General features: G+C 45.7%; 110 protein-coding genes (2 of these 110 only partly in view). 75 read left to right on the forward strand and 35 right to left on the reverse strand.

From position 1 onward, the window contains the following. The 6 genes from G9F48_RS07320 to G9F48_RS07345 form a co-directional block, all read left to right on the forward strand. On the forward strand, positions 1-171 hold the 3' end of the coding sequence (locus G9F48_RS07320; protein WP_003151273.1) for a DUF5082 family protein. 264 nt of this gene lie to the left of the window's left edge; 171 of the gene's 435 nt are visible here — the last part of the coding sequence; the start codon falls outside the window, past its left edge; its stop codon occupies positions 169-171. Further along, the gene (locus G9F48_RS07325) at positions 171-431 is read left to right on the forward strand and encodes a YwqI/YxiC family protein (protein WP_007614257.1); all 261 of its coding nucleotides are present in this window, start codon (positions 171-173) and stop codon (positions 429-431) included. Before G9F48_RS07320 ends, G9F48_RS07325 begins: the two co-directional genes overlap by 1 nt. Positions 432-450: 19 nt before the next feature. Then, positions 451-2,268 (forward strand): T7SS effector LXG polymorphic toxin, encoded by a 1,818-nt coding sequence (locus G9F48_RS07330; RefSeq protein ID WP_165409279.1) that lies wholly within the window; start codon positions 451-453, stop codon positions 2,266-2,268. A 4-nt stretch (positions 2,269-2,272) separates the two neighbouring features. Further along, positions 2,273-2,824: a hypothetical protein gene (locus tag G9F48_RS07335; protein WP_041482406.1), complete on the forward strand. Its 552-nt coding sequence runs from the start codon at positions 2,273-2,275 to the stop codon at positions 2,822-2,824. A 76-nt stretch (positions 2,825-2,900) separates the two neighbouring features. Next, on the forward strand, positions 2,901-3,554 hold the full coding sequence (locus tag G9F48_RS07340) for a hypothetical protein (RefSeq protein WP_165409280.1): 654 nt from the start codon (positions 2,901-2,903) through the stop codon (positions 3,552-3,554). 103 nt (positions 3,555-3,657) lie between these two features. Then, on the forward strand, positions 3,658-4,374 hold the full coding sequence (locus G9F48_RS07345; protein ID WP_156735465.1) for an endonuclease V: 717 nt from the start codon (positions 3,658-3,660) through the stop codon (positions 4,372-4,374). Between the two features lie 85 nt (positions 4,375-4,459). Here the strand turns inward: G9F48_RS07345 and G9F48_RS07350 are convergent, their stop codons facing one another. Further along, positions 4,460-5,341 carry a LysR family transcriptional regulator gene (locus G9F48_RS07350; RefSeq protein WP_165409281.1) on the reverse strand — a complete coding sequence of 294 codons (882 nt, stop codon included), beginning with the start codon at positions 5,339-5,341 and terminating at the stop codon, positions 4,460-4,462. Positions 5,342-5,463: 122 nt separating this feature from the next. Between G9F48_RS07350 and G9F48_RS07355 the strand changes: the two genes are divergently transcribed. Together G9F48_RS07355 and G9F48_RS07360 are read left to right on the forward strand one after the other, a co-directional pair. Beyond that, a complete protein-coding gene (locus G9F48_RS07355; RefSeq protein WP_165409282.1) occupies positions 5,464-6,009 on the forward strand; it encodes a flavodoxin family protein in 546 nt (181 codons plus the stop codon). After that, positions 6,006-6,224: a hypothetical protein gene (locus G9F48_RS07360; protein WP_165409283.1), complete on the forward strand. Its 219-nt coding sequence runs from the start codon at positions 6,006-6,008 to the stop codon at positions 6,222-6,224. Before G9F48_RS07355 ends, G9F48_RS07360 begins: the two co-directional genes overlap by 4 nt. Before the next feature lie 26 nt (positions 6,225-6,250). Here the strand turns inward: G9F48_RS07360 and chrA are convergent, their stop codons facing one another. From chrA to G9F48_RS07375, 3 genes are read right to left on the reverse strand one after another with little or no spacing between them, the layout of a single operon-like run. Continuing rightward, positions 6,251-6,787 carry a chromate resistance efflux protein ChrA gene (gene chrA / locus G9F48_RS07365; protein WP_165409284.1) on the reverse strand — a complete coding sequence of 179 codons (537 nt, stop codon included), beginning with the start codon at positions 6,785-6,787 and terminating at the stop codon, positions 6,251-6,253. Further along, the gene (gene chrB, locus G9F48_RS07370; protein WP_115996766.1) at positions 6,784-7,374 is read right to left on the reverse strand and encodes a chromate efflux transporter subunit ChrB; all 591 of its coding nucleotides are present in this window, start codon (positions 7,372-7,374) and stop codon (positions 6,784-6,786) included. Before chrB ends, chrA begins: the two co-directional genes overlap by 4 nt. A gap of 13 nt (positions 7,375-7,387) precedes the next feature. After that, positions 7,388-7,864 carry an Lrp/AsnC family transcriptional regulator gene (locus G9F48_RS07375; protein WP_165409285.1) on the reverse strand — a complete coding sequence of 159 codons (477 nt, stop codon included), beginning with the start codon at positions 7,862-7,864 and terminating at the stop codon, positions 7,388-7,390. 207 nt (positions 7,865-8,071) lie between these two features. Here G9F48_RS07375 and ggt point away from each other — a divergent pair, with 207 nt between their 5' ends. Beyond that, entirely contained in the window at positions 8,072-9,649 is a 1,578-nt protein-coding gene (gene ggt, locus G9F48_RS07380) for a gamma-glutamyltransferase (protein ID WP_165409286.1), read from the forward strand. 11 nt (positions 9,650-9,660) lie between these two features. On the opposite strand, the gene G9F48_RS07385 is transcribed toward ggt, so the two are convergent. The 3 genes from G9F48_RS07385 to cotG all read right to left on the reverse strand — a co-directional run bounded on the left by G9F48_RS07385 (position 9,661) and on the right by cotG (position 11,473). Next, positions 9,661-9,951 (reverse strand): DUF4181 domain-containing protein, encoded by a 291-nt coding sequence (locus G9F48_RS07385; RefSeq protein ID WP_165409430.1) that lies wholly within the window; start codon positions 9,949-9,951, stop codon positions 9,661-9,663. 214 nt (positions 9,952-10,165) lie between these two features. Further along, complete coding sequence (locus tag G9F48_RS07390) at positions 10,166-10,786, reverse strand: flavin reductase family protein (RefSeq protein ID WP_121984242.1); 621 nt, start codon at positions 10,784-10,786, stop codon at positions 10,166-10,168. Positions 10,787-10,942: 156 nt separating this feature from the next. Next, positions 10,943-11,473 (reverse strand): spore coat protein CotG, encoded by a 531-nt coding sequence (gene cotG / locus G9F48_RS07395; RefSeq protein ID WP_102422826.1) that lies wholly within the window; start codon positions 11,471-11,473, stop codon positions 10,943-10,945. A 140-nt stretch (positions 11,474-11,613) separates the two neighbouring features. On the opposite strand from cotG, the gene G9F48_RS07400 reads away from it, so the two are divergent. From G9F48_RS07400 to G9F48_RS07410, 3 genes are all read left to right on the forward strand, one after another. Next, positions 11,614-12,708 (forward strand): CotH kinase family protein, encoded by a 1,095-nt coding sequence (locus G9F48_RS07400; protein ID WP_015387604.1) that lies wholly within the window; start codon positions 11,614-11,616, stop codon positions 12,706-12,708. Between the two features lie 122 nt (positions 12,709-12,830). Further along, positions 12,831-13,724 carry a spore coat protein gene (locus G9F48_RS07405; RefSeq protein ID WP_146275672.1) on the forward strand — a complete coding sequence of 298 codons (894 nt, stop codon included), beginning with the start codon at positions 12,831-12,833 and terminating at the stop codon, positions 13,722-13,724. A 41-nt stretch (positions 13,725-13,765) separates the two neighbouring features. Further along, complete coding sequence (locus G9F48_RS07410) at positions 13,766-14,440, forward strand: hypothetical protein (protein WP_007407530.1); 675 nt, start codon at positions 13,766-13,768, stop codon at positions 14,438-14,440. Positions 14,441-14,488: 48 nt separating this feature from the next. Here the strand turns inward: G9F48_RS07410 and G9F48_RS07415 are convergent, their stop codons facing one another. Both G9F48_RS07415 and alsR read right to left on the reverse strand, forming a co-directional pair. Then, positions 14,489-15,820 (reverse strand): arsenic transporter, encoded by a 1,332-nt coding sequence (locus tag G9F48_RS07415; RefSeq protein WP_165409287.1) that lies wholly within the window; start codon positions 15,818-15,820, stop codon positions 14,489-14,491. A 194-nt stretch (positions 15,821-16,014) separates the two neighbouring features. Then, a complete protein-coding gene (gene alsR, locus G9F48_RS07420; protein WP_003151316.1) occupies positions 16,015-16,923 on the reverse strand; it encodes an acetoin biosynthesis transcriptional regulator AlsR in 909 nt (302 codons plus the stop codon). 156 nt (positions 16,924-17,079) lie between these two features. Here alsR and alsS point away from each other — a divergent pair, with 156 nt between their 5' ends. The 3 genes from alsS to G9F48_RS07435 all read left to right on the forward strand — a co-directional run bounded on the left by alsS (position 17,080) and on the right by G9F48_RS07435 (position 20,247). Further along, on the forward strand, positions 17,080-18,792 hold the full coding sequence (gene alsS / locus G9F48_RS07425) for an acetolactate synthase AlsS (protein WP_032857584.1): 1,713 nt from the start codon (positions 17,080-17,082) through the stop codon (positions 18,790-18,792). Between the two features lie 60 nt (positions 18,793-18,852). Continuing rightward, positions 18,853-19,620, forward strand: a complete 768-nt coding sequence (gene budA / locus G9F48_RS07430; protein WP_003151318.1) for an acetolactate decarboxylase — start codon at positions 18,853-18,855, stop codon at positions 19,618-19,620. Between the two features lie 102 nt (positions 19,621-19,722). After that, positions 19,723-20,247 carry an NAD(P)H-dependent oxidoreductase gene (locus tag G9F48_RS07435; RefSeq protein WP_003151320.1) on the forward strand — a complete coding sequence of 175 codons (525 nt, stop codon included), beginning with the start codon at positions 19,723-19,725 and terminating at the stop codon, positions 20,245-20,247. A 124-nt stretch (positions 20,248-20,371) separates the two neighbouring features. Here the strand turns inward: G9F48_RS07435 and G9F48_RS07440 are convergent, their stop codons facing one another. The 10 genes from G9F48_RS07440 to G9F48_RS07485 form a co-directional block, all read right to left on the reverse strand. Continuing rightward, a complete protein-coding gene (locus G9F48_RS07440) occupies positions 20,372-20,905 on the reverse strand; it encodes an SH3 domain-containing protein (protein WP_024085887.1) in 534 nt (177 codons plus the stop codon). Between the two features lie 60 nt (positions 20,906-20,965). Then, positions 20,966-21,883 carry a ribose ABC transporter substrate-binding protein RbsB gene (gene rbsB / locus G9F48_RS07445; protein WP_007407524.1) on the reverse strand — a complete coding sequence of 306 codons (918 nt, stop codon included), beginning with the start codon at positions 21,881-21,883 and terminating at the stop codon, positions 20,966-20,968. Positions 21,884-21,896: 13 nt separating this feature from the next. Beyond that, positions 21,897-22,868 carry a ribose ABC transporter permease RbsC gene (rbsC, locus tag G9F48_RS07450; RefSeq protein WP_165409288.1) on the reverse strand — a complete coding sequence of 324 codons (972 nt, stop codon included), beginning with the start codon at positions 22,866-22,868 and terminating at the stop codon, positions 21,897-21,899. After that, entirely contained in the window at positions 22,858-24,351 is a 1,494-nt protein-coding gene (locus G9F48_RS07455) for a sugar ABC transporter ATP-binding protein (RefSeq protein WP_165409289.1), read from the reverse strand. The genes rbsC and G9F48_RS07455 overlap by 11 nt, the downstream gene beginning before the upstream one ends. Positions 24,352-24,367: 16 nt before the next feature. After that, positions 24,368-24,763, reverse strand: a complete 396-nt coding sequence (gene rbsD / locus G9F48_RS07460; RefSeq protein WP_160249181.1) for a D-ribose pyranase — start codon at positions 24,761-24,763, stop codon at positions 24,368-24,370. Beyond that, on the reverse strand, positions 24,760-25,641 hold the full coding sequence (gene rbsK, locus G9F48_RS07465) for a ribokinase (protein WP_165409290.1): 882 nt from the start codon (positions 25,639-25,641) through the stop codon (positions 24,760-24,762). Before rbsK ends, rbsD begins: the two co-directional genes overlap by 4 nt. Beyond that, on the reverse strand, positions 25,634-26,623 hold the full coding sequence (locus tag G9F48_RS07470; protein ID WP_156735479.1) for a LacI family DNA-binding transcriptional regulator: 990 nt from the start codon (positions 26,621-26,623) through the stop codon (positions 25,634-25,636). The genes rbsK and G9F48_RS07470 overlap by 8 nt, the downstream gene beginning before the upstream one ends. A 95-nt stretch (positions 26,624-26,718) precedes the next feature. After that, entirely contained in the window at positions 26,719-27,852 is a 1,134-nt protein-coding gene (locus G9F48_RS07475; protein ID WP_025853562.1) for a Ger(x)C family spore germination protein, read from the reverse strand. Further along, positions 27,842-28,933, reverse strand: coding sequence for a GerAB/ArcD/ProY family transporter (locus G9F48_RS07480; RefSeq protein WP_025853561.1), 1,092 nt, complete (start codon positions 28,931-28,933; stop codon positions 27,842-27,844). Before G9F48_RS07480 ends, G9F48_RS07475 begins: the two co-directional genes overlap by 11 nt. After that, on the reverse strand, positions 28,923-30,392 hold the full coding sequence (locus G9F48_RS07485; RefSeq protein WP_025853560.1) for a spore germination protein: 1,470 nt from the start codon (positions 30,390-30,392) through the stop codon (positions 28,923-28,925). Before G9F48_RS07485 ends, G9F48_RS07480 begins: the two co-directional genes overlap by 11 nt. Positions 30,393-31,122: 730 nt before the next feature. Between G9F48_RS07485 and pgsB the strand changes: the two genes are divergently transcribed. The 5 genes from pgsB to G9F48_RS07510 all read left to right on the forward strand — a co-directional run bounded on the left by pgsB (position 31,123) and on the right by G9F48_RS07510 (position 35,489). After that, the gene (gene pgsB, locus G9F48_RS07490; RefSeq protein ID WP_003151337.1) at positions 31,123-32,304 is read left to right on the forward strand and encodes a poly-gamma-glutamate synthase PgsB; all 1,182 of its coding nucleotides are present in this window, start codon (positions 31,123-31,125) and stop codon (positions 32,302-32,304) included. Between the two features lie 14 nt (positions 32,305-32,318). Continuing rightward, positions 32,319-32,768, forward strand: a complete 450-nt coding sequence (gene pgsC, locus G9F48_RS07495; protein WP_003151340.1) for a poly-gamma-glutamate biosynthesis protein PgsC — start codon at positions 32,319-32,321, stop codon at positions 32,766-32,768. A gap of 18 nt (positions 32,769-32,786) precedes the next feature. Further along, positions 32,787-33,935 carry a CapA family protein gene (locus G9F48_RS07500; protein WP_156735481.1) on the forward strand — a complete coding sequence of 383 codons (1,149 nt, stop codon included), beginning with the start codon at positions 32,787-32,789 and terminating at the stop codon, positions 33,933-33,935. Positions 33,936-33,942: 7 nt separating this feature from the next. Continuing rightward, positions 33,943-34,104 (forward strand): hypothetical protein, encoded by a 162-nt coding sequence (locus G9F48_RS07505; protein ID WP_003151344.1) that lies wholly within the window; start codon positions 33,943-33,945, stop codon positions 34,102-34,104. A gap of 149 nt (positions 34,105-34,253) precedes the next feature. Beyond that, entirely contained in the window at positions 34,254-35,489 is a 1,236-nt protein-coding gene (locus tag G9F48_RS07510; protein WP_165409291.1) for a C40 family peptidase, read from the forward strand. Between the two features lie 38 nt (positions 35,490-35,527). On the opposite strand, the gene G9F48_RS07515 is transcribed toward G9F48_RS07510, so the two are convergent. From G9F48_RS07515 to G9F48_RS07525, 3 genes are all read right to left on the reverse strand, one after another. Next, a complete protein-coding gene (locus G9F48_RS07515; protein WP_015387610.1) occupies positions 35,528-36,253 on the reverse strand; it encodes a sunset domain-containing protein in 726 nt (241 codons plus the stop codon). Positions 36,254-36,359: 106 nt separating this feature from the next. Further along, entirely contained in the window at positions 36,360-37,217 is an 858-nt protein-coding gene (locus G9F48_RS07520; protein WP_146275660.1) for a Cof-type HAD-IIB family hydrolase, read from the reverse strand. A gap of 154 nt (positions 37,218-37,371) precedes the next feature. Then, on the reverse strand, positions 37,372-38,358 hold the full coding sequence (locus tag G9F48_RS07525) for an LCP family protein (protein ID WP_003151348.1): 987 nt from the start codon (positions 38,356-38,358) through the stop codon (positions 37,372-37,374). A gap of 304 nt (positions 38,359-38,662) precedes the next feature. On the opposite strand from G9F48_RS07525, the gene G9F48_RS07530 reads away from it, so the two are divergent. Next, complete coding sequence (locus G9F48_RS07530; protein ID WP_025853557.1) at positions 38,663-40,039, forward strand: sugar porter family MFS transporter; 1,377 nt, start codon at positions 38,663-38,665, stop codon at positions 40,037-40,039. Between the two features lie 93 nt (positions 40,040-40,132). Continuing rightward, complete coding sequence (locus G9F48_RS07535; protein ID WP_185153150.1) at positions 40,133-41,545, forward strand: bifunctional glycosyltransferase family 2 protein/class I SAM-dependent methyltransferase; 1,413 nt, start codon at positions 40,133-40,135, stop codon at positions 41,543-41,545. Between the two features lie 3 nt (positions 41,546-41,548). Here G9F48_RS07535 and G9F48_RS07540 read toward each other — a convergent pair whose 3' ends face one another. The 3 genes from G9F48_RS07540 to G9F48_RS07550 are packed head-to-tail and all read right to left on the reverse strand — an operon-like array spanning position 41,549 to position 45,239. Beyond that, positions 41,549-42,679, reverse strand: coding sequence for a Ger(x)C family spore germination protein (locus G9F48_RS07540; protein ID WP_165409292.1), 1,131 nt, complete (start codon positions 42,677-42,679; stop codon positions 41,549-41,551). Then, positions 42,676-43,782, reverse strand: coding sequence for a GerAB/ArcD/ProY family transporter (locus G9F48_RS07545; RefSeq protein ID WP_025853554.1), 1,107 nt, complete (start codon positions 43,780-43,782; stop codon positions 42,676-42,678). Before G9F48_RS07545 ends, G9F48_RS07540 begins: the two co-directional genes overlap by 4 nt. A gap of 5 nt (positions 43,783-43,787) precedes the next feature. Beyond that, positions 43,788-45,239 (reverse strand): spore germination protein, encoded by a 1,452-nt coding sequence (locus G9F48_RS07550; RefSeq protein ID WP_156735488.1) that lies wholly within the window; start codon positions 45,237-45,239, stop codon positions 43,788-43,790. Positions 45,240-45,454: 215 nt separating this feature from the next. On the opposite strand from G9F48_RS07550, the gene manA reads away from it, so the two are divergent. Together manA and G9F48_RS07560 are read left to right on the forward strand one after the other, a co-directional pair. After that, a complete protein-coding gene (gene manA, locus G9F48_RS07555; protein WP_165409293.1) occupies positions 45,455-46,405 on the forward strand; it encodes a mannose-6-phosphate isomerase, class I in 951 nt (316 codons plus the stop codon). Positions 46,406-46,544: 139 nt separating this feature from the next. Then, positions 46,545-49,190: an N-acetylglucosaminidase gene (locus G9F48_RS07560; RefSeq protein WP_165409294.1), complete on the forward strand. Its 2,646-nt coding sequence runs from the start codon at positions 46,545-46,547 to the stop codon at positions 49,188-49,190. 60 nt (positions 49,191-49,250) lie between these two features. Here G9F48_RS07560 and G9F48_RS07565 read toward each other — a convergent pair whose 3' ends face one another. Next, the gene (locus tag G9F48_RS07565) at positions 49,251-50,417 is read right to left on the reverse strand and encodes a CDP-glycerol glycerophosphotransferase family protein (protein ID WP_165409295.1); all 1,167 of its coding nucleotides are present in this window, start codon (positions 50,415-50,417) and stop codon (positions 49,251-49,253) included. Between the two features lie 32 nt (positions 50,418-50,449). Continuing rightward, complete coding sequence (locus G9F48_RS07570; protein ID WP_060964126.1) at positions 50,450-51,220, reverse strand: WecB/TagA/CpsF family glycosyltransferase; 771 nt, start codon at positions 51,218-51,220, stop codon at positions 50,450-50,452. A gap of 355 nt (positions 51,221-51,575) precedes the next feature. Here G9F48_RS07570 and tagD point away from each other — a divergent pair, with 355 nt between their 5' ends. From tagD to tagH, 5 genes are all read left to right on the forward strand, one after another. Next, the gene (gene tagD / locus G9F48_RS07575; RefSeq protein WP_003151361.1) at positions 51,576-51,965 is read left to right on the forward strand and encodes a glycerol-3-phosphate cytidylyltransferase; all 390 of its coding nucleotides are present in this window, start codon (positions 51,576-51,578) and stop codon (positions 51,963-51,965) included. Between the two features lie 137 nt (positions 51,966-52,102). Further along, positions 52,103-53,641 (forward strand): glycosyltransferase family 2 protein, encoded by a 1,539-nt coding sequence (locus G9F48_RS07580; RefSeq protein WP_165409296.1) that lies wholly within the window; start codon positions 52,103-52,105, stop codon positions 53,639-53,641. A gap of 49 nt (positions 53,642-53,690) precedes the next feature. Next, positions 53,691-55,865: a CDP-glycerol glycerophosphotransferase family protein gene (locus G9F48_RS07585; protein ID WP_061890858.1), complete on the forward strand. Its 2,175-nt coding sequence runs from the start codon at positions 53,691-53,693 to the stop codon at positions 55,863-55,865. A 185-nt stretch (positions 55,866-56,050) separates the two neighbouring features. Next, entirely contained in the window at positions 56,051-56,878 is an 828-nt protein-coding gene (locus G9F48_RS07590) for an ABC transporter permease (protein ID WP_003151365.1), read from the forward strand. 20 nt (positions 56,879-56,898) lie between these two features. Further along, the gene (gene tagH / locus G9F48_RS07595; RefSeq protein WP_102422840.1) at positions 56,899-58,443 is read left to right on the forward strand and encodes a teichoic acids export ABC transporter ATP-binding subunit TagH; all 1,545 of its coding nucleotides are present in this window, start codon (positions 56,899-56,901) and stop codon (positions 58,441-58,443) included. A gap of 38 nt (positions 58,444-58,481) precedes the next feature. On the opposite strand, the gene galU is transcribed toward tagH, so the two are convergent. Further along, positions 58,482-59,366, reverse strand: coding sequence for a UTP--glucose-1-phosphate uridylyltransferase GalU (gene galU / locus G9F48_RS07600; protein ID WP_025853545.1), 885 nt, complete (start codon positions 59,364-59,366; stop codon positions 58,482-58,484). Positions 59,367-59,594: 228 nt separating this feature from the next. Between galU and wecB the strand changes: the two genes are divergently transcribed. Beyond that, a complete protein-coding gene (gene wecB, locus G9F48_RS07605) occupies positions 59,595-60,734 on the forward strand; it encodes a non-hydrolyzing UDP-N-acetylglucosamine 2-epimerase (RefSeq protein WP_165409297.1) in 1,140 nt (379 codons plus the stop codon). Between the two features lie 32 nt (positions 60,735-60,766). Here the strand turns inward: wecB and tagU are convergent, their stop codons facing one another. After that, positions 60,767-61,684, reverse strand: a complete 918-nt coding sequence (gene tagU / locus G9F48_RS07610) for a polyisoprenyl-teichoic acid--peptidoglycan teichoic acid transferase TagU (protein ID WP_071392375.1) — start codon at positions 61,682-61,684, stop codon at positions 60,767-60,769. Positions 61,685-61,865: 181 nt separating this feature from the next. On the opposite strand from tagU, the gene G9F48_RS07615 reads away from it, so the two are divergent. From G9F48_RS07615 to G9F48_RS07670, 12 genes are all read left to right on the forward strand, one after another. Continuing rightward, a complete protein-coding gene (locus G9F48_RS07615) occupies positions 61,866-62,183 on the forward strand; it encodes a hypothetical protein (protein WP_003151370.1) in 318 nt (105 codons plus the stop codon). Positions 62,184-62,215: 32 nt separating this feature from the next. Continuing rightward, the gene (locus tag G9F48_RS07620; RefSeq protein WP_165409298.1) at positions 62,216-64,336 is read left to right on the forward strand and encodes a SpoIID/LytB domain-containing protein; all 2,121 of its coding nucleotides are present in this window, start codon (positions 62,216-62,218) and stop codon (positions 64,334-64,336) included. A 21-nt stretch (positions 64,337-64,357) separates the two neighbouring features. Next, positions 64,358-65,848 (forward strand): N-acetylmuramoyl-L-alanine amidase, encoded by a 1,491-nt coding sequence (locus G9F48_RS07625; protein WP_165409299.1) that lies wholly within the window; start codon positions 64,358-64,360, stop codon positions 65,846-65,848. A 218-nt stretch (positions 65,849-66,066) separates the two neighbouring features. After that, positions 66,067-66,726, forward strand: coding sequence for an exopolysaccharide biosynthesis polyprenyl glycosylphosphotransferase (locus G9F48_RS07630; protein WP_003151373.1), 660 nt, complete (start codon positions 66,067-66,069; stop codon positions 66,724-66,726). A 36-nt stretch (positions 66,727-66,762) separates the two neighbouring features. Then, entirely contained in the window at positions 66,763-68,211 is a 1,449-nt protein-coding gene (gene tuaB / locus G9F48_RS07635) for a teichuronic acid biosynthesis protein TuaB (protein WP_165409300.1), read from the forward strand. Next, positions 68,208-69,404 (forward strand): teichuronic acid biosynthesis protein TuaC, encoded by a 1,197-nt coding sequence (gene tuaC / locus G9F48_RS07640; protein WP_165409301.1) that lies wholly within the window; start codon positions 68,208-68,210, stop codon positions 69,402-69,404. The genes tuaB and tuaC overlap by 4 nt, the downstream gene beginning before the upstream one ends. A 4-nt stretch (positions 69,405-69,408) precedes the next feature. Then, a complete protein-coding gene (tuaD, locus tag G9F48_RS07645) occupies positions 69,409-70,749 on the forward strand; it encodes a UDP-glucose 6-dehydrogenase TuaD (RefSeq protein WP_070082463.1) in 1,341 nt (446 codons plus the stop codon). A gap of 67 nt (positions 70,750-70,816) precedes the next feature. Further along, complete coding sequence (gene tuaE / locus G9F48_RS07650) at positions 70,817-72,304, forward strand: teichuronic acid biosynthesis protein TuaE (protein WP_165409302.1); 1,488 nt, start codon at positions 70,817-70,819, stop codon at positions 72,302-72,304. Then, positions 72,301-72,981 (forward strand): teichuronic acid biosynthesis protein TuaF, encoded by a 681-nt coding sequence (gene tuaF / locus G9F48_RS07655; protein ID WP_156735502.1) that lies wholly within the window; start codon positions 72,301-72,303, stop codon positions 72,979-72,981. Before tuaE ends, tuaF begins: the two co-directional genes overlap by 4 nt. A 23-nt stretch (positions 72,982-73,004) precedes the next feature. Continuing rightward, on the forward strand, positions 73,005-73,763 hold the full coding sequence (tuaG, locus tag G9F48_RS07660; protein ID WP_138093069.1) for a teichuronic acid biosynthesis protein TuaG: 759 nt from the start codon (positions 73,005-73,007) through the stop codon (positions 73,761-73,763). Positions 73,764-73,782: 19 nt separating this feature from the next. Beyond that, positions 73,783-74,979 (forward strand): teichuronic acid biosynthesis protein TuaH, encoded by a 1,197-nt coding sequence (tuaH, locus tag G9F48_RS07665; RefSeq protein WP_165409303.1) that lies wholly within the window; start codon positions 73,783-73,785, stop codon positions 74,977-74,979. Positions 74,980-75,111: 132 nt separating this feature from the next. Then, on the forward strand, positions 75,112-76,188 hold the full coding sequence (locus G9F48_RS07670) for a glycosyltransferase family 4 protein (RefSeq protein WP_165409304.1): 1,077 nt from the start codon (positions 75,112-75,114) through the stop codon (positions 76,186-76,188). Positions 76,189-76,277: 89 nt separating this feature from the next. On the opposite strand, the gene G9F48_RS07675 is transcribed toward G9F48_RS07670, so the two are convergent. Together G9F48_RS07675 and G9F48_RS07680 are read right to left on the reverse strand one after the other, a co-directional pair. Further along, positions 76,278-77,453 carry an LCP family protein gene (locus tag G9F48_RS07675; protein WP_165409305.1) on the reverse strand — a complete coding sequence of 392 codons (1,176 nt, stop codon included), beginning with the start codon at positions 77,451-77,453 and terminating at the stop codon, positions 76,278-76,280. A 4-nt stretch (positions 77,454-77,457) separates the two neighbouring features. After that, positions 77,458-78,105, reverse strand: a complete 648-nt coding sequence (locus G9F48_RS07680) for a YigZ family protein (RefSeq protein WP_060657503.1) — start codon at positions 78,103-78,105, stop codon at positions 77,458-77,460. A gap of 222 nt (positions 78,106-78,327) precedes the next feature. On the opposite strand from G9F48_RS07680, the gene degS reads away from it, so the two are divergent. The 26 genes from degS (at position 78,328) to ftsX (ending at position 100,725) form a co-directional block, all read left to right on the forward strand. Then, positions 78,328-79,491: a two-component sensor histidine kinase DegS gene (gene degS / locus G9F48_RS07685; protein ID WP_003151385.1), complete on the forward strand. Its 1,164-nt coding sequence runs from the start codon at positions 78,328-78,330 to the stop codon at positions 79,489-79,491. Between the two features lie 76 nt (positions 79,492-79,567). Further along, positions 79,568-80,257, forward strand: coding sequence for a two-component system response regulator DegU (degU, locus tag G9F48_RS07690; protein WP_003219701.1), 690 nt, complete (start codon positions 79,568-79,570; stop codon positions 80,255-80,257). 97 nt (positions 80,258-80,354) lie between these two features. Beyond that, positions 80,355-81,203, forward strand: a complete 849-nt coding sequence (locus G9F48_RS07695; protein ID WP_070082458.1) for a DegV family protein — start codon at positions 80,355-80,357, stop codon at positions 81,201-81,203. A gap of 107 nt (positions 81,204-81,310) precedes the next feature. Then, a complete protein-coding gene (locus tag G9F48_RS07700; protein ID WP_165409306.1) occupies positions 81,311-82,696 on the forward strand; it encodes a DEAD/DEAH box helicase in 1,386 nt (461 codons plus the stop codon). 57 nt (positions 82,697-82,753) lie between these two features. After that, positions 82,754-83,038, forward strand: coding sequence for a late competence development ComFB family protein (locus G9F48_RS07705; RefSeq protein WP_017418816.1), 285 nt, complete (start codon positions 82,754-82,756; stop codon positions 83,036-83,038). Between the two features lie 5 nt (positions 83,039-83,043). Beyond that, positions 83,044-83,733, forward strand: a complete 690-nt coding sequence (locus G9F48_RS07710) for a phosphoribosyltransferase family protein (protein ID WP_202983294.1) — start codon at positions 83,044-83,046, stop codon at positions 83,731-83,733. Positions 83,734-83,806: 73 nt separating this feature from the next. Continuing rightward, positions 83,807-84,226, forward strand: coding sequence for a TIGR03826 family flagellar region protein (locus G9F48_RS07715; RefSeq protein ID WP_003151392.1), 420 nt, complete (start codon positions 83,807-83,809; stop codon positions 84,224-84,226). Positions 84,227-84,295: 69 nt separating this feature from the next. Beyond that, a complete protein-coding gene (gene flgM / locus G9F48_RS07720) occupies positions 84,296-84,562 on the forward strand; it encodes a flagellar biosynthesis anti-sigma factor FlgM (protein WP_003151393.1) in 267 nt (88 codons plus the stop codon). 14 nt (positions 84,563-84,576) lie between these two features. Next, a complete protein-coding gene (locus G9F48_RS07725; protein ID WP_071392362.1) occupies positions 84,577-85,059 on the forward strand; it encodes a flagellar protein FlgN in 483 nt (160 codons plus the stop codon). A 15-nt stretch (positions 85,060-85,074) separates the two neighbouring features. Next, positions 85,075-86,592, forward strand: coding sequence for a flagellar hook-associated protein FlgK (gene flgK / locus G9F48_RS07730; RefSeq protein ID WP_015387629.1), 1,518 nt, complete (start codon positions 85,075-85,077; stop codon positions 86,590-86,592). A gap of 11 nt (positions 86,593-86,603) precedes the next feature. Then, positions 86,604-87,521, forward strand: a complete 918-nt coding sequence (gene flgL, locus G9F48_RS07735; protein ID WP_003151396.1) for a flagellar hook-associated protein FlgL — start codon at positions 86,604-86,606, stop codon at positions 87,519-87,521. A 90-nt stretch (positions 87,522-87,611) separates the two neighbouring features. Beyond that, complete coding sequence (locus tag G9F48_RS07740; RefSeq protein WP_003151397.1) at positions 87,612-88,181, forward strand: DUF6470 family protein; 570 nt, start codon at positions 87,612-87,614, stop codon at positions 88,179-88,181. A gap of 29 nt (positions 88,182-88,210) precedes the next feature. After that, entirely contained in the window at positions 88,211-88,642 is a 432-nt protein-coding gene (gene fliW, locus G9F48_RS07745; RefSeq protein ID WP_060657507.1) for a flagellar assembly protein FliW, read from the forward strand. Further along, positions 88,636-88,860 carry a carbon storage regulator CsrA gene (gene csrA / locus G9F48_RS07750; protein WP_003151402.1) on the forward strand — a complete coding sequence of 75 codons (225 nt, stop codon included), beginning with the start codon at positions 88,636-88,638 and terminating at the stop codon, positions 88,858-88,860. Before fliW ends, csrA begins: the two co-directional genes overlap by 7 nt. A gap of 144 nt (positions 88,861-89,004) precedes the next feature. Then, on the forward strand, positions 89,005-89,991 hold the full coding sequence (locus tag G9F48_RS07755; protein WP_007407474.1) for a flagellin N-terminal helical domain-containing protein: 987 nt from the start codon (positions 89,005-89,007) through the stop codon (positions 89,989-89,991). Positions 89,992-90,240: 249 nt separating this feature from the next. Next, the gene (locus G9F48_RS07760) at positions 90,241-91,761 is read left to right on the forward strand and encodes a flagellar hook-associated protein 2 (protein ID WP_165409308.1); all 1,521 of its coding nucleotides are present in this window, start codon (positions 90,241-90,243) and stop codon (positions 91,759-91,761) included. 19 nt (positions 91,762-91,780) lie between these two features. After that, positions 91,781-92,182 (forward strand): flagellar export chaperone FliS, encoded by a 402-nt coding sequence (gene fliS / locus G9F48_RS07765; RefSeq protein WP_003151407.1) that lies wholly within the window; start codon positions 91,781-91,783, stop codon positions 92,180-92,182. After that, positions 92,182-92,526 carry a flagella biosynthesis regulatory protein FliT gene (gene fliT / locus G9F48_RS07770; protein ID WP_003151410.1) on the forward strand — a complete coding sequence of 115 codons (345 nt, stop codon included), beginning with the start codon at positions 92,182-92,184 and terminating at the stop codon, positions 92,524-92,526. The genes fliS and fliT overlap by 1 nt, the downstream gene beginning before the upstream one ends. Positions 92,527-92,535: 9 nt before the next feature. Further along, on the forward strand, positions 92,536-92,913 hold the full coding sequence (locus tag G9F48_RS07775; protein WP_003151412.1) for a hypothetical protein: 378 nt from the start codon (positions 92,536-92,538) through the stop codon (positions 92,911-92,913). Between the two features lie 194 nt (positions 92,914-93,107). Then, the gene (hpf, locus tag G9F48_RS07780) at positions 93,108-93,674 is read left to right on the forward strand and encodes a ribosome hibernation-promoting factor, HPF/YfiA family (protein WP_003151413.1); all 567 of its coding nucleotides are present in this window, start codon (positions 93,108-93,110) and stop codon (positions 93,672-93,674) included. A 166-nt stretch (positions 93,675-93,840) separates the two neighbouring features. After that, positions 93,841-96,366: a preprotein translocase subunit SecA gene (gene secA / locus G9F48_RS07785; RefSeq protein ID WP_003151414.1), complete on the forward strand. Its 2,526-nt coding sequence runs from the start codon at positions 93,841-93,843 to the stop codon at positions 96,364-96,366. A 74-nt stretch (positions 96,367-96,440) separates the two neighbouring features. Continuing rightward, positions 96,441-97,542, forward strand: a protein-coding gene (gene prfB, locus G9F48_RS07790; RefSeq protein WP_096034905.1) for a peptide chain release factor 2 whose coding sequence is annotated in 2 segments (ribosomal slippage) — positions 96,441-96,512 and positions 96,514-97,542 — 1,101 coding nt in all. Because the reading frame shifts where the segments join, the coding sequence is not laid out codon by codon here. Positions 97,543-97,711: 169 nt separating this feature from the next. After that, positions 97,712-98,560 (forward strand): YitT family protein, encoded by an 849-nt coding sequence (locus G9F48_RS07795; RefSeq protein ID WP_007614078.1) that lies wholly within the window; start codon positions 97,712-97,714, stop codon positions 98,558-98,560. A gap of 35 nt (positions 98,561-98,595) precedes the next feature. Further along, positions 98,596-98,937 carry a cytochrome c551 gene (gene cccB / locus G9F48_RS07800; protein WP_003151417.1) on the forward strand — a complete coding sequence of 114 codons (342 nt, stop codon included), beginning with the start codon at positions 98,596-98,598 and terminating at the stop codon, positions 98,935-98,937. A gap of 218 nt (positions 98,938-99,155) precedes the next feature. Beyond that, positions 99,156-99,842, forward strand: coding sequence for a cell division ATP-binding protein FtsE (gene ftsE / locus G9F48_RS07805; protein ID WP_003151418.1), 687 nt, complete (start codon positions 99,156-99,158; stop codon positions 99,840-99,842). Continuing rightward, positions 99,835-100,725 carry a permease-like cell division protein FtsX gene (ftsX, locus tag G9F48_RS07810; protein WP_013353766.1) on the forward strand — a complete coding sequence of 297 codons (891 nt, stop codon included), beginning with the start codon at positions 99,835-99,837 and terminating at the stop codon, positions 100,723-100,725. The genes ftsE and ftsX overlap by 8 nt, the downstream gene beginning before the upstream one ends. Positions 100,726-100,771: 46 nt before the next feature. On the opposite strand, the gene G9F48_RS07815 is transcribed toward ftsX, so the two are convergent. Continuing rightward, positions 100,772-102,178: a right-handed parallel beta-helix repeat-containing protein gene (locus G9F48_RS07815; protein WP_165409309.1), complete on the reverse strand. Its 1,407-nt coding sequence runs from the start codon at positions 102,176-102,178 to the stop codon at positions 100,772-100,774. Positions 102,179-102,387: 209 nt separating this feature from the next. On the opposite strand from G9F48_RS07815, the gene ctpB reads away from it, so the two are divergent. The 5 genes from ctpB (at position 102,388) to G9F48_RS07840 (ending at position 107,872) form a co-directional block, all read left to right on the forward strand. Next, positions 102,388-103,746: a carboxy-terminal processing protease CtpB gene (ctpB, locus tag G9F48_RS07820; RefSeq protein ID WP_446697967.1), complete on the forward strand. Its 1,359-nt coding sequence runs from the start codon at positions 102,388-102,390 to the stop codon at positions 103,744-103,746. 372 nt (positions 103,747-104,118) lie between these two features. Continuing rightward, positions 104,119-104,472: a swarming motility protein SwrAA gene (gene swrA / locus G9F48_RS07825; protein WP_014305920.1), complete on the forward strand. Its 354-nt coding sequence runs from the start codon at positions 104,119-104,121 to the stop codon at positions 104,470-104,472. Between the two features lie 74 nt (positions 104,473-104,546). After that, positions 104,547-105,737 carry a S1C family serine protease gene (locus G9F48_RS07830; RefSeq protein WP_165409311.1) on the forward strand — a complete coding sequence of 397 codons (1,191 nt, stop codon included), beginning with the start codon at positions 104,547-104,549 and terminating at the stop codon, positions 105,735-105,737. Positions 105,738-106,016: 279 nt separating this feature from the next. Further along, positions 106,017-107,084 carry a DUF3810 domain-containing protein gene (locus G9F48_RS07835; RefSeq protein WP_165409312.1) on the forward strand — a complete coding sequence of 356 codons (1,068 nt, stop codon included), beginning with the start codon at positions 106,017-106,019 and terminating at the stop codon, positions 107,082-107,084. Positions 107,085-107,134: 50 nt separating this feature from the next. Continuing rightward, entirely contained in the window at positions 107,135-107,872 is a 738-nt protein-coding gene (locus tag G9F48_RS07840; protein WP_165409313.1) for a thioesterase II family protein, read from the forward strand. A 664-nt stretch (positions 107,873-108,536) separates the two neighbouring features. Here the strand turns inward: G9F48_RS07840 and G9F48_RS07845 are convergent. The 3 genes from G9F48_RS07845 to G9F48_RS07855 all read right to left on the reverse strand — a co-directional run bounded on the left by G9F48_RS07845 (position 108,537) and on the right by G9F48_RS07855 (position 113,043). Continuing rightward, complete coding sequence (locus G9F48_RS07845; RefSeq protein ID WP_022553858.1) at positions 108,537-109,874, reverse strand: MFS transporter; 1,338 nt, start codon at positions 109,872-109,874, stop codon at positions 108,537-108,539. Continuing rightward, positions 109,847-110,470, reverse strand: a complete 624-nt coding sequence (locus G9F48_RS07850; protein ID WP_172615166.1) for a TetR/AcrR family transcriptional regulator — start codon at positions 110,468-110,470, stop codon at positions 109,847-109,849. The genes G9F48_RS07845 and G9F48_RS07850 overlap by 28 nt, the downstream gene beginning before the upstream one ends. Positions 110,471-110,541: 71 nt before the next feature. Then, positions 110,542-113,043 carry a PEP/pyruvate-binding domain-containing protein gene (locus G9F48_RS07855; RefSeq protein WP_165409314.1) on the reverse strand — a complete coding sequence of 834 codons (2,502 nt, stop codon included), beginning with the start codon at positions 113,041-113,043 and terminating at the stop codon, positions 110,542-110,544. A gap of 299 nt (positions 113,044-113,342) precedes the next feature. Between G9F48_RS07855 and G9F48_RS07860 the strand changes: the two genes are divergently transcribed. Next, the gene (locus G9F48_RS07860) at positions 113,343-113,579 is read left to right on the forward strand and encodes a CsbA family protein (RefSeq protein WP_003151438.1); all 237 of its coding nucleotides are present in this window, start codon (positions 113,343-113,345) and stop codon (positions 113,577-113,579) included. Between the two features lie 175 nt (positions 113,580-113,754). After that, a protein-coding gene (uvrB, locus tag G9F48_RS07865) for an excinuclease ABC subunit UvrB (RefSeq protein WP_015387640.1) crosses the window boundary here: on the forward strand, positions 113,755-115,343 show its 5' portion. 397 nt of this gene lie beyond the right edge of the window; only the first 1,589 of its 1,986 coding nucleotides appear in the window; it begins with the start codon at positions 113,755-113,757; the stop codon falls past the right edge of the window.

The following is a 115,343-nucleotide window of genomic DNA, read 5'->3' on the forward strand; positions in this document are numbered from 1 at the left end:
ATTTACAGAATCGGCTTAAAGATGACACAGCTTGAAATTGAAAAAGGAGGGCTCCTTGCCGCCAGAAGCATCGCGAGAGAGGCAGAGCACCTGCTGACGCTGGGAGAAGAAGCCCTTGACACGGTCGGAGAAAAAATACAATCAATCAAAAAAAGCTGGAGTTGGTTTTAATGGCAGAAATAAAACTCAAATACGGAGCCGTCATGAAGCAGCTTGAATCCGTCAGCAGCGCTTTGGAGGCCGTTTCTATCGGGAACGCCGGTTCAAACGGAAAAAACAAGCTCGACTATACCTCCAAATACCAATCACGCGAGGCAAAGCTTGTATCGATGATCAGCGAATACAAGCAGGCCGTTCATAAGAATATCGCGGACGTTAAAGACAACGTAGATTCTTTGAAGGAACAGGACGAGGCGATCGCCGTAAAATAACGAAAGAAAGGACTTGCCGATGAGCAAAGTGTTTGAATCACAATCGTTAACGGACGAAGCAGATAAGAGAAAGAAACAATACGAAGCCCTTGAAGGGCAGCTGCGTGCGCTCAAACAAGCCTTTCAAGGCGTGGCCGATCTGGGTGATGCTTTGAAAGGGAAAGGCGCAGACAATATAAAAGATTTTTTTCAGGGACAAGCGGAAATCGCCGACAGCTGGCTGACGCTTGTCTCTGCTCAAATTGCGTTTTTAAATGGCATTTCAGGTGACATTAAAGATCAAGAACTCAGCGATTCATATGTGGAGACTTCGTTTTTAGAGCATGAGCTGCCCAATGCGGATTTGAGAGCTTCAGAGATTGTCTCCGCTCATAAAGCAGAAATCGATTCGATTTTGTCTGGCATCAGCGATATTATTCATCTCGACACATATACCCTGGATGATTACGCTGATAAAATGGGCGATGCCCAGAAAACCAGACGCGACACGATCACTGCAGTCGATACGCTTGATGAATCCCTGACCGCTGAATATCAAAACTTAGAATCTCTGGACAACGCAGTGCTCAGCAAATATTCCGTTCTCATGCAGGCCACCAGCAACGGGAAAAGCGCCTCCCCTATGTACTATGACAAAAAAGCCTTCCACAGCAATGAAATCTACAAAAGCGTCATGGCGGCAGAAAAACAGGGCACGGACTATATTGACGCAAAAGCCCAGCAGGCCGAAGCAAGACGGCTTCAGGAAAAGGCTGAAGAAGAAGCCAATAAACCATGGTACGAAAAAACATGGGACGGCATCTGCAACTTTACCGGCGAAGTCACCGGCTATTATGATTATAAAAGAGCAGCCGAAGGCGTTGATCCGGTGACCGGCGAAAAACTCTCCACCGCAGAACGCATCACAGCAGGAGCGATGGCCGCCGCCGGATTCATACCGGTCGTCGGCTGGGCGGGCCGCGCTTTCAAAGGCGGAAAAGCCATTTACAAAACCGGAAAAACCGTCATTGCCGCAGAACATGCTTTAGATGCCTATAAAACCGGAAAATCCTTAGACATTCTCAAAATGACAGAAATGGGCGCATACGGCCTCGTCGCCTCAAACGGATTCTCAGAAGCCGTCACAGGCAGAGATATGTTCGGAAATAAAGTGTCTGAGGAAAAGCGGAAGCAAGGGGCACTGGAAGCTGCGCTGAGTTTGGTTGGAGCCGGCGCACTGGCGAAGCATGTAAACAAAGGCATACCGCTTGCAACCCATTCAAAAGTTCAAAAAGCTAACAAGACACTAGAAAAAGTTAAACAATTCAAAGTCCCGACAAACGTCCGCGTGTACGCAGAACGCCCAGTAACTCCGGATGGCTTCACGATCGGAATCCCGACAGTCCGGGTAGATGTAGAAAAGACGGCTGTGAAGGATCTTGGGATTGTGAAGATGGCTAGTAGCCAGTCAAAAAAACCAAAATGGTTGGAAAAACCTGAGGGGATGACTCAAAATGATTATGTTGCTCATAATGGTACTAACTACAGTAAAAAGAAACGGACTGAAGAATACAATGCTGCGCTAGCTGATAGAGAGAAGATAGTTGGAGACAATTCAAATGGATATCGTTTAAAAGAACCAACTAACTGGATGGAAGAAAGAGGTATGATACAAATAAAAGAAAGATTAAAAAGAAAATCTTGGACAGATAGAGATGGGTTTAATTGGCAATGGGATTCCCAGCATGGTAAATTAGAAAAGTGGAACCGCAGAAGAACAGAGCATTTAGGAGAGTTTGATCCTGTAACTGGTAAGCAGACGAAAAAAGGCGAGCCTTCAAGAAGATGGGATGGTTAAAACTATGGAACATGGAATCAGATTTATTAATGAATACCCTGAAATCGGTGAATTGCTTCATCGTCTATTTGTGAATAGGGAATTAGACGAATGGTACAAGAGCAAATGCGCAGAGAAAATAAAAGTACCTGATGAATTTAATCAAATAAAAGGTTTGAAAAAAATTGAAGTTAGAGATTTAAACAATCCTTCAGGAGAAATTGATATCCATTTGCAAGATCTTTCTGGGGAAAATGGTTTTCATTTAGAACAGCAAATCAATATGAAAGTATCTAAATTGGTTCCTGTTTATGTATTAGATTATAGTTATTCCCTAAGACACGATTTAATAGATGGCGCTTATGACATTGTAGGAACCGCTGAATCTTTAGAATTCATTCAGGGAACGAACTATATTAATAAAATAATGCAAGAGAAAGGGTTTATCGAACTCAGTTATTTGTATGATTACTACGATACTGTGTATGAGTGGAGTGAATTGCCACATATACAGCCTTTCAACAGGAGATTAACATTAGGAGATGCCTTGTTTACTGATGTATTAGAATTGCTATAGTTAAGAGCTTGCCGTGTTGTCATCGGCAAGTTTTTTTATTGATAGTATAACAATGTGGAGTACAAGGAGAAGCAGGATGGACAGAGACCATATTTCTCAATTGCTGCCATTAAAAATCTGTAATGGCTGGTCTGTAGTACTGAACAATTTAAGTTCAGAAAAAAGAATGCGAGAAAAATATGAATTACTAAAACTACAAAATGAAAAACGTAATGCTGTTATTAAGGTAATATTTGAAAATGATCAATACCATGTCATAGTAGCGGGCTTAAAAACAGATAAGATTTATGAAGATGAATCTTTTAATGAAATAGAACAATTATTGGAAGAGTTAGAATATCAAATCTGGACTGTGGGAAATGGGGTTTTAGAGGGTTTGCAGCAGCTAAGCCAACATGTTCCCAATTTCTTACGGCTTAAGATATCGGCGGGGTGGACTGTTGATTATATTACATTAAAAGATACTGACCCTAAAACTCTAGAGGAAAATGATGATGCTTGGTTATTTGACTTTAATCAAGATCTCCTGCAGATTTCTCATAAAACTAAGAATTTGCTGCTAGATGTAGGGTGGTACCCAGAAGGGGATCCAACCGGCAGTTATGGCATTGAACTGATAAAAAACGAAGATTGGGAAAATCCTTTAGAAGATATTATGTGTACTGAACTTAAAGAATTACTTAAACAATTGGATCTCATTTTTATGAAAGAAATGAAAAATGAATATTAATAAAAAGCAGATTATACTATTTGCTTTTTTCAATGAAGCATAAGGAGTCTTTGCTAGATCGACACACAGGACAATTGAGCGCGAAGAGAGGAAAACAAGTGAAATGAAAATACATCAAATTCACGATTTTGATCTAAAAGATGAATCAGATTTTATTCGAACACAACAATCCCTAATACATAAAATCAACCTATCCCCCGTCATCCATCCAGACTCCGTCAATACATGCGCAGGCGTCGACCTCGCCTATTGGGAGCAGGACGGGGAACCGTACGGGGTGTGCAGTATCATCGTGATTGACGCTGATACAAAAGAAGTGATTGAAAAAGTGCACAGCATGGGGAAAATCAGCGTGCCGTATGTGTCCGGTTTTCTTGCGTTTCGCGAGTTGCCGCTGATTATTGAAGCGGCCGAAAAGCTGGAGACGGAGCCGGATGTCTTCTTGTTTGATGGCAACGGGTATCTGCATTACAATCATATGGGCGTTGCCACCCATGCGGCTTTTTTTCTGGGGAAGCCGACGATTGGGATTGCGAAAACCTATCTCAAAATCAAAGGCTGCGATTTTGAGATGCCTGAAAATGAAGTCGGCGCCTACACCGATATTCTTATTGACGGCGAGGTATATGGCCGGGCGCTTCGGACGCGGCGGGACGTGAAGCCTATCTTCTTGTCTTGCGGACATAACATTGATTTAGAAAGCAGCTATCAGATCACAATGAAAATGATCAATCGAGAAAGCAGGCTGCCGATCCCTGTCCGTCTGGCTGACCTTGAAACGCATGTTTTGCGAACGTTTTATCGGAAAAATCACGTGTAACACTTGGGGCTTTAAGCCACCAAGTGTTTTTTTGTATGCCTGGTGTCCGCTTTATTAAAAACTTTGTCGTCCTTGCAGCAGGTTTTTATTTGAATGTTTTTCGCGTCAAATCGATAAATGCCTTTAATGGTGCAGACATCCACTTGTCCTTATGCCATGCTAGTTGAGTAAAAACGGGGCATTCATTCTGCCAGTTGAGTTCTTTCATCCGTCCTTCGGCAATATCGTCTCTTACTGTCATTTCAGGCAATAGTCCAATTCCGAGTCCGGCCATCACGCATTGTTTGATGGCTTCTATGCTGACGAATTCTAATTTATTAGGGTAGACTCCGGCGTCATGTAAAGTGTTCTCAAAGAGCGTGCGATATGAACAGCCGTCCTCTGTCAGCAGAAGGGTTTCGTTTTGAAGATCCTTCAATGTTACTGGTGAGTCTGCTGGAAAAGGATGGTCATTGGCGGCTACCATTTTGATTTCATCCTGAATCAGAGATTCAACGTGCAGTGCGTCTTCCGTTCGGCTCACATCCAAAATGAAAGTGATATCAAGCTGGCCCTGCAAGAGCTGTTCTTTCGCTTGTTCGTTGGAAATATACGGTTTGAATATGAGCTTTACTTGAGGAAAAGCCTGTTTGAATTCTTTTATGATAGGCGGAAGGCGGTATGTGCACTGGCTTTCCGTCGCACCGATTTTCAAGGTTCCGGTTGTTTCCCTTGCTTGATTTGCGGCCATTTTTGCTTCTTCTGTTAACGCAATGATCTTCTCCGCATAGGATTTGAACGTTTTGCCGGCTTCTGTCAGGAAAAGCCGCTTGCCGAGCCGTTCAAATAAAGGAGTCCCGATTTCTTCTTCCAGTGATTTGATCTGAGAGGTAACGCTTGATTGTGCATAGTTAAGCATCTTGGCCGTTAGGGTGAAGTTTACGTGTTCTGCTGCGGTAATAAAGGTGATCAGCTGCTTCAATTCCATTTGATCTCGCCCTTTCTAAATCGGTTTTGCCGATTGGAATAATCGAAATAATCATCTGTATTGATTGATGAATCCATTATATGATGAAGAAAATCATTCGTAAACAAAGGAGCAGATGCATCATGAAAATTGCGGTTATTAATGGCGGAACTCGTTTTGGCGGAAATACGGATATTCTTGCGGAGAAGGCTGTTCAAGGATTCGATGCGGCGCACATTCATTTGCGGAAATATCGGATCCGGCCAATTGAAGATCTGCGTCACGCCCAAGGCGGCTTTCGCCCTGTTCAAGATGACTACGATTCTATTATTGAGCGGATATTGCCGTGCGATATTCTTGTATTCGCCACCCCAATTTATTGGTTTGGCATGTCAGGGACATTAAAGCTGTTTATTGATCGCTGGTCACAGACGTTAAGAGATCCGAGATTTCCTGATTTTAAACAGCAAATGTCAGCGAAGCAGGCATATGTAACAGCAGTGGGCGGAGACCATCCAAAAATAAAGGGGCTGCCGATGATTCAGCAATTTGAACATATTTTTCATTTTATGGGGATGTCCTTTAAAGGCTATGTGCTGGGAGAAGGCAATCGTCCGGGTGATATTCTTCATGATCAACAGGCTCTGTCCGCTGCGAGCCGTTTATTGAAAAGAAGTGATGCGATATGAAGCTGCTGCTGGTTATCTCTGGTATATTGATTCTTGCACTCTTTCTAGCTTGGAAAGCGCCGACTTCTGTTTGGGTACAGGCTGAAACCAATTCGCCTCAGGTTCAGCAATCTGTGAGAATGGCAGGCACAACGCTGCAAGTCAAGCAAATCATCAAGAGTGATGCAGGCGAAGAAACTGTTGTCATATCAAACGGCATTGCGGGGCCAAAATAAAAAAGCACCTGTCCAGGTGCTTTTCTTTATAAATGAGGGATCACAAGCCCTCCATACAAAAACGCCGCGATAATCAGGAAGGCCGGATGCATCTTGAATTTTGTCAAGGCAAGGAGGGAAATCCCCGCAATCACTATCGCTTGAACCCAGCCGATCGCTTTGATGCCGTCTGCGCCGATTTGCCAGGTAAGAATGAGCATCATGACGGCGATGACAGGCTGGACGGACAGCGTCATACCTTTGATGACGGGGGATTGGCGGAAGCGCTGAATGATGCGCAAGAGGACGATCAATGCGAGCGCCGACGGTACGACGGTGGCGATCAGCGCAATCAGGAACCCGGGCCACCCGCCTGCGCTGTAGCCGACATACGCCGCGATTTTGGTTGCGATCGGGCCCGGCAATGCGTTCGCAAGTGCGAGCATATTTGAGAATTGATCGTTTGAGAGCCACCTGTATCTGTTGACGACTTCTTCAAACATCAGCGGGATCGACGCCGGTCCGCCTCCATATCCGAGTACGTTTGCGACAAAAAACGCCATAAATACATAAATCATGATCATGAGGCCGGCATTCCTTTATCTTTTGAACGTTTATTTGTGATTTTGTCCTTTAATTTAAAATGAAACGCGCCGTACGCCAAGAAAATGATAATGACAAAGCCGGGATTGATCTGTAACGTTTGCAGGCCGATAAAAGCGATGATAAAAAACAGGATGCCCGTGACCCAGCCGAAACCTTTAAGCGCTTTTTGGCCAAACTCGTACGCCATGATGCCGAGCATGACGGCGATCACCGGTGTTACGGCACCAATCATGCCGGCAACGATTGCTGAGCGGCTTAAAACATTTACAGCCGCAAACAAGCCCGCCATAGCAAGACATGTAGGCAGAATATGTGCAAGGGTTGCCGCGATTGCGCCTAACGTGCCTTTCAGCTTGAAGCCCAGATACGCAGCCATTTTTGTGGCAATCGGTCCGGGAAGCGCATTAGCGATCGCTAATATTTCTCCGAATTCATCATCATCTATCCATTTGTATTTATTGACGGCTTCATGGCGGATAAGCGGGATCACCGACGGGCCGCCTCCGAATCCGAGAATGCCCGTTCGGACCATCGCCGCCGTAATGTCCCAATAGGGATGTTTCATGGCTATGTCCTCCTTACAGCTTCATGCCCGTTCTGCTTTTATACCGTTTAATCAGCATTTGGCAGTCGACGCTGACGACGCCTTTTTGCGTATAGAGCCGTTTTGTCAAAAACTCTTCCATCTCCTGATCATTTGCGAAAATGCCGTGCATATGCAGCTTGCTCGGTCCGGTCATATGATAAAGGCTTGTCACGGCCGGCTCCTTTTCAAGCTTTAATGCGGTTTCCTCCAAATACTGCGGCTCCACCTCCACATTAAAAAACACGGACACATGACGGCCGATTTTCGCCGGGTTGATGACAGCGGTGAATTTTTCAATCACACCGGCATCCAGTAAATGCTGAATGCGGTGCTGAACCGCCACTCGCGACAGGTTAATCCGCTTTCCTAAGTCTGTATAGGAAATCCTCCCTTCCTCGTGCAAAATCGAGAGAATCTGTTTATCCGTTTCATCAAGGACAAGATTCGGAATGCTGTACTCATGTTCCAACCGGCTTCACCTTCCTTCATTTGGTGGATATTATTGTATCATGAAATGTTACGGTATGAAGGAGAAATTTTTTTATTGTTTTCGTTACGTAACAACTGAGGATTATTTCTTATCGGAAAGTAAATAGTGTGTGAGCTTTTCTTTCAGGAAAGTGGATGCCGGCGATGCCGCTTTTTATACTTGAGAAAATTTGTAAAGGGGCTTGCCATGAATACTTCAACCATCGGTACGAAACAAATGGTCGTCAGTCCGCATTATCTTGCTTCTCAGGCGGGGGCCGGCATTCTGGAAAAGGGCGGAAACGCGTTTGACGCGGCAGTGGCGGTCAGCGCCTGCCTGGCAGTCGTGTATCCGCATATGACGGGTCTTGGCGGGGATTCATTTTGGCTCACTTACCATAAAGAAACGGGACGAATCAAAGCTTATAACGGGAGCGGCCGTTCAGGGAAGCATGTGACGAGAGACTTGTATCGGGGCAGAGAAGCGATCCCTCTGCGCGGGCCAGAAAGCGCCATTACCGTTCCGGGAATGGCGGACAGCTGGGATGCCGTGCTTTCGGCGTACGGGCGTCTTTCGCTCGCTGAGGTGCTGAAGCCTGCTCTTGATTATGCTGCAAACGGATTTCCAGTGTCCGCCGACCAGTGCGCCCACACAGAACGCAATCTCGCTCTTTTAGCCTCAACACCTTATACCTCAGCCATTTTTACGAGAAACAAAAAAGCGCCCATGCCCGGTGAACGGTTTGTCCAGAAGGATCTGGCGGCCAGCTTGGAACAGCTTGCCGAGAAAGGCAGAGGCGCTTTTTATGAAGGAGATCTCGCTCAAAGCATCACATCCTTTCTGCAAAACAACGGCAGCCGTCTGACACTTGATGACTTTAAAGCCCACCGCGGCGAGTGGACGAACCCGGTATCCTCTGATTACCGCGGGTACCGCATCTATCAGGCTCCGCCGAATTCACAGGGCTTTACAGGCTTAATGACGCTCAATATATTGGAAAACTATGATTTTTCTCAGATTGAACACGGTTCCTTTGAATATTATCATCTGCTGATCGAGGCGCTGAAGAAGAGTTTTCAGCACCGGAATGAAGTGCTGACAGATCCGGCATTTTCTCATATTCCGCTGGATCGGCTGCTTGATAAACGGTATGCAAAGCAGCTGGCGGAAGAAATCGGTTACACGGCTGCGCCGGCGGTAAGCCGTCCGGTCGGAAGCGACACTGCTTATGCCGCCGTCAGAGATGCGGAAGGAAATGCCGTTTCCTTTATACAGAGCCTCTATTTCGAGTTCGGATCTGCCGTTACGGCGGGGGAGACGGGTATTTTACTGCAAAACCGCGGGTCATTTTTTTCGCTGGATGAATTCCATGTCAATACGCTCGAACCCGGCAAGCGGACGTTCCACACCCTCATGCCGGCGATGGCCTGTAAAGAAGGAAAGCCGCACATCCTGTACGGAACCCAGGGAGGAGAAGGCCAGCCGCAAACTCAGACAGCGATGATTACGCGCATCATTGATTACAAAATGGACCCGCAGCAGGCGATCAATGAGCCGCGCTGGGTCTGGGGACGGACATGGGGAGAGGAGTATGAAGGGCTGAGGGTTGAAAGCAGAATCAGCCCTGAAACGAGAGAAGCCCTAAGGCAGAGCGGCCACCGCGTCGAGACCGTTGGTGATTTTAACGGGCTTATGGGCCATGCGGCAGCGATCGTCATTGATGAAGAAGGCTTTCTCCAAGGCGGGGCCGACCCGCGCGGCGACGGAGCGGCCGCAGGAGTATAGAGCATGATACGCTAACTGATGAAAAAAATAAGCGCGCCAAGCGCGGAAGAAAGACCTGCGTAAAACGAATCGTACACATATTGCTTTTCCTCCCGCCGGTGCCGCCATTCCATTAAGCCGCTGCAGCAAAATAGCATGGAAACAGCTCCGGCAAATACGTCCATTTCATTGAAAAAAGTCACCGCTGCGATGCCCGTAATAAGCAGTGTGATTTCGATTAATCGATGTGTGCCGTTTATCGGCTTCTGCTTTTTAACAGGCTTTGGCAAATGGAGAACTTTGAAGGCGAATACTTGAAACATAAGGCTGAGCAAAATAAACACGGCTGAAAAAATCAGTAACTGAAATCCATCGTCAGCCTCCTGAAAATGTGTCACTCGTTTCGTATGGGAGAGGGCCTTGTAAGTTTCAGCATTCTATAAGACATTAGGCAGAGTTTAATGGTAAAAGACTCAAAAAGACCCCTTTCGAAAGGGGTCTTTTTGACTAGTTTCTTCTATTATAATGGTTCCTGCTTCAGGTCGGGCGGACGAGCGTATATGTCTTCCCGAGTCTGGCGTATTCATTCCCCGCGAGCCTTGCCGCAGGCTTCAGCTCATCTGTCCGTATGTAGCCTTTATCGGCGTCATATACTTGGTCATTCAAATGAAAACAAACGACTCTGCCGATGATGAGGTCTGTCGTCGTTTCTCCGCTGTCATTTTGAAACGGAAGATGGCGTTCGAGTATACATTCAAACCTGACTTTTGCTTCTTTTATACCGGGAACGCTGATGCAGGCGCTCTCTGTCACAGAAAGGTCTGTCATGCCAAGTTCACTGACATCAGGATCAAGCCTTGCCGCCGTTTTGTTAATGTCTTCAATAATGGACTCATCACTGACGTGCACCACGAATTCCCGATGAGCGATTGCGTTTCTCGCGGTGTCTTTCTGCCGTCCGTCCGCGCGGCTGACAGAGATGGCCAGAAGCGGCGGTTCTGCGGAGACAACGTTATAGAAACTGAAGGGCGCCGCGTTTACGGCGCCGTTGATGGATGACCGCGTCGTGACAAATGCGATCGGCCGGGGAACGACTGTGCCCGAAAGCAATTTGTAAGTGTCTTTTGCGTTCAGTTCGTCTGCTCGTAAGATATGCATGATTTCGGCCGCCTTTCTTTATCGTATGACCTGATTATACAGAAAGAAAATTCGGAAACACAACAAAAGAAAACCGGCTGCATATCTTATCACGTGGCATATATCTGATTGAGGAAAAAGGCTTCCGTTTAGCCGGCAGCCTATTTACAAATGGCGTTACTTGTAGTTTTTCTTTACAACCCAGATGTTCCCGTCTTTCCAGTACTCTGTTTTGCTGCAGTAATCGTCTTTTTTGCAAGGGTCTTTTTTATGAGGACGATAAGGTTTTTTCTGCGTGCGTTTTTTCTTGCGGCGGCATGATTTTTTGTGGCTGCGAGATTTTTTGTGAGAGCGGCACGATTTTTTACGGCTGCGAGATTTTTTGTGAGAACGGGACTTTTTATGACTGCGAGATTTTTTGTGAGAACGGGACTTTTTATGGCTGCGAGATTTTTTGTGAGAACGGGATTTTTTATGGCTGCGAGATTTTTTGTGAGAACGGGATTTTTTATGGCTGCGAGATTTTTTGTGAGAACGGCACGATTTTTTATGGCTGCGAGATTTTTTGTGAGAGCGGCACGATTTTTTATGACTGCGAGATTTTCTCTTCTTACTGCTTTTTGGTTCTTGGTACAAATAATCTTCCAATCCCTCGGTGCTTGCGGACTTTACTGCTTCTTCGATATCAGAATGGGAATAGTGGCCCATTTTGAAACCTCCTCATGATATATGTTTTAAGGATGCGATCCTTACTACCACATAGTACGCATGAATGAAAAAAGTGTATGTGTGATTCGCTGAGTTTTATATAAAAAGCACAGCCTAAATTAATACAGGGAGGGTTACTGATGAAAGACCAATCAACATTGCCTCTGTACCAGCTGTTTATTCACCCGAAAGACTTAATGGAGCTGAAAAAAGACATTTGGGATGATGATCCGGTGCCCGCGGTGCTGAGAGTGAATCAAAAACGGCTTGACATTGATCTGGCGTACCGCGGCTCTCATATAAGAGATTTCAAGAAAAAATCGTATCACATCGCTTTTTATTCGCCGAAAACATTTCGCAGGGCGAAAGAGATACATTTAAACGCTGAATACAAAGATCCGTCGATGATGCGGAATAAGCTGTCTCTCGATTTCTTCGCGGAGCTTGGGACGCTGTCACCAAAGGCGAATTTCGTAACCCTGCAAATCAATGGCAGACATGAGGGGGTGTATCTTGAGCTGGAGTCAGTGGATGAATATTTTCTGGCGAAACGGAATTTGGCGGAAGGGGCTGTTTTTTACGCGGTTGATGACGACGCCAATTTCTCCCTCGTCAGTGATCTGGAGCGGGATACGAAAACATCGCTCGAACTTGGTTATGAAAAGAAAACGGGAACGAAAGAAGACGATTTATACTTGCAGGACATGATCTATAAAATTAATACCGTGCCGAAGTCAGAGTTCAAGGGGGAGATCGTCAAACACTTGGACGCCGATAAGTATTTGCGGTGGCTTGCGGGCATCGTGTTTACCTCAAACTACGATGGATTTGTTCATAATTACGCTTTGTACCGGAATCATGAAACGGGACTTTTTGAAGTCATTCCGTGGGATTACGATGCGACGTGGGGAAGAGACATTCACGGTGATCGGATGGACGCCGATTATGTCAGAATACAAGGGTTTAATACCTTGACTGCAAGGCTTCTGGATGAACCGTATTTCCGCAAAGCGTACAAACAGCTTTTGGAAGAAACGCTTCAGACCCGGTTTACCATTGAACATATGAAGCCGAAGGTCATGTCACTGTATGAGCAGATCAGGCCGCATGTCGCAAAGGATCCTTATAAGAAAGAGGAGATTGATTGCTTTGACCGGGAGCCTGATGTGATTTGCGAATACATTAAGGAGCGGTCCGCCTTCATCAGCAGTGAGTTAGAGCGGTGGAATATCTGATTTGGAAATGAAGAAAGATTTTTTACAAATAGGCTGGTGAATCAGTTCCCGAAAATAATCGTGATACGTATATATGCATTATGCTTTTTACATTATGAGAAAAATGACTAGGAGGACAATAGATGAAACGCAATACGAAGCGGCATCGGTCTGATGACAACTTTTTGCATGCAATGGAAGGAAAAGTAATTACTGTCTACCGGGGAGGCCCGGAGTCCAAGACAGGGAGATTAGCAGACATTCAATCGGATTATATCGCTCTTCAGGTTGATAATAAAATCGTTTATTATCAATGGAAACACGTGAAAAGTGTGACGGAAAATACGAGTGAAACCGTATCGCCGGCCGAAGCGGCAGAATGTGAAAAAGCTGATGATTTTCAAGACCTGATCAGCCGGATGACCAATCGCACGGTGCAATTGAATCAGGGAGGTCCCGAATCGAAAAGAGGAAAGCTTCACGAAACAGGGGAGGATTTTCTCGTGCTGGAAACGGAAGATGACGGAATCGTATATTTTAACGCCGACCATGTCAAAAGCATCAGCGCGGAACAAGAAGAGGACGGCCAAGAGGAGGAGCGCCCGGAATTTGAAATGGCTGATGATTTTCACGGCATATTTAAACGCCTGATCCACAAATGGGTATCCATCAACCGCGGAGGTCCTGAAGCCGTTGAAGGTATACTTGTGGATAATTCCGACGGCCACTACACTCTTGTGAAAGATAAAGAAGTGCTGCGTATCTATCCTTTTCATATCAAGAGCATCAGCGAAGGGGCAAAAGGAGCAGCTAAAAAAGAGGAGAATAAAGACGACGAGAATAAAGGTGAGAAAGAGAGCGCCGAAGAAGAAAAGTCACATGAAGAAGAATCACGCGAAGAGCAGCGTACTTCCTCTAAAAAGTCGAAAAGATCATCAAGATCCGTTCGATCCTCAAAACGGGAGGAAGAGAACTCTTATAGCTACGCCACTGTATTAAGGACAATAGATTATCGGTGGAAACACGGCCGTAAATGATTGGAAAGATTGTCCGTAAACGCGGGAGAGGGGGGAATGAAATGGCTGGATTAAGCAGATTTCTGGATAAACAAGTCGATATTGAGATATCGGGGAATACGACATTTTCAGGAACTCTTTTGGATATCGGTCAGGATATCATTGTGATTCATGACGGCCGGACGTTTCTTTATATTCCGCTGCTGCATCTTCAGAGGATGACATTGACGCTCCCGGACGAAGAGAATAAAGAGCCGTACGCAAGAAAAAAAAGTCCGCATCCCGAAAAACAGGAACATTCATTTTCTTATCGGAATACCCTCCAGCATATAAAAGGCAGATTTACAGAAATATTTGTTACGGGAGACCGTTCCATCCATGGGTATGTGACAAGTGTTTTAAATGATTATTTTGTTTTCTTCTCTCCGGTTTATAAGACTCTTTTCATCTCGATGCATCATTTGAAATGGCTGACACCCTATTCCGATGAGCAGACGCCGTATACTTTAAACAGTTCAGAGCTGCCGGTTGTTCCCGCTAATGTGCCCCTTGTCCGGAATTTTGAGGAGCAATTAAAAAGATATATCGGGAAGCTGATTATTCTGGATTTAGGAGATATACCGAATAAAGTGGGGCTGTTACAGGATGTCTCAGATAATATTCTTGAATTGACCAATGCAGACGGCGATACTGTTTTTTGGAAATTGAATCATTTAAAAACCATGCACCTGCCATAAATGATAAAACTGCCTCTCTTATACAGCAGGCAGTTTTTTTCATCGGAGCTAAAGGTAAATCCAACTGATCCAAACATATAAAACGGTAATGGTAAACACGACGGTGAGAGGGACAACGACAATGGTCGTTTTGATATATTCTGACCAAGAAACTTTTTCGCCGTGCTGTTTGATGATATGCATCCAGATCAGCGTGGCTAATGTCCCGATCGGCAGAAGCAATGATCCGATATCACTGCCGATAATATTAGCCAGATAAATGATTTTTACGGTTAATGGGTCGATGGACATTTCAGTTAATGTCAAAGTGCTGATCATTAAGGCGGGATGGTTATTGAACAAATTAGAGAGGACGGATGTAGCAATGCCCATAATAGATGCAGCGTGGGCAATGCTTTGTGAGACATAAGGCTCAATAGACTGAACAAGCAGCGCCGTCAGTCCGATATTATGCAGTCCGTAAATGATAATGTACATCGTGAAGGCAAAAATAAAGATATGCCAAGGCGCTTTTCTTAATAAGTCTGCCGGACCGATTTTTAAATAAAACCATCTCCAGCAAAGCAGGATGACTGAACTGATGACAGCCACGAGCGAAACGGATATGCCGTTGTAAGAAGCTGCAAACAGACTGATCCGGACGAACAATACAAATACCAAAACACAAAACATGATGTTCGTACGGCTGTTTTGGCTCAAGTCCGGCGGAGGCTGAAGCGGATGATATCGTTTGTGTTCCAGCGAATCAAAATGAACCGGAATATCGGGGAGCTGTTTCGGCAAACGGCGGTAAAAAACGGCAAACAGCAGAAAGGCCATAAACACCAGTCCCAGCGTGCCGGGGATAAACATCATATTGGTGTACAAATAAAGGTCCATGCCTATCATTTTGAGAGAAATTAAATTGACGATATTACTGACGCCGATCGGGGTGCTTGCCGCCGTCGCTATTAATACGCCGCTTATTAAATACGGTGTTTTCTGATGTCTTTTAAGTCCGAGATATTGTAAGACCAATAGTAAAATAGGAGTGGTGATTAATACGCTGCCGTCATTATTCAGAAAGAGCGTCATTGAAAAACAGAGCAGGTTGGTCAGCCAAAAAAGCCGGATGCCCGATCCCTTGGCGCGGTGAAGCAGTTTGGCCGCCGCCCAGTTAAAAAAACCGAAGCTTTCCAGCGCGATCGCCATAATCATTGTGGAGATAATGGTTATTGATGCTCCGGTGACTTTTGACCCTATATCCCCCAAATCATGAAAGGAAACGGTTCCGCATAACAAAACGAGAATGGCGCCCAGCGACGCCGGAACGGCTTCATTTAATCCCCCGGGTCTCCAAAATATAAAAATAATGGTCACAAAGAAAGAAATCAGGGTCAAAATGACGGTAATATGTGTAATGTGTTCTGCCTCCTTTTAGATGGGTCATTGCCGCCCCATTATTTTTATCCCTCCTGATCAGTTGTACTGTATGTATACGGGTACAGGTCGTAAGGTGTACTGAGCGTTTCTACCAATTTAGTAAAAATCCATAAAAGCACAAAAAAAGAGGCTGCTTTCGGCGGCCCTCTTTTTTATGCATTTTCCTTATCCGCCTGCAATAAAGCCTGGCGTTTATTCATAATATCCAGAAAATGTTTCAGAATCGGATTTTGATTATCCTTGCGGTAGGCAATGACCCATTCGGCAGTGAGCTGCGCCTGATTAATGCCGCGGTAGGCGACTTCGAGATTAAACAGCTTTTTAGCAGAAGAAGGCACGAAGGTTACACCGATACCGGCACTAACCAATCCGATCACCATTTGATACTCCGTCGCTTCCTGAACGATTTTCGGTTTGAAGCCCGCCTGCTCGCAGTAGTTTACAAACTCTAGGTATAAAGTCGGCCATGTTTCTTTCGACAGTGTGATAATCGGTTCATTTTTTAAATCCTGAATGTCGATTGTCTGTTTAGCGGTAAGCGGGTGCTGCTTCGGCAAAGCCAGAATGCACGGACTGCTCTGCACCTTTTCCATATGTAACGCGGAATGCTGTAAAGGCGGATGAAGGATGCCGATATCAATGTTCCCCTTCAGAAGTTCTTCCTGCTGTCTGAAAGAAGAAATTTCACGCAGATCAAGCTTGACGGAGGGAAATTTTTCGCGGAATTCCCGAATGATCGGCGGCAGAAATTCATATGTGGCCGAGCCGACAAAACCGACGACAAGGCGGCCGAGCTCTCCCCGCGCCGTTCTCTGCGCCATTTCAATCGCTTTGTCTATTTCTTCGATCGCGTTTCTGCTGTGTTTTAAAAAACTTTCTCCGGCAGCTGAAAGCTCTACAACCCGTTTCGTGCGCTTTAATAAGGTCACGCCGACTTCCTTCTCAAGCTGTTTGATCTGCTGGCTGAGAGGCGGCTGTGTCATATTTAACCGAAGCGCAGCTTTGCCGAAATGAAGTTCTTCGGCAACGGCAATAAAGTATTGAAGATGGCGAAGCTCCATCCTTATCCATTCCTTTCTCTTTGTTAATTATTCGTGAAACATATTAATCATACGGCGAATTGATATTGGAGGTCAATTTCCAAAGAGTGTATAGTGAATAATATCACAAATTACTTAAAATTTTATATTTAATATGCATAATAAGGAGTGAGGGTGTTGGCAAAAGCAACAAATGAACTAAAAACCTCTGAAAAAAATCGGGGGGCGGAGCTTGTTGTTGATTGCTTAGTGGAGCAAGGTGTCACACATGTTTTTGGCATTCCGGGTGCAAAAATTGATGCAGTATTTGATGCGTTAAAAGATAAAGGACCTGAACTGGTTTTATGCCGTCACGAACAGAACGCTGCATTTATGGCTGCGGCTGTCGGAAGACTGACTGGAAAACCAGGCGTTTGTCTCGTTACTTCAGGCCCGGGGGCATCCAACTTGGCGACCGGCTTGTTAACGGCTAATACAGAAGGTGATCCGGTAGTGGCGCTGGCGGGTAACGTAATTCGCGCAGACCGGTTAAAACGGACACACCAATCATTGGACAATGCGGCGCTATTTCAGCCGATTACTAAATACAGTGTAGAAGTACAGGAAACAGGGAATATACCAGAAGCGGTAACAAACGCCTTCAGGGCAGCGTCAGCAGGTCAGGCAGGCGCGGCTTTTGTGAGCTTTCCGCAGGATGTTGTGAATGAAATCACAAATGTGAAAAACGTACGCAGCGTGCCGGCGCCGAAACAAGGCCCTGCACCGGAAGAGGCGGTCAGCGCGGCTATCGCGAAAATCCAGACGGCGAAACTTCCCGTTCTGTTAGTCGGTATGAAAGGCGGAAGACCGGAAGCGGTAAAACAAATCCGCAAACTGCTTGCCAAAACAAAACTGCCTTTCGTAGAAACGTACCAAGGGGCCGGCACATTGTCCAGAGAGCTGGAAGACCAATATTTCGGCCGGATCGGACTGTTCCGCAACCAGCCGGGCGATCTTCTGCTTGAACAGGCGGATGTCGTATTAACGATCGGTTATGATCCGATTGAATACGATCCGAAGTTCTGGAACGTAAACGGTGACCGTGCTATTATCCATCTTGACGAAATCCAGGCCGATATCGATCATGCCTATCAGCCGGAATTAGAATTATTAGGCGATATCGCCGCTACGGTTAAACAAATTGAACACGACGCTGTGACATTTGATATGGGCAGCCGTGAAAAAGAAGTGCTGAGCGAGTTAAAACAGATGCTCACAGACAGCGAGAAGGCGCCAAGCGATCATAAATCCGACAGAGTGCATCCTCTGCAAATCGTCCAAGAACTGCGCAATGCAATTGATGACGACGTAACCGTCACTTGCGATATCGGTTCTCACGCGATCTGGATGTCCCGCTACTTCCGCGCTTATGAGCCGCTGAAACTGTTGATCAGCAACGGCATGCAGACATTGGGCGTAGCGCTTCCTTGGGCGATTGCCGCCACATTGGTGAATCCGGGTGAAAAAGTCGTATCCGTTTCAGGAGACGGAGGATTCCTGTTCTCTGCAATGGAATTGGAAACGGCAGTCCGCTTAAAAGCGCCGATCGTTCACCTTGTATGGAATGACAGCACATATGATATGGTCGCATTCCAGCAAATGAAAAAATACAACCGTACATCATGCGTAGATTTCGGAAACATTGATATCGTAAAATATGCAGAAAGCTTCGGCGCCACCGGCTTGCGCGTTGAGTCACCGGAACAGCTGGCAGACGTGCTGCAAAAAGGCTTGAACACAGAAGGCCCCGTCATCATTGACATTCCTGTCGATTACAGTGACAATGTCCATTTATCAAGCGACATGCTTCCGAAGCAATTCAAAGAAAAAATGAAAGCAAAAGCTCTCTAGCACTCTGCGCACCATGACCTGTTTTCTAAAACAGCCCAATTTAAAAGGAGTGAAGGGAATATGAAAAACGCAAGCGACATCCATATGATGAGCCGCGGAGAAAAAGGCTCACCTGAGGATCAGATCTATCAAGTATCCACAATGACATCTCTGCTGGACGGAGTATATGACGGAGATTTTGATATGGCTGACATTCCGAAGTTCGGTGATTTCGGAATCGGCACGTTCAACAAACTGGACGGCGAATTAATCGGATTTGACGGCGAATTTTACCGTCTGCGCGGCGACGGAACGGCTACGCCTGTTAAAGGCGGAGACCTGTCACCATTCTGCTCATTCACATTTTTCACGCCGGACATGACGCATACGATCGACGGCGAAATGACCCGTGAAGAATTCGAGCAGGAAATCGCCAGCCTTCTGCCTAGTAAAAACTTATTTTATGCGATCCGTTTAGACGGCGTATTTAAAAAGGTGCAGACAAGAACGGTAGAACGCCAGGAGAAACCGTACGTTCCGATGATCGAAGCGGTGAAAACACAGCCTGTGTTCAACTTTGACGACATTCAGGGTACAATCGCCGGCTTCTGGACGCCGGGTTACGCAAACGGCATCGCTGTTTCCGGATACCACCTGCACTTCATTGATGAAGGACGCAATTCCGGGGGACACGTGTTTGACTATGTCATTAAAGATTGTAAAGTGACCATTTCTCAAAAAATGAATATGAACCTCAAGCTTCCGAATACGGCGGACTTTTTCAACGCAAATTTAGATAATCCGAATTTTGCGAAGGATATTGAAACAACCGAAGGAAGCCCGGAATAAAATAAAAAAGAAAGCCTCATTTTTCTCGGGGGCTTTCTTTTTATTTGGCTGAACCGGCAAAGATTAGGTAAAATACAGTCAAAAGGGAAAGGTGTGGTAGCTGTGAAAGTATTGGTATTAGCGGTTCATCCTGACATGGACAACTCAGCGGTCAATAAGGCGTGGACAGAAGAATTAAAAAATCATGATGACATCACGGTCCGTGAGCTTTATAAAGAATATCCGGACGGGAAAATAGATGGGGAAAAGGAACGGCAGCTGTGTGAACAGTATGACCGGATCGTATTTCAATTCCCGCTGTACTGGTACAGTGCGCCTCCGCTTTTAAAAACATGGATGGATCATGTGCTGGCGTATGGCTGGGCTTACGGTTCCAAAGGAAAGGCGCTGCACGGTAAAGAATTGCTGCTGGCTGTTTCTGTAGGTGCCGGGGAGGATGCATATCAGGCAGGCGGGTCTAACCATTTTTCACTGAGCGAGCTCTTAAGGCCGTTTCAGGCAATGGCTAATTTTACGGGAATGACCTATTTGCCGGCTTTCGCGATGTACGGGGTTAGCAGCGCCGATGCTGCGGCTATCCGTGACAATGCCAAACGCCTGGCGGATTACATAAAGAAGCCATTTTAGAGTCGTATGCATTCATCTTCATCCGACAATATTTCCTGAGAAATATTTCGAACCTTAGACGTTTCTGACTGCTCAAGAAAGAAAAAACGGATTTCGCGCTGAATTTGCGAAATCCGTTTTGATATTATGTCAGTTTTTGCAGATCTTTTGTGCTGATATATCCCGTTGCGCCCCCGTAATCGACAAGCGCCCAGCCGAAATCAATGCCGCCGCCGGCTGTCTTTTTCCATCCGAGGAAAGAAACGCTCGTGTTTTTGGCAAGGGAAGCTTTGACCGCTTGTTTGTCTGTATATACTTTTGTTTTTGCCGTCGTTTTTACGGTTGTTGCTTCTTTAACAATATAATGAGTAGATACAAATCCTGTTTTTCCGTTTTTATAATGTACTTTTGCCCAGTCAGCGTTCTGGAATGAAACGATCTTTAAGCTGTCGCCTAAATGAAGGGTATCAGCTCTCGGACTGGCTGCTGATGCTTTTGTTCTGACGTTCAATGCTTCCGCGGAAACGAGATAAGAGTCAAGCGGGTAGCTGTACAGATCGTCAATTTTGACCGCTTCTTGCGCGTGTGTCTCCGGAAGAGGCGTTATTCCGGCAGCTGAAGCCGCTGATATTCCCGCTGCAAGGGTCAGAATGGATGCCGCTTTGGCTGTTTTCTTCATCTGTATCTCTCCTTTTACTTCATCCTTTCACGTTTTACCGGAAGTCTAAACATCGGCCGATTATTTTTGTGTTTGAAGTTTCAATGGAGCGGAAATGGTTTTTTTGACTTTTTCTCCTTTGAGCACCTGCTCCGCCGCTTCGGCCGCCAGTTTTCCGATCAGCTCCGGCTGCTGGGCGACCGTGGCTGTCAGCTTCCCATTTTTAATGGAAGAAATCGCATCTTTATTTCCGTCGAAACCGACGACCAAAATGTGTTTGCCTGAGCTGTTAATCGCTTCGAGTGCCCCGAGTGCCATTTCATCATTATGGGCGAACACGGCTTTGATATCCGGATGTCCCTGCAGCAGGTTTTCCATGACGGTCAATCCTTTTGTGCGGTCAAAATCTGCCGCTTGCTTCGTTACAACATCCAGCTTTTTGTCGGCAATATGATGAAAGCCCGTTCCGCGTTCCCGTGTCGCGGATGCGCCCGGCACCCCTTGCAATTCAGCCACTTTGGCGCCTTTTCCGAGCTGATCGGCGAGGTAGTCAGCCGCCATTTCTCCTCCTTTGACATTGTCAGAGGCGACAAGCGTTTCGACTTTGCCGTGTTCGGCTGAACGATCAAGCGCAATGACGGGAATGCCGAGGGAATTTGCCGATTCGACGGCTGTTGAAATCGCTGATGAATCGGTCGGATTGATCAGCAGCGCATCGACTCCCTGCTGGATCAAATCTTCTACGTCATTTGACTGTTTAGATGAATCATTTTGGGCATCGACAATAATGACCTTCATGCCCCGTTTTTTGGCTTCCTTTACAACGCCTTCTTTTAATGAAACGAAGAACGGATTGTTTAATGTGGAGACGGAGAGCCCGATAGTGAATTCTTTTTTATGTTTTGTGTTTGACGGTTTTGCCCATTGCGGCGGTTCAAGTGAACAGGCGGACAGCAAAAACAGTGATAATGCCGCGATCGTGATGATGGCTTTCTTCATAATGGTCCTCCTACTATGCCGATTTTTTGCGGTCCAGCAGCACCGCGATTAAAATGACGATTCCTTTGACGACGAGCTGATAAAAAGATGATACGCCGAGAAGGTTCAAGCCGTTGTTCAGTGTACCGATAATCAAAACCCCGATCAGCGTCCCGATGATGCGCCCTCGGCCGCCGGACAGGCTCGTTCCGCCGAGAACGACCGCTGCGATGGCGTCCAGCTCGTATGATTCCCCGGCCGTCGGCTGTGCGGAATTTAAGCGTGATGTCAGAATCGCTCCCGCCAGCGCCGATAATAAACCTGTCAGAGAATAGATCATGATCTTGATGCGGGGCACTTTGATTCCCGATATCAGCGCCGCCTTCTCATTGCCGCCGATGGCGTATGTCCGGCGGCCGAACGGTGTTTTGTGCAGAAGAACCCACAGGGCCGCAAATGCAATCAGCATCGTAATGGCAGGTACGGGGATGCCGAGAAAATAACCGCGCCCGAATAATTGAAATGCGTAATTTGAACCGAGCCCCGTAATCGGATTTCCGTCCGTATAGACGAGGGTCAGTCCGCGAAAGACGGTCATTGTCGCCAAAGTGGCGATGAACGGCGCCATTTTTCCTTTTGTGATTAATAATCCGTTTATCATGCCGAGTACGGCGCCGATCACGCAGCCGATGATGACGGCTAAGATCGGGTCGATGCCTGATACCATCATACCTGCGACCAATGCGCTCGATAAGGCGAGGATGGCTCCGACAGAGAGATCAATGCCTCCCGTTAAAATGACAAACGTCATTCCGAATGCAATCAGAGCGTTAATCGCAACCTGCCGAAGAAGATTGAGAATATTGAGGGGTTCAAGAAAACTCGGGTTTAAAACGGAAACGATCAGCACAAGAATCAGTAAGCCGAGAAACGGACCGAGTTTTTGCGTGAAGGTGTGAATGGAAAATTGCTTTTGTTCAGTTGATGTCATTGGTTCAGTTTTCATACTGCTGCCCTCCCGTGGCAAGTGTCATGATGTGTTCTTGTGTTGCGTCTGCCGTATTGATTTCTCCGCTGATGCGCCCTTCGTGGACGACGATGATTCTGTCACTCATACCGAGAATTTCCGGCAGCTCGGAAGACACCATGATGATGGCGACTCCGCGATCGGTCAGTTCATTCATTAATGAATAGATTTCCCTTTTCGCGCCTACGTCGACGCCTCTTGTCGGTTCATCAAGGATGAGAACTTTCGGGCCGATTCCGATCCATTTGGCGATGACGACTTTTTGCTGATTTCCTCCTGATAAATGCCGGGCGGCGGTTTCCGGAGATGCGGCTTTAATGGTCAGACGCTTGATGAGCAGCTCAACGAACTCCGCCTCGCGTTTTCGGTCAATGATGCCTTTCGGAGAGAAGCTGGTCAGGTTCGGCAATGAGATATTTTCACGAATGGACGTATCCAGCAGCAGCCCTTCATCTTTGCGGTTCTCCGTAATCAGGCCGAGTCCCTTGCGGATGGCATCGTACGGACCCCGAATGCCGGTTTTTCGGCCGGAAATCCAGATCTCTCCGGAATCGAGCCGGTCAATTCCGAATAGCGCCCTCATGATTTCTGTCCGTCCGGCACCCATTAAGCCGGAAACGCCGAGGATTTCTCCGGCGCTCACATGGAAACTGATCTGTGAAAAGCTTCCTTTTTTTGAGGCGTTTTTTACTTCGAGCACCTTATCGCCGAGTGACGGCGTGCGGGTTGGATACCGATCGGTCAGCTCCCGCCCGACCATTTTTTTGACCACTTCATCAAAATGAGTATCTTTCATATGCGCCGTATCGACAGTGAGGCCGTCCCGCATAATGGTGATCCGGTCGCAAATCGAAAATATCTCTTCCATTCGGTGCGAAATATAGACAATGGATACGCCGTCCCGCTTTAACGCCGTCATCACGTCAAACAGTTTGCTGATTTCCCGTTCGGTCAGCGCCGCGGTCGGTTCGTCCATAATAATGACTTCGGCGTTTGTCATCAGCGCTTTGGCAATCTCAATCATTTGCTGCTGGCCGACGGAACATTGTCCGGCTTCCCGGTCAAGAGGAAGAGAGACTCCCAGTTTTTCAAGCTGTGATTTTGCTAGCGCTTTCATTTTCTTCGTTTCCAAAACGCCGAACGCCGTCGTCAGCTCTTTGCCGATAAAAAGGTTTTCAAGCACCGTCATGTCCGGCCATATATTCAGTTCCTGATGGATAAAGGCGATTCCGTGCTTTTCGGCTTCCTTTGGATTGGAGAAGCTCATATTTGTTCCGTTTATCGTAATGTTTCCCTTGTCGAGCCGGTAGAGCCCGGTGAGCAGATTCATTAACGTCGATTTGCCCGCTCCGTTTTCTCCCATTAAAGCGTGGATTTCTCCCGGCAGAAGCTCAAATGAGACGCCGGAGAGCACTTGGTTTTTGCCGAATGCTTTATGAATGTCTGTCATGCTGATGTGCATGCTGGATCCCTTCTTTCTAGAAAATCACACCCGCCTGCAGGATGCAGTTGGCGTATGGTGTCATTTCACCCGTTCGGATGACGGCTTTTGCTTGCTGTGTGAGCCGTTTGAATTCCTCGTGGGACATGTACTCGATCGTCTGCGCTGAGAAATGGCTTTCTATGAAACTTGCATTCTCGGGATTTGCGTCTTTGATGTCAGAAGCGGCCATCACCTTTTCGACTGCCATCTCCCCGGCTACCAAGCTGGTCACGTCCCGAAAGGCGGGAACGCCCGCCGTTAAGGACAAATCAATTTTAGGGACGCCGTCAGGGACGGGGAGACCCGCATCGGCGATCGCGATGAGGTCTGTATGCCCGAGATCGGCTAATACTTTGGCAATGTGGCTGTTTAACATTCCGTGTTTTTTCATGACAGCAGCTCCTCAACCTCTTTTCTGACCGGCATCCCGCCTTGGGCGCCGAAGTGCTGCACGGACAGGGAGGCGGCGCGGTTGGCAAACAGGAGCGCTTGCTCGATGTCCCGTCTTTCCGCGAGTGCGACGGCAAGTGCCGCATTAAAGGTATCGCCGGCACCCGTCGTGTCGACCGCTTCTGCAGGGAAGCCGGGAACGAGCCGTTCCGCGGTGCCGTCTGAGTAGCGTACGCCTTGTTTTCCTTCGGTAATGAACAGTTTGCCGGGATAGCCGGCGAGCGCTTCTTCTTTCGTCCGGTCAGGAAATAAAATGGATGCTTCATGTTCGTTCGGCGTAAGATATGCGGCATCCTCAATCGTCGATTGTTTCAGCGGGCGGGCCGGCGCGGGATTCAGGATAACCGGAATTTGCTGCGCGCGGCAGTAGCTGCACACTTCTTCAACGGTTTCTTCAGGAATCTCCTGCTGGATCAGCACGATATCAATGCCGGGAAGTTTTGCCAGCGCACTTTTGGCATAATCGGGGGAGATGTCATCGTTTGCGCCTTTTACGACGACGATGCTGTTGTCTCCTTCTGCGAGCACAATATGAGCCGTTCCGCTTTTTTTATGTGTAACCGTTTCCATGCAGTCCGTATTGACACCGTTTGCCTTCAGGTTTTCAATAATCGCTTTTCCGTAGCTGTCATTGCCAGCTTTTCCTACCATATATACGTTTGCGCCCAGACGGGAAGCGGCTACAGCCTGGTTTGCGCCTTTTCCCCCGGGCACGGTTTGAAAGTCTGTGCCCAGTACGGTTTCCCCGGCTTTCGGACGCCGTTCGGATGTGACGACCAGATCCATAGAACAGCTTCCGATAACACAAATTTCACTCATGGTGATCATCCTTTCTCGTCGTTTGTCTTCTTATATAAGTCACGGGCATTTGAATGGCCGTCTCTTTCGGCGGCTCTTTCTTTATCAATTGCAGCAGCAGGTTTGCCGCTTGTTTTCCCATCTCATATGCAGGCTGGCGGATGGTTGAAAGCGGCGGAAACAAAAGCCTGCTCTGCGGAATATCGTCGTATCCGATGATCTGAATCTCCTCCGGAACTTTTTTACCGAGCCGCAGCGCCTCATGGAGGACGGCAGCCGCCGCAATGTCGTTGCTGGCAATGACTCCGTCGGTTTCGGGGTATGCTGCAAACAATTTTTCTGCTAAAACGGCGGCATCCTTGATGGAAAATGAAGCGGCGGAGATGACATTGAACTGCGCTCCCGCTTTTTGCAGCACGTTAAGTGCGCCGTTAAAACGTTCCTGAGCGGTCGGAAGGTGGCCTGGGCCTTTGACAAGCGTGATGCTTGTGCTTTTGCCGCGAAGCATTTCCTCAGCTGCCCGTTTTCCGCCTGCCCGCCCGTCACTGAATACGGATGGGGCGCCTTCTTTTGTCCGGTCCAGAAATACGACCGGGTAAAGGCTGCCGCTGTATTCGGGAAGGTCGGGGTAATGGGTGGCCGCCAAAATACCGGCAACTTGATTTTGTTTAAATGTTTGCAGGTAGTCGAGTTCTTTTTCCAATTCTTCATCGCTGTTGCCGATGATCAGCCGGTATCCTTCCCGCTGCAGCTCGTCTTCAGCGCCGCGGGCAAGCTGCGGGAAAAAGGGGTTCGTAATATCCGGAAGCAAAAGCCCGACCAGTCTGGATTCTCTTTTATAAAGAGAGCGGGCAACTTCATTCGGATAATAATTCAGCTTCTCCATGGCAAGCATGACCTTCGTTCGTGTATCTTCATGCACGTAGCCGTTGTCATTGAGGACACGCGAGACCGTGGCAACAGAGACGCCGGCAGCGCCTGCGACATCTTTAATCGTTGCCAACAAACACTCCTCCTTCATTTATGTAACCGTTTACACAAAAAAAGAGTAACACGAATCATTTCGGTTGGCAACAAAAAAAGAGACCGGGGTCTCTTTTAGTTCACGATGCCGATTTGCGAGATATTCACTTTGATATCAGGGACGATTTCAATGGAAGGGTAGACCTCACGCCAATTGAGCCGCTTGCCCCGCTCATAATAATGGGTTTGATATTTCCGGCCGATGCCGAGGATATCCGAGTTGTGCTCCTGAATATGGCTGATCACCGATCTGGCCTGGCTGTTCAAATTTGCTGATGCTTGTTTGTTCATTTGGTTGATTGCCGTATAAGAATTCAGCTTGTCCTTCGGATATTCCAAGACGCGTGCGTTCAGCTTTAAACGGATTTTCACTTTTATATGCTGCGGATCTGTATCTATAAATACAATCTTTCGCGTGGCATCCGTGATGCCGAGAGAAAGATAATTTTCAATATCCATTTTGTATTTGTCCCACAGCTTCAGATTAATATTAGCCGATTTATTAAATTGCCCGCTTAAAAGGGTCAGGAGGGTCGAATCCTGACCGAGCACCTCAGTCACTTTCCGCTGGCCGCTGAACAGGGCAGAACCCTCTACCTTTATCGTCTGTCCGTTAATCGATAAATAAGGAAGGGCGAAATCCTTATCAGCCGTCAGCATGCTTGAACGGATGGATTGCAAATTTTCCATGCTGATATTTGATTCCGCATTAGCGCTTGTTAATAAATTCGTTAAATACTTGCTGACGATCAATTTCTGCCGGACGATCAGCTTCAGCACTTCAATCGCCTCGCCGTCTTTTACAACCGCCGGATGAGCGAGAAGCGGACTTTTCGGATCTCTGTAAAAGACATCGAGATAAGGAAAAAGCGGTTTTTCCGCCATTTTCTCACCGATTAATAAGACTCTTTGCTTGGACGTGTCAATGCGCTGGTCGACAAGCTTATCCAATTGAAACCGCGCTTCACGGATGGTGTGCCCGGAAGCGCTGAGCACCGTCGTAATGAATGAGCCGCCCGTTTCCTGTTCCGCCTGGGAGGACTGAACCTTCCGATAGGTGATGGCGATTTTATTTTTACCGTCCTGATCAACATCAAGGCTTGCGGTCAGCACGAGAGAAATATCTTTCAACAAATTTTGATCCCAGCAGCCCGCAAGTGTCAGGCTTGCGCACATGAGACTGATAAGAACCGCTTTTTTAATGCGCATGGCGGACACCCTTTTTGCGTACAAGGACAATCAATACCATAAACAACGGAAACAAATACACAAACACAATATCGGAAATGCGGAAAAACTGATCCAGCTGCTGTATCGTTTTATCCGTGCTTGTGGCCCAAATAGACGGAAGGAAGACGAGCAGAGCCAGCGGATAGACAAACCGGCTGTGATCTTTTTGATTGAACAGCTTGGCGATGCCGGTGCTTGCCAAGTAAAACACGTTGGCCAGCGTTGAAAAGACGGTCACGAACCAAAACGTCAAAAAGAGCAGATCCGTCCGTTCGATAATTCTGAATGAAACGGTTTTTAACAGGTACAGCACAGGCTCCGGGATCATTTTTATTTCTTCGGGGCTGATGGTGACAAAGCAAGTAAGGGTGATATACAGGTAATAAAGGATAATCAAGCCGTTTGAAATCGTCAGTATTTTGTAGCGCTGGCTGACGGTGCAGTTGATTAGGGGCCCGATCACAAGCGCCGCCTGAAAGCCGGTAATGCTGACAAGTGTTTGCTGCACCCCGGTCAGCATGTCTTTTGCGGTTCCGTGAAAAATCGGCATAATGTATGTGATATCGGCTTTTCCCAGCGTGTATAAAAGCGGCAGAGAGATCAGCAGCAAAAACGGCGTTAAAATAAAGCTGAACCTCGCGATCGCATTCAGCGGAGCTTGGGCGATATAGACAGAACCGAGGATCAGCATTAAGCTGATCACCCAATTTGGAGTCTGAGGGAGCACCCAGATATCCAATATCCGTGTAAATACAGAAAGAATGAGCGTGCAGAGAAACGCGAAATATAAAATATACAGCACCTGCACCCCTTTGCCGGCAAGTGTTCCGAACACCTCCTCCAGCATTTCGTACAGGTTCAGCTTCGGAAACCGGTGGAATAATATCATATACAGGCTGAATGTAAGCTGGACGAGCAATCCGGTAAGCAGAATGGAAATCCACCCGCTGCTTCCCGATTTCATCATCAGTAAATGGGGCAGCGCCAAAATGCCGATGCTGATCTGCGTCTGATTAATGAAAAACACGCCTTGAAGCCGGCTGATTTTTTTAGGCTTCATCTTTTCTCCACCCCCGAACATGTTTCATCTGCTTTGAGTCTTGCGGTCTCAAATAAAAAGGCCTTCTTTTAATAAACCAAGCCGGCAGCCGGATAAATGCATCCTTCAAGTCGCTGAAATGAAACGGCGTCAGAGATGATAAATACGGAACGCCGAGGGATTCAAGCTTGCACAGGTTCATCAGAATAAGTCCGAAGCCGAATGCGATGCCGATAAAACCGAACGAGGATGCCAGAAACATAAGCGGAAATCTGAGCGTTCGAATGGACGTGCTCATTTCATATGAAGGAAGCACAAAAGAAGAAACAGCCGTAACGGCTACGACGATAATCATCATATTAGAAATGAGTCCCGCCTGAACGACCGCGTCACCGATCACGAGACCGCCGACAATGCCGATCGTCTGACTGATCGGTTTCGGCAGCCTGATACCGGCTTCGCGGATCAGTTCAATGGTAATCTCCATAATCATGGCTTCTATCAGCGGAGGGAAGGGAATATCAACTATCGAATTTTTCATGGTGATAATCAGATCGTTGGGAATGACTTCAAAATGAAACGCAATCAGCGCGATATAAAAAGCGGGCAGCGTAATCGCGATCATAAAGGCGGAAAATCTCAGCACTCTCAAAAAACTGGCGGAAATCCACCTCGTGCTGTAGTCATCCGGCGATTGAAAAAAAGAAAAGAACGTGATCGGGGCAATCAAGGCCGACGGGCTCCCATCCATCATGATCAGCACACAGCCTTCCATCACGCATGCTTTTGCTTTATCCGGCCGTTCCGTATGAACGATCTGCGGAAAAATGGAAAACGAATTATCTTCTATTGATTCCTCGATAATTCCGGGCGCAAGCACGCTGTCTATACGCAGGTATGACAGGCGCCGCTTCACTTCCTCCACAATCTCCGGATTGGCGATATTCTCAACAAAGATAACCGCAACCTTTGATTTGGCTCTTTCCCCGATATCCATATAATGAACGGAGAGATGGCGGTCCTGTATGTGAAACCGCAGCTGATGAATGTTCGTTTCCAAACTTTCCACAAACCCGTCATGGGCGCCGCGGACGATACTTTCAGATTCGGGTTCCATAATGGAACGCAGCGGATTCTGCCCGACGGAAAACAGCTTCGCTTTCCTTGACGCATCGCTGAGAAAAACAACCTGGCCTGCCAAAATCCCGTCAATGAGTTTTCTGGTTTCATCCGTTTCCGCACTGCTGACGGCATTCATCGTTTCCTCAAGCGGACCGTTCTGCAGGGTGTCGCTTAACAGAAACTCATTCAGCTTCTGTTCTTCTATCATTTGTTCAATATAAAAGAAAGCGGTATGACGGTCCTGCAGTTTGATCCTTCGTATTTTAAAATCGCCGCAAACACACATCAGCTCCTGCATTTCCCGTACAGCCGATTCAAAATCGCCGGGAATCCGTTTGTTTTGTTTATCCGCAGACATCAGACCGCCTCCTTTCCCGGTTATCTGTAGTTTTCAGCGGGTATTCCTTTTTTATGCATTTTATAAAATAGAGGAGTTTCTCGATGTTTTACCAAGAACTTCACAATTATGGATGAATATTTCTTGAACGAATATAAAGATTTATTAAAATTATTTCAAAAGAGTGATAAATGTCCTGTAAATGCTTTAAAAGGAGATAGGCTTTCCGCATATAAAATGTGTATTTCTTGTAAACACTCCGGACCCGTCTTTTTCTGTCACGTACCAGTCATTCCGCTAGTTATTTTGGAATGGGACTGAAAGCAGGATACGGGGGAAAAATGAATGACTTTAAGACCTTATCCTTAACAAAACAGGCAGTCTGCACACAGCGGACATAGAGTCCCGAAACGTATGCGCAGTGCGGAAAACGCTGATATAACAGGCTGTAAAAGATGGATTATCATTACATCTTTTTCTTCCGGAACGTGTATAGTCCCATTGGTCCAAATGAATTTCTGCGCGGAAATGTAAACGCATTCATTTTTCTTTTGAAAAATTGAAGTAAGGTTGAAGTCCTGCCTATTCCCAAAAAAAGCAATTCGATCATAGGAAGAATAGCGTCACTAATAGAGAAGTTTGGCTCAGTGAAAGCGGGAAGATTATGTTACATAATGCCGATTGAGAATTCATAGTGAAGCTATATACTGATGAATGAATTTATCAATACAGAAGGAGATGTCAAAAATCAATGTGGTTACTCATTATAGCCTGTGCTGCCGTACTAATCATCGGAATCATTGAAAAAAGGCGGCATCAGAAGAATATCGATGCTCTGCCAGTACGCGTCAATATTAATGGTATCCGCGGAAAGTCAACCGTAACGAGGCTGACGACCGGAATACTGATGGAGGCGGGCTACAAAACAGTCGGAAAAACGACGGGAACAGATGCAAGGATGATCTATTGGGATACACCTGAGGAGAAACCGATCAAACGGAAACCGCAGGGCCCGAATATCGGCGAGCAAAAAGAAGTAATGAAGGAAACCGTAGAACGGGGCGCCAATGCCATTGTCAGTGAATGTATGGCGGTAAACCCGGATTATCAGATTATCTTTCAGGAAGAACTCCTTCAAGCCAACATCGGCGTCATCGTGAATGTGCTTGAAGACCATATGGATGTCATGGGGCCGACGCTTGATGAAATAGCTGAAGCTTTTACCGCGACGATACCGTATAACGGTCACCTTGTCATTACAGACAGTGAATACACAGACTTCTTTAAAGAAAAAGCCGCAGAGCGGAATACCGAGGTCATTATTGCGGATAACTCTAAAATTACAGATGAATACCTTCGTAAATTTGAATATATGGTCTTTCCTGATAACGCTTCCCTGGCGCTCGGCGTTGCCCAGGCTCTTGGGATAGATGAAGAAACGGCGTTTAAAGGCATGCTGAACGCGCCGCCTGATCCTGGCGCCATGAGAATCCTGCCGCTGCTCAGCACGAAGGAGCCCGGTCATTTCGTAAACGGCTTTGCCGCAAATGATGCATCTTCTACTTTGAATATATGGAAACGTGTAAAGGAAATCGGCTATCCGACAGATGAACCGATCGTCATCATGAACTGCCGCGCCGACCGTGTGGACAGAACGATTCAGTTCGCAAACGACGTGCTTCCGTACATTAAAACGAAGGAACTCATACTCATCGGCGAAACGACAGAACCGATCGTCAGAGCTTATGAAGAAGGCAAGATTCCTGCCGATACACTGCACGATCTGGAATATAAATCAACAGACGAAATCATGGACGTGCTGAAAACAAGAATGCAAAACCGTGTCATATATGGCGTCGGCAATATCCACGGTTCAGCGGAACCATTAATTGAAAAAATCCAAGAGTATAAGGTGAAACAGCTCGTTAGCTAGGAGGAAAAGGATAAATGTTCGGATCAGATTTATACATTTCACTTATTTTAGGCGTGTTAATCAGTTTAATTTTCGCGGAAAAAACAGGTATCGTACCTGCCGGTTTAGTTGTGCCGGGTTATTTAGGGCTCGTTTTTAACCAGCCGGTCTTTATTTTACTCGTATTGTTAGTGAGTCTTCTTACATACGTGATCGTCAAATACGGTTTATCCAGATTTATGATTTTGTACGGACGCAGAAAATTCGCAGCTATGCTGATAACGGGAATCTGCTTAAAAATCGCCCTTGATTTTCTTTACCCGATCGTACCGTTTGAGATATCAGAATTCCGCGGAATCGGTATCATCGTACCGGGTCTGATCGCCAATACCATTCAGAAACAGGGATTAACGATTACATTCGCCAGCACGCTGTTCTTAAGCGGCGCAACTTTTGCCATTATGTTTGCTTACTACTTAATCTAATGTAAGGTGTGTCAAACGATGAAAAAACAATTAAGCTTTCAAGAAAAACTGCTGAAGCTGACCAAACAGCAGAAAAAGAAGACCAATCTTCACGTTTTTATCGCGCTGCCGATCGTCTTTTGCCTGATGTTCGTCTGCATCCTGACAGGGAAGGCGGAAACGCCGAGTGTGAAAAGAAATGCCGATGACCTTGTATCAGCCTCGTTCGTCGGAGATATTATGATGGGCCGGAATGTCGAGAAAGTGACAAAGCATAAAGGCACGGAGAGTGTCTTCCGTTACGCAAAGCCATTCTTCGAAGCATCCGACTATGTGTCGGGGAACTTTGAAAACCCGGTTACATATAAAAAGAACTACAAAGAAGCAGAAAAAAATATCCACCTTCAGTCAAACAAAGATGCCGTAAAAGTATTGAAGGACATGAATTTCACCGTTCTCACGGCAGCCAATAACCATGCGATGGATTACGGCCCTCAAGGAATGCGGGATACGGTTGAAGAGTTTTCAAAGCAAAATCTTGAACTTGTCGGAGCGGGCCTCACGCTGAAGGAAGCCGAGCAGAACATTTCTTATCAAGATGTAAACGGAATCAAAATCGCAACACTGGGTTTCACTGATGTTTCCGGAAAAGGTTTTGCAGCTAAACGAAATGCGCCGGGTGTGCTTCCGGCCGATCCAGAGCTGTTTATTCCGATGATTTCTGAAGCCAAAAAGAAAGCCGATCTTGTCATTGTTCAAACACACTGGGGACAGGAATACGATAATGATCCGAATGACAGACAGCGCCAATTGGCAAGAGCAATGTCAGATGCCGGAGCGGATATTATCGTCGGACACCATCCGCACGTGCTGGAACCGATCGAAATGTACCACGGCACCGTTATTTTCTACAGCCTGGGCAACTTCGTATTCGACCAGGGGTGGACAAGAACGAGAGACACGGCGCTTGTTCAATATCATCTGCAGAAAAACGGCACGGGACGCTTTGAAGTCACGCCGATGAATATTCATGAAGCGACGCCTGCACCTGTTAAAAAAGGCAGCATCAATCATAAAACGATCGTACGTGAACTGACGAAAGAATCGAATTTCGATTGGAGCGTCAAGGATGGAAAATTAACGTTTGATGTGGATCACAGCGATATCTTAAAAAAGAAAGCGGAGTGAAAAACAAATGAAAATCATTAAAGCGGGATGGCCGTTTGCCGCGATCATTATGGTATTTATGTTTATGTCAGCGTTTAAATACAATGATCAGCTCACAGATCAGGAAAAACAAAAAATTGACACGGAAATGCAAAAAATTCAGCAAGAGGACACAGCGGGCGCAAAATAAGCGCATGATTTCGCTTGCCGGCATATTGTTTGTTCCGAATCCAGTAAAGAATGCCCATATCGGGCATTCTTTTTTGTGTGCTCTCCTAAACATTTGTTAAAAGTTACCGATGTAAAAACTACTAAAAATGAGGAGAGTGAATAGAAAACATGCTCACAAGCTGGAGGAAGTACATCCTTGCCGGCCTTATGATTTGTCTTGTGGCACCTGCAGTAACGAGAACGGAAATTGCCGAAGCGGATTCTCAAGTTTCTGTCCTGATCGTTTCAGACGCGCAAAAACTTGTCGGAAATAAATATGTTTACGGAGGCGAAGAGCCTGAGGACGGTTTTGATCCGTCCGGATTGATGCATTATCTTTTCAGCAGGCAGAACATCCATCTGCCGAGAACGGTCAGTGATCAATGGAAAGTCGGAGCCGCCGTCAAAGAAAATGACCTTTTACCGGGAGATCTTGTGTTTTTCAAAAAGTCGGATTCAACACAAAATACGCCTGTCCATGACGGTCTGTATATCGGAAACGGAGAGATGATACACAGTTCTCCGTCAGAAGGCGTAACCGTCACACGCTTTCAAAAAAGCAGTTATTGGATGAATTTATATCTTGGCGCAAAGCGGATGACAAAAGATCCGGAACTGGCTGATGATCCGATCGTTCAGGAGGCAGCCCGTTACCTCGACATTCCGTATGTATTCGGCGGAAGCACGCCCGAGGCAGGATTCGACTGTTCGGGGCTGGTCCAATATGTTTTTGAAAACAAGCTTCACATTTACCTGCCGAGATCTGCGGAACAGCAGTGGCTGGTCGGTGAGAAAATCAAGCTGAGCAACATAAAGCCCGGGGACGTGATTTATTTCAGCGATACGTATAAAAAAGGAATTTCCCATGCGGGCATTTATGCGGGAGAGGGAAGGTTCATCCAAGCAAGCCGCTCCGAAAAAGTCACCATTTCTTACTTGGCGGAAGATTATTGGAAAAAACATTTCACAGGGGTGCGCCGATTCAGCAATTTAGCCATTTCTAAAGACAACCCCGTTGTGTCCACAGCGGCCGATCATATCGGAATTTCTTATCTGAAAGGCGGCGCTTCACCGGAAACCGGCTTTGATACGGCGGGATTTGTTCAATACATCTATCAAAAAGCGAAAGGAATCAGCCTGCCGCGTTATGCCGACAAGCAGATGAAGGCGGGCGTTCCGGTCGATAAACAAGATCTGAAGCCCGGCGATCTGGTCTTCTTTAAAGCGGAAAGCCTGAATCCGGCCATTTATATCGGGAACGGACAAGTGATTCATGTCACCGTGTCCGCAGGCGTTACCATCACAAATATGAACACAAGCGCTTATTGGAAGGACAAATATGCGGGCGGCATCCGGCTTCCGTAAAAAAAGACGTCAGAGAGTGTCTCTGACGTCTTTTTCTTTTACCGTTTCGGCGCTCTGTATCCGGCCGCTACCGCATCCTCTACGGAACAGAACATTTCCGCGGGATCTGTCGTCCGGTCGTAGTATGTACTTCCCGGTGTGTGATAAATGCCGTTCCGGCTGCCTTTAATGTCGCATCCCTGTGAGGTGCCGGCTGCTTTCGTTTCGGCATGTCCTCCGGAGGAAGGGGCGCTGTTTTGCGCCGTTTCCGCATTTTCGGATGTTTTTGTTTCTGCTTTCTGCCGCTTTAAAGTTTTATTTTCTGACTGAAGCGTTTCAGCGGTCTTTTCGAGCTTCTTTTGTGAATTTTTTAATTTCTCGTTATCTTGTTTGAGTGATTTGTTTGTTTTTTTCAGCTCGCTTATCTCTTGGCTGAGTTTGCTGAGTTTTTCTTCATTGCCGGCTTCCGCTTCGGATTTCTCCTTTTCGGCCGCGGCACTGATGCTTTCATATTTTTTCTCAAGCGCCTGGTGTTCCTTCGTCAATTTTTGATAAGCCGTATCAAGGGTGCTGTATTTCTCCTCTGCCTTCACGGCCGAGGCGTCCGGCTCTGCAAGGGAGGCGCCGGTCAGAAGCAGGATAAATCCGCCGATGAGAAGGGGCCAAAACAGCTTTTTTGAAAAATGTTTTTCTTTTTTTGCTGCTTTGCATATGAGATGAAACATTCCGTATCCGACTGCGCAGAGAAAAGCTAAAAATCCTATAATAGCGATTGCATTCGACATCATGAAACTCCTTTTTTCTTTATCTTACAATTTATTTTCAATTTTGGAAATTTCTTTTTTAGAAAATATGAAAAAGCCAGGCCGTGAAAGACCTGGCTTTTACCTTTTATTGCCCGTTGTCGAGAAGCCGGTTGATGAAATATGCGACGCCGTTTTCATCGTTGCTTTTTGTAATATACGTGCTTTTTTCCTTCAGTTCATCAATCGCATTGCCCATAGCGATGCGGTTTCCCGCCGCTTCAAACATGGAGAAATCATTCGGGCTGTCGCCGATGGCGTAAATATCCTGTTTTTCAATTCCGTACAGTGAGGCAAGCTCCGTCAGAGCACGTCCCTTTCCGGAACCGGCAGGGAGGATTTCGATAATGTGTTTTCCGGAAGATGTCTGGGATAATTTCGGATGATGTGTAATTTCTTCTTTGGCGTTTCTCAGTTTTTCCATATCAAAAGAGAAACAAAGAAGCTTATAAACATGTTCGTCTCCGTTAAAAATCGCCTGTATATCCTGTACGGGTTTAATGCCGAATTGTTTGAACTGCGTCTTTGCGCCCTCCCATAATGTCTGAATATCTTCCTTAGGGTTGGCGCTTTTCAGAATGTCCAGTTCTGCCTGCAGTTTGGACTCGCCGTCAAACGGGGACAGCAGATGATCATCCGTATAGACCTCAAAGTAAATGTCTTTGTCCGTTAAATAAGCTGCGATATCCTTCCCGGCCTGCTGATCCATTAAGAGGCGGCTGACGAGGCGGTATCCTTTGTCATGGACTGTCCCGCCGTTTGCCGCAATGATCGGAATATCCAAATCCTTCAAGAGCGCTTTTACATCAAACGTGGCTCTGCCCGTGCAGATGGCCACGAGAATGCCCGCTTCATCCGCTCTTTGTAAAGCCGCTCTGTTTTCCGGAGAAATCACACTGTCCGAATTCAGTAATGTGCCGTCTAAGTCAATGGCTATCAATTTCATATGTATGGATGCCCTCCTTAAAAATAAAGCTGCTTCATGTAGTATGTTCAGCTTTGTGCGAAATCAGCAGAAAGCCGTCAGTTAAAAGGCTATACCTTCATGTCCTTTTTTTCAACAGAAAAACGGCGGGATTTGCTAATCCCGCCGTGACATCTTACGCGTCTAAATCATTTTTTAATTTCGTTTTTACTTCTTGAAGGTTTTCCTCATTCAGCTTGAAGTAATAAATATTTTTGCCGTACTGAGGAGTGTAAATGTAGCTGTCTGAACCTGTCAGCTGCAAAGAATTCACCGATTTCAGCGATGTGATAAACGGGAACAGACCGATGGCGTCATTAAGAGATAAGTTCATTTTCAAGTTTTTCCCTAAGCTGTCGACGATATCGTCATAAGATGGGATCGAGCTTAACGATTTAGATTTTTTAATAATGGCGCTCAGCACTTCCATCTGTCTTTGTCCGCGCATCAGATCGGTGTCCGCTTTGCGTGTTCTTACATAAGCCAGTGCCTGCTCACCGTCAAGCGTCTGGACGCCCGGCTTCAGCACGACTTTTCCTTTTGTATCGACTTTAATACGATCGGCAATTTTCTGGCTTTTCACATTTACCGTAACGCCGTTCAACTCATTGACGACATCGCGGAACGCGTCGAAGTTGCTCTCAACCACATAATCTACCGGAATATCAAACATGTTTTCTACTGTTTTATAAGTTAAATTATAACCGCCGTAAGCATGTGCGTGCGCGAATTTGTCATAGCCGTGACCCGGAATGTTGACATAGGAATCGCGCGGAATGCTGAGCATCGTCGCTGTTTTCTTTTTCCGGTTGAAGGTGACGAGCACATTGGCGTCACTTCTTGCGTCATCTACTGATTCGCCCTTATTGTCACGGGCGTCTATTCCTAAAAGCAATACGGTGAAAGAATCCTTCTTCGGGTCAAATTCTTTGATCCGTTTTACGGACTGGTCGCCGCGGTCAAGGCTGACGTGCGCTTCTTTGGTTGCATTATTCAATTTCACAAATGCGTAGGTGCCGACGGAACCGGCGATCACCAATAAGAAAGCGGCGAATACCAGTACAAATTTCACCCATTTTCTGAGGCGTCTTTTCTTTTTTCTGCGTTGAGATCGTTCTTCCATATCATTACCTCTCGTTTCTATTCTTTGTGAAGCGTACCATAATTGTTGACTTGGAGCAACTCTGCAAATGAGAAAATTCTAAATCTTTCTCTCTATTTCGACAACATCTACTGTTATTTTTGCATCAGGTTCACATTATATTGGACGGCAGGAAGCGGGAAATGTTTCGGCGCTTTGTAAAAAATAATCAGTAAAATAATGGATATTAACGGTGCGGAAGGTTTGAAACAATCGGAAACAGGCAAAAGAAGCAGTAGAACAATTCCGCGCGGATACAGCGTTGGATGAAGGGAGTCTATATAACATGAAAAGCATACACTCGAATAAATGGCTCTATTTTTTCGGCGCACTCGGCGGCGCGTTATACGGATATGATACCGGGGTCATTTCCGGAGCTATTTTGTTTATGAAAAAAGAACTGGGACTGAACGCCTTTACAGAAGGCCTCGTCGTCAGTTCGTTATTGGCGGGGGCGATTCTCGGATCGGGATTCGCCGGCAAACTGACCGACCGGTTCGGCAGGCGGAAGGCCATCATGGGAGCGGCGCTGCTGTTTTGTATAGGCGGATTAGGAGTCGCTTTTGCCCCGAATACAGGGGTGATGGTTCTTTTCCGGATTATTCTCGGACTGGCTGTCGGAACATCTACAACGATCGTCCCGCTCTATTTATCGGAGCTGGCTCCGAAGCATAAACGGGGGGCGCTTTCTTCGCTGAATCAGCTGATGATTACGGTCGGAATCCTCGTTTCTTATATCGTGAACTATATATTTGCCGATGCAGGCGCTTGGCGCTGGATGCTTGGACTTGCGGTTGTGCCGTCAGTCATTCTGCTGATCGGAATCTTATTTATGCCGGAAAGCCCGCGCTGGCTGTTTACGATCGGCAAAGAAGAGAAAGCAAGAGAAATCCTTTCATCATTGCGGGGAACGAAGAATATTGACGATGAGATTGATCAGATGAAAGAAGCGGAAAAGGAAAACGAAGGCGGTTTGAAAGAATTGTTTGAGCCGTGGGTGAGACCCGCGCTGATTGCCGGCCTCGGACTTGCCTTTTTGCAGCAATTCATCGGGACAAATACAATTATTTATTACGCACCGAAAACATTTACCAGTGTCGGATTCGGCAATTCCGCGTCTATATTGGGAACGGTCGGAATCGGCGCCGTCAATGTCATCATGACGCTTGCGGCTATTAAAGTCATTGATAAGATCGGCCGGAAGCCGCTGCTGCTGGCCGGAAATGCGGGCATGGTCATCAGTCTGCTCGTATTGGCCGCGGTCAATCTTTTCTTTGAACATTCAGCAGCCGCATCATGGACAACGGTGATTTGTTTAGGCCTGTTTATCATTGTGTTTGCGGTCAGCTGGGGGCCTGCCGTGTGGGTCATGCTTCCTGAATTATTCCCGCTGCATGTCCGGGGTATCGGGACGGGTGTCTCCACTTTGATGCTGCATGCCGGAACATTGATAGTCTCATTAACCTATCCGATGTTAATGGAAGCAGTCGGCATCAGCTATTTATTTCTCATTTATGCCGCGATCGGGATACTGGCATTCCTGTTCGTCCGGTTTAAAGTGACCGAGACGAAGGGGAAAAGCCTTGAAGAAATTGAGCAGGATCTGAAAAGCCGTAACGGAGGCTCGGGATCAGAATCAAATCGGCGGACAGTTCATCCGTAATATTCAGTTTTAGGGGGGCGGTTATTCACCGGCCCCTCAAAACGGATGCCGAGCGGGCGCCCGGTCACATAAATGACGGGGATATGTCATACGTTGTATAAAGTCACGATAAAGGCGGGGATGCCGGTGAAAACGAGTATTATTATCCTTACATATAATGAACTTGAGCTGACGAAAAAATGTCTGGCCAGCATTGAACGATACACCGACAAAGATAAGATTGAACTGATTATAGTTGACAACGGTTCCTCAGACGGAACGAGAGAATACATATCAAATCTGCCTGACGTCAAAGTCATCCTTAATGAAAAAAACCTCGGGTTCGCCAAGGGGTGCAACCAGGGAATCGAAGCGGCAGGGGGAGAAAATCTGCTGTTCCTGAACAACGATACGATGGTCACGAAAAATTGGCTCACCTCCATGCTGAGGGTGCTGTATCAATCTGAAAAAACCGGTATGGTCGGGCCCGTCAGCAACTATGTCAGCGGCGCGCAAATGATCCATGACGCGTATCAATCGCTTGATGAGCTGGAGTCATTCGCGGAGGCATATTGCGCACGGGAAAAGCATCAAACAAAGCGGGTGCTGCGCCTTGTCGGTTTCTGTCTTCTGGTGAAAAGAAGCGTCATTGAAGACATCGGCCCGTTCGATGAGCAATTCGGATACGGTTCTTTTGAAGATGATGACCTATGTCTGCGCGCCCTGCAAAAAGGATACAGCCTGCACATCGCTCTCGATGCCTTTGTGCATCACCACGGGCATGCGACGTTTACGGCTAATCAGGATATCAATATCAATCAGTTATATTCGGAGAACCGCCAGCGTTTTACGGAAAAATGGGGCACTGATTTTACGTACTTTACTCATCCGAGACCGGAAATTGCGGAGCTCGTTCCCCGGGAGGCGAAACGGATACTTGATGTCGGCTGCGGTGCGGGAGCTACGGGGCTGGAACTTCAAAACAGACAGCCTTGCGAACTGTACGGAATAGAACTGCACCCGCTGGCGGCGCAAGCGGCAAAAGGACACTATGAAGCCGTGCTGCAGGAAGATGTCGAAAAAGTGAAGCTGCCTTATCCGGAAGGCTTTTTTGATTGCATCATTTTCGCGGACATCCTTGAGCACTTAAAAGACCCGTGGCGCGTCATTGAAACGTACTCATCCTATTTGTCCCCTGCCGGATCAATCGTTTGCAGCATTCCGAATATTTCCCACGCCGAAGCGCTGTTCCCGCTTCTGCTCGGTGACTGGACATACAGAGACGCCGGTATTCTCGACCGCACCCACTTGCGGTTTTTTACGCCGCAGACGGTGCGCACGCTCTTTCCGGAAGAGACATTTGACATGAAAAAGCAGTCCTATACGTATGTTCACGTGGATGAGCGGGTGCAGCTGTTTTTACAGGAAATCACACGAATGGCGCAATCGATGCAATTTCCGGTGACACAGCTGCCCGAACAAAGCCGGATTTATCAGATTCTCCTTCGTGTCGAAAAAACACGCTGAAGGCTACCGTCCCATCGTTCCGAAGTTGGTAATCTGAATGGAAACATCATAGTCAAAGGCCGCTTCGGAGAAGGTCTCATCCCAGTGATGCTTTACTTTCTTCCAATAGTCGGGATATTGAATGCGGACTCTGTCAGAAAAGAAGACAGGGTCCGTTTCATATTGATTCTGCAGCTTATCGATGACTTCTTTCATATCGCTTTTCAGTTTTTTTTCGAAAACCTTTTCCAGCCCGTTTAAATAGTGCTGATCGAATGAATCTTCTCCGGCATATTGATCCTCTGACAAAAGTCCTTTTGTTTTCACCGCTACATGAAATGACAGCTTCCCGTTTTTCAGCAGGGGGGTGATGGAGGATGTTGATTTTTTGATCTCGAAGGTAATCGGGTGCCCCCCTTTATCCAAAGCGGGCAGCACGCCGCCCCGTATCGTCCCCGTCAGCCAATTCAGGCTCTGTACTTCGTATGATGACAGAAAGCCCGCCAATCTGTTTTGTTTTGCGTTTTTGATAATGGCCGCTCCGTCATACACCGTTTTTCCTTTTTGATTGCTGACGGCCTGAATGAGAAAACTGAGTTTATTATGGCAGTAAATCGAAGCTCTCCCGATTCGGAGCGGTTTTAAAATCTTCCCGTTGTAGCCGCCGTTGTTCGTAAGGTCGATCAGCTTTTCCGCGGGCATGGGCTGCTGCTGATTCGGCGTCGGCTCCGTCAGAATATCGGACGCTTTGCCTCTTGCCGCGAAGAGATAGCTGCTCCGCCTTAATTCATCATCGCGGATAAAATGATTCATCATCTGCAGTATATTTTGGTCGGCCAGCAATTTGTCGCTGAATATCAGCACTTTTAAATGATCGCTGTAAACGGGCGGATCTTTTAAAGCGACTTCACTGACGGCTTCAAGAATGGTATCCCCCCGCGACGTCACATTGACAAACACGGGCCGGCCGGAAGCCTGGCTGTTTTCACTTTGGGGCAGCAGGTTTTGATAGGTTAATTTATATCGGCGGTCACTCGTCTCGTCTATCGCCAGCCCCCGGGCGAAAGACAGCTTTTCGACTTCCTTCGCGTCCCAGCACCCTGAAAGCGTCATCAGTATGAAAAGCGCCGCCGCCCATTTTACGAAATGTGTCATGACGTCTGTTTCCTCCCGGCTATTTTTTTCATCCAGCTGACAAACCAGATGAGAAAAGGAATCATAATGACGGCAAAAAACGCATATCCGAGAATATTCGCGAATGCAAACACACTGTTGATATCATCGGGGTACATTGAAAGGCCGAATGTCACTGCCAATAAGCCCCCCAGCAGCCAGGCATTGTTTTTGTTTTTCAGTTTGAAAATGGTGTTTAATCCGAGATGCGCTCCTTTAAAAGAACCGAGCATACAGGTGAACTGCTGGCATGTCCACGTAATTAAAAGAAAGATATCAAACCTTTCGATGAAAATACCGCGGATTTCCAAGGCGTGAATCAGGGAAATGGTCGGATATGTCACCGTTTTGGCTTCAGCGATCGACATACAGCCGATTACGACAAGCAGCGTAAAGCTGTAAAATAAGCCTGCGCATGCGATGCCGAAGACGGCAGCCTTTTTCGCCTGCTTCGGATTTTTCATAAACGGCACCAGATAAAGAATCACCTCAAGTCCTGAAAAATACAGAAGGGTCCGCGGAAACAGCTCAAAAAAGCTTTTGTAGCCCCCATCCAAGACCGGGCGGACGAAATCCAGCTTAAACAGTCTCAGGCTGAATATGAGCAGCACAATCAGAATGACGATCGCAATCGGAAAGAGATAAGCATAGAGTTTTGAAATGGGATACACCCCGCCGGTGACATGGTAGATGCCGACCGCCAGAAAGATGAATATAACGACACCCATCGGCGTATTTTTCAGTAAAAAGTAATTGATGACCTCACCGAGAAAACGGGCTTGAAAACAGACGGTGACGACAAAATAACAGCTGATGAATAAATTCAGAAGAGAACCGATGGCGCGTCCCATAATGCTTTGATTCAGCTCATAAATGGTTTCCCCGCTGTTTTTCTGCAAAAACGGCATAAAGAGCAGGACGATGCCGATAAACACGAGACTCTGCACAAGAATAATGATCCATCCGCTCGGACTGTCCGCTGCTGCGGCGGAGCGCGGCAGTGTTAACACGCCCGCTCCGATCATTGTTCCGCTTACCATGAGAAGTGTCTGCATAAACGACAGCTTGTCTTCCGGTTTTTTCATGGTGATCACCTTTGTTTGATTTTATCTTTCGTCTCTTTTCTGGTCGGCCGTTTTTTCAAAAGAGGCGTCGGCAGTCTGACGATCGTATCCTTTAAGTCTTGGCCAGGCTGCGCCATGATCGGAATAAGATAGTCCTGGCCGAAGCTTTTCAGGCGCATCAGATGGCCGACGACAAGCAGATAACACATGATCAGTCCGTATAAGCCTAATATCGCCGACAAAATCATCGAAAAAATACGGATGAGTCTCAGCGGAAAATTGAACGCATAGGAGGGCGCCGTAAAAGAAGCCAATGCCGTAACGGATACGATAATGACCATCATCGCGCTGACGATGTTCGCCTGAACGGCGGCCTGCCCGATCACCACGCCCCCGATCAGGCCGATCGTCTGTCCGATCGGCTTCGGCAGCCTGAGTCCGGCTTCTCTGATCATCTCAATCGTAAAAATCATAATAAACGCTTCAACAAAAGGGGGAAACGGAACATTCAATCTGCTTCCGGCAATCGTCACCGCCATTCTCGTCGGCAAAAGCCCCGTGTGAAACGTAACGAGCGATATGTAAAGGCCGGGTAAATAAATCGTGATTAAAATGCATGTATACCGAAGCAGCCTGAGAAAGTTAACCGGAACCCACCGCTGATTATAATCGTCAGGTGAGTGGATAAATTCATCAATGGTAGCCGGCACCAAAAGGGTAAAAGGCGTTCCGTCTACAAGAATGGAGACCCTTCCTTCCAAAAGAGCGCCCATAACCCGGTCGGGCCGTTCGGTCGTCAAGACGGTCGGGAAAATGGAATACGTGTTATCTTCAATAAGCTGCTCGATCGTTCCTGATTCCGGAATGTCATCAATGGTGATCGAATCCAGTCTTTTCATCACTTCTTTTACAACATCATCAGGCGCAATATCCCGAATGTAGGCAACAGCGATCCGCTTTTTTGTCCGTTCGCCGAGTGTGATCTCTTTGATCTGGAGGTTGGGATCACCGGACTGCTCGCGCAAAAGCGCCGTGTTCGTTCGGAGCTTTTCGACAAAACCTATCCTCGGCCCCCGTTCAAGCACTTCTGAAGCCGGTTCTTCAATATCACGCATTTTAAATGTTTCCGTCTCAAACGAAAGGGCTTCCTCCCATCCTTCCGCCAGCAAAACCGATTTGCCGGAAAAAATGTCTGCCTCCGCGTCCTTAAGTGAAGAAAGCCGGGTGTGACGATAGCCGAAAGAGATGGATGACGGCGGTATTTCAGCCGGTTCCTCTTGATGCAGGGCGGCCGCCTGCACGGGCGAAATAATATATTCCGCAAGCAATTGATTGTCGGTCAGTCCGTCTATATATATAAGACAGGCGTCACATTTGCCGTTTCCGTACGTAAACGAATAAAACATCATGTCATCGCTTTGGCCGATCCGTTTTTTCAGCGCTTCAAGGTTTTTGCCGAGCTCCGTATGTATCGTCATAATGTTCCCCCCTTTCCATCAGTTATTTTAATTTGCGACAAACAAGGCATTTTATTCTGGAATAGGAAATGACTGAGCATTCCGCCCCATCCGAATGGTATAATGAGCAGGTCAGCCATTTTATACATATTGTTTTTAACCGCGGCTCTCCGTGTTTTAAAAAAGACACAGGGGGAATGGGATATGAGCCGCTTTTTAAGGGGAGGGGAACGAACATGACGCAAGAGCCGATTTTTTTACAGCCTGTATGTAAAGAAAAAATATGGGGCGGCACGTTATTACGCGAACGATTCGGATATGACATACCTTCAGAAACAACCGGCGAATGCTGGGCGATATCAGCCCATCCGCACGGAATGAGCACGGTCAAAAGCGGTCCGTATCAAGGGGAAACCTTGATGGAACTGTGGGATCAGCATAGAGAATTATTCGGCGGAACGGAAGGGGACCGGTTTCCGCTGCTGACGAAAATACTGGACGTCAAACATCATCTGTCCGTTAAAGTCCATCCTGACGATTATGACGCCGAGGAGCATGGACAGGGCGAAACGGGGAAATCCGAGTGCTGGTACATTATTGACTGTAAAGAAAATGCGGAAATCATATACGGTCATACGGCCCGTTCGAAAGCGGAACTTGTCACCATGATTAACAGCGGTGACTGGGAAGGCCTGCTGCGCCGCGTGAAGATCAAACCCGGCGATTTTTATTATGTGCCGAGCGGAACCATCCATGCCATTTGCGCCGGGGCGCTCGTGCTGGAAATACAGCAGAATTCAGACGCCGCCTACCGGATATATGATTACGGGCGTACAGATCAAAACGGCGGGGCGCGTGAGCTGCATATCCGCGATGCCGTCAACGCCGCCACCGTTCCTCATGTGGACGGATTTTTGGATGAATCAACTGAAACGAGAAAAGGAGTCACCATTAAAACCTTTGTGCAGGGAGAATATTTTTCTGTATACAAATGGGATATCAGCGGGACGGCGGAAATGACCCAGGACGCTCCGTTTATGCTGTGCAGCGTCACAGAAGGAAGCGGCTCCATTATCTTTGAAGGCAAGTCCGCCAAGCTTGAAAAAGGCGCGCATTTCATACTGCCGGATCAGATGCCTGACTTTACGATAAACGGAGATTGCACGATCATCGTTTCTCATATATAAAACCAAACTTAATCCCAGCTCTGGGATTAAGTTTTTTTATTTGGAAAACTGGGTGATTTCTCTCTGTAAAAATGAAGAAGGCCGGCCGATAAATAAACTAGTTTGATAGAAACCAATTGAATCAGAAAGAGGAGAAGGAATGAAAAAGAGATTCGTTGCACCTATGTTATTGTCCGCCGTTTTCCTTGTCTTTAGCACCGTTACACAGCACGCCGAGGCCGCATACAGCGACTACTCCGTTTACGAGCTGGAAACGAAGCAGCAATTTGCTTCTGAGAACGAGGCGCTTCAAGCGGCAGCGAAATTGAAAAAGGATACGGGGTGGCAGGCTGACGCAAAGAAAGCCGGAAATGCGCCGCTCACTTATCAAATCTCAGCTTCAGGCTTACACGATGAAACGGATGCGAAAACCGTGCTGAAAGATTTTACGAAGCAGACGGGCGTGGCCGGCACTTACAGCGCAAGCGGAAGCAAACAGCCTTACGTGACCGTCACATCAGGCGTTCTGTCAGACGAGCGGCAGACGAAAAATCTTCTTGCCGAACTGACGAAAAAAACGGGCGTGACCGGCGCCGTCAAGCCGGCGGGGACAAAACAGCCGTATATGCAGGTCGTGACTTCTGAGATGGCGGCCGATGCAGATGCAAAAGCGCTCTCGCAAGGGTTGACGAAGCAGACGGGCGTGAAAGCGTCATACCGTCAGATCAAACGGGAAGCAGCCCGGTTTCAGATCCAATCGGGAACAATCTCCGGCGATCAAAAAGCCGCTCAGATTCAAACTGATTTTCAAAAGGAAACAGGATTGCAATCGTCGCTGAAAGTCACGGCAAAGGCCAGTCCGAATATCACCGTGACAGCCTCTGACATTTCAAATGCAAATAATGCGGCAGGTTTAGTGAAACAGCTGCAGCAGAAAACGGGCGTCAAAGGGAACGTTCAAAAGTATGCCCAAAGCAAAACAGCAACCGTGTATAACGTGCAGTCAGGATATTTTAACGGAGTAAGCGCCGTACAAAATGCTATCACCCAAATCAAGAAGAATACGGGCGTCAGCGGAAGCTATCAAAAAGCCGGCAAGAAAAATAATTACACGGTCGCGATGAGCGGACTTACGGCTAAGCAGCTGCAAAGCGTGCAAGCTTTCTTTAAAAAGAAAAAATGGCATTGCGACGCATCGCCTGTCAAAAAGACAGCATCAGTGTCCGTTTACCGGATCGCGGCAGGGCAGCTTACCGCTGCAAAGGCAGATCAAACGGAGGCGTTTTTCCGCCAGCAGCATGTAAAGACGGCAAGAACAGCGGCGGGAAAAACAGCAGAAAACGAATATCAGCTGCTTTCTCAGCAGACGGCAGACCAGTCGAAGATAAAAAAAGGATTGAATCTGCTGGCGGGATATAAACTGACTGCCATTTCAAAAACGATATCCAAGCAGACGGACACAACGTACCAAGTCACAACCGAATCACTGCTTGATACGGCAAAGATCAATCAATCGCTGGATTTTTTCAAAGGGAAAAAAGTATCCGCCTCCGCACAGAAAACAGGTGAAGCGGCGTATACACAATTCAGAATTGAAACGGCACCGCTGCTTAAGAAGGAAGACATTGACCGCGTGACTGCTTTTTTCAAGCAAAACAAAGCGGCCGGCACTGTGAAGGAGACGGGGAAAACCGGCTCCGCACAGTACGTCATCAAAACCGAAAAATTCAGCAGTAAAACCGTTTTAAATAAAAGCATGAGCTTTTTCAGCGCCAAACAATTACAGGCCGGCTATACGAGTGAAAGCCATCCGGTTTATGAACTCCGCATTCGCGATCAATTCACGGGAGCGCAGTCAGCGGACGCCGCCTCCCAAAAGCTGAAAAAGCTGTACGGATGGACGATGGCTATTCTGAAAATAAAAAACGGACCGCAAATTATGAACACCAATTACAACATCTCGCTGGCAGATATGGTCAAAAAACAAATGACAGTCAGCCCGCAGACTGATGCCGCGGCTTATGCATCGCTTACGTACATCAATACGGCCTCCGGAACGGTCACAGCCGACGTCCTGAACGTCCGGTCAACCCCGGAAGTCAGCTCCGGCAATATTATCGGGCAGTTGAAAAAAGGCGATAAAGTCAGCATCACAGGCCAGACAAACGGCTGGGCCAAACTCAGCATGGGCTGGAGAAACGCCAGCAGTGACGAAGTCGGGCAGTACGTCAATCCGGCTCACTTCGCACAAGACAGCAAGTATTACTTTCAATTTCTGAAGCTCTCTCAGACAGCCGGACTGAACGCATCGGAACTGAATCAAAAAGTGCTGGTCAATAAAGGAATACTGACAGGAAAAGGCCAGGCCTTTATTACAGCCGCCGGCAAATACAGCATCAATGAAGTGTATTTGATTTCGCATGCTTTGCTTGAAACGGGCAATGGCACGTCAGAGCTTGCGAACGGCATTATGTATAATGGTAAAAAGGTTTACAACATGTACGGCATCGGGGCTTATGACAGCAACCCGAATTACTACGGCGCACAATACGCATATAAGCAAGGCTGGTTTACTCCGGAAGCCGCGATTATCGGCGGAGCCCAATTTATCGGTGCGTCTTATATTCACAATCCTTCATACGAGCAGGATACGCTGTATAAAATGAGATGGTCTCCAGCCGCGGCTCATCAGTATGCGACAGACATCGGCTGGGCGTATAAGCAGGTAAACCGCATGTACAGCTTATACTCACTGCTGGATGACTATACGCTTTACTATGATGTTCCCGTGTATATGAAAGTATAAAAAAAGGGCTGAAGTGCATGCTTCAGCCCTTTCTTCATGCAAAAAACACCCGCCTCAGATTCAGGCAGGTGCTTCAGCGCAATTTTTCATTTTTGTTTCCGCAAATTTCAACAACGCTTCACTCGAATTCCCATCTGAATACATATTCCATTTGTCCGAGAACCGCTTTATTTCTTCTGCACGAAATGGCTTTTTCGTCATTTCCTCCAGAAGAGCTTCGCTGTCATGACAAGCTTTTCCGGGAATGACGGAAGTATAATTGTCGATTAAACCGCGTTTTCGATCATATTCCTCCAGATCATACGTGAAAAAGAAAATCGGTTTATTTAAGAGCGCGAATTCAAAAGGCACGGAAGAGTAATCCGTAATTAAAATATCAGCCGCTTTCAAGAGATCATGAAGACGCATGTCAGACACGTTCTTGATCAATTCGCTTTCAAACGAAGCCGAAATATGATGCAAAACGGCAGGATGAAGCTTTACAAGCAGCATATACTCTCCGTTTAACGCGTTTGTGAGCTGTTCTTCGGTGAATGGCAGCCGAAAGGACTGCATATCATAATCCCTGAATGTCGGTGCGTACAGGATGATTTTTTTCGGCCATTTGTGATTCAGTTCGGTCTTGTGTTCTTCATAATAGACGTCAGTCAGGGGGACACCCGTTTTTAACAGCTGGCCGTCCCGTATGCCGAACGACTTTTTAAAAACGTCAGCCATCGCGTCTGAACCGACGGTGACAAAGTCAAACGAGCGGTACACTTTTTTAAAACGGCTGATGTCTGATGCCGGACGGTTTTGATTCGTCACATCCTCAAGGCCGAACTTTTTCAAAGAGCCGTTCGCATGCCACACCTGAATGCATGTCGTTTGCGGCCGGCGGTTTAAGACGCTTGTCATGAGGAAATAGTTATCCGTTATCACCGCTTTGCTCTTAAAAAGGATCAAAACTGCCTTCAAAAGATGCAGCGGATGTTTTTCGTTCAGATAAAAAGAGCCGAGACCTTCCAGCTCTTTTTTCAGACTGACGGCGTGTCTCGTATACAAAACCGTCATTTCATAAGAAAGCGATTCAGCGTGCGCTTTGTAAGAGCGGATGAGAGCCTGTGCATTCTCTTCAAAAGATACCAGCAGGGTCAGATGGTTCTTGGGCTTTACAGGCTTGAACAAAATGCCGAGAACAGACAGATATATAGAATAAAAGGCGGCGAATAAAGATCGCAAGTTCATAGATTACCAATCTCTTTTGCTGTTTTATTTGTTTAAAGCTGTTTCGTTTGATCTTCTGCCTGCTTGGAATACAGGCTTTTATTTGATTTATTATTTCTCAAAACGGTAAAAGCATACTTCGGAATGTTCAGCATCCTTTTCCATCTCCACGGATTCGTCACCAGTCTGTACAGCCATTCCAGATTCGTTTTGATCATCCATTCAGGGGCGCGTTTCACCGTTCCGCTGAACACATCAAAGCTTCCGCCCAAACCGATCGATACTGCCTGAGGGAAAAGATGTTTGTATTCATAAATAAATTGCTCCTGATGGGGATATCCTAAGGCGACAAACACGAGATCGGGTTTCGCCCGGGAAATCTGTTTGGCGACGAAGCGTTTATCCGCTTCATAACCGTTGCTGGCTCCGACAACCTCAATATTCGGATACTCTTTGCCGATCCGGTTCAAAACGGCGTCAAGCACGTCTTGCTTAGCTCCGTATAAAAATATTTTTTTAGACTGCCGGTTTGCGAGACCGAGCAGCGACAGAAACACATCGAATCCCGCAATTCTTGATTTCAGCGGGTGCTGCGTCAAACGTGACATTAACACGACGCCGATACCATCCGGCAGGACGAAATCCGCGGAAGAAATGACTTGATGATAACCTTTGTCTTTCGCAGCAGCGTATCCGATCTCAGGGTTGACCGTCGCAATGACGGCTCCTTGCTTTTGTGCGATATAATAAGTGTCTAAATATGAAATAAACTCCTGTAAATTTCCATTAACATAAGAAAGGTTGTGCACCATTTCAGTCTGCATCTGCCGTCCTCCTTTTTGTACGGGATTTTCTTTCATTTTTTCGTGACTTAGGCTAAGCTTTATTTTAACATAATACCTTCAGATAAACTTAACAATAGTTTTACAAAAATATAAATAAGATAACAATTTCTTTAATCAACCGCGCAAAAACCCTGCTAAACTCCTATTGTAATAACATTTGTTAATAAGTGGAATTTAACTTCGTTTTACATTGGCTTAACCTTTTCAGGGCTATGTGATATAATGAGGTTCCATGAGTACGAAATTGGCACTTTAGTGATTAAGGATACAGCTGCGCAGCATTTCAGGGCAGTTGCTTGTTATACGTATGATGATAGAAAGGAGCTTTTGTTTCATGAAGAAGGTCATTACTTACGGAACGTTTGATTTACTGCATTGGGGTCATATTAAACTGCTTGAGCGCGCAAAGCAGCTTGGAGATTACCTAGTTGTTGCCATCTCAACAGACGAGTTCAACCTGCAAAAACAAAAAAAGGCCTACCACAGCTATGAACACAGAAAGCTGATTCTGGAAACGATCCGTTATGTCGACGAAGTCATTCCGGAAAACAGCTGGGATCAAAAAGTACGTGACGTAGCAGATCACAACATCGACGTGTTCGTGATGGGAGACGATTGGGAAGGCAAATTCGATTTCCTTAAAGATCAATGCGAAGTCATCTATCTCCCTAGAACCGAAGGCATTTCCACCACACAGATTAAAAAAGAAATTGCCGGGGTGTAATTGAAACATTCGGATATACAGATGATAAAGAAGTACTCCCTCCGGATAGGGAGTACTTCTTGTAATATAAGGTTATTTTCGCTATATTTGTTATGCGCTTTTGAAAAAAAGCTAGACAATAAGAGGAGAATTTAAAGATGAATCTTAGTAACTTTTTTAAGTTGAATAAAAAAGAGTCCAAGCCGTCCATAGAAGAACGCGAATATACCATTTTAAACAAAGAAGCATTGGCGGAAGAGAAGAAGGTAGCGGTAGTCGTTCCTGTTTATAATGCAGAAGAATATGTAAGGAAAACAGTTGATTCTGTGATCCTTCAAAACATCGGTTTTCAGCATATTTCTTTAATTCTGGTCGATGATTGCTCTACTGATGATTCCAGAAACATCCTGACTGAGTACGCCGAATTGTATGAAAATATTACAGTCGTCTTTTTGAAAGACAACACGGGAACTCCGGCTTATCCGAGAAACTTGGGAATTGAGCTGGCAAATGCGAAGTACATTACATTTTTGGATGCGGATGATTGGTTTGCGCCGAACGGAGTTAAAATCTTATTCGACATGCTTGAAAGAGATCATGTAAATTATGCGGTCGGAAAAACGATCGAAATGCAGGTGAACGGTCAAAAAACGATCGGGAAACATGAGTCTTCGCTGAACAGAGCGAAGGTATCGCCTTTTTCAATCCGGCATATTTTCTATCATCTGGGCCCGCGGGCAAGAATGATGAACTTACAATTTCTAAAAGATAACGATATCAGATATCCGGAAATGAAATTTGCTGAAGATAAGCAATTTTTTATGGATGTTCTTTTGGCGTGCGGAGATATTTCAACGTCAACCGAACCGGTCTATTACCTGAACAGAATGGACAATAATGAGTCGCTGACAAAGCAGACCAATATAATGGAAAAAACCGACACGAACATAGCCGTAATGAAGTATATTCTGAACAAAAAATTAGATACTGAAAAAGAGAAGATGGCGATGAACCGCCTGATCGAATTCGATTCCATTACGCGGCTTTTCGATCGGATGCACTTCCTGAAAAGCGAAAACAAAGAAGCTTACTACAATAAATTCAATGAAATTCTGAATGTGTTAAAGAAGACGAAATACGATATTTCCGAGACATTTTTTCATCCGATTCATAAAACAGCCTACCGTCTGCTGACTCAAAAACGGTATGATGAGGTCGAAAAGCTGTTCCGCTGGTCCAAAAAAGTGCCCGATAAAAACATCGTGACGAAAGACGGACTGGCTTATTTAGAAAGCCCGCTGACGGATGAAGAAAATAAACTGGTCGAACTTCGCATGCACGGAGAAACGGAAAGCGCGGTGTTCGCCGATCATAAATTCACCGTTACGTTCCGCTTGTTCGGACAGGACAGAAATAATGCCCAATATATTCAGTTTCAGCACAGAGATAACATGAAAGTACACCACCAGTTTCCGGTTCAGTCACTGGGAGACGGGCGGTACGTCCTTGAAATCCCGTTAAGTGACATTGAAAAAGTCGGACTTGGCGGTTATATTATGTATGTCATTTATAACGATTATGAACGTGTCATGTTAAACAGAGAAGACGGTGAAAAGGTGACGGCAGAAGCGAACGGACTGCAATATCAATTCTACCGGACGGTGAAGGAGAACCTTTCACTGAAAGTAACAAAATGATGATTGTGATTGGATATGTTTAATTGAAACAGAGGAGTAGACTTATTTTATGGGTATAGAAAATCCTGTCAGATACAAGTTAAAACATCTTAACATAAAGGAAGAGACATTCAGCATTACGATATCCTGTGAAAATGTCACTGCAGGGGAAGAGCCTTCTCTTCAGATTATAAATCGTAAAACAAAAGCGGAACTTTCCGTCCCTCTGAAACGGTTGGCCGGAGAGGGCGGAGAGTACCATGCTGTCATGAGCACGGATCTGCTTTCTGACCATACGGACGGCAAAGGATGTCTGGATTTCTATGTCTCCTTTATCAATGATGACAGTGATATCAGTAAAAAACGGTTAAAATCCAGCCTTGAACCTATTGAACTGTCTTCTTATAAAGATGAGGCTCATCATATGTACTTTTTCCCTTACACGACGAAGAAAGGGAATTTCTCCTTAAAGCTGCTGCAGAAAAAGTTCGTCACGCGGATTGATGAAATGGAGCTCGAATCTGACGGCAGCTTACATCTGAAAGGTTTTGCATTCCGGCTGAATGCGGCAGAAACCTTAAAGATAAAAGAAAAAAACCTGATTCTGAAAATGAAAAAAGGAAAAGAAGAGGAGCCTCTCATTCTGAAGTATCCGCTTCACGACGTGCCGAGACACGACCTTGATGAATATGTTCAGGACACAACGATGCTTGACACGATAGGCTTTGATACAAAAATTGATTTGAATGCCGTTTATAAAGAATTGAATCAGCAGCTCATCTTTCAATTCCATATTCAATTCATTTTTGAAGATGCCGGGACAGGTGAAGAGATTATCACCAACAGCAAACCGTTAAAGGTTCTGAAATCTGAACATGTAAACCCTAACCAATTCACGATTCTGAAAACGGAAAAAGGGCCTGCCAGATTTCACGTTTTCACGAAAAAGAAAACGAAAAATCTCCACCTGAGAATGAACGATTACAGCTTCAGCACCCGCGTGGAGTATTTTGTGAAAGGAAAGCTGAAACGGGGCGCTTCCTTTGTACGCAGGAGAAAGAATAAGCTGAAAAAGTTCATTGAGAAAAGAATACAGAACACTTACAAAGCAGGATTCAGATTTGCAGGAAAACTGCCTGTCAAACAGAAACTTGTCATGTTTGAAAGCTTTGCCGGAAAACAGTACAGCTGCAACCCGCGGGCGATTTATGAATACATGAGCAAAGAGATGCCGGAATACCGTCTCTGCTGGAGTGTAAACCCCGCTTACTCACAGACATTTAAAGATAAAGGAATTCCTTATATCGAACGCTTTACGTTCAAATGGCTGTTTGCCATGGCAAGAGCCGAGTACTGGGTTGTCAACAGCCGTATGCCGCTGTGGATTCCGAAACCTGAGCATACGACATATGTCCAGACATGGCACGGCACGCCTTTAAAGCGCCTTGCCGTAGATATGGATGAAGTGCATATGCCCGGAACAAACACTGAAAAATATAAGCGCAACTTTACGACAGAGGCTTCAAAGTGGGATTACCTGATTTCACCGAACGCATATTCAACCGAAATATTCGCCCGGGCGTTTCAGTTTAATAAAACCATGATTGAATCGGGATATCCGCGGAATGACTTCCTTCAGACGGATAACAGCCCTTCTGTCATCAAAGCGCTGAAAGAAAAAATGAATCTTCCGCAAGATAAAAAAGTGATTATCTACGCACCGACATGGCGGGATGACCAATTTTATAAGAAGGGAAAATACAAGTTTGACCTTGATTTAGACCTTCACCAATTGAGAGAAGCGATCGGCGACCGTTATGTCATTATTTTACGGATGCATTATCTCGTGGCGGAAAACTTTGATCTCGGACCGTATGAAGGATTCGCGTATGATTTCTCCAGCTACGAGGATATCCGTGAGCTGTATATGGTCTCTGATTTACTCATAACGGACTATTCCTCTGTCTTTTTTGACTATGCGAATCTGAAAAGACCGATGCTGTTTTATGTGCCTGATATCGAAACGTACCGGGATAAACTCAGAGGGTTTTACTTTGACTTTGAAAAAGAAGCGCCCGGCCCGCTTGTCAAAGAAACAGGTGACGTTATCAAATGGGTCAATGAAACGGAATCAGATGATTATAAGCTTCCGGATTCGTTCGGGCCTTTTTACGAGAAGTTCTGTTATTTAGAAACCGGAGAATCGTCTGAAAAAGCCGTAAAAGTGATTTTCGGGGACAAGTAAATAAGTGCAAAAAAGCATAATTTAACCACGTTAATTATGCTTTTTTGCTTAAGTGACGGCATGTTGCGTTCATGGGACTCAGGCTTGTTATGAAGTGAAAAATACATCGTAATCTGTTACAATTATGAGCGGTGCTTTTGTAAGTCAAAGCTATTACCTAAAACTTACGACTAAGGAAGATTAGAATGAATGCATTGGTAAAAATTCTGAAAGAGCAATTCAACTCATTTCCGCTGATTATGCGGCTTGCAGTGTACGAAACGAAATCAAAGTATCAAGTGAACTATTTGGGTATATTGTGGCAGTTTCTCAACCCTATGATTCAAATGCTGGCTTACTGGTTCGTATTTGGTCTCGGGATTCGCGGCGGACATGATATGGTGCTTGGAAATGGAGACAGCGTACCGTTCATCGTCTGGATGCTGGCCGGCTTAATTCCTTGGTTCTTTATCAGTCCGACGATACTGGATGCATCTAACAGCGTTTTTAAACGGATAAATTTAGTGTCGAAAATGAACTTTCCGATCAGTTCACTGCCTTCTGTAGTGATAGCATCGAATTTATTCAGTTACTTTGTGATGATGGCGATTTATATTATTGTGCTGCTGAGCAACGGACTGTTTCCGACGCTTCACTGGCTGCAATATATTTATTACTTGTTTTGCATGATCAGTTTTATGTTTGCTTTCGGCCTGTTTAATTCAACCATCAGCGTATTAATCAGGGACTATCAGTTTTTGCTTCAAGCCGTCACAAGGCTTCTCTTTTTTCTTCTGCCGATTTTCTGGGACATTGCGGAGAAATTTGGAAATAGACCTGAAGTTTTGACCATCTTGAAGTTAAACCCTCTATTCTATATTATCGAGGGCTTCAGAGACAGCTTTATGGAAGGGCAGTGGTTTTTCCATGATGTGAAATACACGCTGTATTTCTGGTTCGTCACACTGCTGTTGTTAACAGTCGGTTCACTTCTTCATATGAAATTCAGAGATAAGTTTGTTGACTTTCTTTAATATAGTAAGGAGATTATACGATGAAACTAAAAGTTTCGTTCAGAAATGTTTCAAAACAGTATTTTCTATATAAAAAACAGTCTGACAAAATTAAAGGACTGTTTTTCCCAAACAGAAATCAAAAAGGTTTTTTCGCTGTCCGAAATGTTTCTTTTGACGTCTATGAAGGGGAAACGATCGGATTCGTAGGTATCAACGGCTCGGGAAAATCAACGATGTCCAATCTGCTTGCAAAGATCATTCCGCCGACAAGCGGTGAGATTGATATGAACGGGCAGCCGTCTTTAATCGCGATTTCTGCCGGATTAAACAATCAATTAAGCGGCAAGGACAACATTCGTTTAAAATGCTTGATGATGGGTCTCAACAATCGGCAGATAGACGAGCTTTATGAAAAAATCGTTGAATTCGCGGATATCGGCGACTTTATCGATCAGCCTGTTAAAAGCTATTCAAGCGGTATGAAATCCCGTCTCGGTTTTGCGATATCGGCGCATATGGACCCTGACATCCTTATTATTGATGAGGCGCTCTCAGTAGGGGACCAGACTTTCTATCAGAAATGTGTGGACCGCATTACGGAATTTAAAGAACGCGGCAAAACGATCTTTTTCGTCAGTCATTCCATCGGACAGATTGAGAAAATGTGTGATCGGGTGGCCTGGATGCATTACGGCGAAATGCGTATGTTCGACGAAACGAAAGCCGTTGTGAAAGAATATAAAGCTTTTGTGGATTGGTTCAACAAGCTTTCAAAGAAAGAAAAAAAGAAATATCAAAACGAGCAGATTGAAGGCAGAACGCGGGCAGCCGAGGAACAGAAAATCACTCAGGCGCAGCAAAAGAAAGCGAAGCCTAAATTCATTGCCAATACGATACAGATTACGCTGCTTGCATTGCTGGCTGTCGGCGCAGGCGCTTCGATGTTTTCTGACAAGCCTCTGCGTGCGATCACATCTTTCGGTGACGTCAAACAGAGCGATGCCGGCCTTTATGAGTCTGTGAATAAACCTGCTTTGGTAAAAGCTGAAAAGGCGGACCTTTACACTGAAAAAGATATAAAAGGAAAAGCCTCCGCAACTATAAGTTTCGGCACGAAGGTGCAGATAGAAGCCGAGAATAACCAAGCGGCCAAAGTGAGATTAGACGATAAAGAGTACTTTATGAAAAAGACTGATTTGCATAAAGTGAACGCTTTAAAAAAGACGGATGTTCAGCTCAGCGATTTCAGCGGCAGTTTATCAAGCCAAACAGCAGAAGAGTTTCTCTCATATCTCAATAAAAGCCGGGACGATGTGCAGCGTAAATTGAAAAATCCAGCTGCGGGACAAACGGCTGACGGACGGAACGTATTAAAAGCATCCGATGCAAAAACGGATGTAGTGATTGACAATGATACAGTCTCCGAAGTGGTTTTTCATTTATCGCGCCCCGCAGACATCTCAGCTTTAAGTGAAAAAGGCGGCAGCAAAATCAATCAGAATTTGCTCATGCTTAAAAATCAGGAGTATACTTTTTCTGTGAACAATGCTGATAAAACACTGACGGTAACGTCTAAAAAGTAAAGATCACATAAAAAAGCTGCCGGATTCGGCAGCTTTTTCTATTCGCCAGCTTCTTCTTTTTCAAGAAGATCCTTCATGAACGGAATTAATTTATGGCGGATATCCTGATCTTGTAAGGCAAATTCTAGCGTCGTCTCGATAAATCCGAGTTTTTCACCGACATCGTAACGTTTTCCTTCGAAATCATAAGCGAAGACACGCTGAATGTCATTGAGCTTTTGGATGGCGTCCGTTAGTTGAATTTCTCCTCCTGCACCGACTTCCTGCTGTTCAAGGTACATGAAAATTTCAGGAGTGAAAACGTATCTTCCTAAAATAGCCAAGTTGGAAGGGGCTGTGCCCGGTTCAGGCTTCTCTACAAAATTTTTGACCTGGTAACGGCGGCCTTCATTTGTTAACGGATCGATAATTCCGTAGCGGTGTGTGTCGCTTTCAGGAACTTGCTGAACACCGATGATGGAAGACAATGTTTTTTCGTATTCATCCATCAGCTGACGAAGTCCCGGTTTTTCAGCCTGGACAATATCATCGCCGAGAAGAACGGCGAAAGGTTCATCGCCGATGAAGTTGCGTGCGCACCAAACGGCATGACCGAGTCCTTTTGGCTCTTTTTGGCGAATATAGTGGATATCCGCAATATTTGACGATTTTTTCACTTTTTGAAGCAGTTCGATTTTCCCTTTTTCTTCTAAATTGCGTTCCAGTTCAGGGGCATTGTCGAAATGGTCTTCTATTGCTCTTTTTCCTTTTCCGGTTACGATAATAATATCTTCGATTCCGGATTCGACAGCTTCTTCGATAATATACTGAATTGTCGGCTTATCAACGATTGGAAGCATTTCTTTAGGCATTGCTTTTGTGGCCGGCAAAAAACGAGTGCCTAAACCTGCTGCCGGAATAATGGCTTTGCGTACTTTCTTCACTGAATAACACCATCCTTGTTTCTGCAAAATCTTTTTTTCAGAACTATAACCTAGTCTTTTTCCACTTTACCACAATTGATTAAAATTCACACCTTTTAATCCGCTTTCAAAGAGTCTTATAAAGGTTTTTGCTTTGTCTGCCATTAAGCTTTACAATATCTAAGAAACGGCATAAATATGTTAACATGAAGGGATATCCGACATATAAAACGAGGTGCAGACAAACCGTTGAAAAAACTAAAAGTAATGACCGTATTCGGTACAAGACCTGAAGCAATTAAAATGGCTCCGCTCGTATTAGAGCTTGAAAAATATCAGGAAATTGATTCGCTGGTGACTGTAACCGCACAGCACAGACAGATGCTGGATCAAGTGCTTGAAGCATTCAGCATTACGCCTGATTATGATTTGAATATTATGAAAGAGCGTCAAACGCTTTCAGAAATTACATCTCATGCTTTGCTGAAACTGGACAAGCTGTTTCAAGAAGTAAAACCAGATATCGTTTTGGTCCACGGAGATACGACGACAACGTTCGCCGGAAGCCTTGCCGCCTTTTATCATCAAATCGCCGTCGGCCATGTGGAAGCCGGTCTGCGTACGCAAAATAAATACTCTCCTTTCCCTGAAGAAATCAACCGGCAGATGACGGGCGTGATCGCTGATGTGAATTTTGCGCCGACAAGCCAGGCTGAACAGAATCTGCTTGCTGAAAATAAAAAGCCGGATTCTATATTTATCACGGGAAATACGGCGATAGACGCGCTTCAAACGACAGTGCGGGAAGACTATTCTCATCCGATTTTTGACAAGCTGGAAGGAAGCAGGATGATTCTTTTGACAGCGCACAGACGTGAAAATTTAGGCAGGCCGATGGAACAGATGTTTAAGGCCGTCAGAAGAATCGTTGAAGAGTTTGAGGACGTACAAGTCGTTTATCCCGTTCATTTGAATCCCGCAGTTCGTGAGGCCGCTGAAGCCCATTTTGCTGATTCGGACAGGGTGCATTTAATAGAACCTCTGGAGGTCGTGGATTTCCATAACTTCGCTGCGAAAGCACATTTCATTTTGACCGACTCAGGCGGGGTTCAGGAGGAAGCGCCTTCTCTCGGAAAGCCGGTCCTGGTGCTTCGGGACACAACCGAGCGCCCAGAAGGAGTGAAAGCCGGGACATTGAAGCTGGCGGGTACAGATGAAGAAACGGTGTATCAGCTGACAAAACAGCTCTTAACCGATCAGGCCGAGTATGAACGGATGTCAAAGGCGTCAAACCCTTATGGTGACGGATCGGCCTCAAAACGGATTGCGGAAGAACTGCTTTATCGGTACGGCTATAGAAAAACCCGTCCGCAGCCTTTTACAGAATAAAAAAACTCTGCATCATATGCAGAGTTTTTTTATTATTTCAGGCTTTCTTTTAATTCTTTTTTGACTGAAGCGAGGCTTGCTTCATCTAATTTGTAATAATAGATATTGTTGATTCTCGTCCCCGTTCCCTTCAGTTCATGCTGAGTGACTTTGCTGCGGGCGTTTTTATAGTCAGTCATAACCGTCCACATATCATCGAATGACATGTTTGTTTTCATATTGTTTTCAATGACCTTAAACATATCTCCGAATTTCGTGACAGACGAGATGTTTGCCCCCTTAGAAATAATCCCTTCAATCACTTGGCGCTGCCGCTGCTGTCTGCCGAAATCCCCCCGGGGGTCTTCTTTTCTCATGCGGGTGTAGGCAAGTGCTTCTTCGCCGTTCAGGCTGATGTTTCCCTTTCCGAAAGAATGCCCGTCGTAGCTGAAGGCGAACGTGCTGTTCACCGTAATTCCGCCGAGTGTATCCACGGTATCTTTAAAGCTCTCCATGTTTACCTTCACAAAGTAATCTACCGGCACATCAAGCAGATCCTCGACGGTATCCGCGGCCATCTGCGTCCCGCCGAAGGCATAGGAGTGGTTGATTTTATCCATCGTACCTTTGCCGGAGATTTTCGTATACGTATCGCGCGGGATGCTGACCATTTCCGTTGTATTCGTTTTAGGATTGACGGTCATATAAATCATCGTATCCGCGCGTCCTTTGTCATTTTTCCGCTCATCGACGCCCATGATTAAAACAGAAATCGGATCCTTCTTTCCGAGATCTATATCCGTGTCACGTTTGTCCGATTTTTTTAAGTCTTCCTGAATGCTTGCCACCGTTGAAGCCGCTTTGTGCCACAAGTAGTAGACGTAGCCTCCTGATGATAAAACTAACAGCCCGATGATTGTTACGATTGTCAGAAGAACTTTTTTCTTCTTTCTTTTTCGTTCAGCTCTCATTTGTCATCACCTTTTCTATTAACTTTCATGATGCAATTTACTAATCTTTATAAACCCAGTCATATTTTTACTTATAACCATGTAATAGACGAAATTCTTAAAAAAAAGGTTACAAAAAGACCTTAAAATTACCTTAAAAAAAAGTTAGTATAAGACGATACATAAAGATGAGGTGAAAAAAATGAAAAAAACTATTGCAGCTTCGTTCTTAATACTGCTTTTTTCTGTTGTATTGGCAGCGTGCGGAACGGCGGAACAATCAAAGAAGGGAAGCGGTTCTTCGGAGAACCAGGCTCAAAAAGAAACGGCATATTATGTCGGTATGGCGGATACGCACACAATTGAAGTAAAAGTGGATGATCAGCCCGTCAGCTTTGAATTTTCTGATGACTTCTCTGATGTTCTGAATAAATTCAGCGAAAATGACAAAGTCAGCATTACTTACTTCACAAATGATAAAGGCCAAAAAGAGATCAAGGAAATCGAGAAAGCAAAATAATACACCATGATCAGCAAAAGGCGGGATAAAAATTGAAGAAAACAATATGGGCTGTCTGTTTTTCTGTGATATTCAGCCTGGCTTTATTACCGGAAAGCACTTTTGCGGCCAGTTCTGATATCTCAGTAAAACTGACGAATTATATTGGTAATAAATCGACTCTGAATATCGAACCTTCAGGAACTTATAAACTGACGGGAAGCGATGTGTCCTCCGTTGTCAGATTGGGAGGCGCGTCCAAATATGATACGGCTAACGCCGCGACATCTAAGTATTGGAAAAACCCGTCCAACGTAGTCGTCGTGAATACGGACGCTTATTTTGCGGACACGCTTTCCGTCATTCCTTTAGCGAATAAACTGAAAGCGCCTGTTCTGCTGACTGAAGCGAAAAAACTGAGCAGCAGCACAGAAGCGCAAATCAAGAAATTCAATCCGGATAATATTTTAATCATCGGCGGGACGAACAGTATTTCGTCAGCCGCGGAAAAGACATTGAAGAAATACGGCCGCACGAAACGGATCAGCGGAAAAAACAGATATGATCTGTCCAAAAATATTGCGGCCGAAATGGGCAGCTATGACCAGGCGGTCGTAGTAACGGGAGATGTATATACGGATGCGCTGGCAATCGCGCCATATGCCGCGCAAAACGGCTATCCGATTCTTCTGACGAAAAAAGACTCCCTTCCGAGCTACAATCTGCCTAAAAAAGTGATCATCATGGGAGGCACTTCAAGCGTCAGCAAAGATGTGGAGAATCAAATTAAAAAGAAGGCCTCGGTCACCAAACGAATTACCGGATCAAACAGATATCAAATATCAGCAAACGCAGTCACTTCGCTGGGCATGGATGCAAGCAAAACGGTGGCTGCCAATGGGACTAAATTAGCGGACATCGTTGTCGGATCAAATATTGCCGCCGCAAATCACATGCCGCTTGTATACATCAAAAAAAGCGAAACACCCGCCGACGAGGCCGGCCTTTTTAAAACGAAAGGCACCTATTCTTATACATTAATAGGCAGCGCGAATTCAATTGCCGATTCAGTTAAGGCTGCTTACGCAAAAGAGTTTTATCTCGTAAACGGAAAGACGTACCGTATTGAAACGTCCGGCGGCAAATTAGGCGTTGCAGGCATTAACAGCGGAAAAACGTCTTTCAAGGCGGTTCCTGAAAAATATTCAACAGCAAACACAATCAGCATTGACGGGAAAGCATATCTGGGGAATATGAGTTTCACTGCGGAATCCGGCAAATATGTAAGACCTGTTAATGAAAACATTCCATTTGAGGATTATCTGAAAGGTGTCCTGCCGAATGAAATGCCGGGAAGCTGGCCGACAGAAGCGCTGAAAGCCCAGGCTGTTGCTGCCCGCACCTACTCTATCGGCAAGATGGGACAAACAGTCGCGGATACAACGGCCTTTCAGGTTTACGGGGGATACAGCTGGTATCCAAACGCCACCGCAGCCGTTAACGGAACAAAAGGGAAAGTGCTCACTTATTCCGGCAGATTGATAGATGCCACTTACTCATCAAGCAATGGCGGTTACATGGAAGCCGGCGATGAAGTGTGGGGATCGAAAGTGCCGTATTTAGTAGCCAAAAAGGACACAAAAGATCCGGAAATCAGCTGGTCTTTAACATTGCAGAAGCAGCAGCTGCCAGCGGGTCTGGATATGAAAAATCCCGCATCCTGGTGGTCTAAAACAAACGAAGCAAATGCTGCGCAGCTCAACGGAATAAAAAATTGGCTGATGAAAAATAAAGAAACCAATGCAAGTTCCATAAAAATTGCAAGTATCTCTGATCTCTCGCTCACCGGAAAAACAAAAGGCCAGCGCGCGGAAGACGCCGCGGTGAAGGTCACGTACCATGTGAATGACAAGTCGAAGGGCTATGTCATGAACAAGACTGCATCTGTTGAGGTGAAAGCGTCTGAACTCAGGACGATGATCGGAGCTTCATCTTTTAAAAGCACATACGCCAGTGCGTCCGGTAATTCTTCGCAAATCACGATATCAGGAAAGGGATACGGTCACGGCGTAGGAATGAGTCAATACGGAGCAAAAGAAAGAGCGGAGGCCGGAGAGCCGTATACTTCTATTCTTGCGTTCTATTATCCTAATACAGCACTTACAAACTACTAAACTTCTGTGGAGGAGATCGGATTGAAATTCATCATAAAATGTCTCCCCGTCTTTATTCTCGGGGTCATTCTATTTGTCCCTTCCGCTTTGGCTGACAACACGGTTAAAAGGATCGGCGGAAGCACCCGGTATGATACGGCTGTACTGGCGGCAAAACAATCATGGGGTGAAGCGAAAACGGTAATTATCACCGGCGGAACTTCATATGCCGATGCAATTGCCGCTGCGCCGCTTGCATATCAAAAAAATGCGCCGCTGCTGTTTACAAATAAAGATCAGCTGTCTGCCGGCACAAAAAAGGGATTAATTGATTTAAAAACGAAAAATGTGATTATCGTAGGCGGCACACCTGCCGTTTCGAAAAATACCGCAAATCAAATTGCTAAATTAGGCATCAGTGTCAAACGATTATCAGGGAGTACGAGATATGCCACAGCCGCAAAAGTGGCGGGTGAAATGACAAGATCTTCTACAGCCCTTGTGGTCAACGGGTTTGTTGATGCGGATGGAATGGCTGCGATTTCTTATGCGTCCGCTAAAAAATATCCGATTTTATTCACTAATGATTCAACGTTAAATGGTTCTACGTCCAATGCGATCAAAAGCTTAGGGATTAAAAACACGATTGTCATCGGCGGGACAAGCAGCATCAGCAGCTCACTTTATAATAAGCTGCCGAACCCTTCAAGAATCAGCGGCAAAAACCGCTATAACCTGTCTGTGAATCTTGCAAAAAAGACAGGCTTAAGCACAGGCTATACGTTTGTTACCAATGGCTTTAAAGAGGCGGATACCATCGTCGGAGGCGTGCTGAGCGCCAAACAGGGAAGAGTTCACCTGCTGACGAATGGAGACAGTCTGTCAAAAGACGTCCGGACGTATATCGGAAGTAAAAACATCACCAGCTTCACCGTCATAGGAAGTGCTTCATCTTTAAGCAACAATGCCGCGTCGCAGCTTGAAAATCCCGTTGTCGGCAAAACGGTCTTTATTGATCCGGGGCACGGCTATCAGGATTCAGGTGCAACCGGAAACGGCTTGCTTGAGAAAAATGTAAACCTTGATATCGCTACGCGTCTTAACAATCAATTATACGGCGCGGGCGCGCTTACTGTAATGTCAAGAAAGGGCGACACCTTTGATTCGCTTGAGGAGAGAGTGAACAAAGGGGCGAAGGCGAACGCCGATATTTTCATCAGCGTCCATGCAAATGCGAATGATAACAGCAGTGCAAACGGTACGGAGACATATTATGATAAAACCTACCAATCGGCAAACAGTCTGAGGCTTGCCCAAAATATTCAGCCGAGAATGGTTTCTGCTCTCGGCACGCGTGACCGCGGTGTGAAAACTGCCGGATTTTACGTCATTAAGTATTCTAAAATGCCGAGTGTCTTGTTAGAAACCGGTTTTGTCACAAGCCCGATTGATGCCAATATTTTAAAACAATCAACGAAAAAGGACAGACTCGCGGCGGGGATCACCCAAGGCGTTTCCTCCTATTTCAGATAATTTTTTTCATGGAAACAGTCCGGTTCATACCGGTCTGTTTTTTTATTTTTTCATTATGCTTTGTCTCAAATATGGATATGAATAGATTTACAATAAAAAAACAATAATCAAAACATTCTAATAAACATTAACGTTTCCTTTACTTCCAATTAACATCCATCTGCTAAACTCACGGCATAGGTCATCAAACATCCCAACAAATCGTGAGGTGTGTGTCAGTGGGAGCAGAGAAAAGCATGAATGTAAATAATAACTATGCAGTGCGGCAGGGGACTTCCGCTGCCGTTACGGAAAGAACGGCCCGTTATTTGGCTTTTAAGCGATTCATGGACATTGTGTTTGCGCTTGCGGGGCTTTTGGCGGCGCTCCCGGTGATGGGCCTGTTCTCCATACTGATTCGTTTGGAGTCGCCCGGTCCGGCTTTTTACAAGCAGGAGCGGGTAGGCAAAGACGGGAAGCCGTTTTATTTGTATAAGCTCCGCTCTATGAAAATAGATGCTGAAAAATCGGGGGCGGTCTGGGCGCTGAAAAAGGATCCCCGCGTGACAAAGGTCGGCGCTTTTATCAGAAGGACCCGTATTGATGAGCTGCCGCAGCTGGTAAATGTGCTTCGGGGAGAAATGAGCCTGATCGGCCCGCGTCCTGAGCGTCCCGTGTTTACGGAACAGTTTCAGGCTGAGATTCCGGGGTTTACGGAGCGGCTGGCCGTTAAGCCGGGATTAAGCGGCTGGGCGCAGGTCAACGGGGGATATGACATGACACCGAGGGAAAAACTGATGTTTGACTTATATTATATCCGCAACCTGACCTTTTCATTGGAACTGAAGATTATGCTCAAAACGTGCAAAGTGATCTGGACCGGTGACGGGGCGCGATAAAAATTCTGGTCAGCAGACAAAAAAGTAGGGAAAACGATGCCTAGTATTACAAATCAAATTTTGAGCGGCGCCAAATGGACAAGTATTTCGACAGCGTGTATTACGGTCATTCAAATTGTCCAATTCGCCCTGCTCGGGCGGGTCATGTCACTGGCTGAATTCGGCCTTGTCGGCATGATCACAACGGTAGTGGTGTTTGCCCAAATTGCGCTTGATATGGGTTTTGGCGCCGCGCTCATTCAAGAAGATCATGTGACTGAAAAACAGATGTCTTCCTTGTACTGGCTGAATATCATAACGGGGCTTGCGCTGTTTGCGCTGCTGTTCTTCAGCAGTCCGCTCATTGCCGATTTTTATCGGCGGGAGGAGCTTGTCTATTTAATTCGCGTGCTGGCCGTCATGTTTTTAATCGCGCCGATCGGTCAGCAATATCAGTATATGCTGCAAAAAGCGCTGGCATTTAACACGCTAAGCAAGATTGAAATCTTTTCAAATGTGCTGTCCTTCGTTTACTTGGCGGCTGCGGTTTTTTATACGAACCCGATTCTCGCGTATGTGATTTCCCAGGTGCTGCTGCAATCGTCAAAAGGCATTCTGTACTGGGTGTCCTGCAGAAAAACATGGAGACCGGCGTTCGTTTTTGATCTGAAGGGAATGAAAGGCTTCTTTTCTTTCGGAGCCTTTCAGCTGTCTTCCCGGCTTGTGAACCGGCTCGGAGCGAATATTGATATGATTTTGATCGGCAGTTTTATCGGCGCCGAGGCGCTCGGTATTTACAATCTGGCTTACCAGATTGTCACGCTTCCGGTATTAAAAATTAATCCGATCATTACGAGAGTCGCGTTTCCCGTCTTTGCGAAAAACAAGCATGAAAACAGCGTTATCAGAGAAGGGTTTCTCAATATGACCAAAATACTCGCGCTGATATCCTTTCCGCTCTTGCTCGGTTTGGTTTCAGTATCGGATGCATTCGTGGCTTCGGTTTTCGGAGAAAAATGGCTGGCGGCTGTCCCGGTTTTAAACGTTCTCGCCATCGTCGGGATTTTAAGGGTTCTGATGAATCCGAACGGATCTGTGCTGCTGGCAAAAGGGCGGGCCGATCTGGCATTTTATTGGGACGCCGGGGTGATGCTGCTGTATGGTGCATCTTTGTACGCCGCCGTGCTGTCCGGAAATCTCTTGACGGTAGCCTGGACGTACGCTTTCATCAGCATCCTGAATTTCCTGATCGGGCGCTGGCTGCTGGCATATGTCATTAAGCTGCGGCTGTCGGCTTACTTCAAAGCCGTGGCCAAACCGTTTCTGCTTACGGCGGCAATGGGTGTCATCGCCTTTACAGCCAGCTTCGGAACGGAGCGGATCAGCCTTGATGTCAAGCTGCGGCTGGCGATCTCCGTAGCCTGCGGCGCGTTGTGTTATTTATTCCTGTTAGGCAAAGCTTATCCGCATATGAAAAGTAAATTAAGAAAAGGACGTTTGCTATGAAGGTATTGTGGATGACAAGTGTATATCCGAGCAGTGAGAAGCCGGGAGAAGGCGTTTTTCATGAGACGCAGGCCCAAGAACTGAGAAAGCTTGGCGCGGAGATGACTGTCATTTGTCCGCGGCCGAAACTCGCCGCGCCATTCCGGGTGCTGAAAAAGACGTATCGGCAAAAGGATATGAGGCCGGCGCATGAATGGCGGAGAGGCGTGTCCGTCCACCGGCCGTTTTATCAGGCGGTTCCCGGACAGCTGAAATGGGCGCAGCCGCATAAAAGAATGGCGTCATCGGTTCTTTCCGAAATTAAAAATCATGGCCTGAAGCCCGATCTCATTCACGCGCATTTCGCCATGCCGTCAGGCGGAGCGGCGGCCATTGTGTCAAAGGCTTTAGGCATCCCGTATGTGCTGACCTTGCATGGCAGTGATGTCAATGTCTATCCGCATTACAGCAAAAGCGCTCATCGCGCATTTACATTTGCGGTGCGGGAAGCAGCCGATATTTACGCTGTGAGCGGCAGTCTGCGGGAACAAATGAAAAAGCTCATCGAAGCGGAGTGCAGCGTGCTTCCGATCGGCATCACGCTTGACGCCTTCCGAAAAAGGAACGAGACGAAAGAAGCCGTCAGAAAACGGCTCGGCCTTCCTCCGGATAAAAAACTGATCGTGTTCATCGGCAGGCTTGTCAAAGAGAAAGGTGTTTTCGACTTATCAAAAGCCGTTCAGTCATTGGATGAAAGATATGAAGCTGTTTTTGTCGGTGACGGTCCCGCCGAATCTTCATTGCGTGAAGCCGCTCATATCGTCACGGGGCAAGTGCCGAACGACAAGGTACAGGACTATCTGCTGGCCTCGGATGTAATGGCGCTGCCGTCCTACAGCGAAGGCATGCCGACTGTGGTCATTGAGGCGCTCGCTCTGAAGGTGCCGGTGATCTGTACCGATGTCGGAGGATTGGCTTCTTTATTTGGGAAATATAGAGGTTTGCTGATCAAGCCGGGTTCACCTGACACGCTGGCAGAATCCGTTCTGCAATATGACGAAGGAGAGGCTTGGACGCCGCAAACAGCCGAGGAACTTTATCAAACCGTCCGCACGTATTTTGACGCAAGCCAAAACGCGAAAACGCTGAAAGAGAAATACCGGTCCGTCATGAACCGGCCCGGGCAAGAGGAGAACCTTTCGAAAGAGGGATGAAGCTGTGAAAAAAATCGCTGTATTAGGAACAGGGTATGTAGGTCTTGTATCTGGAACTTGTTTTGCGGAAATCGGCCATCATGTGACTTGCTGTGACATCAATGAAGCGAAAATCAGAAGCTTGCAAAACGGAGTCATCCCGATATATGAACCGGGGCTTGAGGAATTAGCTGAAAAAAATGTCAGTGCCGGGCGGTTATCCTTTACGGCCGATATTGAGCCGGCTGTGAAAGCCGCTGATATCATCTATATCGCCGTCGGTACGCCGATGTCAAAGACGGGTGAAGCCGATCTGACCTACATTAAGGCAGCGGCGCAAACAATCGGAGAACAGCTGAACGGATACAAAATCATTGTCACCAAAAGCACTGTTCCGGTCGGGACGGGAAAGCTCGTTTACCAAATCGTCAGCGAAGCGTCAAAGGGGAAATATCCGTTTGATGTCGCGTCAAATCCTGAATTCCTCCGCGAAGGTTCGGCGGTGCGGGATACGATGCAGATGGAGCGGGCGGTTATCGGCGCCACAAGCGAACATGCCGCTTCGGTCATTGAAGAGCTTCATAAGCCGTTCCGTACGAAGATCGTAAAGACCAATCTTGAAAGCGCGGAAATGATTAAGTATGCCGCAAATGCTTTTTTAGCCGCCAAAATATCTTTTATTAACGATATCGCCAATATTTGCGAACGTGTCGGGGCGGACATCTCTCACGTGTCAGAAGGCGTCGGCCTTGACAGCCGGATCGGGAATAAATTTCTGCAGGCGGGCATCGGATTCGGCGGATCCTGCTTTCCGAAGGATACAACGGCTTTATTGCATATCGCAAACGCCGCCGGCTATCCGTTTGAAATGATGGAAGCGGTCATTGAAACCAATCAGAAGCAGCGGGTCCGTATTACGGAAAAATTGAACCGCGCCATCGGTCCCTTAAAAGGGAAAACCGTGGCCGTACTGGGGCTGGCCTTTAAACCGCATACAAATGATGTCCGCTCCGCCCCGGCTCTTGATATCATCACAAGTCTTAAAGAGCAGGGTGCTCACGTGAAAGCGTATGATCCGATCGCGATTCCCGAAGCGTCAGCGATATTAGGAGAAGGCGGCATTGAATATCACACAGAGATGTACAGTGCCATCAAAAACGCGGACGCATGCCTGATTACAACAGATTGGCCGGAAGTCAAGGAGATGGATCTTCAGAGAGTGAAGCAGCTGCTCAAACAGCCGGTCATCATTGACGGCAGAAATATGTTTCCGTTGGAGTATATGAGGGTTTCAGGATTCACTTATCATTCCGTCGGACGTCCGGCGGTTCATGCCGATCGGCAAATAAAAGAACTGGCAAGATAGAAAAAGATTTGTTTTCAGGCTCTCGGCAGTCCGGCTCGGCTGCCGGTTTTGGAAAGGGGTTTGCCATGTGAGTATCAAACGTTCAGCGGCACATGTTCTTGTGCTGCTTGCCGCTGTCATTACAGGAGGATGCATCATGCTGGGGGCGGTCAGGGAGGATGCCGGCTTCGGAAAAATCACCGTGCTGCTGCTTGCCGCCATGATCGGCATTGCCGGACTTGCTTTGCTATCCGCCTTTACAACAAACGGTCAGATGTTTATGGGGCTCATTTATATACTGATCGCGTGTACATTTTTAAACCAGGCCTTCTTTGCGGTTCATCTCGGATTTTTCAGCTTATTTATATACCGGCTGTTATTAATCGGGGCGGGCGCCCTTCACATCGCCGGCATCCTGACAAACCGTCATCATATTGACAGATGGAATCGGGTGAATGTAAAAGGGATTCTGATGTTTTTCGCCTTATGGTTTACATACGGTCTCCTATCGTTATTGTGGGCAAAATCCGTGACGTACGGGATTAAATATTTAGCTTTAATGGGAATGGGCATGTTTTTGATTTATCTTATTGTCATGTTCATTCAGCGCTTTGATCAGCTGATGGTTTTTTACGGCATATGGCTTGTGATGACCATTTTTGTGATGGCGATCGGCTTTTACAACCATTTTACACACAACCATCTGCCGAGCTCCACGCTTTATAACGGCCCGCAGTACAAACAGCATTATCCGACGTCCGTTTTCTTTAATCAAAATGATTTCGCGACGTTTTTGTGCATCAGTTTCTTTCTGTATACGGCGGCGGTGAAAAATATGAAAAACGGCTATGTGAAGGCCGTCAGCCTGCTCTTTGCGATCTGCGCTTTGTATTTAATCATTTTGACCGGTTCGCGCGCGAGTCTGCTGGGCATATGCGCAGGGGCGGCTGTATACGTCTTCATCCTGCTGCCTTCCCTGTTGAAAAAATTCGCGCTGTACGCTGCGGGAGCGGGTGCTGCGCTGTTTGCGGTTTTATTTGCGGGCCGTATCACCAATGCCGTCTTGAATCTGTTTTCAGCTCCGCAGGCGATGCCGGGACAGCAGCCGCTTCCTTCCAACCTTGCGAGGGCGAATCTTTTAAAGAACGCCTTTCACTATGTGATTGATTCCTGGGGGTTCGGAGTGGGTGCCGGAAACGTCTCTTACTATTTAAAAGCGGAGCCCGTTTATGATACGGGCGGCGTAGTTGAGGTGCACAACTGGCTCGTCGAGATTATGGCGAACTTCGGCGTGCTTACGATGCTCGGTTACCTGACAGTCTATTTGTTCCTTTTTTGGACACTTTATAAATGTCATGAAAGAAAATCGGAAAATCAGTCAAGACTGATCACAGAAGGACTTATCACGGCGATGGCCGGTTTTTTGGTAAGCAGCATCAGCCCAAGCTCCGTATCAAATTTATTTTTCCACTGGGTATTTCTCTCGCTCGTGATCGCGGCGGTCAATATATTGAGGCGTTTACAAAAGGAGCCTGCCGTCACGGCGTACTATGAAAAACAGGGAGATGCGAGATGAAGGATATGTTGACAAGAATAACCCGGCGTATCAAAAAGAATATCATTTGGATCATTGCGCTGCCCGTTGTGTTAGGGGCGGCGGGATATGTATTGCCGTCAAAAATAAGCGGAAACAGCAGTTTTACATCAGAAGCCGCGATCGCCGCGGGAAATTATGATCATCCGCTTTATAACAATACAAAAGAAATCCCGCTCCTTTTGACGAGCGATGCCTTTTTAAAGCAGGCTCTGCCTGATAAAACAGACGCAGAAAGAGCGGCCGTGAAAAGTAAACTGACTGTCGAAACACAATCAGATTCATTGATCACGGTCAGCTACAGCGGCCAAAACAAACAGGAGACCGAATCGGTGTTTCAAGCCGTCATAACAACTTTTCTGAAGAATGATCAGGACCTGTTTGAAAAACGGGCAAAAGTAGTGCGGCAGAGTATTGCTGCGCTTGAAGGAGAAACCGTCAGCGCGGACGCCAAAGTGGATAAGGAACGATTTTTATACGAATTGAAAAATACGCAGCTGAACCTGAAAGCGGCCGGCGTCATCAATTCAGAGCCGATGAATGAAACGGCGGGACAAGGCATGCCGCCGAAAAAGAAAGCGGTTCTGGGTGTTTTAATCGGCATTGCAGTAGCATTTATGTTCATTGTCATTCCTGAGTTTTTTAGAGAGTCCTTGTAAAAATCTGCGATGGAGATGTGACCATGACAAACTGGAAACCTTTCGTATCTGTCATTACACCGTCTTATAATGCAAGTGAATATATCGAAGACACGATTCAGTCCGTTTTACATCAAAGCCATCCCCATTGGGAAATGATCATTGCGGATGATTGTTCAACGGACGGAACGAGAGATATTTTACGGCAATATGAACAAAAGGATGAGCGGATCCGCGTCGTTTATTTAGACGAGAACAAGGGAGCCGCGGCTGCCAGAAATACAGCCCTCGAGCATGCCGAGGGGCGTTATGTCGCATTTCTGGACAGCGATGACAGATGGAAAAAGGAAAAGCTTCAAAAACAGCTTGCGTTTATGGCGGAGCGTTCCTGCGCTTTTTCATTTACGGGCTACAGCGTCATGGAGCAGGACGGAACGCCGACGGACAAAACGATTCAAGCCCCTGAAAGCCTGTCATATGATGAAGCTTTAAAAAACACGATTATCGGATGTTTAACGGTCATGATTGACAGAGAGCAGACGGGGCAGATTCAAATGCCTGATATCAGAACGCGGCAGGATTTGGCGACTTGGCTTTCCCTGCTGAAAAGGGGATTTACGGCTTACGGCCTGAATGAGTGCCTTTCAGAATACAGGCTTGTGCAGAATTCGATTTCAAGCAACAAGTGGAAAGCCGCAAAAAAAACGTGGTTTGTTTATAGAGAAATTGAGCGCCTGCATTTTATCAAGGCTTCGTGGTGTTTTATGCAATATGCGAAAAACGCGGTCTTGAAAAGACTGTAGGCGTCAGAGGAGCTGGGTGATGAAGGTGGAACCGATTATTCACGTAATCGTCGGAGCGGCGGAATGGGGGCATGACCGGCTGAGATACAGACGGCACCGGCTGGCTGAATTTCTTGCCCGGCAAAAAGAAACGAAAAGCGTCATTTGGGTATGCCCGTCACCGCGAGCCAATGATGGTCAGATGGCCGGGATCGCCGAGGGAATCCGGCAGTTCACTGTAAAGGATCTCATGCAGCAAAAAGCATTCCGTTTCGGCAGGTATACAGACATGTGTTACAGGCATAAACTTTCACCACTGTTGAACATGCTGAAGGAAGAAGGAGAGGAGGCCCGCTGCTGCTTATGGTACACCTTCCCCGGTTTTCCGCTTCTGGCAGATCTGTTTCCTTGGGATGAAGTGATTTACGATTGCAGTGATCTGTGGGCCGCTCCGATCAGCGGCCGCGCTAGTGTGCTGTCAAATGTAAGAAGAAACATCATTAAACAGGCTGAAATGAGAATCATTCAGCGTGCCGATTCCATCACCTGCACATCTGACTGTCTGCACCGGGAGGTCGGAAAAAAGCTGGAGAACCCGCACCAGAAAGTGTTCACCATTGAAAACGGAGTGGAATATGACCTGTTTTCACGGGAAAATAAACAGCCGGATGAAGACATTTTACGGGGAAGAAACGGAACGGTTCTCGGTTTTATCGGCGGAATCAAACCGAAGCTCGATTTTGCGCTTATGGCGGAAACGGCAGATTTGCGGCCTGACTGGACGATTTTATTGGTGGGCCCGAACACGGCTCAGGACGATCCGGATTTCGAGTCGCTTCTGGAACGCCCGAATGTCATCTGGACGGGACCTGCCGCGCCGAATGAAGTGCCGTCCTATATGCAGCTTGTCGACATCGGCATCATGCCGTATAAAAATTCACCTTATAATGACGCGGTATTTCCGCTTAAGCTTTTTGAATTTTTAGCCGCCGGAAAACCGGTTGTCGGCTGCAACCTTTCTTCTACGTCAAAAATCAAAAGGCCTTACGTTTATGAATACGTTGAAGGGAGCGACCCCGCAGATTTCATCGCGGCCTGCGAAGGGCTTCTGGCAGCGGACCGCAGCGGATCATATGAGGCTTTGCGCCGTGAATTGGCCCGGGGACGGGATTGGAATGTTTTATTCGGCCGAATGCTTGAATGCACGGGTATATTGGAAAATGCGCAATCCCATTAAAAGGGAAAGCGCATTTTTTGATTTGTGTGTTTCTTTTTGATGATGCTTGTTATAATAACTAGTAAGAATTATAATGGAAGGAACGGTTCAATATCAGAAAAGACTTCATATAATTCCAAAGGAGACTTCTTTATGCTTGACGAACGCATGTTTCGCATAGTTGTTGCGTTTTTTGTCTCTCTGCTAACGGTTTTAATCCTAACTCCTATCGTAAAAAAAATTGCGATCAAAATAGGTGCAGTTGACCAGCCCAGCAACCGAAAAGTACATGATAAAATAATGCCCCGTATGGGCGGCTTGGCCATCTTTATCGGCGTAGCGGCGGGTGTGCTCGCGGCCGGTATATATAATGAAACGAAAATGACCGCCATTACGGTGGGTGCGTTTATTATTGTTATTTTAGGAATCCTTGATGATAAATACCAATTAAGCGCAAAGGTAAAGTTTTTCGTCCAGCTGGCCGTGGCCATTATGATTGTGAGCACGGGACTGAAAATGGACTTTTTCTCCGTACCGTTTTTAACGGAACGTTTAGAATTGGGATGGGTCGCTTACCCGCTGACTGTGTTATGGATCGTCGGTATTACGAATGCGATGAACCTGATTGACGGTTTGGACGGACTCGCTGCCGGCCTGTCGGTCATCGGACTCTCCACTATCGCCGTTATGGCGTTATCCGGAGGGAAAATCCTTATTCTGTCACTTTCACTTGTCGTGATAGGAAGCACACTCGGATTTTTATTTTATAATTTTCACCCGGCAAAGATATTTATGGGAGATACCGGATCGCTCTTTCTCGGATACGTCATCTCAGTACTCTCATTATTAGGTCTTTATAAAAGTGTTACTTTATTCAGTATCATCATTCCGATCATCATTTTGGGCGTGCCGATTTTTGATACGACATTCGCCGTCATCAGGCGGATTTTAAACAAACAGCCGATCTCAGCGCCTGATAAGTCACATATACACCACCGGCTGATGGCCTTCGGGCTGTCACACCGCACGGCCGTCATTATCATTTATTTAATCGGCTTTATTTTCAGCGTCAGTGCCATCCTGCTGAAAAGCGCGACCATATGGCTTTCGCTGTTTATTATTTTTATATTGATTGTATTTATGCAAATCATAGCAGAGGTCACAGGGTTAGTAAATGAACAATTTAAACCATTTACCAAGTTTTACAAAAGATTGGTAAAGAAAAATTAAAAAGAGCAGATCATGCGAATGGTCTGCTTTTTTGCTATTCTCTTATTATATAGAAAAACCCGATCCTGCTCAAAGGATCGGGTTTACTCTTAATAGCCTGTTGTGCCGCCGGACTGTGTGCTGTCCGTACCGTTTGCACCTGCAGTACCGTTGGTTGAATCGGTTGTACCGCCTATTCCCGTGCTGTCGGAAGTCGAATCAGTCGTACTGTCCGTTCCGGTGCTGTCAGAAGCGGGATCGGATGCCGTGCTGTTTCCGGACGGGTAATCCAGGTGCTTCTGCAATTCCTGCCGTACTTTCTCGAGATTGGTTGGATCCGGCTGGAAATAATATGTTCCGCGCGTAGTTGCGGTTCCGCCTAAATATAAATCTGATCCTGTTATGGTCAGTGTATCAATCTTTTTGCTGGTAAAGCCGCTGTAAATCTGCTGAAGAGCGAGTCCTTCAGTGATTCGGATATTCGTTTGGACGTTATTGCTCGCTGTTTCAGCGATTTTATCGATTTTAGCAATATTTCCAGCTCTTGACATTTGGTCGATCAGTGCGTTTAAGATTTGCTTTTGGCGGTCATTCCGGCCGAAGTCTCCGCGCTTATCCTGCTTTCTCATCCGCGCGTAAGCCAAAGCCTGCTCACCGTTCAAATGCATGTTTCCTTTCTTGAAATAGATCCGTTTCTTTTTACTGACGTCACTCATCTCGTCGAAGTCAAACGGCACTTTTACATCGACCCCTCCTACCTCATCAATAACATCCTTAAAGCCATTGAAGTCGACAGTGACATACTTATCAATCGGTATGCCTAATAAGTCTTCGACGGTTGAGACGGTTTCATCCGCTCCGCCCTTAGCAAAAGCCGCATTGATTTTTGTTTTGTTACCGGTCGTGTCGCCGGCAAGCGTCACCCGCGTATCACGAGGAATACTCAGCATTTTCATTGTTTTATTTCTCGGATCAAGGGTAACCACAATAAGAGAATCTGATCGTCCGCCTTTTCCGCTGGTGGCATAATTTTCGATCCCCATAAACAAAATGGAGAACGGTTTTTTCTTCATATTGATGACTTTATCCCGCAATTTTGATTTGTCTCCGCGGGAAAGGGCATCATATGCATTATCTGCCGCATTAATCGTTTTGTATACTTTGTATCCGCCAAATCCGGCAGCGACTAACAAAACGAGGGTAAGCAGCAGCAAAATCCGTTTGAATATGATCTTTCGTTTGCTTTTCTTTTTCTTTCGAACACGCACTCTTACACGTTCAGCCATTACATTAGTCTCCTTTAGGGCTGACGTCTGTTTCTAAATACGTCAGTTCTCCCTCTGTATTCTTACTCTTGCCGTTCGTCAGTTCTGTCATCCATTTTAGAAACGCTTCTTTGTCTTTTTCTTCAACGTACGTTTCAAATTCGACATGATCCGCATAATGGATATCTTTCAGTAAAAAAACTGATTCTCTCAGTTCGTTCTCTATCTTGCCGAGCCACGTATAATCCGCTGATGTATGCATAATCCGCATCAGCTTCCGCTCCGTAACTCCTATATGATTTAAGCCTTCAGACACTGACTTCCCATATGCACGAATCAATCCGCCTGCACCGAGCTTTATTCCGCCGAAATACCGGGTAACCACCGCGCAGGTATCTTTCAGACCGCGTTTTTTCAGCACTTCCAGCATAGGGACGCCGGCTGTTCCGCTTGGTTCTCCGTCATCATTGGCCTTTTGTATATGGTCGGTTTCGCCGATCAGATAAGCTGAGCAGTTATGAGTCGCATTCCAGTGCTGTTTTTTTATCTTTTGTATAAATTCCTGCGCTTCCTCTTCAGAAGCAGCACGGCTCAGGTGACAGATAAAACGTGATTTTTCAATCACAATCTCATGTTCACCCGCTTCTTTAACAGTTAAATAGCTGTGCAGCATGATTGCTGGACCCTCCTGACAAGCATTAAAAGACTTGTTTCTACAAATTCGAACAGACTTTAGAATTTTTGCGCATATTTTGGTATCATGAAAGAGTAAGATACTATATAAAAATGTTTTTTTCTAGAATATACGCATTCTTTCATTATAATTCGACATAAATTGCAGTTCAATTACATTTATAATAAAAATACATAACAACACCGTTACGGAGGGAGACAGATGAATAAATCGAAGATGGACTCCAAAGTTTTGGATTCTATACTTATGAAAATGCTGAAAACCGTGGACGGGAGCAAGGACGAGGTTTTTCAAATCGGAGAGCAGTCGCGCCAGCAATATGAGCAGCTGGTTGAAGAACTCAAACAGATCAAACAGCAGGTGTACGAAGTCATTGAGCTGGGCGACAAACTTGAAGTTCATACGCGGCACGCACGAAACCGCTTGTCTGAAGTAAGCAGAAATTTCCATAAGTTCAGCGAAGAAGAAATTCGCAACGCCTATGAAAAGGCGCACAAACTTCAAGTGGAACTGACGATGATCCAGCAGCGTGAAAAGCAGCTGCGGGAGCGCAGAGATGATTTAGAACGCCGGCTTTTAGGGCTTCAGGAAATCATTGAACGGTCAGAATCATTGGTCAGCCAAATAACCGTCGTTCTGAATTACCTGAATCAAGACCTTCGCCAAGTAGGGCTTCTTCTTGCCGATGCGCAGGCTAAACAAGATTTCGGCTTAAGAATCATCGAAGCCCAAGAGGAAGAAAGAAAAAGAGTTTCCAGAGAAATTCATGACGGTCCCGCGCAGATGCTGGCAAATGTCATGATGAGATCGGAATTAATTGAACGGATCTTCCGCGACCGCGGCACGGAGGACGGATTTCAGGAAATCAGAAATCTTCGGCAGAATGTGCGGAATGCCCTTTACGAAGTCAGAAGGATTATATATGATTTAAGACCGATGGCATTGGACGATCTCGGGCTGATTCCGACACTGAGAAAATATCTTTATACAACTGAAGAATACAACGGAAAGGTGAAAATACATTTTCAGTGTATCGGGGACACGGAGAACAAAAGGCTTGCCCCGCAATTTGAAGTGGCGCTTTTCCGTCTCGCTCAGGAAGCCGTCACAAATGCACTCAAACATTCAGAATCAGAGGAAATAACAGTAAAAGTGGAAGTAACCGCTGATTTTGTCGTTCTTATCATTAAGGACAACGGAAAAGGCTTTGATATTAAGGATGCTAAACAAAAGAAAAACAAGTCATTCGGCTTGCTGGGAATGAAAGAAAGAGTAGATCTGCTTGAAGGAACGATAACGATAGACTCTAAAATAGGTCTTGGGACATTTATCATGATTAAGGTTCCGTTATCTCTCGGCCTATAATTTGTTAAATAGAGCCAAAAGACATATTGACCGAACAGCGGCGCATATAGAACAATAGGATAAGGAGGCGTAGCGTGTGACTAAAGTAAATATTGTTATTATCGACGACCATCAACTATTCCGTGAGGGTGTAAAAAGAATATTGGATTTTGAACCTACCTTTGAAGTGGTAGCAGAAGGTGACGATGGAGATGAGGCGGCTCGAATCGTCGAGCATTATCATCCCGATGTTGTCATAATGGACATCAATATGCCGAATGTAAATGGAGTAGAGGCTACTAAACAGCTTGTTGAGCTGTACCCTGAATCTAAGGTGATTATCCTCTCCATCCATGATGATGAAAACTATGTGACTCATGCTTTAAAAACAGGTGCAAGAGGCTATCTCCTGAAAGAGATGGACGCAGATACTTTAATCGAAGCAGTGAAAGTGGTAGCCGAGGGCGGATCTTACCTTCACCCGAAAGTAACCCACAATCTTGTCAACGAATTCCGCCGTCTTGCGACAAGCGGAGTTTCTGCTCATCCTCAGCATGAGGTTTATCCGGAAATCCGGAGACCATTACATATATTAACGAGACGGGAATGTGAAGTGCTGCAAATGCTTGCAGACGGAAAAAGCAACCGCGGAATCGGTGAATCACTGTTTATCAGTGAGAAAACAGTGAAAAACCACGTGAGTAATATTTTGCAGAAAATGAACGTTAATGACCGGACACAAGCCGTTGTCGTAGCCATTAAAAACGGCTGGGTAGAGATGCGTTAGTCATGTATGAGAAGACTTGCCATAATAGGCAAGTCTTTTTTTACAGCTTCATATCTATTAAAATACTTATTAAGTACTTAATAAGGCAGGTAAAGTGATGAAGATTGCAGTTGTAACAGACAGTACAGCATATATTCCGAAAGAGATGAGACAAGAACATCATATTCATATGATCCCTCTTCAAGTGGTTTTCGGTGAAAAAACATTCCGCGAAGAAACAGAACTCGACTGGAGAAGTTTTTATAAAGAAGTAAAAAATCATGATGAGCTGCCGACTACGTCCCAGCCTTCTTTCGGTGAATTAATCGCATTGTACGAAGAACTGGGCAAAACATATGACGCAGTCATAAGCATACATTTGTCCAGCGGAATCAGCGGAACTTATAACAGCGCCGCCTCGGCAAACACTATGGTTGATCATATTAAAGTTTATCCCTTTGATTCAGAGATCAGCTGTTTGGCGCAAGGTTTTTATGCATTAAAGGCAGCACAGCTCATTAAAGACGGTGTTGACTCACCGGAAGAGATTATAAAAGAGCTGGAAGAAATGAAAAAAACAGTCCGTGCGTATTTTATGGTGGACGATTTATCACACCTCCAGCGGGGCGGGCGTCTAAGCAGTGCTCAGGCTTTTATCGGCGGTCTGTTAAAGGTAAAGCCTATTCTTCATTTTGACAATAAGGTAATTGTTCCTTTTGAGAAGATTCGGACACGCAAAAAAGCGATTTCGAGAATTTTTGAGCTGTTTGGGGAGGATGCAAGTAAAGGAATCCCGATGCGGGCCGCTGTCATCCATGCAAACAGGGAAGAAGAAGCGGCGGATATTATACAGGAGTTAAGCGGTAAATATCCTCATGTCGAATTCTATAACAGCTATTTCGGTGCCGTGATCGGAACCCATTTGGGCGAAGGCGCCATCGGAATCGGCTGGTGTTTTAAAAACTAAGTGAAAATCTCCGTTTTCAAGGGCGGAGATTTTTTTATTATTAAATTTTCGTGATTCGACAAAAAAATTCCCGGCAGGCATACTTTGAGCAGAAAGGAGGCAGGGAGATGTCCGAAGGTGCTTCAGAATTTTCAGAGGTGCGGGATTTCTTTTACGGCCGGCATTTATTGAGAGCTGAGATACCGTTTTCAGATCAGCGCATCAATCGTTTTATAGAAAAAGAGTATATAACGGCCGAGCCGTCAATCATCCGCCGGAAAAACCGTTACGTCTGCCAACGATGCGGTCAGTCTGATCAAGCCTGCTTTGCGGCATTTTGGGCGCCCTCTGCCAAGAGGCAGATTACCTATTGCCGTGCCTGTGTCATGATGGGAAGGGCTGATGAACTGACATCATTATATTCTTGGAATCAAGCCCCTGAAAACAGCTGGGAGCCTGTAAAGCTTTCTTGGGAAGGAACACTGACAGACGGACAGAAGCAGGCCGCCGCCGCGCTTACAGATGCGATAAAAGAGAGACAAGAGCTGTTAGTATGGGCGGTTTGCGGATCGGGGAAAACAGAGATGCTGTTTCCGGGTATCGAGTTTGCGCTGAATCACGGTTTGCGCGTCTGTGTCGCGACTCCGCGTACAGATGTCGTACTTGAACTGCTGCCGAGACTGAAAAAAGCATTTGAGAAAGTCGACGTTTCTGCTTTGTACGGCGGCAGCGAGGACAAAGGCCGCTTGACTCCGCTGATGATTTCAACCGCTCACCAGCTGATGCGCTACCGAGACATTTTTGATGTCATGATAATAGATGAAGTAGATGCGTTTCCTTTTTCAGCCGATGAGACATTAAGGTTCGCTGTTGATAAAGCGAGGAAGAAAAACAGCGCCCTTGTTTATGTAACGGCAACTCCTTCAGACACATTAAAAAAGAATGCTGAAGCCGGTTTGCTGAAAAGCGTTCGCATACCGGCCAGATATCATCGGAAACCCCTCCCGGAGCCGCGTTTTTTGTGGTGCGGCAATTGGAAGAAGAAGCTTCAGAAAGGAAAACTGCCGCGCTCTGTAACGGATTGGGTCCGCCAAAAACTTCAATCACAGCTGCCGGTTTTCTTATTCGTTCCGTCTGTACACGTATTGAAAAAGACAACGGATTATTTTCAGAAATTAAACATACGGGCAGAAGGCGTACATGCGGAAGACACATTCAGAAAGGATAAAGTGAAACGGTTCAGAGACGGCCGGCTTGACCTGCTGGTAACGACTACGATTTTAGAAAGAGGGGTTACCGTGCCCAAAGTTCAGACATGTGTCCTCGGCGCAGAAGCACCTATCTTTACTGAGAGCGCGCTCGTACAGATCGCGGGCAGAACGGGAAGGCATTATAAACATTTCAGCGGTGATGTCGTCATGTTTCATTTCGGAATGACAAACGGAATGAAAAAAGCAAAAAAACATATAGAACATATGAACAAATTGGCACAAAAAAGTAAATTGTTGGACTAGTTAATTTCAGAAAACGTGATACAGTATACTCATACTTTCCTATGAGGAGCTGTCAGCATGCTTGTCAATTCTAAAGAAATCATATTAAAGGAACTTCTCGACCGCCATATGCCTCAGCTTCATATGAAATGCACATGCCGGGTATGCAAAAATGATGTACTGGCACTTTCATTAAACCGGGCTGAGCCGGCATATGTTACAGATAAAAAGAAAGTTGCTTATGCAAAAGCAGAGATAGTTGATAAACAGAAAAATACAGCGCTGCTTGTCATTCTGGCTGAATCAGCGGCGATTGTTTCGGTTAATCCAAGCGAGTTCTGTGAAACTCGGGAAGGAGCGTAATATCTCTGAATTGTTTATTGTGTGACTCACCAATTTCAAGTTCATTGACTTGGAGATCTCTGTTTTCTCTGGCGCCCGAGCAAGAGGTATGCACCATATGCAGCAGCCGATTCGAAAAAATTGAAGGCCCCGTATGCACTATATGCGGGAGGCCTCAGGAGTCAAATGAAAAATGCGCTGATTGTGCGGCCCGGGAATCAAAAACGGAAAAGCGCTTTTTGCTGCGGCAAAACCGTTCGGTATATTTGTATAATGATGCGATGAAGGACTCATTGGCCCGGTTTAAATTCAGGGGTGATGCGAAAATCATTCAAGCATTTGAACGTGACTTTGCTGTTTGCTTTAAAGCGGCATATCCATCAAATACACATACTCTCATCCCTATTCCGCTGAGCGGCGAACGGCTGGCGGAACGCGGATTCAATCAATCCGAGCTGCTGGCCTCTCTGCTCGGAATGCCCGTCATTTTCCCCCTCATCCGACTGAACAATGAAAAACAATCCAAAAAGAGCAAAACAGAAAGGCTGTCCGCAGAAAAAAAGTTTTCAGCAGCCGAAAACTCGGCCGAAGGTATGAACGTCATCTTAATAGACGATATTTATACGACGGGCGCCACACTGCATCAAGCCGCCGAAGTCCTGCTGACAGCGGGTAAAGCGTCATCGGTCTCCTCTTTTACTTTAATCAGGAGCTAAATCATTCTTTTTTTCTGCCGATATAATTGATAGAAATATAAGGCAGATTAAAGAAGGAATAGGAGTTAATACGATGGGTGAATTGGCGAATTGTCCAAAATGCAATGCTTTATTTTTTAAAACGAACCTGCAGACCGTGTGCCAGGCATGTATTAAAGAAGAAGAAAAAGCATTTGAAACCGTCTATAAATTTTTGAGAAAGCAGATCAACAGACAGTCGACGATGCAGCAGATCACTGAGGAAACAGGTGTGGATGAAGAGCTGATCCTCAAGTTTATCAAACAAAAAAGGATTCAGATCAGCCAGCTTCCAAATTTGGCATATCCTTGCGAAAGGTGCGGAAATCCGATCAGGACGGGGAAATTCTGCAAGTCCTGTCAGACAGATATTGAGTCGCAATTAGACCATATGAACCAAAAAACAGCCGCTGAATTCAAAGAAAAAAACAGTACAAAAGACACATACTATGCCTATAATACCAAAAACACCTGATTCCCTAAACTAACTGATAACGCAGTCGATAAAAGAATTAGACTGCGAACAGAAAGCGAGAGGAATCCTATGAAAATCAATCAGTACGGAACACAATCCGTTAATCCATACCAAAAAAATTACGAAAAGCAAGCCGTACAAAAAGAGGCTGCAAAGCCGAAGGACAAAGTGGAAATTTCTTCTCATGCAAAAGAGCTTCAAAATGCGTCAGATGCGGTCACTAAAACTCGTCAGGAAAAAATCGCTCAGCTTAAAGCGGATATAGAGAGCGGAACATATAAAATAGATTCAAACAGCATCGCTGAAAACATAGTGAATTTTTATAAAAAGCAATAAAAAGGAGAAAGCCAATGTCAGCAAAGCCAATTATTGATCAACTGAAGCGACTTTGCGCACTGCATGAACATCTGCTCACGCTGTCTGAGGAGAAAACGGAAGCGCTGAAAGCAGGTAAAACAAAAGAGCTCTCCAACATATTGACTAAAGAGCAAAAGTATATTCAGGCAATCGGGCAGACTGAGGAAGAACGAATCAGGTTAACTTCTCAGTTTCTCAGCCGCGGTGAGGACAATACAATTGCTGCATGCATCTCCAGAACTTCAGGCAGTGAAAAACAGGAGCTTGAAGGGTTATATCACTCTTTGTCTGCGCTTCTTGACCGTCTGAAAGAAGTGAATGAGATGAACAAACAGCTCACGATTCAGGCTTTACAATTCATCTCCGGGGCATTCGATATGATCATGCCGGGTGAAAAAGAGAATATGAATTATAAAGAGCCGCAAGCGGCGCGCAAACCTGTCAGCCGTTTGACATTATTCGATTCAAAAGCTTAGAACGGAGGATTTTCAATGCCATCGACTTTTATGGGGCTCGAAACAGCAAGGCGTGCATTGAGTGCGCAGCAGACTGCATTGAGCACAGTTTCAAATAACGTTGCAAATGCAAATACAGAAGGATATACGAGGCAGCGCGTCACATTACAATCGACGAGTCCTTATCCCGCAGTATCAAAAAACAGTGATCTGACGGCCGGCCAAATCGGAACAGGAGTAAAAGCCGGTTCAGTTGAGCGCGTCAGAGACAGTTTTTTAGACTATCAGTACAGAACTGAAAATACAAAATTAGGGTACTATACAGCCCGTTCCAATTCATTGTCGCAAATGGAAGGCGTCATGAAAGAGCTTGACAATAACGGATTAAACGGATCGCTCAGTTCGTTTTGGAATGCCCTTCAGGATCTGGCGACGAATCCGGAAAATACGGGAGCGCGCTCAGTTTTGCAGGAGCAGGGGAAATCTCTTGCCGAAAGTTTTAACTATATATCTACCTCTTTGACTAACATTCAGGGTGATATTAAAAAGAACCTGGATAACACAGCGGATCAGGTCAATTCCATTCTCAATCAGCTGAATGACCTTAACAATCAAATAGCGGCAGTTGAGCCGAGCGGTATGCTCCCTAATGATTTGTATGACCAAAGAGACAGATTGATTGATCAATTATCTTCTATGGCAAATATAAAAGTTTCATATAATAAGTCGGGCGGACATGCCTTGGCGACTGCTGAGGGCACGGTTAACGTCGAATTGCTGAATGGAAACAACAATTCTCTCGGTACGCTGCTCGACGGTAACACAAAAACAGTTTCAGAAATGAAAATCAACTACGACAAGGACAGCGGACTCGTGTCGAGTGTGTCAGTCGGCAGCAGTACGGTCAATGCGGATGCATTTACCGGAAAAGGCTCACTTTTAGGTCTTATTGAATCATACGGCTATATGTCAAACGGAGAAGAAAAAGGTCTTTATCCTGAAATGCTGACGGCTCTTGACAATATGGCGCTATCCTTTGCTGACGCGTTTAATGCAGTTCATGAAAAAGGGAAGACCTACACAGGCGAACAGGGTGCAGCATTTTTTGATTTCAGCGGCGGTGAAGCGGTGCCGGCAAAAGGTGCGGCAGCGAAAATAAAAGTCAGTGACAAAATCCTTGCGTCTACTGATAATATCGCAGCGTCGTTAAACGGAGAAAAAAGTGACGGCACAAACGCGACAAACCTGGCAGCCGTACAGAACAGCAAGCTGACTATTAACGGTGAAACCACTACAATTAATGATTTTTATGAATCCCTTATCGGAAAGCTGGGCGTTAATTCACAAAAAGCGGCCAATCTTATGAACAACTCTGAAAGCAACACCCTTTCAGCCGATGAACGGAGACAATCAGTCAGTGCAGTGTCTTTAGATGAAGAAATGACAAATATGATTCAGTTTCAGCACGCTTATAATGCGGCTGCGCGGATCATAACGATGCAGGATGAAATATTCGATAAAATTATTAACGGTATGGGCACCGGAGGAAGATAGGAGATAAGTAAATGAGAGTAACTCAAGGGATGATCGCAAAAAATTCTCTTCGATTTATCGGCTCAAGTTATGACAAGCTCGATCGGCTTCAGCAGCAAGTGTCTACGGGGAAAAAAATCACGAAAGCTTCTGATGATCCGGTCGTCGCAATGAAGGGAATGCAGTACCGTACTCAGCTTGCGCAGGTAAACCAGTATCAGCGGAATGTTTCGCAAGGTTTTACATGGCTGGAAAACTCGGAATCAAGCGTAAACTCGGAAACGGATATTATGGGGAAAATCCGGGATTTGATGGTTCAGGCGAAAAGTGATTCGAACGGTGAAACAGAATTGAAAGCAATCGGTACAGAAATCGGCCAGCTGAAAAAGCAGCTCGTTTCTGTCGCGAATACTCAGGTAAACGGACGTTATCTGTTTAACGGAACAAATTCAGACGTCCCGCCGATCACTGAAAATGCCGACGGCACATATACGTACAACTATGAGAATTATACCGGTGCTTCGGATGTTAACATCAACATCTCAAACGGAGCAGTGCTGAAAGTGAATTCTGATCCAAACTCAGCTTTCGGTGGCGTCGCACAAAATGGAGATAATGTATTTGAATTTCTCAACTCCTTAGAAGCTTCTTTAAGCAAAGGCACGCTGTCCGAAGCAGATTCAAATCAAATTCTGTCAGATATCGACGGTTTTACTGACAAAATGAATGCTGAAAAATCCAATATCGGGGCACGCACAAACCGGTTGGAACTCATTCAGACAAGATTGGAATCACAAGCGGCAACCGCTGAAAAAGTATTGTCGGATAATGAGGATGTAGAAATGGAAGATGTAATTGTTGATTATTTATCTCAACAGACGGTTCATAGAGCAGCGCTGTCAGTGAATGCGAATATCATTCAGCCGTCACTGATCGACTTCCTGAAATAATATAACTATCGTCTTCAATATATAAAAAAAGCGACTCACAACAGGGAGATCGCTTTTTTTACTAAAATACTATAAACAGGAGGGATCTCTGTGCAGATGCCGAGATTGATTATTGACAGTGTGCCTGCTAAAATCGGTATAACCTTTCAAAAGGAAGAAATCGAGATGGAACAGCCGCCCGCTGACCTGGAAATCGAGCAGCCGCCGGCAGAGCTGAACATTGAAAGCACGCCGGCCAAACTGACGATTGACCAGACGAGGGCGTGGGAGAACTTGAATCTCAAATCATTTGAAAAGCTGAACGCTGAAGCCGCTCAAAAAGGTGCGGAAGCCTGCAGCGAGTTTATCGCAAAAACAGTCAGGGAAGGGAAGGAAATGGCGGCTATCGAAAAGAAAACGGGCAATGTGATGGCCCGGCAGGCAGCAGATGTCAGTCCGCCCGATCCATTCGGCGAATTCAGCGACTTTCTGCCTGCGCAGTTTCTCGTCGACATTGACTGCATTCCTTCAAAGCTTACGATTGATATTGAAGCCCGCAAACCTTCAATTGAAGCAGCCGTCAATAAACCTGTATGGAATTATACGCCGGGGAAAGTTCAGATTGATATGATGCAAGACCCTAAGGTGACGATTTCGGTTGATGATGGCAACGCAGAATAAAAGATGAAAGTGGTAAAGGATTGTGAAGCATGATAATTAAAACAAAATATCACGGAGAAATCAGAATAGATGAAGGGCAGATTATCTCATTTGAAAACGGCCTGCCGGGATTTAATGAAGAGACTCAATTTGTTGTTCTTCCTTTGTCGGAAGATTCACCGTTTTTGGCGCTGCAGTCTGTGAAACAGGAGCACATCGCCTTTATTGTCGCCAGTCCGTTTATTTTCTTTAAAGGGTACGAATTTGACATTGACCAAGCGACGCTTGAGCTTTTGCACATTGAAGATATAGAGGACGTCGAAGTGATGGCGATTTTAACACTGGAAGAGCCTTTTGAAAACACGACCGCCAATTTAAAAGCGCCGATTATCGTCAATAAAAAGGAAATGAAGGCGAAACAAATCATTTTACATGATGCTTCCTATGAAACAAAACATCTGATAGGAGGAGGATCATGCTAGTTCTCTCAAGAAAAGTGAATGAGTCCATTCAGATCGGGCCGGATATTGAAATAAAGGTGATCGCTATCGAAGGAGAACAAGTGAAGCTGGGAATTGAAGCGCCTCAGCACGTAGATATTCACCGGAAAGAAATCTACTTGTCGATCCTGGAAGAGAACAACAGAGCCGTATCTTTTAATACTGATTTATTACTTAACTTATCCTCACAAAAAAAGTGAGGATTTTTTTATTTTCAATATAAACAATAGAAGCGGCCATCCGATATATATATTGTAGCCAATGAGAGGAAAAATTTTCTTCAGAAATGACGCTGCGCAAATGCACAAGGACGTGCGAAAAACAATTCAGGGAGGAAATACAAAATGAGAATCAACCACAATATCGCGGCTCTTAACACTAGCCGTCAGCTGAATGCAGGTTCAAACTCTGCTGCAAAAAACATGGAAAAATTATCTTCAGGTCTTCGCATCAACCGCGCTGGTGATGACGCTGCGGGTCTTGCGATCTCTGAAAAAATGCGTTCTCAAATCCGCGGTTTAGACATGGCGTCTAAAAACGCTCAAGACGGAATCTCTCTTATCCAAACATCTGAGGGTGCATTGAACGAAACTCACAGCATTCTTCAGCGTATGAGCGAGCTTGCTACACAAGCGGCGAACGATACAAACACTGATTCTGACCGTTCTGAGCTTCAAAAAGAGATGGACCAATTAGCGTCTGAAGTAACAAGAATCTCTACTGACACTGAGTTCAACACGAAGAAACTTCTTGACGGAACTGCGCAAAACCTGACGTTCCAAATCGGAGCTAACGAAGGCCAAACAATGAGCCTGTCTATCAATAAAATGGACTCTGAAAGCCTGAAAGTTGGTACGACTTATACTGTATCTGGAGATCAAAATACACTTACAGCAACTGACGGAAGCACTGCTACTTGGGCGGATGCAGACGATGCTACAAACAAACCGGCTGGTTATTACGATGCTGGCGGTAAAGTTATTGCATCTGAAAAATTAGCTGCAGATTCTAAAGTAACAAAAGGTATCGACATCTCTTCTTCAGCTAAAGCTGCGTCTTCAGCTCTTACAACAATCAAAACAGCTATCGACACAGTTTCAAGCGAGCGCGCTAAACTTGGTGCGGTTCAAAACCGTTTAGAGCACACAATCAACAACCTTGGTACTTCTTCTGAGAACCTGACTTCTGCTGAATCACGTATCCGTGACGTAGACATGGCTTCTGAGATGATGGAGTACACGAAAAACAACATCCTTACTCAGGCTTCTCAAGCTATGCTTGCGCAAGCTAACCAACAGCCTCAGCAAGTTCTTCAATTGCTTAAAGGTTAATGACGGAAAGATCCTGGTTCTCCAGGGTCTTTTTTTATTTCCTCAGCTATTTCCCCCTTCATCATGCCGAAGAACCCTATTGACAAAATGAAACATTATATTTTGCAGTTAAATTATTGAAAACCTTTTAATATGACCGATATAAGAATAAGATCATACATTTATGGAGCTGTGATATGATAAACAGTCGGAAACTCACTGTTGTCATAGAGCCGTCTACGACTAAACGCCGAAAAGGAGAGGGTACATATGGTCACAAGAATCACAGGCCTTAATTCCGGTCTTGATGTAGATTCTCTGGTGAAAAAAATGATGGATGCCGAAAAGCAGCCGCTTAATAAATTAAACCAGCAAAAGCAGACGCTTGAATGGAAGCGCGATGCTTATCGGGAAATGAATACCCAGATTGCCGACATGTATTCTACTACATTTAATAATATGCTGATGTCCACAAACTGGAATAAAAAAACAGTAACAAGTTCGGATTCCAGTGTCAGCGCGGTGGCCGTCAGTGCTGAGCAGAATATTTCAACGAGCATGTCTGTACAGCAGCTGGCTACGCCGACGACATATAAATCATCGGGCGCTATCAATTTCACTTCGGGTCAAAGCCAAACATTGAAATTCAATGTCACAAATCCGGGTGAAACGAAGCCGACTGAGGTAAACGTCACGATCGCCGCAACCGATACGATTGATGATGTGGTCACCAAACTGAACAGCTCGGGTCTCGGAGTGACGGCTTTAAAAGAGAAAATCTCTAACGGCTCGGATTATGTGGACACGATTGCGTTCACTTCCAATAAAACGGGGGAAGGGTTTACCCTTTCAGCAGGTGATGACGCGACCAAAAGCTTTCTGAAAGATCAGCTCGGTTTTGCCGTTGATGATGCAACAAATGAACTGACGGCCAATGCCGAAGGGAAAAACGCGAAGTTTACGTTCAACGGGCTTGAAATGACAAAAACGTTAAATAACTTTACGATCAACGGCATCAAATACACGCTGAACAGCGTGACGGACAGCAATAAAACGGTTACGATTAACAGCACGACTGATACGGACGGCATTTTTAACAACATTAAAGATTTCGTTGATAAATACAATACGTTAATTAAAAGCGCAAACGAGAAGGTGACAGAATCAAAATACCGCGATTATAAGCCGCTAACCGATGAACAAAGAGAAGCAATGACCGATAAGCAGATTGAGCAGTGGGAGGCAAAAGCCAAAAGCGGTTTATTACGGAGCGACAGCACGCTGCAGAACGGTTTGGCGGAGATGCGGCTTGATCTGTACTCAACGGTTACGATTGACGGGAAAAAATATCAGCTTGCCGATTTCGGAATTGAGACGTCTGATAGTTATACGGATCAAGGAAAGCTTGTCATTAAAGACGAAGCGAAACTGAAACAGAAAATTACCGAGAATCCTGCTCTCGTGGCTAAACTGTTTAATGCAGACAGCCCTGATACAGCGAAAACCAAAAACCCGGAGGAACAGGGGATTGCCCGGAGATTAAAAGACACATTAAATAAAATGCAGATTCAAATTTCAAAACAGGCGGGTACGGAAAGCTCGGTATCAACCAGCTTTGCCATTGGAAAAAGCCTGGATGAAATAGAAACAAATATTTCCAATATGAAAACGAAGCTGGATGACATCGAGACGAGATATTATAAAAAGTTCAGCGCACTGGATACGGCATTGGAGAAATTGAACAGCCAATCTTCATATCTCACGTCAATGTTAGGATCTTCAACATCATAACCTTGGAGGTTTTATAAAAATGGCAATAAATAATCCTTTTGCTGCTTATCAGCAGACATCCGTCTTTACAGCCGCTCCGGAAGAGCTGACCCTTATGCTTTATAACGGCTGCCTGCGATTCATTAAGCTGGCAAGGCAGGCGATGAAGCAAAACAACCTTGAAGCCAAAAATGAAAATATCGTAAAGGCGCAAAACATCATTCAAGAGCTCAGCATCACGTTAAACCGGGAGATTGAGATTTCTGAGCAGATGTCATCAATCTATGATTACATCCGCCGCCGGCTGATCGATGCGAACGTGCAGAATAACGGAGAGTTTTTAGATGAAGCGGAAAAGCTCGTTACTGAATTTCGCGACACGTGGAAGCAGGCCATGCAGAGTGAACGGAAAAACAGCCATGGCGCGGGCGGCCTTGCCTGATGAACAGCAATGTCTTTTCTTTGTATAACGAAACGAAGAACATGTACGCTGCGCTGAAGGACGCCCCGGAAAGCGACGGTCTCATCAGCAGCGTTACGGCATTTACGGAGAAAAGGGAGGAGATGCTTGCGGGCATAAAGCCGCCTTTTTCCGAAGAAGAAAAAACGCTGCTTCAGCAGGTGGCCGCGATGGACCGTCTGATTACCGGCGAAGTGAAACGGATTCAGGATGGCATCCGAAATGAAATAAAAACGCTTAAGAAAAAACGAATCTACCATAATACGTATTTCAATCCGTATCAGCAAACGACAAGTGACGGCCGTTATTACGACAAACGCAAATAGGTGAGTGTTTTGAGAAGTTTGAACGATTACCATTTGGTGTCAGCCTATTACCAGCTTCTTTTTACGATTGATGAGGGGCTTTGCTACCTGTTGGACACGCAGGATGATTTTTTTAAGACGGAGGGCGAGCGGATTTACAACGATTTGATTCAGGCTTTTTTTCATCTCGATTCCTCTCATGCACTTCTGCTGTCTATCATTGAGTGCCGATGCGTGGAGACGGCGATCCGCTCATTTGACGAGATCTTTCAGGATTTCAGCATGTTAAATGATTATGATTTCCCGTCCGCCCCTTTTCAGGAGTTTTTAAAAACCATCTTTCTGCCGCATTATAAGCTATGGATGGAGCAGACGCACGACTGCATCAAACCGTATGTTCTTCACTAGACCTGCTGCAAGCGGCAGGTCTTTTGCCTGCGTCCTTTGCATATACTTATAATCCTGCCGGAAGCTGCCGGATAAAACCGACACCATTCGTCATCGTTCACCGAATTTACACATTATTTTAACGTTTCAGCAGGGATCAGAAGGGGTAAAAGAGAAATAGTTACATATCCTTAGATAAAGGGAGGCGTTCTTTGATGAACTACAATATCAGAGGAGAAAACATTGAGGTTACACCTGCGTTAAAGGATCATGTGGAGAGAAAAATCGGCAAGCTGGAACGATATTTTGAGCAGAGCGTCAATGCCGATGTGAACGTCAACTTAAAATTCTATAACGATAAGGAATCCAAAGTTGAAGTCACCATTCCGATGACTGATCTGGCGCTTCGTTCTGAAGTGCATAACGAGGATATGTACAATGCAATTGATCTCGCAACAAACAAGCTGGAACGTCAAATCCGAAAGCATAAAACAAAAGTCAACCGAAAATTCCGCGAGCAGGGTCTTCCGAAACATTATTTCGAGAACGGCAGCGCTGCTGATACGGGCGTAGCGGTTCAGGACGAAATTGAAGATGACAGCCCGGAAATTGTCCGTCAAAAGCGTTTTAATTTAAAACCGATGGATAATGAAGAAGCGATTCTCCAAATGAATATGCTCGGACATAATTTCTTCGTATTCACCAACGCGGAGACGAATCTCACAAATGTCGTTTATCGCAGAAATGACGGCAAATACGGATTAATTGAACCGACTGAATAAACCCATCCAGCCTTCCGTGAACGCGCGGAAGGTTTTTCTCTATCTTTATCTGCAAATTCTTTGGAAATAGCAAAAGGTATGTTATGATAATGAGAGGTATACATGGACAGAAAATTATCATTTATTCCATGCAAAATCTGCATGTGAACATAGAGGAGCGTTATAGATGCTTGGGATTTTAAATAAAATGTTTGATCCGACCAAACGTGCGCTGAACAAATACGAAAAAATAGCAAATGACATTGATGCCGTAAGAGGAGATTATGAAAATCTTTCTGACGAGGCGCTTAAAAATAAAACGGCAGAATTTAAAGAGCGGCTTGAAAAAGGAGAAACGACGGATGACCTTCTTGTCGAAGCGTTTGCCGTCGTTCGTGAAGCTTCCCGCCGCGTAACCGGCATGTTCCCGTTTAAAGTGCAGCTCATGGGGGGCATCGCCCTTCATGAGGGGAACATTTCCGAAATGAAAACAGGGGAAGGGAAAACGCTGACGTCTACGCTTCCCGTGTATTTAAATGCGTTGACGGGAAAAGGCGTTCACGTCGTAACGGTCAACGAATATCTGGCGAGCCGTGATGCCCAGCAAATGGGAGAAATCTTTGCGTTTCTCGGGCTTACAGTCGGCCTGAACCTGAATTCGATGTCAAAAGACGAAAAACGCGAAGCTTACGCAGCCGATATCACGTATTCAACGAACAATGAACTCGGCTTTGATTATTTGCGTGACAACATGGTGCTCTATAAAGAACAAATGGTGCAGCGTCCGCTTCATTTTGCCGTTATTGATGAAGTCGATTCAATTTTAGTCGATGAAGCGAGAACGCCATTGATTATTTCCGGACAAGCTCAGAAGTCCACAAAACTGTACGTGCAGGCAAATGCGTTTGTCCGCACGCTCAAGAAAGATCAGGATTATACGTATGACGTCAAAACGAAAGGCGTTCAGCTGACGGAAGAAGGAATGACGAAGGCTGAAAAAACGTTCGGCATCGACAACCTGTTTGATGTCAAAAACGTGGCCTTGAACCACCATATCAACCAGGCTTTAAAAGCCCATGCGGCAATGCAGAAAGACGTGGATTATGTTGTTGAGGACGGCCAGGTCGTCATCGTTGATTCCTTCACCGGCCGTCTGATGAAAGGACGCCGCTACAGCGAAGGTCTTCACCAGGCAATTGAGGCGAAAGAAGGCCTGGAGATTCAAAATGAAAGCATGACATTGGCGACGATTACGTTCCAAAACTATTTCCGTATGTACGAAAAGCTGGCCGGTATGACCGGTACCGCAAAAACGGAAGAGGAAGAATTCCGCAATATTTATAACATGCAGGTTGTATCCATCCCGACCAACCAGCCGGTCATCCGTGACGACCGTCCGGACTTGATCTACCGCTCAATGGAAGGGAAATTCAAGGCGGTGGCGGAGGATGTCGCCCAGCGCTATATGACCGGACAGCCGGTTCTTGTCGGTACGGTTGCCGTTGAAACGTCTGAATTGATTTCTAAACTTCTGAAAAACAAAGGGATTCCGCATCAGGTGCTGAATGCCAAAAACCATGAGCGTGAAGCTCAGATTATTGAAGAAGCGGGACAAAAAGGCGCTGTCACGATTGCGACCAACATGGCGGGACGCGGAACCGACATTAAACTCGGGGAAGGCGTAAAAGAGCTTGGCGGCCTTGCAGTCGTCGGTACGGAACGCCACGAATCCCGCCGGATTGATAATCAGCTCCGCGGACGTTCAGGACGTCAGGGAGACCCGGGCATCACACAATTTTATCTTTCAATGGAAGATGAATTGATGCGCCGTTTCGGAGCTGAACGGACGATGGCGATGCTTGACCGGTTCGGTATGGATGACTCCACGCCGATTCAGAGCAAAATGGTGTCACGCGCCGTGGAATCATCTCAAAAACGTGTCGAAGGAAACAACTTCGATTCACGTAAGCAGCTTCTTCAATATGACGACGTGCTCCGTCAGCAGCGCGAAGTCATTTACAAGCAGCGTTTTGAAGTCATTGACTCTGAAAACCTGCGCGACATTGTGGAAGGCATGATCAAGTCTTCTCTGGAGCGTGCGATTGCCGCTTATACGCCGAAAGAGGAGCTTCCGGAAGAATGGAATCTTGACGGCCTCGTGGAGCTGGTGAATTCAACGTATCTTGATGAAGGCGCGCTTGAAAAGAGCGATATCTTCGGAAAAGAACCGGATGAAATGCATGAGATGATCATGGACCGCATCATGACGAAATATAATGAAAAAGAAGAGAATTTCGGTACAGAGCAGATGCGTGAATTTGAAAAAGTCATCGTATTGCGTGCCGTTGATTCAAAATGGATGGATCATATTGATGCGATGGATCAGCTGCGTCAAGGGATTCACCTTCGCGCTTATGCGCAGACAAATCCGCTGCGTGAATATCAAATGGAAGGCTTCGCAATGTTTGAGCACATGATTGAGTCCATTGAGGACGAAGTTGCGAAATTCGTCATGAAGGCCGAGATTGAAAGCAATCTGGAACGCGAAGAAGTTGTTCAGGGCCAAACGACGGCTCATCAGCCGCAGGACGGCGATGAGGCCAAACAAGCGAAAAAAGCGCCGGTCCGCAAAGTTGTGGATATCGGACGCAACGCGCCTTGCCATTGCGGAAGCGGAAAAAAATATAAAAATTGCTGCGGCCGGACAGAATAGTCTCGACTGTATGAAGCGAACATGACCGGGTCTGCGTCTTATGGCGCCCCGGATCTTTTAATGAGGTGAATGGAATGGAATTATCAGAAATCAGGGCAGAGCTCGAAAATATGGCTTCTCGTTTAGCGGACTTCAGGGGGTCTCTTTGACCTCGAATCAAAGGAAGCCCGCATTGCAGAATTAGATGAAAAGATGGCGGAACCGGAATTCTGGAATGACCAGCAGAAGGCCCAAACCGTCATTAACGAAGCGAACGGTCTGAAGGAATACGTGAACTCCTATCATCAGCTGAGCGAGTCTCACGAAGAGCTGCAAATGACACATGATCTTTTAAAAGAAGAACCTGACCAGGACCTTCAGCAAGAGCTTGAAAAAGAGCTGAAGTCATTAACGAAGGAATTGAATGAATTTGAGCTTCAGCTGCTGCTCAGTGAACCATATGACAAAAATAACGCGATTTTAGAACTTCATCCGGGGGCCGGCGGTACGGAATCCCAGGACTGGGGTTCCATGCTGCTCAGAATGTATACCCGCTGGGCGGAAAGACGCGGTTTCAAAGTTGAAACGCTAGATTATCTCCCGGGAGATGAAGCAGGAATTAAGTCAGTCACACTGCTTATTAAAGGCCACAATGCATACGGCTATTTAAAAGCGGAAAAAGGCGTACACCGCCTCGTGCGGATTTCTCCATTTGATTCATCAGGCCGCCGCCACACGTCATTTGTGTCATGTGAAGTCATGCCTGAATTCAATGAAGAAATCGACATTGATATTCGGACCGAAGATATTAAAGTTGATACGTACCGTGCGAGCGGTGCCGGGGGACAGCACGTCAATACGACTGATTCAGCCGTTCGGATCACCCACCTGCCGACAAATGTAGTCGTCACGTGCCAGACGGAACGTTCACAAATCAAAAACCGCGACCGGGCGATGAAAATGCTCAAAGCGAAGCTGTATCAGCGCAGAATTGAAGAACAGCAGGCGGAGCTTGACGAAATCCGCGGTGAACAGAAAGAAATCGGCTGGGGCAGCCAAATCCGCTCGTACGTCTTCCATCCGTACTCCATGGTGAAAGATCACCGGACCAATACGGAAATGGGGAACGTGCAGGCGGTTATGGACGGAGATATTGATATCTTCATTGACGCCTATTTACGTTCTAAACTGTCGTAATCCGGGAACACACCTGCCTTTGGCAAGGTGTGTTTTTTTATCCGTTCTCTTTTTCCATTTTTCACAACAGCGCTTTAGCAAATTAATACGGTATTTGGCTGTTATTTACTTCTAAGCCGGGAAGACTTAAAATGCTATCGAGAGAAAATCGGAGAACGGAGGATTTTGCATGGATGTGAATCACAATAAGCCGCTCCGTCTGATCAAAGATTATATATACATCATGATCGGCGCGGCGATTACGGGGGTCGTGTTTAACGTATTTTTGCTGCCGAACCGTATAGCAGCGGGGGGAGTAAGCGGGATCAGTACCATTTTAGAAACGTTTGGTTTTGAACCGGCTTACGTGCAGTGGATTATTAACATCCCTTTGTTTATCGCCGGAGTGATTATTCTCGGCGGGAAGTTCGGAATGAAGACACTGGTCGGTTCCATCGTTCTGCCGCTCGCTGTCTATTTAACAAGAGATCTGCCTGCCGCGACGACCCATGAACTGCTGGCGGCGATTTTCGGAGGCGTCGGGATCGGAACGGGAATCGGTATCGTGTATCTCGGCAAAGGCTCCACGGGGGGAACGGCTCTGGCGGGGCAGATCATTCACAAATACACGGGACTGTCGCTGGGAACGTGCCTTGCCATCATGGACGGATTAATTGTGCTGAGCGCGATGCTCGTTTTCGGAGTGGAGCAGGGACTGTATGCGATGCTCGGGGTATTTATTTCAAGCAAAACGATTGATGTCGTGCAGGTCGGGTTCAACCGCTCCAAAATGGCTTTAATCATTACGCAGCATGAAGAAGCCGTCAGGTCGGCTGTGTTTAAAGAAATCGACAGGGGTGTGACGAAGATTTCCGCAGTCGGCGGGTATACGGAACATGACCGGCCGATCTTAATGTGTGTCGTCGGCCAGACCGAATTCACAAAACTGAAACAAATCGTCAAACAAATTGATGAGTCAGCCTTTGTCATTGTCGCAGACGCAAGCGAGGTGCTCGGCGAGGGTTTCAAACGCGCGTAAACGGGGTTATAATAGCGAAGGGGTGCATCTTACATATGAAATCAAAATGGGCGCTGCTGGCGCTGGTTCTGACCATGTCCGTCCTGCTGGCGGCATGCGGCGGTTCCAATGAATCGAAAAAAGAAAGCTCTGACAGCTCAGGCGGGTCAAAAGCATCTGCGTCAGCAGGAGAAGAGCTTTATCAGCAAAGCTGTATCGGCTGTCACGGTAAAGACTTAGAAGGCGGCGGAGGTCCGAATTTACAGGAAGTCGGCGGGAAGTATGATGAAGCTAAAATTGAAAGCATCATTAAAAACGGACGCGGCAATATGCCGAGCCATCTTGTAAATGATGAGGAAGCCGCGAAGATCGCAAAATGGCTGTCACAGAAAAAATAACAGAAAAACCTTGCCTGTTATAGGGGCAAGGTTTTTTCTCGGTCTGGGAATGAAAAGAAACTGTAATAGTAATATGTCTAAATTTGACGTATAATGAAGTGTACTGAGGAAAAGGAACTTTCAGATTTTTCATCTGTTTCCTGACGAATCGGCCATAAACCGCTGTACGTTTGCGAACTCTATGGCTGCAAGACATAAATAAAAGATTAGGTGATTTCATGATAGAGATGAAAGAAGTATATAAATCCTATCCGAACGGTGTAAAAGCGATTAACGGGCTGTCAGTCATGATTCATCCCGGAGAATTTGTATATGTCGTAGGACCGAGCGGAGCCGGTAAATCTACTTTTATTAAAATGATTTACAGAGAAGAAAAACCGACAAAAGGGCAAATATTGATTAACCATAAAGATCTCGCGGCTGTGAAAGAAAAAGAGATTCCTTTCGTGCGGCGTAAAATAGGTGTTGTTTTCCAAGATTTCAAACTCCTTCCGAAATTGACGGTATTTGAAAACGTAGCGTTTGCGCTTGAGGTTATCGGAGAGCAGCAGTCAGTCATTAAAAAACGCGTGCTCGAAGTGCTCGATCTTGTGCAGCTGAAGCATAAAGCGCGGCAGTTTCCCGACCAGCTTTCCGGAGGAGAACAGCAGCGTGTTTCCATCGCAAGATCCATCGTCAACAATCCTGACGTCGTGATAGCTGACGAACCGACGGGCAACCTTGATCCGGTAACATCATGGGAAGTGATGAAGACACTGGAAGAGATTAATAACCGCGGAACGACCGTCGTGATGGCGACACACAATAAAGAAATAGTAAACACCATGAAGAAACGGGTCATCGCGATCGAAGACGGAATTATTGTGCGTGATGAGTCAAGAGGGGAGTATGGTTCTTATGATTAAAATTCTCGGGCGCCATTTGCGTGAGAGTTTTAAATCTCTCGGAAGAAACACGTGGATGACATTTGCATCCATCAGTGCCGTTACCGTTACATTGATTTTGGTCGGCGTGTTTTTAGTCATTATGCTGAATTTAAACAACATGGCTAAAAATGCTGAAAAAGAAGTGGAAATTAAAGTATTAATCGATCTGACGTCAAATAAGAAAACGCAGGATACGCTGCAGAATGAGATTAAAGACATCTCGGGTATCCAAAGCGTAGAGTTTTCATCTAAAGATAAAGAGCTTGATCAATTGGTCAAAAGCTTCGGCGACAGCGGAAAGGCCATGAAAATGCAAGATCAGGAAAACCCGCTGAACAACGCGTTTATCGTCAAAACGACAGATCCGCATGATACGCCGAAAGTCGCGAAAAAAATTGAGAAGCTTGATCATGTGTATAAAGTGACATACGGGAAAGAAGAAGTCAGCCGTCTGTTTAAGATCGTCGGGGTGTCACGCAACATCGGGATTGCGTTAATCATCGGCCTTCTGTTCACGGCGATGTTCTTAATTTCGAATACGATTAAAATCACGATTTTCGCCAGAAGAAAAGAGATTGAAATCATGAAGCTTGTCGGCGCGACAAACTGGTTTATCCGCTGGCCGTTCTTCCTGGAAGGACTGCTGCTGGGGGTATTCGGTTCTGTCATACCGATCGCTCTCGTGCTGAGTACGTACCAGTCGATGGTCGCTTGGGTGGCCCCGAAAGTTCAGGGATCATTTGTTTCACTTCTGCCGTACAGTCCGTTTGTGTTCCAAGTATCACTTGTGCTCATTCTGATCGGCGCGGTAATCGGGGTATGGGGAAGTCTGACTTCCATCCGGAAATTCCTTCGTGTATAAATACAAAAGCCAGTCTGATATAGACTGGCTTTTTTTAATGGTTTCGTTACTGAATGACGGGCAGGGCCGGTGATCCGGGCTTTAATGTAAAGTCATAAGACGATTCGTCACGGTACATCGGATCCGCATAAATGGAATCCGAATCGTTTGCCGTTCCTTTTCGGTACGCTGTGAATGAATCATATTCTCTGTTTTTCCAATTCCAGATGCCGTCTTTTCCCTCTTCTTTGTGATAAACGTTATGATTAACGGTATTGTCTTCGTTTTTCGTAAAATCATTTGCGATAAAAATCCGTGAATCGCTTGCCGTCATGATGTTTTTTTCGATCGTGTTCCCTTTTGTGCCGTACTGCAGGAGCAGCTGGCCGCCGTCAAGGTCCTTCGTGTCATTTCGGTACATGATGTTGTGAGCGATCACCGAATTGATGGTGCCGCCGCGTTTCGTGTCATAGCCTCCGATTGAAATACCGGTATAAGCATTGCCGTACACCTTGTTATCCGTGATCCGGATATCTCGTGCGTATTTCCCTTTATGCTCAGAGGTGGCTTCAATCCCAAGGTCATTGTTGTAAACGGTGTTTTTCTTAATGTCCACATGTTCTGCGCCGTCAACGTAAATACCGCCCGCTGAATATTCATCTCCGTAAGCGGGATTTCCGTAAGAAGAGTTATGGCTCACCGTATTGTTTTCAATGATGCCGTTTCGCGCATAGTCGTTTTGCTTGGATGTTCCTTCGTATCCGATCACGTCAATCCCGATATTGTTATTGTCCCGGATGGTATTGCCGGCAATCTTAAATCCGTCAACATTTCCGTTCAGCACGACCGCTTCGCTTGCGCCGAGCGTCAGTTTTTCAACCGTATTATTTGTGATGCTGACATCCTTCATGGCGCCTGTGCCGTAAAATGCGATGCCGTGTGCGTTTCCTTCATCAGCCGTGGTTTTAATGTTCCGGATATGGTTGCCGTCAATGTTGATATGACTGCTTGATCCGGTGACGCAGATCCCCATGGCCGTCGCATCTTCTGATGATACGGAGAGATTCTCAAGCGTAATGCCGTGAATGGTAATGTACTGTTTATTGTGGATTTGAATTAACGGAGTTTCAGAATCGCTTTTTGGCGCAGATTTGCCGCTGATGGCGACATGCTCATTCTGATAGTTCCGAAATGTAATCGGCTTTTCGGCCGTGCCGCTGTGCTTTACTTCAAACGTTTCATCATATGTCCCTTCCCGAATCAATACGGTTGTTCCGGCCTCTGCCTTTTCAGCCGCATGTTTTAATGTGCGGAACGGCTTTTCTTTCGTTCCTTCATTTTGGTCGCTGCCTGCGGGAGAAACATACAAGGCGTCCGTCTGCGCTTTCTCATTGGCCTCTGTTTTTGGCCAGACAAAGGCGGTAATGCCTGCGGCCAGAACTGCCGCGGATAAAATCGATAATTTTATTTTCATATCGCATTCTCCTGTATATATAATGAATTGCATACAAAATATTATACGTTACCCATATATATGAAACAATCTCGCATTTTCATTTTTTTGTTGCCGTTACATGAATTCTTTGCAATTTACACATACTATCTCCAGGTTTTCGTAAAAGGACTAAGAGGAGGTAAACGATGAAGCAGAAAATGATCGCAGTGATAGCTGCCGTCAGCATCATGTGCGGCGGAGCCCATATTGCCGGGGCGGCACAGCCGAATTCATCAGACGCAGAAAGAAGCCGGGCAATGGAAAAAATCGAAAAAGCATATGAGCTGATCTCGAACGAATACGTGGAAAATGTAGATAAAGAAAAGCTTCTTGAAGGAGCGATTCAGGGGATGCTGTCTACATTAAACGACCCTTATTCCGTTTATATGGACAAGCAGACCGCCAAGCAGTTTTCCGATTCTCTTGATTCTTCTTTCGAAGGGATCGGCGCTGAAGTCGGTATGAAAGACAATAAAATCATTATCGTATCACCGTTTAAGCAATCTCCGGCGGAAAAAGCGGGCCTCAAGCCGAATGATGAAATCATCAGTATAAACGGCGTGTCAATGAACGGGAAAGATTTAAACGAAGCCGTGCTGAAAATCAGAGGAAAAAAAGGATCGAAGGTTTCTATTAAAATACAGCGTCCGGGTACTGAAAAACAGCTGTCATTCCGGATTAAAAGAGCGGAAATCCCGCTTGAAACCGTATTTGCTTCCCGCAAAGAATCAGGCGGTCATCATGTCGGCTACATCGGCATATCGACATTTTCCGAGCATACCGCCGAGGACTTCGCCGCGGCGCTGAAAAAGCTTGAAAAACAAGGGATTGACGGTCTCGTCCTTGATGTAAGGGGGAATCCCGGCGGCTACCTTCAAAGCGTCGAACAAATTTTAAAGCATTTCATCACAAAAGACATGCCGTATATCCAAATTGCGGAGCGTAACGGCGATAAAAAACAATATTTCTCAACCTTAAAACATAAGAAGCCGTATCCCGTCAATATTATAACAGATAAAGGAAGCGCCTCCGCTTCAGAAATTCTTGCGGGCGCGTTAAAAGAAGCGGGACATTATGACGTTGTCGGTGACACTTCTTTCGGTAAAGGAACGGTTCAGCAGGCCGTGCCTATGGGAGACGGGAGCAACATTAAATTGACGCTTTACAAATGGCTGACACCGAAAGGCAATTGGATTCACAAAAAAGGCATTGCTCCGACAATCGCCGTGAGCCAGCCGGATTATTTTGCGGCGGGACCGCTTCAGCTGAAACAGCCGCTTCAGCCTGATATGAACAGCGCGGATGTCAAGCACGCCCAAATCCTGCTGAAAGGCCTAGGCTTCGACCCGGGCAGAGCGGACGGCTATTTCAGCAAAACAATGAAAAAAGCCGTTCTGGCGTTTCAAGACCGGTACAAGCTTGATAAAACAGCGGTCATTGATAAAAAGACAGCGGAAAAAATGAATCAGCTGATGAATGAGAAGAAATCTGACGAAAAAAATGATTTGCAGCTGCAAATGGCGTTAAAATCATTATTTGTAAAATAAATGAAAAGGAGGCGTTTTTTGCGTCTCCTGTTTCTTTTGTCATTCGTAAAAAATGAACCAAAAGGCATATAATTATGACGGTTTTGACAAGATATTAAAAAAATTTTCACATTTAAACATTTATAAAGGACAAACATTACCCGATATTTATAGAGAAGAGAGACTTTATGCCGAGTTAATATGTATTCAAAATGAAACTTTTGAAAGTTGCCTCAGTCAGTTTTAGTTCTTACAATAAAAGAAGGTTCTAATAGAGAACAGTTTTAGTTTGGCAGCTGCATTTCAGTATCGAAAGCAGAAGTGTTTGCGGCGCTTCAGCACGGCAGCTGTAATCACCCGTGCTTATCTGGATAAAAAAATGGGGGTTCACAATTGAAGAGGGCAAGTATTGTGCGTGAAAAAAAATATTATGAATTAGTGGAACAACTAAAAGACAGAACAAAAGACGTCACATTTTCATCAACAAAAGCACTAAGTCTTCTTATGCTGTTCAGCAGATACCTGGTCAATTACACAAATGTTGAATGCGTTCACGAAATCAATGAAGAGTGTGCGAAGCATTATTTCACTTACTTAATGAAAAACCATAAACGTTTAGGAATCAATCTGACGGATATTAAACGGTCCATGCTTCTGATCAGCGGCGTGATCGAGGTGGAGGTTGACCACTATCTGAAAGATTTCTCTCTCTCAAATGTAACGCTGTGGATGACGGAAGAGAGATAGACGTTTGAGATATTCAAGCCAATGATTATTTGGTAGAATAGAATTAAAATGTTTGGCTTGAGGCGGTGAAAGCAGTGTCTGTTCAATGGGGAATTGAACTTCTGAAAAGTATCGGTCTGTTTTTTTTGCACCCGATGTTCTGGTTTTTTATCATCATAAGTCTCGCATGCGGATATTTGCGGATCAAACGTGAACGCCATACGTTTCATACAAAAATCGCGGATATGTATGACGAGCTTATCTTTACATACATAAAAGGACTTATACCGGGTATTCTTCTCTCCATATTATTTTTTGGACTGGGAATTTCGATTCCATTCGGTCTTCTCGGCATAATCGCGGCCGTGACGGCTTTGGCTTCACTGACGTTCCGTATGAATTGGCTGTCATCAGCTTATATTGTCAGCGCCGGCATGTTCATTGCGTTTCTCCTTCAGTATACCCACACAGTGCCGTTTGCGGATCGGTTTCCGCAGGCATTCGGCGTGAATTGGGCGTCGGCGGCCGTGTTTATGGGCCTTTTGATTATCACGGAGGGAGCGGCTGCCTGCCGTTCAGCGCATCTGAAAACATCTCCGGCGCTTGTCGTCAGCAGCAGAGGCCTGCCCATCGGCCGACAATTGGCGAATCGCGCATGGCTGCTTCCGCTTTTCTTATTGGTGCCGGGCAGCGGGCTTGAGTCACATCTTTCTTGGTGGCCTGTCTTTACCGTGCCGGGCGGCTCTTTCCATTTGATCTGGATTCCTTATATCGCCGGCTTCGGACAGCGTGTGCAGGGGTCACTTCCGGAAGTCAGCATAAGGATAACGGCGAAACGTGTCATGATTCTCGGGGTTATCGTGACCGCATTCGGGGCAGCTGCCCTTTGGTGGACTCCGCTTGCCGGAGCTACCGCTTGTATTGCGGTGCTCGGACGCCTGTTTTTATCATTGAGACAGCGGCTGAACGATAACGCGGCTCCGTTTTATTTCTCTAAGCGGGATCAGGGCTTAATGGTGCTCGGCATCATTCCGAATACACCCGCGGACGATCTTGAGCTGAAGATCGGTGAGATTATTACGAAAGTAAACGGCATCCCCGTGAAGCATGTATCGGATTTTTATGAAGCACTTCAAAAAAACCGCGCATTTGTAAAAATGGAGATTATCGGCCTGAATGGTGAAATCCGGTTTGATCAGCGCGCGTCCTATGAAGGCGAACATCATGAATTAGGTATTTTATTCGTGCAGGATGAACACGAGCACGAAGAAATGACAGCATTATAATGTGATTTTTCATAATTATTCGGAATAGTTTCAAGAACTCCTAAACTAGATTTCAAAATAAAACAGCTAAGAAAATTATATTTTCTTAGCTGTTTTATTTTGAAAATAATAAAAAAATAAATGAAGGAGAGGTATGACTTATTGGAAAGGTTATTGCTAACTCCAAAACCTTTAGAAGATGAATCTTTAGCAGGATATATATTAAGAATAACTGATTATAATGGTTATGTTGGATAGGGGGAGTACATTATAAAAAAGCTTTTACTTAAGAGATTGCCGTTGATCTCACTTGGAGTTATAGCTTATATACTGACAAAACACGCGCAGAACCATCAGGATTGGGCGGAAAAATACAGTAGGTCTGTATATCCGTTATTGTCAAAAACAGTAGGACTTGTACCTTCTTGGGTCACATTTTCTGTTAGTGAATGGCTCGTCGTGTTGGTTGTGTTACTATTTCTATTTTATATCGTTTATTATGTGCGCAAGGTCATCATGAGTAAAGGTGCACGTAGGATGGTAGTTTATCGTGGTGCTCTAGGAATCGTTACGATCTGTAGCGTGATATATTTTTGTTATACTATTTTGGGTGGAATAAACTATCACAGATATTCTTTTTTGTCTCATACCGAATATAAAGAAGAGAACTACAGCAAGGAAGAACTGGTTAAATTGAGTAAGTCACTTGCCGTTGAAATGGAATTGGCAAGGGAAAAGTTAGCGGATACTGATCTTTTGGCTCATGTACCAGAGGTTTTTGATTATTATGCACAACACGCAGTGTTCTCGATGCAAATGTTATCAAAGAAATATCCTGTTTTGGAGCATTCATATTCAACACCAAAACCAGTGGTGATGTCAAAACTAATGTCGCATGCAGGGATACATGGTATTTTTGTCCCTTTTACTTATGAATCCAATATCAATGTTAATGTGCCAGTTTTTTTGGTGCCTGCTACTATGGCACATGAATTGGCACATCAGAGTGGTTTCATGCATGAGGATGAGGCAAATTTTATAGCATATCTGGCATGTAAGCAGCAGGATGATCCAATGATACTTTACAGTGGTTTTTTTCTAGCATTTGATTATTCTATATCTGAGCTAAAGAAAGTGGATCCAGATCAGGCGTCTGATATAATGTCCAGTCTGTCCAAGGCGGTGCAGCATGATATAGAACAAAATGAGCAGTACCGGGATAAGTATGAGGGTGTTATTTCAAGTATTTCAAGAAATGTAAATGATGTATATCTGAAGGCAAATAATCAGACAGACGGTTTGAATAGCTATAGTGATATGGTGAATTTGTTGCTGGCAGAGCAGCGAGAGATAGAGAAGTACAATTAAATGTATCTTGAATACTTATAGGTTTATATAGTAATGATAGTGGGCTCAAGTTGAACATAGGAGTGAGTGAAATAAATAAAATAAAAGTATTTCCTATTCCATATGCTGGAGCGTCGGTAAATGCATATTATGAATGGAAAAAACTACTGCCGGATAGATATGAATTGTGTATATGTGAATTGGCTGGAAGAGGAACTCGATTCACAGAGCCTTGTTACCAGTCTGTTGGTGAAGCAAGTGAAGATATCGCCAAAAGAATAAGTGAACAATTAGAATATGACGATGAATATGTTATATTTGGACACAGCATGGGAGCCTTATTGACTTATGAGATATATTATAAACTTAAGCAAATGGGAACTAAGGAACCAAGGAATCTGTTTTTTTCTGGGCGAGATGCTCCACATATTTTTGAAAAGAGAGAAGACATTGAAAATATGACTAATGAAACTTTCTTGACAAAGGTGGAACAATATGGGGGAATACCAGAGGAGTTTTATACAAAAGAGATTATGGATATGTTTCTTCCGATTTTGCGAGCAGATTTTATAATTTTGGACAATTATAAGTTTCAGCCCAAAGCAGAAAAAATAAGTTGTGGAGTAAGCGTTTTTTATGCGGATAGCGATTTTTCGACTCATATCAATGAAATGCATAAATGGAGTGAAGTTGTTGAAGGAAACGTGAAATTTCATAAGTTTAAAGGAGAACATTTTTTTTTGAATCGGTATCCTAATGATATTGTAAATACTATTGTTAAAGATACAGAGACTTATTCTTGTTCATGAGAGATTCCTCGTTTCGTCAATGTTGGTGTGGTAACTTACATTGTACAAGAGGAATCCCTCTTTTGCATTCATTTTTTTGGTAGAATTTGGATAATCGACAGACGTGTTATTATATAAATCTAAAAAGATTTTGGTTTAGACTTTCTTGTCCCAATCAAGTTCCAAAAATAAAAATTTAGACTTTCTTTTCTTTGTACAGTTTGAATGTGTTTTGAAATATTATATTTAAAATAAATTTTATCAGTCTGAGAATCCTTCAATGATTGTTACTTAATTTTGCTTAATTATAAAAGTAATATTCAATAATTGTTTTAGGTAGGTTTTAGTAAGGAGAATTATGAAAAAAATTAAGAAAAAACATTGGAAATAATAAGCTTTCAGTTTTATTAATTATGAAAAATCACATATAAAAAGCCTGGTGCCGCTAACAACACGGCGGCCGGGCTTTTTTTACGGCCGGATTACGGCGCAAGCGGCCGAACTTGATCTGAGCTCTTAGCGATTTACATTTCCCTTTTCTCTTTTAAATAAAAAGATTCTCATAGAGCAAACGGCGTTGCGATACTCTATGCAGCGGGGGAGTGCGGTGACACTTTGAGAGAGAAAATGAAGAAGGAAAACTAGAAAAGGTTCCGGAAAGCAGATGCTTACGGAACCTTTTTCGTTATGCCGAATGGCTTTTTTTTGTCTGAACGGTTTCCCCGGACTTAATTCCAAGCGATACGAACAAGCCGATCACAGAAACTCCGATCAATATGATAAACAGAATATGAAACCCGGAGATTAAACCGATCAGTGCTGAAGAAATAATGCTTCCGAAATAACGGAAGGTGGAAAAAATCCCGGATGCGATACCGGACATGCCCGGTTCTACCGTCGCAAGAGAAGACACCTGCATGCTCGTCAGCCCCGCACCGGACGCGATGCCCCCTACAATAAGCGATGCCATAAGAAACGGAACGGAATGGGAATAAACCAAAAGCAGAAATAAGAGATTGGCTACAGCCATCAGCCCGAAGGACAGAAAAATCATTCTTCGCGCGCCCCATTTCTGATGCAGCTGAGCTCCGCCCCAGTTGCTGGCGGACATGAAAACAGAAAAGACTGACAGCGCCATGCCGCTGTGCGACGTATTCATGCTGAAGTGGCCGGTCATAAAGAGCGGCATAATCAATAACACGGCGTACATCATTAAATTGCTTAACAGGACCGACAGATTGGCGCTCGTAAAGGTCGTGTTTTTAAACAGGTCAAAATCAATAATCGGATGTTTCGTGCGCAGCTCCCGCCTGAAAAATAGCGGAACAAATATGAGAATGAGCAGCGCGTACACCCAATAGCCCAAAGAGCTTTCATTTTTCGTCAGAAGAATTATAGATACAATGCTTCCGGCAAGCAAAACGGACCCGATGATATCAAGCGGAGCGTCAGACGTTTCTTCTTTATATTTAGGAAACATTACTAATGCCGTCACGAGTGCGATCGCAAGAAACGGAATGTTGACCCAAAAGATCGAATGCCAGCTGAAGCTCTCAATTAAAAGAGAGCCGATAAACGGACCGAGAGCCGCGCCCAGCCCGGCGCCGAGGCCGAAAAAGCCGAATACTTTCGGAAGCCGTTTTTCAGACACGACATGGCGGATGATGGCGATGCTGTTTGGCGTAAGCAAAGCGCCGCCGGCAGCCTGAAGCGCCCGGAAGAAAATCAATAAGAAAAGACTTGGCGAGAGGGCGCACCCCAATGATGCGATGAGAAAAAGGCCGACGCCCCATAAATACATTTTTTTGTTTCCGTACATATCACCGAGTTTGCCGGCAATGGGCTGTGTCACGGCCATCACGATTAAATACACGGTCACTACCCATGTGATGCTGGCAATTGATTCGCTGAATGAGCGGGAAATGGACGAAAGAGCGACTGCGATCATCGTAGAATTGATGGGAACGAGTATGGCTCCCAGCAAAAGCGAAACGATCAGCGCCCATTCTTTCTTTGAACCCATCCTTCATCCTCCTTGGAGCCGGAAAATGACCGGCCGGTAATGCCTTTCATGAAAATCTCAGTGCTGTGTTTCAGCATCGTTTCCTCAGAGAGAGTAATGACTCTTTTCCCCAGCTGCAGCCGGTGTATAAAATAACCGAAAATCATCGTCATAAAGACGTCTGCATTAGCTTCTTCGCTGCCGGGGCTTATTATATTTTTCTTTGTCAGCTCCTTAAAGTAAACGATTAAATGCTTTTTCACGGATTGAGGATATACGACAATATCCTGCAGGACGTCTTCGAATAGTTCCGGTTCGCGCAGGCAGATGCGGAACACTTCTTTTTTTTGTTCCAATTGCTGCAGAAGGGTCGCGGCGAAATGAAGAAGATCCTCATACAGATCGCCTTCCGCCTTGGTGATCATGCTTTCCGGAACCGGCGCCTGCTGTTCAATCATGGCTTTCATTAATCCTTGCTTGTTTTTAAAATTACGGAAAATCGTTGCTTCGCTTACTTTTGCTTTTTCTGCGATTTCCTTTGTTGTCGCTGCGCGGTATCCTTTTTGGATGATCAGATTCATCGCGGCGTCAATAATTCTCTTGTTCGTCGTTCTCAACATGTTTCACCTCGCGTAAATACTGGCAGGACAAGTATACACCCGCCCTGCCCGCCAATAAAGAGGGAAACCTAGCATGAAGCGCGTTTGACAATCGTAATCTTGCCGTTTGTCCCGTCTACCGTGACGATATCTCCGTCGTTGAGCCTGTCAGTCGCGGCACGTGTGCCGAGAACGGCCGGGAGCCCGTATTCTCTCGCGATGATCGCTGCATGTGACAGGATGCCGCCCGTGTCCGTAATGACGGCCTTTGCATCCTGGAACAGACTGGTCCACAGTGGTGTCGTCATTTTGCAGACAAGCACGTCTCCTGTTGAAAAACGGGAAAATTCACTTGCGTCACGAATGACTTTCACCGGGCCGCTTGCAATTCCGCTTGACGCTGCAAGTCCGTAAATTTGATGTTCAGTGTTTTTTTCATCTTCTGTGATGGAGCCGGTAATCTGTTCAGCCGTTTTCAGCTGTTCCGAAGTCGGAGTCCCGAGATAAGCGGGGGCTTCAAGCAATTGATATTGCTGGAAGAGCTGTTTTCGTTCAGCGGCTTTTTCCTGCATCGGAACCGGCGACGCCAGCGCTTTCTCGACTTCATCGCTGTATAAGTACCACATATCCTCCCGATCATCGATTACGCCTTGTTTTTGAAGCAGCTCGCCGATTTTCAGAAGGCAAAGGCGCGCTTTGGCGTCCAGCATCGCATCAATATAAAAATGGTGATCATCTTTGATGACGGATGAAGACAATGTCCACTGATAATAGCGGTCAAACGTCTCCCGGAAGCCGTCATCTTCAATTCTATCCATAAAGTCGGCGTAGAGCTGTTTTCGTTTTTCTATCGTTTTATGAAACTCACTGTCAAAATCGTATCCGTTCCGGACATAGTTCTGAATGTTGGCCAAAGCGAAATAAGGGTTTTCCGCCCAAGTTTGTTCAATGAGATCATGACTTTTCACGGATCTCCAGCCGTATTCCTGTAAAAATTTACCGACTTGTTCGAGAAAGCGTTTTCCCTCATTTGATTGCAGAAGCGTCTGATGCAGCTCATCGGCATGAGAAACCGTAAAGACGCGCCGCAGCTCAGGGCCGTCTTTTACTTGTCCGGAAAGCAGCCAGAGCTGTCTGTCGGTCTCCAATGACTTATTCATGACGCCGGCCAGCATTTCATACAGAAGGGAGGTGTTTTCTTTCTCAACCTGTCCGTACATAGATTCCAGTATCATGTTTAACGCAACCTGCGGAAAGACAATATTGAAATGTTCTGCGTATCCTTTTAAATAGAAGTCTTGCAGGTTTCGGAACGCATCAAGGGCAGTCTCCGGCGTATGGTCTGTATGCGCCAGTACGTCCAGCTTTTGATAAAAAGGCAGAAAGGTTTCCTGAATAATATCATACATGCGGTCAGCCAAGACGGGGAAAAGCGCTTCTAACTGTTCTGCGGGCAGCTTGTCGTCCGTCTTATGCTGTCTGGAAAAAACACGGCCCTGATGAAGTTTGACACGCTCAATCTCGATGCCCATCACAGGGAAGGCCTTCGTGCTCTCTTTGAGGCCGTATTCCAAAGCCGGCACAATGAGTGAAGCGAATAACGGGCTGACGGGACCTTCTATATTGGCCTCCATATTTAGCCAAAAATCTTTCTGATCCCGGGGCGTCATGATAAATTCCCGTTCTTCGTCTGCCGCTTTCTGATCCTGCACGATCGTTGTAATCGGCCTGGCCTGAAGCAGATACAGCTTATTTTCGGCAAATCCGAATTCGAGATCCACGGGATAACCGTACAGTTCTTCCGTCTTTATCGTCAGCATGGCAAGCTCTTTGACGCTCTCGTCATCAAGGCAGAAGCGGTTTCTCATGTCAGCGGACGTCTCTTTTTCCGTCACGCCTTCGTCTTTAGAGACGATATACATTTCTTTTAAGCCGATTTCTTTTTCAATCTGAAATGTGTCTTTATTGACGATAAATGTGTCGGGCGTCACGCTGCCGGAGACGATTGCTTCTCCGAGACCGTAGCTCGCGCTGATCATCAGTTCTCCGTCATCATGTGTGACGGGGTTGCGGCTGAAAATGACTCCTGAAACCTCGGAATTGATGAGACCTTGCACGACAACGCCCATTAACGGTTCTGCGGTGTCATTGTTCATTTTCTCTTTATAACCGCTGACCCGCGCCGAGAAGAAGGAAGCCCAGCATTCTTTCACTTTTCCGAGAAACTCTTCTTCTGTTTTGATATTTAAATAGGTTTCGTACTGGCCCGCGAAAGAAGCGCCTTCAAGATCTTCGGACGCGGAGGAGGAACGTACGGCGACAGAGGCGTATGATTCTCTCAATTCATAAAACGACGCGGTCAGTTCCTCCCGAAGCTCTTTTGAAAACGTGCCGTTCATAATGGCGCGCTCCAGCTGTTCCTGATCTGCTTGAAGCCCGTTGTCTTCCATAAAACGTGTCAGGGCATTCGTCTGAATGATAAAACCGCCGGGAACGGGCAGCCCGTTTTTCGTCAGTTTAATCAGGTTCATTCCTTTTGCTCCTGCAGAGCGGCTCGATTCTTCCGCTTTTTGAAATCGCACTGAATACATGCGGTATGACCCCCTTTTTTCTTCAACCAAGAAAATGATAGTAAACACTATCATTACATTGTAAAGAGGGAGGAAGAAACTGTCAAAGATACAAAGACCTAAACCTTCTCATCCTTTCGGCTGAAGAAAGGTAATTTGATTCATCTGGTTAATGGTTCAATGGATTTATATTCACATTTTCTTTGACAGATGATTGAAGACTGCCGAAAAAGGGTATTGTGATAGCAGGGGAACGATTGTCCGATTCTTCATTTTTTACTATAATCAGATGAGATGAAGAATTCCCGAGGAGGGTTTTTGTGATTACAAAAGCCGTTTTTGCATTATGTTTCCCTTTTATGCTGGTCGTCCTTTTTACGCGCGTCACGTTTAACCACTATGTGGCGATCGCTCTCACAGCCGCACTGCTTTTCGCATCCTATTTAAAGGGTTACACCGAAACGTATTTTATCGTTGGATTGGATGTCGTATCGCTGGTGGCCGGAGGGCTGTACATGGCCAAAAAAGAAGCAGACAAAAAGAAAGACAATGCCTGACATGGTGAATATGAAATAGAATGCCTGCTTTTACGCCATAAAAGCAGGTTTTTTATACAAAAATTGACTTGGTAAAAATAAACCATCGAACTTTAGTTCGTATTTTTAGTGATTTTACCCGTCATTGTGTTACTATATCAATAGGAAGATTTCGTAAAGAAACGGAGGCTTTTTTGTGAAAGATCGTTTTGAGTTAGTCTCGAAATATCAGCCCCAGGGAGATCAGCCGCAAGCGATTGAGAAGCTTGTCAAAGGCATACAGGAAGGCAGAAAACACCAGACTCTCCTGGGTGCGACAGGGACGGGCAAAACCTTTACCGTGTCCAATCTGATTAAAGAAGTGAATAAACCGACACTGGTCATTGCCCATAACAAAACCCTTGCCGGGCAGCTGTACAGCGAGTTTAAGGAGTTTTTCCCGAACAACGCTGTCGAATATTTTGTCAGCTATTACGATTACTATCAGCCGGAGGCGTACGTGCCTCAAACGGATACTTTTATAGAGAAAGACGCAAGCATTAATGATGAAATTGATAAACTGAGACACTCCGCGACATCCTCTCTGTTTGAACGGAGAGATGTCATTATTATCGCGAGTGTGTCATGCATATACGGCCTCGGTTCGCCTGAAGAATACCGGGAAATGGTCGTGTCGCTCAGACCGGAAATGGAGATTGAGCGGAACGAGCTTCTGAGAAAGCTTGTGGATATCCAGTATGCCCGCAATGATATCGACTTTCAGCGCGGGACGTTCCGCGTGCGCGGAGACGTTGTGGAAATCTTCCCGGCTTCCCGTGACGAACATTGTATCAGAGTGGAATTTTTCGGAGACGAAATTGAGCGGATCAGAGAGGTCGACGCTTTGACCGGAGAAATTCTCGGCGACCGTGACCATGTCGCGATTTTCCCGGCTTCCCACTTCGTCACCAGGGCGGAAAAGATGGAAAAAGCGATTCTGAATATTGAACAGGAGCTTGAGGAGCGCTTGAAAGTGATGCGCGAAAACGGCAAGCTCCTTGAAGCGCAGCGGCTTGAGCAGCGGACGAGGTATGATCTTGAAATGATGCGGGAAATGGGTTTTTGCTCAGGGATCGAGAACTATTCAAGACATTTGACGCTCCGTCCTCCGGGCTCTACGCCGTATACGCTGCTTGATTATTTTCCGGACGATTTTATGATTGTCGTTGATGAATCACATGTGACGATTCCGCAGGTGCGCGGCATGTTCAACGGTGACCAGGCGAGAAAACAGGTGCTTGTCGATCACGGGTTCCGCCTGCCGTCAGCGCTTGACAACCGTCCGCTCCGATTCGAGGAATTTGAGAAACACATGCACAACATCGTGTACGTGTCGGCGACTCCGGGACCGTATGAAATTGAGCATACGCCGGAAATGATCGAGCAGATCATCAGACCGACGGGACTCCTCGATCCCCTCATTGACGTCCGGCCGATCGAAGGACAGATTGATGATCTGATCGGCGAGATTCAGGCGAGGATTGAACGGAATGAACGCGTTCTCGTGACGACTTTAACGAAAAAAATGTCAGAGGATCTGACCGATTACCTCAAGGAAATCGGCATCAAGGTCAATTATCTGCATTCCGAGATTAAGACGCTTGAACGGATTGAAATCATCCGTGACCTCCGCCTCGGAAAACATGATGTGTTAATCGGCATCAACCTGCTGAGGGAAGGGCTTGATATTCCGGAAGTGTCACTTGTCGCCATTCTCGATGCGGATAAAGAAGGCTTCCTCCGTTC

The sequence above is a fragment of the Bacillus sp. EKM420B genome, assembly GCF_011065565.1.
Taxonomy (GTDB): domain Bacteria; phylum Bacillota; class Bacilli; order Bacillales; family Bacillaceae; genus Bacillus; species Bacillus velezensis.

What these genes read in the sequence shown, in the direction of transcription:
- G9F48_RS07500 (WP_156735481.1), top strand. Translation starts at nt 32,787, where the DNA reads ATGAAAAAACAATTAAGCTTTCAAGAAAAACTGCTGAAGCTGACCAAA.
- G9F48_RS07560 (WP_165409294.1), top strand. Translation starts at nt 46,545, where the DNA reads ATGAAAAAGAGATTCGTTGCACCTATGTTATTGTCCGCCGTTTTCCTT.
- G9F48_RS07755 (WP_007407474.1), top strand. Translation starts at nt 89,005, where the DNA reads ATGAGAATCAACCACAATATCGCGGCTCTTAACACTAGCCGTCAGCTG.
- G9F48_RS07455 (WP_165409289.1), bottom strand. Translation starts at nt 24,351, where the DNA reads ATGCACATCAGCATGACAGACATTCATAAAGCATTCGGCAAAAACCAA.
- G9F48_RS07670 (WP_165409304.1), top strand. Translation starts at nt 75,112, where the DNA reads ATGCTTGACGAACGCATGTTTCGCATAGTTGTTGCGTTTTTTGTCTCT.
- G9F48_RS07570 (WP_060964126.1), bottom strand. Translation starts at nt 51,220, where the DNA reads ATGCAGACTGAAATGGTGCACAACCTTTCTTATGTTAATGGAAATTTA.
- G9F48_RS07475 (WP_025853562.1), bottom strand. Translation starts at nt 27,852, where the DNA reads ATGCGCATTAAAAAAGCGGTTCTTATCAGTCTCATGTGCGCAAGCCTG.
- G9F48_RS07580 (WP_165409296.1), top strand. Translation starts at nt 52,103, where the DNA reads ATGAATCTTAGTAACTTTTTTAAGTTGAATAAAAAAGAGTCCAAGCCG.
- G9F48_RS07390 (WP_121984242.1), bottom strand. Translation starts at nt 10,786, where the DNA reads ATGCATATCTTACGAGCAGACGAACTGAACGCAAAAGACACTTACAAA.
- csrA (WP_003151402.1), top strand. Translation starts at nt 88,636, where the DNA reads ATGCTAGTTCTCTCAAGAAAAGTGAATGAGTCCATTCAGATCGGGCCG.
- degS (WP_003151385.1), top strand. Translation starts at nt 78,328, where the DNA reads ATGAATAAATCGAAGATGGACTCCAAAGTTTTGGATTCTATACTTATG.
- G9F48_RS07515 (WP_015387610.1), bottom strand. Translation starts at nt 36,253, where the DNA reads ATGTCGAATGCAATCGCTATTATAGGATTTTTAGCTTTTCTCTGCGCA.
- flgL (WP_003151396.1), top strand. Translation starts at nt 86,604, where the DNA reads ATGAGAGTAACTCAAGGGATGATCGCAAAAAATTCTCTTCGATTTATC.
- G9F48_RS07545 (WP_025853554.1), bottom strand. Translation starts at nt 43,782, where the DNA reads ATGAAAAAACCGGAAGACAAGCTGTCGTTTATGCAGACACTTCTCATG.
- rbsK (WP_165409290.1), bottom strand. Translation starts at nt 25,641, where the DNA reads ATGAGTGAAATTTGTGTTATCGGAAGCTGTTCTATGGATCTGGTCGTC.
- G9F48_RS07725 (WP_071392362.1), top strand. Translation starts at nt 84,577, where the DNA reads ATGTCAGCAAAGCCAATTATTGATCAACTGAAGCGACTTTGCGCACTG.
- G9F48_RS07330 (WP_165409279.1), top strand. Translation starts at nt 451, where the DNA reads ATGAGCAAAGTGTTTGAATCACAATCGTTAACGGACGAAGCAGATAAG.
- G9F48_RS07585 (WP_061890858.1), top strand. Translation starts at nt 53,691, where the DNA reads ATGGGTATAGAAAATCCTGTCAGATACAAGTTAAAACATCTTAACATA.
- G9F48_RS07525 (WP_003151348.1), bottom strand. Translation starts at nt 38,358, where the DNA reads ATGGAAGAACGATCTCAACGCAGAAAAAAGAAAAGACGCCTCAGAAAA.
- fliT (WP_003151410.1), top strand. Translation starts at nt 92,182, where the DNA reads ATGAACAGCAATGTCTTTTCTTTGTATAACGAAACGAAGAACATGTAC.
- G9F48_RS07345 (WP_156735465.1), top strand. Translation starts at nt 3,658, where the DNA reads ATGAAAATACATCAAATTCACGATTTTGATCTAAAAGATGAATCAGAT.
- G9F48_RS07530 (WP_025853557.1), top strand. Translation starts at nt 38,663, where the DNA reads ATGAAAAGCATACACTCGAATAAATGGCTCTATTTTTTCGGCGCACTC.
- G9F48_RS07400 (WP_015387604.1), top strand. Translation starts at nt 11,614, where the DNA reads ATGAAAGACCAATCAACATTGCCTCTGTACCAGCTGTTTATTCACCCG.
- ctpB (WP_446697967.1), top strand. Translation starts at nt 102,388, where the DNA reads ATGTGCGGCGGAGCCCATATTGCCGGGGCGGCACAGCCGAATTCATCA.
- flgK (WP_015387629.1), top strand. Translation starts at nt 85,075, where the DNA reads ATGCCATCGACTTTTATGGGGCTCGAAACAGCAAGGCGTGCATTGAGT.
- alsR (WP_003151316.1), bottom strand. Translation starts at nt 16,923, where the DNA reads ATGGAGCTTCGCCATCTTCAATACTTTATTGCCGTTGCCGAAGAACTT.
- G9F48_RS07815 (WP_165409309.1), bottom strand. Translation starts at nt 102,178, where the DNA reads ATGAAAATAAAATTATCGATTTTATCCGCGGCAGTTCTGGCCGCAGGC.
- G9F48_RS07340 (WP_165409280.1), top strand. Translation starts at nt 2,901, where the DNA reads ATGGACAGAGACCATATTTCTCAATTGCTGCCATTAAAAATCTGTAAT.
- rbsB (WP_007407524.1), bottom strand. Translation starts at nt 21,883, where the DNA reads ATGAAGAAAGCCATCATCACGATCGCGGCATTATCACTGTTTTTGCTG.
- ftsX (WP_013353766.1), top strand. Translation starts at nt 99,835, where the DNA reads ATGATTAAAATTCTCGGGCGCCATTTGCGTGAGAGTTTTAAATCTCTC.
- tuaF (WP_156735502.1), top strand. Translation starts at nt 72,301, where the DNA reads ATGAAGGATATGTTGACAAGAATAACCCGGCGTATCAAAAAGAATATC.
- tagH (WP_102422840.1), top strand. Translation starts at nt 56,899, where the DNA reads ATGAAACTAAAAGTTTCGTTCAGAAATGTTTCAAAACAGTATTTTCTA.
- tuaH (WP_165409303.1), top strand. Translation starts at nt 73,783, where the DNA reads ATGAAGGTGGAACCGATTATTCACGTAATCGTCGGAGCGGCGGAATGG.
- ggt (WP_165409286.1), top strand. Translation starts at nt 8,072, where the DNA reads ATGAATACTTCAACCATCGGTACGAAACAAATGGTCGTCAGTCCGCAT.
- G9F48_RS07355 (WP_165409282.1), top strand. Translation starts at nt 5,464, where the DNA reads ATGAAAATTGCGGTTATTAATGGCGGAACTCGTTTTGGCGGAAATACG.
- G9F48_RS07405 (WP_146275672.1), top strand. Translation starts at nt 12,831, where the DNA reads ATGAAACGCAATACGAAGCGGCATCGGTCTGATGACAACTTTTTGCAT.
- budA (WP_003151318.1), top strand. Translation starts at nt 18,853, where the DNA reads ATGAAAAACGCAAGCGACATCCATATGATGAGCCGCGGAGAAAAAGGC.
- G9F48_RS07335 (WP_041482406.1), top strand. Translation starts at nt 2,273, where the DNA reads ATGGAACATGGAATCAGATTTATTAATGAATACCCTGAAATCGGTGAA.
- G9F48_RS07855 (WP_165409314.1), bottom strand. Translation starts at nt 113,043, where the DNA reads ATGTATTCAGTGCGATTTCAAAAAGCGGAAGAATCGAGCCGCTCTGCA.
- G9F48_RS07590 (WP_003151365.1), top strand. Translation starts at nt 56,051, where the DNA reads ATGAATGCATTGGTAAAAATTCTGAAAGAGCAATTCAACTCATTTCCG.
- fliS (WP_003151407.1), top strand. Translation starts at nt 91,781, where the DNA reads ATGGCAATAAATAATCCTTTTGCTGCTTATCAGCAGACATCCGTCTTT.
- rbsC (WP_165409288.1), bottom strand. Translation starts at nt 22,868, where the DNA reads ATGAAAACTGAACCAATGACATCAACTGAACAAAAGCAATTTTCCATT.
- chrA (WP_165409284.1), bottom strand. Translation starts at nt 6,787, where the DNA reads ATGATCATGATTTATGTATTTATGGCGTTTTTTGTCGCAAACGTACTC.
- hpf (WP_003151413.1), top strand. Translation starts at nt 93,108, where the DNA reads ATGAACTACAATATCAGAGGAGAAAACATTGAGGTTACACCTGCGTTA.
- G9F48_RS07550 (WP_156735488.1), bottom strand. Translation starts at nt 45,239, where the DNA reads ATGACGATACATACGGAGCTCGGCAAAAACCTTGAAGCGCTGAAAAAA.
- G9F48_RS07695 (WP_070082458.1), top strand. Translation starts at nt 80,355, where the DNA reads ATGAAGATTGCAGTTGTAACAGACAGTACAGCATATATTCCGAAAGAG.
- tuaC (WP_165409301.1), top strand. Translation starts at nt 68,208, where the DNA reads ATGAAGGTATTGTGGATGACAAGTGTATATCCGAGCAGTGAGAAGCCG.
- G9F48_RS07615 (WP_003151370.1), top strand. Translation starts at nt 61,866, where the DNA reads ATGAAAAAAACTATTGCAGCTTCGTTCTTAATACTGCTTTTTTCTGTT.
- G9F48_RS07485 (WP_025853560.1), bottom strand. Translation starts at nt 30,392, where the DNA reads ATGTCTGCGGATAAACAAAACAAACGGATTCCCGGCGATTTTGAATCG.
- G9F48_RS07705 (WP_017418816.1), top strand. Translation starts at nt 82,754, where the DNA reads ATGCTTGTCAATTCTAAAGAAATCATATTAAAGGAACTTCTCGACCGC.
- G9F48_RS07845 (WP_022553858.1), bottom strand. Translation starts at nt 109,874, where the DNA reads ATGGGTTCAAAGAAAGAATGGGCGCTGATCGTTTCGCTTTTGCTGGGA.
- tuaB (WP_165409300.1), top strand. Translation starts at nt 66,763, where the DNA reads ATGCCTAGTATTACAAATCAAATTTTGAGCGGCGCCAAATGGACAAGT.
- G9F48_RS07760 (WP_165409308.1), top strand. Translation starts at nt 90,241, where the DNA reads ATGGTCACAAGAATCACAGGCCTTAATTCCGGTCTTGATGTAGATTCT.
- G9F48_RS07675 (WP_165409305.1), bottom strand. Translation starts at nt 77,453, where the DNA reads ATGGCTGAACGTGTAAGAGTGCGTGTTCGAAAGAAAAAGAAAAGCAAA.
- tagU (WP_071392375.1), bottom strand. Translation starts at nt 61,684, where the DNA reads ATGAGAGCTGAACGAAAAAGAAAGAAGAAAAAAGTTCTTCTGACAATC.
- secA (WP_003151414.1), top strand. Translation starts at nt 93,841, where the DNA reads ATGCTTGGGATTTTAAATAAAATGTTTGATCCGACCAAACGTGCGCTG.
- G9F48_RS07385 (WP_165409430.1), bottom strand. Translation starts at nt 9,951, where the DNA reads ATGTTTCAAGTATTCGCCTTCAAAGTTCTCCATTTGCCAAAGCCTGTT.
- rbsD (WP_160249181.1), bottom strand. Translation starts at nt 24,763, where the DNA reads ATGAAAAAACACGGAATGTTAAACAGCCACATTGCCAAAGTATTAGCC.
- G9F48_RS07510 (WP_165409291.1), top strand. Translation starts at nt 34,254, where the DNA reads ATGCTCACAAGCTGGAGGAAGTACATCCTTGCCGGCCTTATGATTTGT.
- G9F48_RS07700 (WP_165409306.1), top strand. Translation starts at nt 81,311, where the DNA reads ATGTCCGAAGGTGCTTCAGAATTTTCAGAGGTGCGGGATTTCTTTTAC.
- pgsB (WP_003151337.1), top strand. Translation starts at nt 31,123, where the DNA reads ATGTGGTTACTCATTATAGCCTGTGCTGCCGTACTAATCATCGGAATC.
- G9F48_RS07680 (WP_060657503.1), bottom strand. Translation starts at nt 78,105, where the DNA reads ATGCTGCACAGCTATTTAACTGTTAAAGAAGCGGGTGAACATGAGATT.
- G9F48_RS07520 (WP_146275660.1), bottom strand. Translation starts at nt 37,217, where the DNA reads ATGAAATTGATAGCCATTGACTTAGACGGCACATTACTGAATTCGGAC.
- G9F48_RS07505 (WP_003151344.1), top strand. Translation starts at nt 33,943, where the DNA reads ATGAAAATCATTAAAGCGGGATGGCCGTTTGCCGCGATCATTATGGTA.
- G9F48_RS07565 (WP_165409295.1), bottom strand. Translation starts at nt 50,417, where the DNA reads ATGAACTTGCGATCTTTATTCGCCGCCTTTTATTCTATATATCTGTCT.
- pgsC (WP_003151340.1), top strand. Translation starts at nt 32,319, where the DNA reads ATGTTCGGATCAGATTTATACATTTCACTTATTTTAGGCGTGTTAATC.
- G9F48_RS07480 (WP_025853561.1), bottom strand. Translation starts at nt 28,933, where the DNA reads ATGAAGCCTAAAAAAATCAGCCGGCTTCAAGGCGTGTTTTTCATTAAT.
- G9F48_RS07350 (WP_165409281.1), bottom strand. Translation starts at nt 5,341, where the DNA reads ATGGAATTGAAGCAGCTGATCACCTTTATTACCGCAGCAGAACACGTA.
- cccB (WP_003151417.1), top strand. Translation starts at nt 98,596, where the DNA reads ATGAAATCAAAATGGGCGCTGCTGGCGCTGGTTCTGACCATGTCCGTC.
- G9F48_RS07325 (WP_007614257.1), top strand. Translation starts at nt 171, where the DNA reads ATGGCAGAAATAAAACTCAAATACGGAGCCGTCATGAAGCAGCTTGAA.
- ftsE (WP_003151418.1), top strand. Translation starts at nt 99,156, where the DNA reads ATGATAGAGATGAAAGAAGTATATAAATCCTATCCGAACGGTGTAAAA.
- tagD (WP_003151361.1), top strand. Translation starts at nt 51,576, where the DNA reads ATGAAGAAGGTCATTACTTACGGAACGTTTGATTTACTGCATTGGGGT.
- manA (WP_165409293.1), top strand. Translation starts at nt 45,455, where the DNA reads ATGACGCAAGAGCCGATTTTTTTACAGCCTGTATGTAAAGAAAAAATA.
- G9F48_RS07410 (WP_007407530.1), top strand. Translation starts at nt 13,766, where the DNA reads ATGGCTGGATTAAGCAGATTTCTGGATAAACAAGTCGATATTGAGATA.
- G9F48_RS07540 (WP_165409292.1), bottom strand. Translation starts at nt 42,679, where the DNA reads ATGACACATTTCGTAAAATGGGCGGCGGCGCTTTTCATACTGATGACG.
- G9F48_RS07360 (WP_165409283.1), top strand. Translation starts at nt 6,006, where the DNA reads ATGAAGCTGCTGCTGGTTATCTCTGGTATATTGATTCTTGCACTCTTT.
- chrB (WP_115996766.1), bottom strand. Translation starts at nt 7,374, where the DNA reads ATGAAACATCCCTATTGGGACATTACGGCGGCGATGGTCCGAACGGGC.
- flgM (WP_003151393.1), top strand. Translation starts at nt 84,296, where the DNA reads ATGAAAATCAATCAGTACGGAACACAATCCGTTAATCCATACCAAAAA.
- G9F48_RS07440 (WP_024085887.1), bottom strand. Translation starts at nt 20,905, where the DNA reads ATGAAGAAAACAGCCAAAGCGGCATCCATTCTGACCCTTGCAGCGGGA.
- G9F48_RS07715 (WP_003151392.1), top strand. Translation starts at nt 83,807, where the DNA reads ATGGGTGAATTGGCGAATTGTCCAAAATGCAATGCTTTATTTTTTAAA.
- tuaG (WP_138093069.1), top strand. Translation starts at nt 73,005, where the DNA reads ATGACAAACTGGAAACCTTTCGTATCTGTCATTACACCGTCTTATAAT.
- cotG (WP_102422826.1), bottom strand. Translation starts at nt 11,473, where the DNA reads ATGGGCCACTATTCCCATTCTGATATCGAAGAAGCAGTAAAGTCCGCA.
- G9F48_RS07795 (WP_007614078.1), top strand. Translation starts at nt 97,712, where the DNA reads ATGGATGTGAATCACAATAAGCCGCTCCGTCTGATCAAAGATTATATA.
- fliW (WP_060657507.1), top strand. Translation starts at nt 88,211, where the DNA reads ATGATAATTAAAACAAAATATCACGGAGAAATCAGAATAGATGAAGGG.